The sequence below is a fragment of the Streptococcus canis genome (assembly GCF_900636575.1).
GTDB lineage: Bacteria > Bacillota > Bacilli > Lactobacillales > Streptococcaceae > Streptococcus > Streptococcus canis.
In genome coordinates this window covers 1-115,343 of record NZ_LR134293.1, presented here as the reverse complement: position 1 = coordinate 115,343, position 115,343 = coordinate 1, and the positions used below count along the sequence as shown (strand labels likewise).

Genomic DNA, 115,343 nt, shown 5'->3' with positions numbered 1-115,343 from the left:
TTGGTATTGGCTTTCTAAGGCAGCTTCCATCAAGCCCCTAAAAATATCGATAAAATAAGGGTGCTTAGTGTGGGGAATGATGACGCCGATACGATTGGTTTTTCCGGTGCTTAATTGTCGAGCTGTCATATTAGGGCTGTAATCCAATTGTTGAATAACTGCTGCAATAATCTGGCTAGTTTCTTGCGAGACATAGTCTGATTGATTTAGATAACGTGAGACAGTGGATGGAGCTACCCCAGCCAATTTAGCGATATCACGGATACTTGTCATTGGTGTCCTTTCACATACTTCCAAATGCCGTAAGCCACCCCATCTTGGTCATTTGTGGTTGTCACGAAAGTTGCTTGTTTGAGAACATCAAGATGTGCATTGGCCATGGCGATAGACGTACCAACTTTAGCAAACATTGGCAAATCGTTATGCCCATCTCCAAAGGCAACTGTTGCTTCCTTTGGAAGTTTGAGAGTAGTCATTATATAGTCGATTCCTCGTGACTTAACCGCTTCTTGATGTGTTATTTCTAGATAATAAGAGCCAGATTGTTGAATACTAACTCCCTCTAACTGTAATTGTAACAAATTTTCCTTGAGAGTTTGCATTTCTAAATCATCAAATGTTATTAACATGATTTTAAAAATAGGCTCTGTTGGAGAAAGGTAGCTGTTTAAAGGGACTAATTCAGGCTCAAGCAGCGTTAATTGGCTTTCGTAATCAACGCCATCATCTTTTTTGAAGCTTAACCATTTATCTTTATAATAATAAGACTGGCTAAGTTCAGGATAGGTTTGTTGAATATAATCAATTAGGAGTTGACCTGCTTGCTCAGGTAGAGGAAGTTCTGCAATAGTCTCGAGTTGATGCTGATGATATTGGTAAATCAGTCCTCCATTAAATCCAATTTGAGGGCCAGTAAGGTCAAGGGCATCAATAGCTTCTTTCATTTCGAAAGGAGCACGTGCTGAAACGAGGGTGATTGGCAGCTGTGCTTTTTTTATGCGTGCAGCATTTGAGGGGGTGACATGCCCATGACGATTCAAGAGTGTACCGTCCATATCTAAAAAAAGGTGTTTTTGCATAATCATTGTCTCCTTTACGCATGATATGGGTCAAGTATAAAGGATGGAACGCGTTCCATGTCAAGTCTTAGATACAAAAAAAGAAGGAAATCCTTCTCAGATTGAAGAAAAATTGTCCCAAATGGACGTTTTCTTCAATCTGTTTTTGCTTTTCTAAAAACGAAAAACTCCTGAAACACGTAACATGAGTATTTCAAGAGTTAGTTGACATCATAATCATTAAACGATTGTCATTGACAGCTTCTAAAAATAGAGTTTGCCTACGTTCTGAAAGAAAGGAATCCTTCCTTTTCTTTAGTTGAGTTGTCAGGGTACTTTAGGTGACATTATAAGTCAATATCCAAGAGGATTGGTGTATGGTCTTGGCGCTCTCCAGAAGAAATCATTTCAGAACGGTTAATCTTATCCACAAGTCGGTTTGACGTTAACCAATAGTCAATTCTCCAACCGGTATTGTTGATTTTGCTGGTTTTGCTACGTTGCGCCCACCAGGTATAAACATTGGGAATATCTCCGTGCAATTGACGGAAGGTATCTGTAAATCCTCTTGCCAATAGGTTAGTAAAGCCTTGACGCTCTTCATCGGTAAAACCGGGTGAGCGTCGATTGCTACTAGGGTTTGCCAAGTCAATCTCTTTGTGGGCAACGTTGTAATCTCCCGTGGCCAAAACAGGCTTTTGGGCATCAAGTTCAGCTAAGTAATCAGCGTATTTTTGGTCCCAGATTTGACGGTCTTCTAAACGTCTAAGGCCATCGCCGGCATTAGGAGTGTAAACCTGTGTGACGAAAAACTCTTCAAATTCTAGGGTAATAATACGGCCCTCGGCATCCATTGTTGTTGGGGCACCAATTTCTGGAAAGGTAACGACAGGGTTTAGCGTGTTTTTGTAAAGGAACATGGTTCCCGCGTAGCCTTTTCGAGCAGGCTCTACTGAAGAACGCCAAACATGTAAATAGTCTGGAAAATAACCAAGTAAGGTCTCGATATGTTTTTTGGTAGGACCCTTAGCAGATAATTTGGTTTCTTGGATAGCAATAATATCCGCATCTTGAGCGACTAAAGTGTCTAAAACAGCGCGTGATAGAAGGGCACGAGGAGATTCTCCTGTGAGGGCAGCGTTTAAGGAATCAATGTTCCATGAGATAAGTTTCATTGAGTTTCTCTTTCTAACAGATAATCTTACTTTTATTGTAACAAAAAAAGAAGTGAGTGGCGACTTTTGGAGTTTTAAACTTTAGTTGAGAAAGTAAGGGGCGATTGTTATAATGAAAAATACCAAGGATAATAGTGACAAGCTGAAAATCGAGTAGAGGTCAACTTCTAGCCCCTCTCACACCACCGTACGTGCCGTTTGGCATACGGCGGTTCAACTAATCTTTAACGCATGTCGTTCTAAATAATAATCTAAGTATGAAACCAGTCCTCGTGCAGTGAGGACTGGTTTTGATATGGCACGCTTTAAAACTGACTTCTGTGCTACAAATTGGTAGTGGTCTTCCCAGCCTGAAACTTTATCAGCTATCCATCTAGTTACTTTATTTATTGGAATTAAGAAATCCATAACTGCCCAGAAAGCCCCTGCCTTATACCTCATCTATTGGCTGCTGCCTAGTTTGTGTCTGGTGGTGCAGACAGCTATTTTATTAACCTCGGCTGGCTTTGTAACCCCTAATCTATTCAATCCAATAGCAGGACTTGTCTGTCTTTTGATAGTATTGAGTTCTCTCCTAGCCTAGCTTAAGCAAAATCCTATCATGGGTATTCGCCTTCCTTGAGCCTTAGCAGATATGGTTAAAATTGGAAGAAAAGAGAGCATTGTTGCAGATAATGCTCAGTCTGCAACAGTAAAAGAAGGCGTTATGGCTTCCTTATCATTTCTTCTTGTCTTTACCTTTATTATCTTGACATCATCCTTGTTCCCTGCGCTTAATCAATCTTTGGCAAAAAGTATCGACTATTTTTTCCATTTAAACGGGCGACCATGCTAAGCCCTATAGGATTAACTGGTTAACTTCCCCAGCAACCATGATTATCTTAACTACAATCTTAGCAGGATTGGGTCAGGGCATGACACTCGGTCAAATTGGTCGTATTTTCGGAAAGAGTCTCAAACAGTTGACCAAGACTATGGTAACAGTGGTTTCCATTGTTACTCTATCCAAAGTCATGAGTTACAGTGGCATGACTTTGGAACCATCGCAGTTAGTTTAGTAGCTGTGACGGGTGCTTTTATCCTTTTATTGCTCCCATTATTGGTTCGCTTGGAACCTTTATTACAGGAAGTGACACCTCTGCCAATGTTTTATTTGGAGAATTACAAGTCAAGGCGGCAAGCAATCTTACGATGACCCCTTCCTGGCTAGCAGCTGCTAATATGTCAGGAGCAACCGCAGGGAAAATGATTTCTCCTCAAAGTATTGCTGTTGCTGCAGTAGCTATTGGTTTGGAAGGCCAAGAAGGACGGCTACTAAAAGAGATGATTAAGTTCTGTTTCCTTTATATCCTACTAACTTGCTTAGTAGTCTTTATTATGGGGAAAGTGTTAGGTTATCTCTAGCTAAAAAAGCTACAGCTAAAGTCTTTATTAAAAAACTAAAAAATGTGTGAGCATATACTTTGACAGTCGAAAGACATTCTAATATAATTTAGATACAATTTGTAAGCGCTAACAAATCATTAAATATCATAGGAGAATATAAATGGCACAAAGAACAGTCGTTACAGAAGACACAACAGACTTCGTTATGGATTTCAAAACGAGTAGCGCTGAAGGAAACGTAGACTTTATTAACGTTTTTGATTTAGAAAAAATGGCTCAACAGGTCATTCCTAAAGGGGCCTTTGGATATATTGCAAGTGGTGCAGGAGATACCTTCACCCTTCATGAAAATATTCGTTCCTTTAACCACAAATTGATTGTTCCACATTCTCTTAAAGGGGTTGAAAATCCATCAACAGAGATCACCTTTGATGGTGATCGATTAACCTCTCCCCTTATTCTAGCTCCTGTTGCAGCTCATAAATTGGCTAATGAGCAAGGTGAAGTTGCATCAGCTAAAGGGGTTAGTGAGTTTGGTACCATCTATACCACAAGTTCTTATTCAACCACTGACCTCCCAGAGATTAGTGCTGCTTTAAATGGGACACCGCACTGGTTCCAATTCTATTACAGTAAAGATGATGGGATTAACCGTAACATCATGGACCGTGTTAAAGCTGAAGGTTATAAGGCCATTGTTCTTACTGCTGATGCAACAGTGGGAGGCAACCGTGAAGTGGATAAACGTAACGGCTTTGTTTTTCCAGTAGGTATGCCAATTGTTCAAGAATACCTACCTGATGGAGCTGGGAAAACCATGGATTATGTTTATAAATCAGCCAAACAAGCCCTCACACCAAAAGATGTTGAATACATCGTCCAATACTCTGGCTTGCCTGTTTACGTCAAAGGGCCTCAATGTGCCGAGGATACTTTACGTGCGTTGGATGCAGGAGCATCAGGTATCTGGGTAACCAATCACGGTGGTCGTCAGTTGGACGGTGGGCCAGCTGCTTTTGACTCCTTACAAGAAGTAGCTGAAACAGTTGACAAACGTGTTCCGATTGTCTTTGATTCAGGTATTCGTCGTGGTCAACATGTCTTCAAAGCTATTGCCTCAGGGGCAGACCTTGTTGCTCTAGGTCGTCCTGTTGTTTACGGTTTGGCAATGGGAGGTAGCATTGGTACTCGTCAAGTCTTTGAAAAATTAAACGACGAGTTGAAGATGGTCATGCAGCTTGCTGGAACACAAACGATTGAAGACATTAAAAACTTCACTCTACGCCACAACCCATATGATTCTTCTATCCCATTTGACCAAAATGCTCTTCGCTTGGACTAAGTCATCAGCTTGTTAAAATCAGAAAACTTCGCTTACCCTGAAATGGTAAGCGGCGTTTTTTGATTTGTGACGAATGAAAGGCAGGGCTCTCAAATTCTTCATTTTTAGAGAATTAGAGTTATTGATTAAAAAGTTAAATTTCTTACATGATTAAGATCAGGGATTGATTTTCTCTGAAAAATATGGTTAAATAACCAAATATAATTAATAAAAAATGAGGTATTCATTAACGAAAAATACTTTCATTTAATCCAATTTAGGAGGAAATCAAGTGGAGAAAAAGCAACGCTTTTCACTTAGAAAATACAAATCGGGAACAGTTTCGGTTTTGATCGGAAGTGTTTTCTTGATGGCAACGACCACAGTAGCAGCCGAGGAACAGGTTTCTGGTGACAACAACAAACCTGTCCCGCACATGGTGCAATCAGACGGACAGGCAAGTTCACAAGAAGTTCAAACCCTGTCTGAAATGAGTATAAGTCTTGACCTACAGACCGCAGATGCTCAATCGCCTGCGGAAACAGCCATAGCCATAAAAGAAGACGATAAAGAAGCAGACAGGCTGCCAGCAGAGGCAATAGTAATAGATAGTAGCTCGGATAAGAGTACTGGTCAAGCAGTAGCTTCTGGTCAGTCTAAAGCCTTGCCGCCAGTCAACATGGATATTCATGATTGGGTTAAAACAAAGGGAGCCTGGGATAAAGGTTTCAAAGGTCAGGGCAAGGTTATTGCTATTATCGATACTGGTATTGATGCCAGTCATCAAGCCATGCGTATTACGGATTTATCGTTAGCTAAGGTAAAGTCAAAAGAAGAGATGGCCAGGCGTCAAAAAACTGCTGGCATTCACTATGGGAGTTGGGTAAATGATAAGGTTATTTTTGCCCATAACTATGTGGAAAATAATGAGAAAGTCAAAGAGGTTAAGTTTGATTTTGAGGAGAGTTTAGAGGACTTTGACATTACCGTTGACGTTCAAAGACTCAACACATCAAAACGCTACCGCCCTCAAGCAGTTGAGGCACCAAAAGAAACTGTAATTAAGATAGAAGACATTCCGGGTGTTTTTGAGATTGATTGGCCAGAAATAGACGATGATAGCAAATACGAGTCTCACGGAATGCATGTTACGGGAATTGCAACTGGAAATGGAATCGAACCAGCAGCTGTCGGAGAACGTTTCTTGGGTATTGCGCCAGAAGCTCAAGTAATGTTTATGCGGGTCTTTGCTAGTGATCTTACTGGAACAGGAGATTCTCTTTTTGTTAAAGCCATCGAAGATGCAGTTGCCCTAGGAGCGGATGTGATTAACCTTAGCCTTGGGTCAGCGAACGGTTCTCATCTCAATGGGAATCACCCCTTGATGATAGCTATTGAAAAAGCTAGACAGGCTGGAGTATCCGTTGTAGTAGCCGCTGGAAATGAGCGTGCCTTTGGCTCTGACCATGACGATCCTTTTGTAACCAACCCCGATTATGGTTTGGTTGGCTCTCCATCGACAGGTCGTCCTCCAACATCTGTTGCAGCTATTAATAATAAATGGATTTTTGAACGGCTAATGACTGTCGAGGGCTTGGAAAACCGTGCTGATTTAAATAATGGCAAAGCTATTTATTCAGAATCAGTTGACTTTAAGGACATCAAGGATAGTCTAGGTTATGATAAACCATATCAATATATCTATGTTAAGGATCTCACTGAGGCCGGTTATAAGGCCAAGAATGTCGAAGGTAAAGTGGTGTTAATCGAACGTGATCCGAAAAAGTCCTTCGATGACATGATTGCTCAAGCCAAAAAACATGGGGCTTTAGGAGTTCTTATTTTTAACAATATTCCTGGTCAGGCAAATCGAACTATGCGTCTCAGTAGTACTGGAATGGTATTACCATCAGCTTTTATTTCCCATGAATTTGGGAAGGCTATGTCAGTCTTGCATGGTGATGGAAGTGGAAGTTTAGTTTTTGACAGCAGCTTGTCCAAAGCGCTTAGTCAAAAAGGGAATGAAATGAACCATTTTTCAAACTGGGGACTAACCTCTGATGGCTACTTGAAACCTGATATTACAGCGCCTGGTGGAGATATTTATTCAACTTATAATGATAACCACTATGGTAATCAGACAGGAACCAGCATGGCGTCTCCTCAAATTGCAGGTGCTAGTCTTTTGGTGAAGCAATATCTCCAGCAACTTAAGCCTGACTTACCACAAGAACAGATAGCTGATCTTGTTAAAAATCTTCTGATGAGTAATGCTCAAGTACACATCAATCCCATCACCAAAACCACAACATCGCCACGTCAGCAGGGAGCTGGTTTGCTCAATATTGAAGCAGCAGTAAGCAGTGGACTCTATGTCACAGGAAAAGATAATTACGGTAGTATTTCTCTAGGAAATGTCACAGATACTATTTCTTTTGAAGTAACAGTTCACAATTTATCACAAGAAACCAAGTCACTCCGCTACGAGACAGAATTATTAACGGATGCTATTGATTCCAAAGAAGGGCGTTTTACATTGTCCTCTCGATCTTTGAAAACTTATCAAGGAGATATTGTTGACATTCCAGCGAATGGTCAAAAGACAGTTACGATCCAGCTAGATGCGTCAGCTTTCGCTGAAGAATTAAGCAAGCAAATGCCAAATGGTTATTATTTGGAAGGCTTTGTTCGTTTTGTGGATAGTAAAAATAAACAGCACAATCAGATTAATATTCCTTTTGTAGGCTTCAAAGGTGCATTTGAAAACTTAGCAGTGGTTGAAGAGTCTATTTACCAGTTAAAAGCACAAGGGAAAAAGGGCTTTTACTTTGATGAGTCTGGTCCTAAAGATGATATTTACGTGGGTAAGCATTTTACAGGATTGGTGACACTTGGTGCGGAAACGAATGTCTCAACGGCAACGGTTTCAGATAATGGGCTACACACATTAGGTACGTTTAGAAATCAAGAAGGGAAATTTATCTTAGCTAAAAATAGTCAAGGGCAACCCGTTCTGGCCATTTCACCAAATGGGGATAATAACCAAGACTTTGCAGCTTTCAAGGGCGTTTTCTTGCGAAAGTACCAAGGACTCAAAGCCAGTGTTTATTTGGCTAGTGATGCAGCGCATAAAGAGCCTTTATGGGTTAGTCCAAAAACTTTCAAAGGTGATAAAAATTTTAATAGTGACATTCGTTTTGCGAAATCAACAACACTATTAGAAACAGAATTTGAGGGGAAATCCTTGACAGGTGCTGAGTTACCAGATGGTTATTACCATTATGTGGTATCTTATTACCCAGATGTGGTTGGGGCCAAGCGTCAAGAAATGACCTTTGAATTGATTTTAGATCGTCAAAAACCAGTTTTAGGTCAAGCAACTTTTGATCCCGCTACTAATCGCTTCAAACCATCAGTTTTAGAAGATCGTGGCCAATCAGGTGTTTTAAGAAACAGTGTCTTTTATTTGGACACCAAAGACGGGAAGCCCTACACTATTACCATTAATGACGGCTACAAATATGTCTCTGTGGCAGACAATAAACAATTTGTGCCTCGACAAGCAGATGGCAGCTTTATTTTACCGATTGATAAGGTTGCCTTGGATGACTTCTATTATATGGTGGAGGACTTTGCAGGCAACAGGGCTATTGCTAAATTAGGAGATCATCTGCCTGAGTCTCTTGAGCAAGAAGTGATGACGTTCAATCTGACTGAAGGCAATTACCAAACCAAAAAAGTTTATGATGATCAGCTTGAGATGGCTGTAACTGATACAGGATTAGTCACTAATCAAGCACATTTAGCAGTAACTCATCGCAATCGTCCTCAGAGTCATTTGGTCAAATTGAACCATGAATTGTTCATTTCTCCAAATGGGGATGGCAACAAGGACTTTGTGGCCTTTAAAGGGGTACCAAACAAGAACTATCAAGACTTACAAGTCACTGTTTTTGCTAAAGACGACCAGAAGAGATCTCAGCCTATTTGGTTTAGTCAACTAGGAGCTAATGTCTCAGATAGTGAAAGTACTGCTTGGCATGGCGTAACAGCTGGAGGTGCCAAAGTCAGATCCGGTGAGTATCAATATGTGATTAACTATCGCGATGAAAACGGTACTGCTCATGAAGAAACTCATATCGTGACAGTCAGTTATCATAAACCAATCCTCACTCAGGGACGTTTCCATACGGTGAAGGATGTCGAATACTTTACACCTAGCAAACCGCAAGCTATCAGTACTTCAGGAATTGCCCGAGAAGAAGTGTTCTACTTGATTTCCAAGAATGGGCGTAACTTTAATGTGACAGAAGATAAGCACACTGTTATAGTTAGTGATAACAAGGTCTTCCTTCCTAAAAATGAGGATGGTTCCTACACCATTCCTAAAATTGAAGGGGTTGCAGCGGCTAACTTTTATTATCTCGTGGAAGACAAGGCTGGTAATGTATCCTTTACGACTTTGCCTAATCTCAGAGAAGTAGGGCAGGACAAAGGGGTCTTAAGCTTGGCTCTAGACCTACCTATTCTTGAAGAAAAATTCCCAACTAGATTTACCTATCTTGTTCGCGATGCTGACGGTAAACCTATTGAAACCTTGGATTATTTCAATAACTCAGCAAACAGCTTGATTTTGCCATTTGGCCACTACACAGTTGAGCTGTTGACCTACGATACCAATCTTTTGGAACTTCAATCCGATAAAGTCCTTCCGTTTACCTTAACGGCAGAAAATGACTTTCAACACATTGACTTTAAAATGACAAAGCTGGCATCGGGCCAAGTAACTGTTCATTTTGATAACTTGCTGCCAGCGGGTAGTCAGGTAAGCCTTAGAGCACCTCAAGGCCACTTGATTCCTCTCAACCAGTCTTTATATGTGCCAAGGGCTTATGGCAAAATGGTTCAGGCGGGTACCTATGAACTGGTCGTCTCCCTTCCAAAAGGTTACCACATTGATGGAGAGACCAAGGTGCTAGTCCAGCAAAATGACGTTCATGAATTGGCAGTGCGTCTAGTGCCAGACTCAGCTCATTTAGCTGTATCTCCGGCTGAGAAAGACATGTCTGCACTAGCTAATATTGGCTCTGATTACTTTGCGTTGCCAACCATGGCAGATCATGTAGAAAGCAGGGCAAAATCAGCAGGAGTAGCTCAATTACCAAGGACTGGCGATAAGACTATGGTTAAATGGAGTGCATTTGGCTTCTTAATCCTTACACTCTCTTACCTCTTTAGCCGTAAAAAAGACCTCTCATCAACAGATTAGACGAATGGTACAGAAAGCTTTCGTTGATTTCACCTGATGAGACAAAATATCTTAGTTGATAAAGGGTGACAAGCACATCTAAATAAGCGTATAGGACTTTCTCACGTTCCAATCTCTTCCAACTTTAATACCATTTTTGGACACAAGTATGTTACAATATAATAAATAAGATAAGGAATTTAGGTTCTTCATTTTTAGAGACTGATTGGTTAGGAGATTGTCATTATGAAGAAAACGGTAACGCTAATTTTGGTTGGGTTAGACCTCTTTGTTCTGGCGGCTTTTTATTGGATTTATTTGCCGGCCTTAAATATTTGGAGTTTAACGTTTTGGTTTTTTGTTATTCTTGCTCTCATGCTGGCTTTGATGACCTTGGCCATCTTGTCAAGTTTTGACTTAAAAAAAACGGTAACGCATGCCTTTAAGCAAGGTTATGGCCGCAAAGATGTCACTGCGCGATTTTCAATGACTTCTTCAACAGGAGTATTGAAGTGGCTTATTCTGACCATCGCGATAATTGTCGGACTCTTGTCATTAATAGCAGTGGTTAATACGAAACTTTTTCGTGCCAAGTCCTATGCTCATGTGATTCATGTCAAGGATGCCGACTTTAACAAAGATTTCCCAGAAACGGATTTATCAGCACTTGCTCTTTTAGACCGAGATTCTGCCGAAAAAATTGGTGACACCTATCTAGGAACGATTGACAAGGTCTCTCAGTTTGGTATTTCAGACGAATATCGTCAGATTACCATTGGCAAGCTTCCTTATCGTGTCTCACCTTTAGAATACAAGTCTTTTTGGAAATGGGTGACCAACCGTCAAGAAGGGATTAATTACTATGTCAAGGTTAATCAAACCACAGGCAAGGCCGAATTGGTCAAATTAAAAAAAGCCATGAAGTATTCGCGTTCTGAGTACCTTTTCCGAGATACTATGAGGCATTTGCGTTTTCAGTATCCGATGACTATTTTTGCTGATCCTTCTTTTGAAGTTGATGACGATGGTAATCCCTACTATGTTGCAACAACCTATGCTCCAAAATTTGGCTTGTCATCGCAGGATCCGACAGGTGTCATCTTATTAGATGCTGTTAGCGGCAAGTCCACATTTTATGACCTCAAATCAGTGCCAAAATGGGTAGATCGTGTCTATTCTTCTGAAAATGTTCTGGAAAGGGTTAACGACCATTATACCTATCAAAATGGGTATTGGAATACTGTCTTTAGCCAAACAGGTGTCAAACAAACAACAGATAGTTACAATTACATCACCATCGGTTCAGATATTTATCTCTACACAGGTATTACATCAGCGACCGCTGACTCATCAAACCTTGGCTTTATCTTGGTTAATATGCGGACAAGAGAAATTACCAACTACAAGCTAGCTTCAGCTACGGAACGCTCTGCCATGAAGTCTGCCGAAGGAGAAGTTCAAGAAAAAAAATATTCTGCAACCGCCCCAACACTCGTCAAGTTAAATGATAAAGCTTACTATTTGATTTCGTTGAAAGATGATGCTGGTCTGGTTAAATCCTATGCTCTGGTTGATGCAGAAGATTATCAACAAGTTACGGTTAATAATGATATTCAAACCTTGATTGCTCAGTTTACTGATCGTGATACCAGTTCCTTGTCGTCAGCAACAGCTTCTAAGAAAAAAGCTAAGCTTATTTCTGGACAAATAGATCAATTAGCCAGTCAAATCATTTCAGGAACAACGGTTTATTACCTTGCCTCTGATGGTCGCATTTATAAGGTTAAGGCAAGTAACGACACAACTGATTACTTACCTTTCCTTAAGGTCGGTGATCGCTTTGAAGCGGAATTAGCAGATGAACATTTCCTAAAAAACTTTAAGATGATTGACCCCAATAAGCAACAGGTAACAGAATAAAGAGGAAAAGGACAAGTCATGAGCACTTGTTCTTTTCTTTATTATGACTCGAAGCCATAAGATAAAAGCTTGTTGTTACGGGCTTCAGTCAAGTAATGCAAGCATAACCTGAACGTCTTCAGCGAGCGTCTTTAGGCGCCGCTGGAGAGAAACGGCTTATAGCCGGTGTACAAGCTACCCGTTTTCACGGGTGGTTATGACTCCTTGTCTGGGAATAAAACTGATGAGGAGGCTTTAAAAAATACAGAGAAAATCTTAGAGAGGCTTGATTTGCCAGCACTCGTATGCTATACTAAGCCTACCATTTGGAGGTTTGCCAGCTTTGGTAGGGCGAGTGTGTCTGTTAAACCTTTCTTAGCTGGTCTGGCTGCCAAATCTCCTTAAAGCGAGCAAAATACTGTTCTTCAGTATTTTTTCTTTTGCAAAATACGGTCAATGAAGGGTGTTAAAAGGACCAGGATGTCGAGAAAAAAACGAAAGAAATATCAGGTTTATGAGGGATTACGGTGTGCCATGATGCTCTGTTTTATCAGTGGCTATGTCAATGCCTTTACCTATATGACTCAAGGCAAGCGTTTTGCTGGAGTACAGACAGGAAACCTCTTATTTTTGGCTATTCGTCTATCGGAAAATCAATTACAGGAGGCGCTGCAATATTTACTTCCCGTGACAGTTTTTATGCTTGGACAGTCCATTACTTATTTTATGCGCCACTGGGCCACTAAAAAGGGGATACACTGGTACCTCTTATCTAGTTTTATTTTAACGGGGATTGCTTTAGTGACAGCCTTATTAACCCCTTTGCTGCCCTCATTTTTTACGGTATCAGCCTTGGCTTTTTTTGCTTCTATTCAGGTAGATACCTTTAAAACCTTGCGAGGAGCTAGTTATGCTAATGTTATGATGACAGGAAATATTAAAAATGCCGCTTATTTATTGACCAAAGGCTTGTATGAAAGGAACCAAGAAATCATCCATATTGGTCGTAATACCTTGATTGTCATTGTAGCCTTTGCCTGCGGCGTGGTTTGCTCGACCCTCTTATCCTTATCACATGGTGAATATGCTTTGTCTCCTATCTTAATTCCTTTACTCTATGTCAATTACCTGTTGGCTCAGGAATTTTATCACGTTCAAACCAAAATCAAACCGATTAAAAGAACTTGACTGACTTGTGGAGCGAAGAAGCTCATTTAGGGCAAGATTTTGATTGCTCTCCCCTGATTTACTGGTTTTGCTGCCCCTTAAAATATGGTATAATGAACCATTGATAACTGTTGTTTTCAGTTAATCTTTTCCGAATAGAAGATTGATGCAGCAGGTTTACTTAGCCTTGATTGGCTGAGCTCAGACACGAAAAAGTCAGATGTCACACTACATCTCTCAATCATACTTTCAGTGGAGTATGATTTTGAAAGGAAACAATCATGAAAAAACCATTTTACATTACTACCCCCATCTATTACCCATCTGGGAAATTACACATTGGTTCTGCCTATACCACCATTGCCTGTGATGTTTTGGCACGCTACAAGCGCCTGATGGGCCATGAGGTCTTTTACCTCACAGGACTTGATGAGCACGGACAAAAAATTCAAACCAAGGCTGAAGAAGCTGGTATCACACCTCAAACCTATGTTGATCATATGGCAAAGGATGTCAAAGCCCTTTGGCAATTACTGGATATTTCCTATGACAAATTTATCCGGACAACTGACGATTACCATGAGGAAGTTGTTGCTGCTGTTTTTGAAAAATTGCTAGCGCAAGATGACATTTACCTTGGCGAATACTCTGGCTGGTATTCTGTCTCTGATGAGGAATTTTTCACTGAAAGCCAACTAGAAGAAGTTTTTAGAGATGAAGACGGTCAGGTCATTGGTGGTATTGCCCCATCAGGTCACCAAGTGGAGTGGGTCTCTGAAGAATCTTACTTTCTACGCCTTAGCAAATACGCTGATCGTCTCGTAGCCTTCTTTAAAGAGCAACCAGACTTTATCCAACCAGACGGCCGCATGAATGAAATGTTGAAAAACTTTATTGAGCCAGGTTTAGAAGATTTAGCAGTCAGTCGTACCACCTTCACTTGGGGTGTATCTGTCCCATCAAATCCCAAACACGTGGTTTATGTCTGGATTGATGCCCTCCTAAACTACGCGACAGCCCTTGGTTATGGTCAAGCTGATCATGCCAACTTTGATAAATTCTGGAATGGCACGGTTTTCCACATGGTTGGTAAAGATATTTTACGCTTCCATAGCATCTACTGGCCAATTTTGCTCATGATGCTTGATTTGCCAATGCCAGAACGCTTAATTGCCCATGGTTGGTTTGTCATGAAAGACGGCAAAATGTCCAAATCAAAAGGCAATGTGGTCTATCCAGAAATGTTGGTCGAGCGCTTTGGACTTGATCCTCTTCGCTATTACTTGATGAGGGCCTTGTCGGTTGGTTCAGATGGTACTTTTACCCCTGAAGATTATGTGGGTCGTATCAACTATGAATTAGCCAACGATCTTGGGAATTTATTGAATCGTACCGTTGCGATGATTAACAAGTATTTTGATGGCATGGTGCCAGCTTATGTTGACAATGGAACTGCCTTTGATGCTGACTTAAGTCAACTGATTGATGCTCAGCTAGCAGATTACCATAAGCACATGGAAGCGGTGGACTATCCACGCGCCTTAGAGGCTGTTTGGACAATCATCGCTCGTACCAACAAATACATTGATGAAACAGCTCCTTGGGTTCTTGCCAAAGAAGATGGTGATAAAGCTCAACTGGCCAGTGTTATGGCGCATTTGGCAGCCAGCTTGCGCGTGGTTGCTCATTTGATTCAACCATTTATGATGGAAACATCAGCTGCCATCATGGCACAACTTGGTTTGGCACCTGTTTCTGATTTGTCAGCTCTTGCTCTAGCAGATTTTCCTGCCAATACAAAGGTTGTTGCCAAGGGGACACCGATTTTCCCACGCCTTGACATGGAAGCTGAGATTGACTACATCAAAGCACAAATGGGTGACAGCTCAGCTATTTCCCAAGAAAAAGAATGGGTACCTGAAGATGTTGAGCTCAAATCTGAAAAAGACGACATCAAATTTGAAACCTTTGACGCTGTGGAAATTCGTGTGGCAGAAGTCAAGGAAGTATCAAAAGTGGAAGGTTCTGATAAATTGCTGTGCTTTAGACTAGACGCAGGAGATGGGGAAGACCGCCAAATCTTATCAGGCATTGCTAAATTCTACCCCAACGAACAAGAATTAGTTGGTAAAAAACTACAAATTGTTGCCAATCTCAAACCTCGTAAAATGATGAAAAAATACATCAGTCAAGGCATGATTTTATCAGCAGAGCATGGGGATCGGTTAACGGTTTTAACCGTTGATTCATCTGTCCCAAATGGAAGTGTGATTGGGTGATTCTCAGACCAGCCTAGATAAAACTATTGTAGGCATTGCTAAAGATCAGACTGTGGACTTTGTCTTCAGTCTGCTTTTTTATTTTTTTTGACAAGTCTTACCACTGCAATATTATGGTATAATTGAAGGTTTTAAACTATATCTTGTAATAAAAAACATTGCAAAACACTATATCTTGTGTTATTATTGTTTTTATAAAAAGTTAAGCACGCTTAACTTTTCGAGGAGAAATGGACTATTAGATTGTTCAATAAGACAGGTGACACTTGCTACCAGTAGAAGTGTCAGGAAACTGAAAACCAGTCATATATCTAAGGTTGCTTATCGGCAAGTCTTTTTGTGTTGCCTAAAAGTTAATGCTGTCCTTACTCTTGTCTAGTGATATTTTAGGCTTAATGTCACTAGCTAATCCTATAAAAAATCAAGCCTTGAAGGAGACAAATGAATCAACATTACTACAAGCGATCACAATCGCCAATTGATTACGCCCTATCTGAAACCAAAAAACACATGCGCTCAGTCAACTGGAATTACCTCAATGATGACAAAGATTTAGAAGTTTGGAACCGTGTCACCCAAAATTTTTGGTTGCCTGAGAAAGTTCCTGTTTCCAATGACTTAAATTCTTGGAGGTCTCTAGGTGAGGACTGGCAACAACTTATTACCAGGACCTATACTGGCTTAACCCTGCTAGACACGGTACAAGCAACTGTCGGGGATGTGGCTCAAATTCAGCATTCACAAACAGACCATGAACAAGTCATTTACACGAATTTTGCCTTTATGGTGGCGATTCATGCCCGTTCCTACGGAACAATTTTTTCGACCCTGTGCAGCAGCGAGCAAATTGAAGAAGCTCATGAGTGGGTAGTTTCGACTCAAAGTTTACAGCAACGAGCGCATGTCTTGATCCCTTACTATACCGGCGATGATCCTTTGAAGTCAAAAGTAGCAGCAGCCATGATGCCAGGTTTCTTATTGTACGGCGGCTTTTACCTTCCTTTTTACCTATCGGCTCGAGGGAAAATGCCAAATACATCTGATATTATTCGCTTAATTTTACGAGATAAGGTCATTCACAATTATTACAGTGGTTACAAATACCAGCAAAAAGTAGCGCGTCTTAGTTCAGAAAAGCAGGCTGAGATGAAGACCTTTGTATTTGACTTGCTCTATGAATTAATTGATCTTGAAAAAGCTTATTTAAGAGAACTCTATGCAGGCTTCGATTTGGCAGAAGATGCCATCCGTTTTAGTCTTTATAACGCTGGAAAATTCCTTCAAAATTTAGGTTATGATTCACCTTTCACAGAAGAAGAGACACGTATTTCACCTGAAGTATTTGCTCAATTGTCAGCGCGTGCAGATGAAAACCATGACTTTTTCTCAGGGAATGGGTCGTCTTATGTTATGGGAGTAACAGAAGAAACAACAGATGACGACTGGGAGTTTTAAGGAATGGCAGAGCTGATTATTGTTTATTTTTCATCTAAGTCCAATAATACTCATCGCTTCGTTCAAAAATTAGGCTTGCCTGCTCAGCGCATTCCAGTAGATTATAGACCATTTGAAATTGCAACCAATTATCTTTTGATTGTACCTACCTATGCTGCGGGTGGCTCAGACACTAAGGGGGCAGTTCCTAAGCAGGTGATTCATTTTCTCAATAATCTCACTAATCGTAACCATTGTAAAGGGGTTATTTCTTCAGGGAATACTAATTTTGGAGATACCTTTGCCATTGCAGGTCCGATTATTTCTCAGAAATTGCAGGTCCCTCTTTTGCATCAATTTGAACTATTAGGCACCCCAAAAGATGTTGCGAGGGTACGGGATATCTTTGTTCACTTTTGCCGCCAAGCCCACACCAAGACCAAATCAAACCGACAAAAAGATTAAGGAAAGGACACGTCCATGTCACAAACCAAAGAGTCATACCTCTCATACAATGCATTAACTCGCTTTAAAAAAGCAGACGGTAGTTATCATTTTGATAGTGATAAAATTGCTGTTCAACGCTACCTAGAAGAACACATCTCTCCCAACCGAATGGTATTTCCATCTTTAGAAGAGAAGTTAGCCTATCTCATTAAGGAAGGTTATTATGAGCAGGCCATTTTTGATGCCTATCCTGACGACGTTATCAAGGAAGCTTTTCAATACGCCTATCAGCAAGACTATCGCTTTTTAAATTTGATGGGAGCAATGAAATTCTACCAATCCTATGCCTTGAAAACCTTGGATGGGAAGCATTATCTAGAAGAATTTGAAGATCGTGTCGTTATGAACGCTCTCTTTTTAGCAAATGGAGACCAGGCCTTGCTATTTCGTTTGATCGAAGATATGCTACAGAGACGTTTTCAACCAGCAACACCAACCTTTTTAAATGCTGGCAAGAAACGTCGTGGAGAATATATTTCTTGCTATCTTCTCCGTGTTGAGGACAATATGGAATCTATTTCTCGTGCGATTGGAACCAGCCTTCAACTGTCTAAGAGGGGTGGTGGTGTAGCTTTGTGCTTGACCAACCTTAGAGAAATTGGGGCACCGATCAAAGGGATTGAAAATCAGGCAACGGGCATTGTACCTGTCATGAAATTATTAGAAGATTCCTTTTCCTATGCCAATCAATTAGGGCAGCGTCAAGGTGCAGGTGCCGTTTACTTGCATGCTCATCACCCAGAAGTTCTTACCTTTTTGGACACCAAAAGAGAAAATGCTGACGAAAAAATTCGGATTAAGTCACTAGCCTTAGGACTTGTTATTCCAGATATTACCTTCCAATTGGCAAAGGAAAACAAGGAAATGGCTCTCTTTTCGCCATACGATATTAAACGCGTTTATGGTAAGGACATGTCTGATATTTCAATCACAGAGGAGTACGATAAGTTACTAGCCAATCCTGCTATTAAAAAGACTTATATCAGTGCTAGAAAACTGTTCCAGTTGATCGCTGAACTACATTTTGAATCTGGTTACCCCTATCTTTTGTTTGATGATACGGTTAATCAGCGTAATCCTCATGCGCAAAAAGGACGCATTGTCATGTCAAACTTGTGTTCTGAAATTGCTCAGGTGAGTACAGCTAGTACCTTAGATGAGGATTTGAGCTTCAAAGAAGTTGGTGAAGACATTTGCTGTAATTTGGGATCGATTAATATCGCTGAAGCTATGGCAGATGCCAAGCATTTTGAACAGTTAATCGCAACCAGCATCAGAGCTCTTGATCAGGTGTCAAGAACTTCTGATTTGTCTTGTGCCCCCTCTATTGAAAAAGGCAATGCAGCTAATCACGCTGTTGGTTTAGGAGCGATGAATTTACATGGCTTTTTGGCAACCAATCATATTTACTATGATTCAGAAGAAGCCGTTGACTTTACGGATTTGTTTTTCCATGCTATGGCCTATCATGCTTTTAAAGCCTCTTGTCAATTGGCTAAAGAAAAGGGGACTTTTGCAGATTTTGAACGATCGACCTATGCGGACGGTTCTTATTTTAGTAACTATTTGACAGAAGATGCCAAGCCAAAAACAAAACGGGTCGCTGCCTTGTTGAAAACTTATGGCTTTCAATTACCAAGCGTAGCTGATTGGAAGGCATTGGTAACAGATATTCAAACCTTTGGTTTAGCTAATGCCCATCTAATGGCTGTCGCCCCAACAGGGTCTATTAGTTACTTATCTTCTTGCACCCCAAGTTTGCAGCCGGTTGTTGCTCCTGTCGAGGTTCGTAAAGAAGGTAGCTTGGGCAGGGTCTATGTTCCCGCGTATCATATTGATCAGGACAATTATTGTTACTATGAACGTGGAGCTTATGAAATGGGGCCAGAGCCCATCATTAATATTGTTGCTGCCGCTCAAAAACATGTGGATCAGGCTATTTCATTGACTTTATTTATGACTGATCAGGCTACTACACGTGACCTCAACCGTTCTTATATTCAGGCCTTCAAGCTGAAATGCGCTTCTATCTACTATGTTAGAGTTAGACAAGATGTCTTGGCAGGTAGTGAACAGTACGACGACGATAGTTTGGTAACCTTCACGGACGACCAGGCAATGACTGACGGTACCGAAGAGTGTCAAAGCTGTATGATTTAAAGTCACAAAAAGAGTAATGTTTGAGGTGTGACGGATAGTTCGATTCACAGAAAAAGTCAAAGGAACTGGCTAACATTGAACTGCCCCCAAAAAGTTAGTTTTTTGTCTAACTGGGGTAGTTTACATCTACAGATCCTTTGACTTTTTTTGTAGATAGCCATAATAAGGGAAGGCTACAGTATTGGTTGGAAAAACAACTGTCGAAATAGTTAGAAAATTTTGAAAAAACTATGGTAATTCTTCTAGATTTTGTTATAATAAAAACCAACGATTCAAATGAAAGCAGTGATGCCTAAAAGGCTTCACTGTTGACGTCGTTTGAAAAGACAATGATTGAAGGAAAGGTTGCTAGTCATCTGATTAGCATAAGGGATTGCCGATGGTAAAAAAAGGCTTTTTAACAGGATTACTCTTATTTGGTATTTTTTTTGGAGCAGGGAATCTTATTTTTCCACCTGCTTTGGGAGTGGCTTCAGGTCAAGAGTTTTGGTCAGCTATTTTAGGATTTTGTTTGTCAGGTGTTGGCTTGGCGATTGTGACCTTGCTTCTGGGTACGGTGACTAATGGTGGCTATAAAACAGAGCTGTCCCAAAAATTTAGCCCTTGGTTTTCACTCACTTTTCTTGTCCTCCTTTATTTAACCATTGGCCCCTTATTTGCCATTCCTAGAACAGCAACAGTTTCTTTTGAAGTCGGTTTAAGTCCAATTGTGGGTTATAATCCAATAGCCTTACTCATTTTTTCTGCCTGTTTCTTTGCTGCCGCCTATCTACTAGCTATTAGACCAAATGGTATCTTGGACAGTGTTGGTAAAATTTTGACTCCAGCATTTGCTCTGCTCATTTTACTGCTAGTTGTGGTGGGAGCTTTCGTTTACGGTCAACACGAGAGTGCGAAGACAAGTGCCGAATATGCTGGAAAAGCCTTCGGGACAGGTGTTCTTGCAGGTTATAATACTTTAGACGCTCTTGCTTCTGTGGCCTTTTGTTTGGTTGCAACGGATACCCTCAAGAAATTTGGTTTTCAAAGTAAAAAAGAATACCTCTCAACTATTTGGGTAGTAGGAATTGTTACCAGCCTTGCTTTTAGTATTTTATATATTGGGCTTGGCTTTTTAGGAAATAAATTTCCAGTTCCAGCAGAGGTTCTAACCGATCCTAATATTAATAAGGGAGCCTATGTGCTGTCACAAGCATCTTATCAATTGTTTGGTTCCTTTGGTCGCTTTTTCTTGAGTGTCATGGTTACCTTGACCTGCTTTACCACTACAGTTGGACTAATTGTATCTGTTTCCGAATTTTTTGATCAAAATTTTCGTTTTGGTAGCTACAAGTTTTTCGCTAGTCTCTTTACCTTGGTTGGTTTTTTGATTGCGAATTTAGGTCTGAATGCCGTGATTACTTTTTCTATTCCAGTATTGACCCTCCTTTACCCAATTGTTATTGTTATAGTGTTGATTATTTTGTTGAATAAATGGGTTCCTCTATCCAAAAAGGGAATGTCTTTGACCATTGGTTTGGTGACTTTAGTATCCTTTATTGAGGTCTTGGCTAGCCAATTACAGCAAGAATTTTTAACGCAACTTGTTGAATGTTTGCCCTTACATGCTGTTTCGATGGGATGGCTGTTGCCAACACTACTTGGCTTAGTAGTAGCCTTGTTATTGCCAGATAAACAAAAAGGACAGTCATTTGACTTAAGACAATTTGAATTAGAAGAGTAATGACAACAAATACCCAAGGAGACTCTCCCTTGGGTATTTTTATAGTGCCCGCTAGGAAGGAAGTGCTTATCGAAGCAGTAAATTTTTAAAAGTATTGTATTAGAAAAAAATGAGATAGCAGAGACAAGGAGTTAGTTGCTTTTTAGTGTGTTATAAATAAGGTACGAATCAGTAGGAAAAAATGTTTATAAAGAAGGGTATAATGATGCCAAAATATAAAATGGCAGATCTAGCAGCGATTGCTGCAATGACTTTACTAACAAGCAGTCAAGTAAGCGCTAATGAGCCTATTGGTACTTATGAAGGGTCATCAATTCCTAGAGTTTCAGCCCCATGTGTAGCTGAATCAGCAATTATTAGTGCTAAGTTTGAAGAGACAACTTCTTCATGTACCTCAAATCCATGCACCATTGAGTCAGTAGGAGTAACTCAAAAAAACCTTATTAACGACGCACCTTCAGCTGATAGAGGAACAAAAAGGTATCTTGCCCCAAAAGATAAGTGAACTACTAGAATGTTTAGAGCTTAGCACTTATTAATCTCCATATAGTTAAAAATACGGATAGATAAGACTAAGAAAGACCGAGCTACTGGCTTGGTCTTTTTATCGTTTGAGAAGGATCAGTGGATTATTTCTAAACAACCTGTCATTCTAGTTTACTGGGATTTTCTTAATCTGCTTGTTAAGACACCAAGCCTAAATGGACAGTCCCTTATTCTAATTTTCTCTTCGATAGCATAAATCAGTTGATTATGCTATAATTATCAGCAAACATTCCCCTCTATAGTCTCTATCAAAGGATAAGACATCGTACAAGCTAGGAGCTGCTACTAAACCAAACCAGCTCCTCTTGTATAGTAAACGGCATAAAGAAAATACTTGAACAATTTGAGAAAGAAGATGGTGCCTTACTTAGGATTATCTCCTTTTTGATAATCAAACTCAAAATAGATTAGACCTTATTTATTCTTTTTCTGCTTTAAACAGTACTGACATATGGTCACTGATAGAACACAGCAATAGGTGTATCGTAAATGTGTTAGAAAATAATTTTTCTAATTTTATAGAAGCTCATTCTAATGGTTTAGAAGATAAAAAAATAATGTCGAAAGTTTCAAAAAGTTAGCATTAATCCAGCCAGACAAGGTCAATTTAGAGAGCGTCTCGTACTTATAGAAGGGGATAAAAGAAAACACTGACCCACGCGCAACACTGTTGTAGTATTGAGAGTTATTCAGCAAAGAAACTGAAACGGTTGATATAATCATGCTAGCTATTGTATCCTTCACCGTTGTGCTTATTTTGGCTTGCTACTTAATCGTAAGTGACATATACGAGAATGTAGGGCAGTTCAGCTAACCAAGATTTCTCACCATTTTATCTTTTATGAAGCCTAAATATTTGTCACAAAAAACTGATAGGAGGAAACTAACCAATGAGATTATGGCATGAAGAAATTATCAGTCAATTACCACGTCAGCAATTATTAGGTCAACATAGAGAATGCGCGGCGCTGAGAGGTAGGGTGGTGGTGCCCTCACGCAACCGTTAATTATGTGTTTAACTATTTACCATATAAGCTTTACCAATACCACTGCTTAATCATGGATGAAATGGAAAAAGAGGATATAAGCCTGATAATAAATGGAAAGCCCCTCTTTATCGCGGTTTGACTGATTCAGCGTGTTTTGTATTGCAAGATGACATCATCATGGTACCAATTTACCCAGAACACGATCAAAAATATTTAGAAGAGTGTTTAGAAAATCTCAGAGTAAAGGGGTTTAATATTTAGACAATGCTATGAATCCTTGTGAGTCCACAAAAAGGCTACAAATTTATTTTTAGGAGTTTATAGACTGCCTAAAAAGATTATTATATCAACGATTACAGACATTAAAGGAGACAAATATGACATTTGAAGAGATTTTACCAGGCCTTAAAGCAAAGAGAAAATACGTTCGGACAGGTTGGGGAGGAGCTGAAAACTATGTGCAACTCTTTGACAGTCTCGAACAAAATGGGCAGGCTCTTGAGGTGACCCCTTATTTCTTGATTAACGTGTCTGGTGAAGGGGAGGGCTTCTCCATGTGGGCTCCGACCCCATGTGATGTGCTAGCCACCGATTGGGTAGAAGTCCATGACTAAACGCGTCCTCATCACAGGAGTATCATCAGGCATCGGATTGGCACAGGCTCGTTTATTTTTGGAGAATGGCTACGCTGTCTATGGCGTTGACAAGTCAGGCCGCCCCGACTTGTCCGGTGACTTTCAGTTTTTGCAACTGGATATTAGCGGGGATTTAGCTGCGCTTCACGACTTTGCACCAAGTGTGGATATCTTATGTCACACCGCTGGAATCCTCGACGGCTATAAGCCACTGCTCGAGATTGATGATGCCGACATTGACAAGGTTTTTCAGGTCAATCTGTTTGCTACGATGCGTATCACTCGCCATTACTTATCCCAAATGGTCGCTAAGGGTTCTGGCATTATCATTAGCATGTGTTCTATCGCTAGTTTCCTAGCAGGTGGCGGTGGGATAGCTTATACAGCCAGCAAGCACGCCTTGGCAGGTTTTACCCGTCAGTTAGCTCTTGACTATGCCAAGTTTGGTATTCAAGTTTTTGGCATTGCACCTGGTGCCGTTAGAACCGCCATGACACAAGCTGATTTTGAACCTGGAGGTCTGGCACAATGGGTGGCTGATGAAACTCCCATCGGGCGTTGGTTAGACCCAGCAGAAATTGCTGAGCTTACCCTTTATTTGGCTTCTGGGAAAGCAGGAGCGATGCAAGGGGAAATTATTAAAATTGATGGTGGTTGGAGTTTAAAATGACCAAATAGATTGAGATTGGCTTAGGCAATTTCTGGCTGGTTCGCACAGAATACGAAAAAGATGATGGAACAGAAACTGAAGTTAGAGGCATTTCAGGTGCCATTCGGCCGAGATCGATTTACCTTAGAATTTGGCTGGGCTATACTGTTTGGATTGTGGATGTCAAAGAAGGTATCAAACAGCAGACCAAGTCTCGTAAAGCTTTCAAATGTGTTGTTGGCATCGTATCAGCTGTTTAAATGAAGGTGTTTGAGGGAGAAAAAATGACAGCAGAAGAATTATGGCAAGCTTATAAAGAGATTAATCCCAATATTGGTGATGAGATTGATGCTTGGGCCTTTGGCGTCCAACCGGATTTATTAGCTCAGCTAGTCTTAGAAGGAACTAAAACAGCAACGGCTTCTGCCTATGACCTCTATGCTTTGGATCAGGAACCCCTTCCTCAAGAAGGCACTTATGATGTGGTGCTAGATGGTCAAGGGGAAGCTGTTTGCATCATTTATATTACCAAAGTGTCGATCCTTCCTTTCCAAGATGTATCAGTAGAACATGCTTACAAAGAGGGAGAAGGGGATAGAAGTTTAGCTTGGTGGCGACAGGCTCATCAGGACTTTTTTCAACCTTATTTTGAAGAAGTAGGGCTTGTTTTTTCTGAACAAAGTCCTATTGTTTTAGAAGAATTTCAAGTGGTTTACCCACAGTTAGGAGATTAAGATGAAATTAGCCATTTTAGGGACCGGTATGATTGTCAAAGACCTTTTACCTGTCTTACAGGAAATTAAGGGTATTGACCTTAACGCTATTGTTTCCACGCCTCGTAGTGTAGATGTGGCTAGAAAATTAGCAAAAAGCTTTGCTATTCCAACAGCGACAAGTGATTTTGAGACTGTTCTTGAATTAGAAGATATTGACACGGTCTATATCGCCACTCCAAACCATTTGCATTATGAGGGGGCAAAAAAGGCTCTTCTAGCCGACAAACACGTGATCTGTGAAAAGCCTTTTACCATGACAGCAGGGGAATTAGATGAACTAGTGGTTCTAGCCAAAGAACGAAAGCTCATTTTGTTAGAAGCAATTACTAATCAATATTTGAGCAATATGACCTTTATTAAGGAGCATATTGACCAACTTGGAGATATTAAAATTGTGGAGTGCAATTATTCACAATATTCTTCACGCTACGATGCCTTCAAACGAGGTGACATCGCGCCAGCCTTTGACCCTCAAAAAGGTGGTGGGGCTCTACGTGATTTGAATATTTACAATATTCATTTTGTGGTAGGCTTATTTGGTAGGCCTAAAACGGTTCAATATTTAGCTAATATGGAAAAGGGCGTCGATACCTCGGGCATGCTTGTCATGGACTATGGGCAGTTTAAAGTGGTATGTATTGGAGCCAAGGATTGCACAGCAGAAATCAAATCAACTATCCAAGGTAACAAAGGCTCACTGGCAGTTCTCGGAGCAACGAATACCCTTCCTCAGGTTCAGTTAAGTCTGCACGGTCACGAAGCAAAGGTGGTTAATCTTAATAAACATGACCACCGCATGTATGAGGAGTTTGTCGCGTTCACCCAAATGATTGACGAAAAAGACTTTAAAAAAGTGGATCAGGCTTTGGAACATAGCCGAGCTGTCATGGCTGTGTTGGAGCGAGCTGCTCATTCTTAATAGACACTAAAAAGCGGTTGTTCTGAGGAGCAATGGCTTTTTTTCGAGGGAGGTCAGTGTTTGTAAAACTGTTACTTATCTCCAATCACAGCATTTAGATGCTAATGTGGTTATTTCAGATCAAGCATCCTTTATTAATTCTTGGGGAGTTATTAATTTTTTAGGAAAGAAGCTTGTTCAGGAATTGGGAGGACTTGTCAAGCAGAAAGATACTTAAGCAGTTTGTTCTCTTTTGGGAAATAATAATTTCAAACCAGTTAACCCAAAACCGTTCAGAAATCCTGTTACTAGAGAGAGGAAAACGAGATAGAAAAATCTTGAAAGCGTTGATACCGAAAAACAACTCTGCTACACTATAACAATTAAATGTTGCGGGGCCTGCCATTAGTTTTGTCGGGGTACCAGCCTGCTTTGTTGGCAATATGGGAGCAGATTGGTGAATGCCAATCTTTGCAGATAGCTTCGGTTGGTTTTGGGTTTACATTGTTGTTGCAGCCTTATCTGTTTTCTCAGCTATTGACTATTTGATTTTGGTCAAATGCAAAGAAGAAATCATCAACAATTAAGCATTTTGAACAGTATAACAAACAGACAATAGCCATTTATCTGTTTGTTTAAGGCTCAATTCTTCAAAAAAGGCTCCTAAACTCGGCGTAAAAGCTAGGAAGTTTCAGGAAAAAAGTGGAAAATATGCTATAATGAGATGGTATTGATATCATTATTAAGGAAAAACTTATGACAAACTATGCAATTATTTTAGCAGCGGGTAAAGGTACCCGTATGAAATCTGACCTTCCCAAGGTTCTTCATCGAGTGTCTGGCTTGACCATGTTGGAACATGTTTTTAGAAGCGTAGCAGCAATTCAACCTGAAAAAAATGTGACAATTATCGGGCATAAATCAGAGATGGTACGTGCAGTTTTAGCAGATCAATCAGAATTTGTGCTTCAAACAGAGCAATTAGGGACTGGGCATGCTGTCATGATGGCAGAAGAGAAGTTAGTAGGACTAGAAGGGCATACGCTAGTTATTGCAGGGGACACTCCCTTAATCACTGGAAAAAGCCTGAAGAGCTTGATTGACTTTCATGTTAACCATAAAAATGTTGCGACCATTTTAACGGCGACAGCTCAAGATCCATTTGGCTATGGTCGTATTATTCGTAACAACGATGGCGAAGTAATCAAGATTGTTGAGCAAAAAGATGCTAGCGATTTTGAACAACAAATTAAAGAGATTAATACAGGAACCTATGTCTTTGATAACAAGCGTTTGTTTGAGGCCCTCAAAAACATTAATACTAATAATGCGCAGGGAGAATATTATTTAACCGATGTTATCTCTATTTTTAGAGAAAATAAAGAAAAGGTTGGAGCCTATACCCTAAGAGATTTTAATGAAAGCCTTGGTGTCAATGACCGCGTTGCCCTAGCAACCGCTGAAGCAGTGATGCGCCAACGCATTACTCAAAAGCACATGGTTAATGGAGTGACTTTCCAAAATCCAGAAACGGTTTATATCGAAAGTGATGTTGACATTGCGCCAGATGTTTTGATTGAAGGAAATGTTACCTTGAAAGGTCGCACACATATCGCAGCTGAATGTGTGTTGACCAATGGGACTTATATCGTCGATTCTGAGATCGGTGAAGGCAGCGTCATTACCAACTCAATGATTGAGTCAGCTGTTTTAGCAGCAGGAGTAACGGTTGGTCCTTATGCCCATCTTCGTCCAGGGACTACTCTCGCTAAAGAAGTCCATATTGGAAATTTTGTTGAAGTGAAAGGTTCTCATATTGGAGAAAAAACCAAAGCAGGTCATCTGACTTATATCGGAAATGCGCAAGTGGGTTCCGAAGTTAATATTGGCGCTGGAACTGTCACAGTAAATTATGACGGTCAAAACAAACACCAAACTGTTATTGGGGACCATGCCTTTATTGGTAGCAATTCAACCATTATCGCTCCTTTAGAAATTGGAGACAATGCTCTGACAGCAGCAGGATCAACCATTTCTAAGACAGTACCTGCCGACAGCATTGCTATTGGGCGTAGCCGCCAAGTCATTAAGGAAGATTATGCTAAACGTCTTCCGCACCACCCAAGCAAAACAAGGTCATAAGATAAGATTCATTAAGGAGGACAATCATGGCATTTGAAGAAAAAACACTGAGAAGACAAGACATTTTTGATGGACAGATTTTTAAAGTTGTTGTTGACGATGTCGAACTTCCCAACAATCTGGGACAAGCCAAGCGAGAATTGATTTTCCACCGTGGAGCGGTAGCTGTGCTAGCCGTCACTCCTGATCGTAAGATTGTGATTGTCAAACAGTACCGTAAAGCTATCGAAGCGATTTCTTATGAAATTCCAGCAGGAAAATTAGAAATTGGTGAAGATGGCTTAGAGTTAGAAGCTGCTGCGCGTGAATTAGAAGAAGAGACAGCCTATACTGGCAATCTGTCCTTTCTACATGAATTTTACACAGCCATTGGTTTTTGCAATGAAAAAATCAAGCTCTATCTGGCAACAGATTTGGAAAAAATAGCTAATCCAAAACCTCAAGATGTCGATGAAGTGATTGACGTTTTAGAGTTGTCTTACAAGGAGTGTATGGACTTGGTTGCCCAAGGTAAACTTGTGGATGCTAAAACCTTGATTGCCTTGCAATACTATGCCTTGCATTTAGGAGGTGACCAGTAATGGGAAAACCCTTATTAACAGATGAGGTGATTGAAAAGGCCAAACATGGAGAAACGTTTGAAGCGGATGACTACGCTGATTTTGACACTAAAATCATGACCCTTCCTAATCATGATGAGGAAGAACGCATCTATAAGAGTCGTCGGATCGAAAATGCCAAACGTAGTCAGTTTCAATCCAAATTAAACGTGCTTCTCCTTGCTGTGCTTATCTTAATTGCTCTTCTAGTTTATGCCGCTTTTTATCTTTAAAATATAAGGAAATCGTATGAAAATTGGAATTATTGCTGCAATGGAGGAGGAACTACGCCTACTCTTAGAAAATCTCTTAGATTGTCAAGAACACCAGGTGCTTTCAAATACCTACTACACTGGTCACTATGGGCAACATGATCTTATTTTAGTACAATCAGGTATTGGTAAGGTCATGTCTGCTATGACAGTTGCTATCTTGGTTGACCATTTTCAGGCAGAAGCGATTATCAATACAGGTTCAGCAGGAGCTGTTTCCCCTGAACTAGCCATTGGTGATGTTGTGGTGGCAGAACAATTGGTCTATCATGATGTGGATGTGACTGCCTTTGGTTATGCCTATGGGCAAATGGCGGCGCAGCCATTGTATTTCGATTGTGACCTACACTTTGTAGCTACCTTTAAAAAGGTTCTAGAACAGGAAAAAGCAGGCAGTCAGGTCGGCCTTATTGCAACAGGAGATAGCTTTATTGCTGGTCAAGAAAAAATTGAGGCTATCAAGGCAGCCTTTCCAACTGTTTTGGCAGTCGAAATGGAAGGAGCGGCCATTGCACAAGCTGCTCATGCCACAGGAAAACCTTTTATTGTGGTTAGAGCCATGAGTGATACAGCGGCCCATGATGCCAATATTACCTTTGATCAATTCATTATTGAGGCTGGTAAAAAGTCTGCTCAAACCTTGATGACATTTTTAAATAGTCTATCCGTCTAACATTTGCTATAAAAGCACAAAAACCTCTAGATTCTGACTGTTAGTGTCAGGAACTAGGGGTTTTTGGTTTTTGCGCCACGTTTTAAAGGGCAGTCACATACAATTGCTTGGCAATATTTTCAGGAATAATCAATTCCTTATCCAAATATTGAATAGTGTAGGTTTTTGCAAAGGTATCAATTTGAGTTAAGCCTAACTCAGTATTGATTTTAAGGTCATGCGCTTCCAAATATTGGATTAGATCAAATTGGTCATGAACCCTACTCAGACGGAAATTACCCAACTCAGTAATTGTGTTAAGGGTTGTGTTATTCATTTCCATGAGTGCTTGTCCCTGACGTGGAATTGTCCCTCCATGAGGACAAAAAGTTGGAAAACCAAGGGTTTCATCCAAGCGGTCAATAAAGGTATCTGAAACCGTATGTTCCAAAACCTCAGCTTCTTGGTGAACTTCCTGAGCGTTGTAGCCTAATTGGTGAATCAGAAAAACTTCAATCAAACGATGCTTGCGATAAAGATTAGCAACGAGGACATGGCCTTTATCTGTCAACAAATAGCCCTTTGTCTTATTCTTAACAATCCATCCTTGTGAAATCATTTTTTTAATCATTTCCGAAACGGCAGGTGCAGAGACTTGCATCTTCTCAGCCACCATTTTGTTTGAGATCTTAGATTCTTGTTCCCCAATTTCATAAATACATTTCAAATAGTCTTCTTTATTAGGCGTCATATCATTATGCCTTTCTCTTATTTATAATCATTATTATATCAGATTTTTATGAAAAAATCTTGACAAAAAACCAAAAAGAGGATATCCTAATACCATAATTAACTACACCTAATTAATTAAATAATACATCCTAAGGAGAAATGTGATGAGAAAGAAAATTAGCCTCATTTTGGGTGCCTTTTTATCTGTCTTCCTTTTAGTTGCTTGTTCTTCAACTGGTACAAAGACTGCTAAAGGCGACAAATTGAAAGTAGTGGTAACCAATTCTATTATTGCAGATATGACAAAGAATATTGCAGGAGATAACATTGATCTGCACAGCATTGTGCCAATTGGTCAGGACCCTCATGAATACGAACCATTACCAGAAGATGTAGAGAAAACCAGCAATGCTGATGTGATTTTCTACAACGGTATTAACCTAGAAGATGGTGGCCAGGCTTGGTTTACAAAGCTTGTTAAGAATGCTGAAAAGAAAAAGAACAAAGACTACTTTGCTGTTTCTGACGGCGTTGATGTGATTTACTTGGAAGGTGAAAACGAAAAAGGAAAAGAAGATCCACATGCTTGGTTAAACCTAGAAAATGGGATTATTTATTCTAAGAACATCGCTAAACAATTGATGGCCAAGGATCCTAAGAACAAAGAAATCTATCAAAAAAATCTCAAAGCTTATGTCGCTAAGTTGGAAAAACTTGATAAAGAAGCTAAGTCAAAATTTGACGCCATTGCACAAAATAAAAAATTAATTGTCACTAGCGAAGGCTGCTTCAAGTACTTTTCAAAAGCTTACGGTGTGCCATCAGCTTACATTTGGGAAATTAACACCGAAGAAGAAGGAACTCCAGATCAAATTTCATCACTGATTGAAAAATTAAAAGTTGTTAAACCATCAGCTCTTTTTGTGGAATCAAGTGTTGACAGACGTCCGATGGAAACTGTTGCTAAAGATAGCGGTATTCCAATTTATGCTGAAATCTTTACAGATTCAGTTGCTAAAAAAGGTAAGGATGGCGATAGCTACTATGCTATGATGAAATGGAATCTTGATAAAATTTCTGAAGGTCTAGCCAAATAAGATAAACATAAAGCACAGCGATTTTAGTGTTGTGCTTTGTTTTATTTGTGTAAAGGAGACAAAAATGATTACAACTAACAATCTTTCTGTTACTTATGATGGTGACAGTAGAGCCTTAGATGCCGTCAGTTTAACCATCGAAGGACCTGCTATCGTCGGCATCATTGGTCCAAATGGAGCAGGAAAATCAACCTTTATGAAGTCCATTTTAAATCTGATTGATTATAGTGGCCAAGTAACTGTTGATGATAAGGATGGTCGTAAGCTTGGGCATACAGTGGCCTATGTTGAACAACGTAGCATGATTGACTATAATTTTCCAATAACTGTTAAAGAATGTATTGCATTAGGGACTTACAGCAAGTTAGGTCTTTTTCGTCGTGTTGGTAAAAGAGAATTTGATCGTGTGGAAAGTTTATTAGAGCAAGTTGGTTTAGCAGGTTTTGGGAATCGTCCAATAAAATCCCTCTCTGGGGGACAATTTCAACGCATGTTAGTGGCTCGTTGCCTAATTCAAGAATCTGACTATATTTTCTTAGATGAACCGTTTGTCGGCATTGACTCGGTCAGTGAAAAAATCATTGTGGATCTCCTGAAAGAACTTAAAGCAGCTGGAAAAACCATTTTGATTGTGCACCATGATTTAAGCAAGGTTGAACATTACTTTGACAAACTCTTGATTTTAAACAAAAACTTGGTGGCTTATGGTAATGTTGACGATGTTTTTACAGTTGATATCTTGTCAAAGGCCTATGGCAATCATTTGATTTTAGGAAAGGAGATGATGTAAATGTCTATGAAATTTTTTGAGGGCTTAATGTCCTATCATTTTTTACAAAATGCCCTAATAACAGCCATTGTCATTGGTATTGTATCTGGTGCTGTCGGCTGTTTCATCATTCTCAGATCCATGTCTCTCATGGGTGATGCTATTTCCCATGCTGTTTTACCAGGAGTTGCCTTGTCCTTTATTTTAGGTATTAATTTCTTTATTGGTGCTATTGTCTTTGGTTTATTGGCTTCGGTTATTATCACCTATATCAAAGAAAATTCTGTCATTAAGGGAGATACTGCTATTGGAATAACCTTTAGCTCATTCCTAGCTTTGGGAGTTATTTTGATAGGTGTTGCCAATAGTTCAACTGACCTTTTTCACATTCTATTTGGTAATATTTTAGCTGTGCAAGATAGTGATAAATGGATTACGATTGGAGTATCTGTTTTAGTATTAGGAGTTATTATCCTCTTTTTTAAAGAGTTATTGATCACTTCATTTGACCCTATCTTAGCAAAATCAATGGGGATGAATGTGAATGCCTATCATTATCTCCTCATGATTTTGTTAACTCTAGTGGCAGTAACTGCCATGCAAAGTGTTGGTACAATCTTGATTGTGGCTTTATTAATTACACCAGCGGCCACAGCCTATCTTTATGCTAATAGCTTGAAGGTCATGCTTGTAATTTCCTCTTCGCTAGGAGCCTTGACCTCTATTTTAGGACTTTATCTAGGCTATACCTTTAATGTCGCTGCAGGGTCAAGTATTGTTTTGACATCAGCAGTCATCTTCTTGATTAGTTTTTTTATTTCACCTAAGCAGGGGTATCTTAAGAAGCTGATGATGAAAAAGGAAAAAGTTTCCTAATAATGAGTTATCCCAAACACCTTACGGAGTTACTGTTATCGGTTAATTCTACCGGAGAGGTGTTTTTTTGATGAGAAAAAACCATCGATCAATTCGATGGTTGATTTTTTAAAGAATACCTGTTAGTTACTTTTTAAAACGATAATCTTTGACGATGTCAATTGAGGTAATGGTAATATCTTGTTCTGGTTTGTCGTTTTGGCCAACTGGGCTAGCGGCAATCTTGTCAACCACATCCATGCCATCGATGACTTGACCAAAAACCGTATAGCCACCATCTAAACTTGGATTTCCCCCTTGTTCATAGGCAGAAATAATTGGTTTTGGATAGTTTGCGCTTGACAGTGCCTTGCTCTGATTTTTTTTGCTTTGGTTGATATAAAATTGACTACCGTTTGTATCAGCGCCAGCATTTGCCATAGCAAGAGCACCACGAATATTATATAAGAATGGAGAAATTTCATTAGCAAAGCCATTACCAGAATCCTTCTTACTGTTTTTTCCTCTCCAGATAGATTCCCCTCCAGTGCCATCCCCATTAGGGTCACCTGATTGAATCATAAAGTCATTGATGACACGGTGGAAAGTAAGGTTATCGTAGTAGCCTTTTTTAGCATGAGTAAGGAAATTCTCAACAGCTAGTGGGGCGTATTTAGGAAATAGTTTAAGGGTAATGTCACCTTGGCTTGTTTTCAATATTACCTTAGCTTCTTCTTTCCCAACGTCTTTCGTTAATTGTGGGAATTGACTTGCATCAGCTTTAAGAGCTTTTTGAATGTTTTCTTCGTAGGCTTTGGAAGCTGCTTCGCTTTCTTCTTTAGCCATTTTTTCGTTAACGTATTTATCACCTTTGATGGCACGATCAACGGATTCGCAAGCGCTCAAACTAAGTAAACTAACAGCTAATAGGCTTAGGGATAATAATTTTTTCATGGTTACTCCTAGGAATATTTTTCTTTATTTTATCATAACTAAAGGAGAAAAAAGTAGTTAAAGGATTAAAACTAAACTTTTCTTGCCCTAGGATATGATAATCCCTAAAAAGGATCTTACGCATGCTATTATAGCACAAGATGAGGAGGATAAACTTAAAAATCTCAAGCTTTTTTAGCATCTATTTCCTAATGTTAAAAAAATGGTATAATAATATCATGGCTAAAAGAACTCAAAGGAAAAAAAGCGCGCCTAAGAAGCGCTTAACAAAAGCAGAAATCGAAAAACAACGTGCGATTAAGAGAATGATTTCTTCTATACTATTAGCGTTATTACTTGTTTTTGCCATGATTCGTCTTGGTGTTTTTGGTATTACTGCTTATAATGTCATTCGTTTTTTAGTGGGGAGTTTAGCATATCCTTTTATGCTGGCCCTTTTGATTTACCTCTTTTTCTTTAAGTGGTTACGGCAAAAAGATGGCTTGATAGCTGGCTTTATCATTGCTTTTTTGGGATTTCTAATTGAATGGCATGCTTATTTATTCACCAGGCCCAAGATGTTTCATCAAGATGTGTTTAGAGGAACAGCTAGTTTGATTACCAAGGACTTGCTGGCTTTTCGTGTGGACGAATTTGTAGGGGGAGGAATGATTGGCGCTCTCCTTTACAAGCCTGTCGCTTTTTTATTTTCTAATATCGGTTCTTACTTCATTGGTCTTCTTTTTATACTGCTTGGTTTCTTTTTAATGACCCCTTGGGATATTGAAGATGTCAGCCACTTTGTCAAAGACTGTTTTGCTAAAATGGTCGCTTCTTACCAAGCTAACAAAGAAAAACGATTTATCGAACGTGAAGAACGTAAACTACTTGCTGAACAGGAAGAATCAGAAAGACAAGCTCAGGAAGAAGAAAGACGCCTAGCCGAAATGAGAGTTGACCCTGAAACTGGTGAAATTATTGAAGAAGTTCAAGGTTCAGCCTTTTCAGACGATTTATTGGCAGAACCAGAAATTTTTGCTTACGATTCTCATCGGTCTCTGGAAGAAAATGACCATCGTTTATTTGATCAAGAAGACTTAGCTGAGGCTTGTCAAGAGAACATGCTAGCTGCTACCATGTCGGATCCCTTACAGGAAGCCATGGACGCTGAGGACAATGATGAACTTGTTGAGGTTGATTTCACTCCGAAGTCCAATCTTCTTTACAAACTTCCTACCATTGATTTATTTGCAGCGGATAAGCCCAAAAACCAATCCAAAGAGAAAAATTTGGTTCGTAAAAACATTAAAGTGCTCGAAGACACCTTCCAAAGTTTTGGGATTGATGTCAAGGTAGAACGGGCAGAAATCGGTCCTTCCGTAACCAAATATGAAATCAAGCCAGCTGTTGGGGTACGGGTTAATCGCATTTCAAATCTCGCAGATGATTTGGCGCTTGCTCTGGCTGCTAAAGATGTTCGTATTGAGGCTCCGATTCCTGGGAAATCTCTGGTTGGGATTGAGGTGCCAAACTCTGAAATTGCTACCGTTTCTTTCCGTGAACTTTGGGAGCAGTCCAATACCTCAGATGATAAACTTTTGGAAGTTCCTTTAGGGAAAGCTGTTAATGGCAGTGCTAGAAGTTTTGATTTAACACGAATGCCTCATTTACTTGTAGCTGGTTCTACCGGTTCTGGTAAATCTGTTGCTGTTAATGGCATTATTTCAAGTATTCTAATGAAGGCTAGACCAGACCAAGTGAAGTTTTTGATGGTCGATCCAAAGATGGTAGAGTTGTCTGTTTATAATGATATTCCTCACTTGTTGATTCCAGTAGTGACCAATCCTCGCAAAGCCAGCAAGGCATTGCAAAAAGTGGTTGACGAGATGGAAAACCGCTACGAACTTTTTAGTAAAGTTGGGGTTCGTAATATTGCTGGTTATAATGCCAAGGTGGAGGATTACAATAGACAATCTGAGCAAAAACAAATTCCGCTGCCTCTAATTGTCGTTATCGTGGATGAGTTGGCTGACTTGATGATGGTAGCCAGTAAAGAAGTGGAAGATGCCATTATCCGTCTAGGACAGAAGGCGCGCGCCGCAGGTATTCATATGATTCTTGCAACTCAAAGGCCCTCTGTGGACGTTATCTCTGGCTTGATTAAGGCTAACGTACCGTCTCGTATCGCTTTTGCAGTCTCTTCGGGAACTGATAGTCGAACAATTCTTGATGAAAATGGTGCTGAAAAACTCTTAGGGCGTGGGGATATGCTCTTTAAGCCGATTGATGAAAACCATCCTGTCCGCTTGCAAGGTTCCTTCATTTCAGATGATGATGTGGAACGGATTGTTAACTTTATCAAAGATCAAGCAGAAGCGGATTATGATGATAGTTTTGATCCTGGAGAGGTCAGTGATTCCGACAATGGCGCTTCTGGAAATGGCGGAGCTGCTGAGGGAGATCCTCTTTTTGAAGAAGCGAAAGCTTTAGTTTTAGAAACGCAAAAAGCTAGTGCTTCGATGATTCAAAGACGTCTATCAGTCGGTTTTAACCGAGCAACGCGGTTAATGGACGAATTGGAAGAAGCAGGTGTGATTGGTCCAGCAGAAGGCACCAAACCTCGCAAAGTGTTACAAACAAATTAAAATAACCTCAAATCCCTTAAAGGATTTGAGGTTTTCTATGTCTATTATGAATGGGGCTAGCAAGAGAGCAAGCTGCTAAGCTAGGGTCAAAATGAAGATAACTAAAATCAAATAGAAGACGATGGTTATCAGAAAGCCAACGCGCCAAAATAATTTCATAAAGCGATGATAAGAAAAAGATTGACTCCGAATGACTAACAATAGGGAAATAACCATGGCTAGTAAAGACATGATAATGAGATAGTAGGGCAGTAAATTATGGGTGAAAAACTTTCCTGAGACCAGAACAATTTCGATCGCAAAGAGTAAAAATGCTATATCTGGGAACTTAACCCCTTTTTTATCAAGTTTAAAAAGAGAGGTTAATACCATAGCAAAAAGAGGGGTCAATATGAGAAAAGACAGAGCAATTAATTTATAAATCATCATAGGTCTATTTTATACTCAAATAGCTTACTTGTAAACTGATACTTGTCTTTAGCCTAGAGAATTCTCTTCTAGGAAGAATTGTGACCAACTGTATTGTAAAAATAGAATGGTAATCAGATATTTTGAAGAAAACACTTGATTTATTCTAACAATAAGCTATAATGATAGAGTATGCAATTTGCATATCTGTGGGAGGTAAAAATCTTAATTACCGCCAAAACCACAACAGGAGGATTTTTAAAATGGCTAAAAAAGTCGAAAAACTTGTAAAACTTCAAATCCCTGCTGGTAAAGCTACACCAGCTCCACCAGTTGGACCAGCTCTTGGTCAAGCAGGTATCAACATTATGGGATTCACTAAAGAATTTAACGCTCGTACAGCTGATCAAGCTGGTATGATTATCCCAGTTGTTATCTCAGTTTACGAAGACAAGTCATTTGATTTTATTACTAAAACACCACCAGCTGCTGTTCTTTTGAAAAAAGCTGCAGGTGTTGAAAAAGGATCAGGTACACCTAACAAAACTAAAGTTGCGACAGTTACTCGTGCACAAGTACAAGAAATTGCTGAAACTAAGATGCCAGATTTAAACGCTGCAAACATTGAAGCTGCAATGCGTATGATCGAAGGTACTGCTCGTTCTATGGGATTCACTATCACTGACTAATCGGTAAGAACCCCAATTACCCGCACGACTTCATCATAAGAGATGAGTGACGTGGGAGATTTTAAATCAAATCGATATGACCACATTACAAGGAGAATTTTAAAATGGCTAAAAAAAGCAAACAAATGCGTGCTGCGCTTGAAAAAGTAGATAGCACAAAAGCGTACAGTGTAGAAGAAGCTGTAGCATTAGTAAAAGAAACTAATTTTGCAAAATTTGATGCGTCTGTTGAGGTTGCTTATAACTTGAACATCGATGTTCGTAAAGCAGACCAACAAATCCGTGGTGCAATGGTGTTGCCAAACGGAACTGGTAAAACACAACGCGTTCTTGTTTTTGCGCGTGGTGCCAAAGCTGAAGAAGCAAAAGCTGCTGGTGCAGACTTCGTTGGTGAAGATGATCTTGTTGCTAAAATCAATGGCGGATGGCTTGACTTTGATGTTGTTATTGCAACACCAGACATGATGGCTATCGTAGGTCGTCTTGGACGTGTCCTTGGACCTCGTAACTTGATGCCAAACCCTAAAACTGGTACAGTAACAATGGATGTTGCTAAAGCGGTTGAAGAGTCTAAAGGTGGTAAAATCACTTACCGTGCTGACAAAGCAGGTAACGTACAAGCTCTTATCGGTAAAGTTTCATTTGACGCTGACAAATTGGTTGAAAACTTCAAAGCTTTCCACGATGTGATGGCTAAAGCTAAACCAGCAACAGCTAAAGGAACTTACATGACAAACATCTCAATCACATCAACACAAGGTGTTGGTATCAAGGTTGATCCTAACTCACTTTAATAGATTGTAAAAGACTAGGACTTGTCCTAGTTTTTTGTGTCTTGAAGTGTATTTGGTTTGATTGAGACTAACTAAGCTGTGTTTATCTTACCTGCTTTGTCGAAGAGAGATAGCTTAAGGAAAGGTCGATGAAATCATATCTTTTTGACTAAAATGGACCAGCAAAATTGATTGTTTATAGGGGGCATGCTTTACCCTCTGAAAAGAAGGTTCAAAAACTGGTCTTGATGTTTCAAGAGTGATGTACTATGGTAAACTAGGGTCTTCGTTTTGAGCATGCTTATCAGGTACGGATTCTTGTGGCTTTGCTGTGATAGGCTGCCAGCTATCAGCAGTGACAGTTGTTGGAGACAGGTTTATCAACGATAAGGTTGCTACTATTAGGTAACCAGTAAAGATGAGACGACGTGATTTCATTAGAATTCCTCTCGATTGTCAAAAAATAAAGAAACAGCCTTACTTCTTACACATAACATGAGAGGCTTAAAAAAATAAATGAAAGAACACCACCACTCTTAATTAATTTTTTGAGCTTTGTTTGATAATAGAGTTTGTGATATAAAGGTTAGTGAGATAGTGATGTTTTATTGGTTATGACAAATAGGGTGAAGGGGAGGTTAACAGTGATGAAATAATTTCTTGTAAGCTCTCTGACCTTACCCTATCAATAATTGAGGGTTTGTGGTAAAATAGTAAGGACAAAATAAGGAGATAATAATAGTGGAACCTAAATATCAACGCATTTTAATTAAACTATCTGGTGAAGCCTTAGCAGGTGAAAAAGGGGTTGGCATTGACATCCCAACAGTTCAAACCATTGCTAAAGAAATTGCTGAAGTCCATGCTTCAGGGGTACAAATTGCTCTTGTCATTGGTGGAGGGAATCTCTGGCGTGGAGAGCCTGCTGCTGAAGCGGGTATGGATCGTGTTCAGGCAGACTATACTGGTATGCTTGGAACGGTAATGAATGCCTTGGTAATGGCTGACAGTCTTCAACATTATGACGTTGATACTCGTGTTCAGACAGCTATTCCAATGCAAAATGTAGCTGAGCCTTACATTCGTGGACGTGCCTTACGTCACCTAGAGAAGAATCGTATCGTTGTTTTTGGAGCTGGTATTGGCTCACCTTATTTTTCAACAGATACAACGGCTGCTCTTCGTGCAGCTGAGATTGAAGCAGATGCTATTTTAATGGCGAAAAATGGTGTTGATGGGGTTTACAATGCTGACCCGAGAAAAGATGCGAATGCCGTTAAGTTTGATGAATTAACGCATGGCGAAGTGATTAAGCGTGGCCTTAAAATTATGGACGCGACGGCATCCACTCTATCAATGGATAACGATATTGACCTTGTTGTTTTCAATATGAATGAAACTGGTAACATTAAACGTGTTGTATTTGGCGAACACATTGGAACAACGGTCTCAAATAAAGTTTGTGAATAAAAGTTAGAAAAAGAAAGAGAGTAAAGAACATGGCAAATGTAATTGTTGAAACTGCAAAAGAACGTTTTGCGCAATCCCACCATTCCCTATCACGAGAGTACGCTAGCATTCGTGCTGGTCGGGCTAATGCTAGTCTTTTGGATCGTATTCAAGTGGACTATTATGGTGCCCCAACGCCATTGAACCAATTGGCATCAATCACTGTGCCAGAAGCCCGTGTATTGTTAATTTCACCTTTTGATAAATCTTCTATTAAAGATATTGAGCGTGCGCTTAATGCATCGGATTTAGGAATTACACCAGCTAACGATGGTTCTGTTATTCGTTTAGTTATCCCAGCTTTGACAGAAGAAACACGTAAGGAATTGGCCAAAGAAGTGAAAAAAGTTGGTGAGAATGCTAAAATTTCAATCCGTAATATCCGTCGTGATGCTATGGACGATGCTAAAAAGCAAGAAAAAGCAAAAGAAATCACTGAAGATGAGCTTAAAACATTGGAAAAAGATATTCAAAAAGCAACAGATGATGCTGTCAAAGAAATTGACCGCATGACTGCAGAAAAAGAAAAGGAATTGCTCTCAGTGTAATGCTCACGGTTACTCAAAAGTAGTAGTAGCCTCATAAATATAAGGAAAAGGTAGGCGACAATTCCAGAAGCGTTTGTTTTTGATTTGTCCCTATTTTTTTAAAGAAAGACAAAAAAGATATGAACGATTTATTAGCAACAATGATTACTGGTCTGATTAGAGAAGAAAACACGGACTTCTATTTAATTCAAAAAGAAGGGTTCACCTTTGCCTTGTCTAAAACAGAAGGCGAGCATCAGATTGGTGATATGGTCACAGGATTTGCCTATACGGACATGAAGCAAAAAGCCCGCCTAACAACCAAAGAAATCAGTTCCACTAGAACAAGCTATGGTTGGGGAGAAGTGACAGAGGTCCGCCGAGACTTAGGTGTCTTTGTCGACACAGGAATTCCAAACAAGGAAATTGTGGTCTCTTTAGATGTTTTGCCTGAGATGAAAGAATTGTGGCCTAAAAAGGGTGATAAACTTTACATTCGTTTAGATGTGGATAAGAAAGACCGTCTTTGGGGACTTCCAGCAGAACCTGAAGTTTTTCAAAAGATGGCCAGTCCTGCTTACAACAATATGCAAAACCAAACATGGCCAGCAATTGTTTACCGTTTAAAATTGACAGGAACCTTTGTTTACTTGCCTGAAAATAACATGTTAGGCTTCATTCATCCAAGTGAACGTTACACAGAACCACGTTTAGGTCAGGTTCTAGATGCTCGTGTTATCGGTTTTAGGGAAGTGGATCGTACCCTAAACTTGTCATTGAAACCACGCTCCTTTGAAATGTTAGAAAATGACGCTCAAATGATTGTAACCTATCTGGAAGCCAATGGCGGTTTTATGACCTTGAATGACAAATCAAGTCCAGAGGAAATTAAGGCAACCTTTGGTATTTCAAAAGGGCAGTTCAAAAAAGCCTTGGGTGGTCTTATGAAAGCTAAACGGATTAAACAGGACGCCACAGGGACTGAATTAATAGGATAAAAATGCTTTGCCACTGGCAAAGTTTTTTGTTACAATGAAAACCACTAACCGAAGAAAAAGGGGATATAGAGAATGGAAAGAGCAATTTTTGCAGGAGGTTGTTTCTGGTGCATGGTCCAACCTTTTGAAGAACAAGAAGGTATTTTATCAGTCCGAAGTGGTTATACAGGTGGTCATGTCCCAAATCCTAGTTATGAACAAGTTTGTTCCAAAACGACAGGTCACACAGAAGCGGTTGAAATTATTTTTGACCCTAAGCAAATCGCTTATAAAGATTTGGTGGAGCTTTATTGGGCGCAGACTGACCCCACAGATGCATTTGGACAATTTGAAGATCGTGGAGACAACTACCGTCCTGTTATTTATTACACAACTGAAGGACAAAAAGAAATTGCAGAGCAGTCAAAAGCAGCCTTGCAAGCCTCAGGACGTTTTGATCAACCTATAGTGACAACCATTGAAGCGGCAGAGCCTTTTTATCTAGCAGAGGATTATCACCAAGGATTTTATCAAAAGAATCCTCAGCGGTACGCTCAAAGCAGTGCTATTCGCCATCAATTTTTAGAGGAGAATTGGTCATGAGAAAATCATTTTATAGTTGGCTGATGACACAGCGTAATCCTAAATCTAATGAACCTGTGGCGATTTTAGCAGACTTGGCTTTTGAGGACACAACCTTTCCAAAGCATACCAATGACTTTGAAGCTATTAGTCGCTACCTTGAAGACCAAGCTAGTTTTTCCTTTAATTTAGGACAATTTGACCAGATTTGGGAAGACTACTTGGCTCACTGATACCAAGCTTTTTGAGTGGAGAAGGTCCAGTGACTAGGGACTGAAGGAAACAATTGTTACAAATTGACATCACTTTCTTTCAAAAAAATGACAGGGTACTTTTTTTCACTAAAATATGCTATGATGTAAGATAGAAAAAAAAGAAAAAGGAAGCATAGATGATTATTAATAAAAAAAGCTTATTTGTGACAACTGTAGCGTTATCGTTAGTACCTGTTGCTACAGCTAAAGCGCAAGAGTGGACGCCACGCTCTGTTGCAGAAATTAAGTCAGAACTTACTTTGACAGATAATGTATTGACTTATACTGTCAAATATGGCGATACCTTGAGCACTATTGCTGAGGCGATGAACATCGATGTCCATGAGTTAGGAAGAATCAACAATATTGCTAATATTGATTTGATTTTCCCAGATACTATCTTGACAGCTACTTACAATTATCATCATCAAGCAACAAGCTTGACGGTTCAAGCACCTGCTAGTCAAGCAAGTTTTGCTGATGCGAGTACTAACTTAACGACAGACCAAGTTGCCGTTCAAGACCAAGCCAGTAGGCAAATAGCTTCTGTAATAGCTCCGTCTGCGATGACAAGCGCAGTAGTTTCTCCATCAGTTTCTTCTGTAGCTCCATCTGTTGAAGTGTCAGCAGAAACAACTCCAGAGGCACCTACTGAAGTTGCTCCATCCGTTCCAGAAGCACCCGCTGCAACTCCAGCAGAAGTAGTTACTGAACCTGTCACAGAACCAGTTGTTGAAAAAACTCCAGAAGTGCCAGCTGAAGAGAAAGTGGCAACGGTTCCTGAACCAGTTGTTGAGCCAGCAGCGCCTGCTGAGCCAGTTGAATCAGCACCAGCAGCACAACCAGCTGCAACTGACACAACAAGTGTTGCAACCTCAAATGGTCTTTCTTACGCTCCAAACCACGCTTACAACCCAATGAATGCAGGGCTTCAACCACAAACAGCAGCTTTTAAAGAAGAAGTAGCTTCTGCTTATGGCATTACCTCATTCAGTGGCTACCGTCCAGGTGACCCAGGTGACCATGGCAAGGGCTTGGCTATTGACTTTATGGTGCCTGAAAGTTCTGCTCTTGGTGATCAAGTTGCTCAGTATGCCATTGACCACATGGCGGATCGAGGCATTTCTTACGTTATCTGGAAGCAAAAATTCTACGCTCCAGTATCAAATATTTATGGACCAGCTAATACTTGGAATCCTATGCCAGATCGAGGCAGTGTCACAGAAAATCACTATGACCATGTTCACGTATCCTTTAATGGCTAAATGAACTAAAAACTCATGCTCAAGCGTGGGTTTTTTCGTTTTGAAGAAAATGAGCTGAGTGCTCTGTGGATTTTGGGGTTACCTCACCCATTTAGGGGGAGGTTCACTATTTTGTATCGGCTTTCTTTTTAGGCGATTTTAATATTATGTCTAAAAGTGTCGCTCTTTATTAGCGTAAGCCCTTGATTAGGAGTACAATAAGCATTATTAATCTTATATGATGAGAAAAGTAAAGGAGAATTACAAGTTGATAAAATCTTGTTGGTTCCCTTCTGGCTGACGATTTTATCATATCAATCAGAATGAGAGTCAAGAAGGACCTGAGATATATTATACTAGTAGTCATTATGAAGCTTTTATGACACCTAGAAAACCTGAAGGTGTTGAGAAAAAGTCAGCGTATATTATTGGGACTGGCTTAGCCGATTTAGCAGCAGCCGTCTTATTGATTCGAGATGGGCACATGGCTGGGGAAGGAATCTATCTTTTTGAGGAACTGCTTTTAGCTGGAGACTCCCTATATGGTATTGAAAAGCCGCATCTAGGTTTTGTGACTCGTGATAGTTCTGAGATGGAAAATCATTTTGAATGTATGTGGGACATGTACCGATATTGAGGCTTATATCGAACGTTTGACTCATCGTGACTTGCACGATGGTGGGGAGATTATTACTATTACAGATTCTAACTGGATGACGAGTTTTACGATTCATCGTTAACCTCACTTTAAGGAACAAAAGGTAAATGAAAGCACTGTATGGATCAATGGTCTTTGGTCCAACATCGAGAGACATTACATCCACAAAAAAATGGAGGACTGTACAGGTCAAGAGATCACAGAAGATTGGTTGTGCCGCCTTGGTATGCCTGTGGATAACATCAAAAAACTTGCTGGTCAAGACCGTATCAATACTGTTGCTGTTTACGTGTCTTATATTACCAGCTACTTTATGCCTCGTCTCAAAGGAGACCGTCTCAAAGTCATTCCTGATGGCTTTGTCAACTTGGCCTTTATTGGTAACTTTGCAGAATCTCCATCTCGAGATACGGTCTTTACGACTAAGTATTTAATCCGTACTGTCACAGAAGCAGTGTATAGCTTTTTGAATGTGGAACGAGGCGTCCCAGAAGTCTTTAACTCAGCTTATAACATTTGCGAATTGCTTAAAGCTTTTTATTACCTTAACGATAAAAAAGAAATCAAAGATATGGATTTGCCAATTCCTGACTTGATTGAAAAAATCGGTCCGTAAAAATATTAAGGGTACCTTTATCGAAGAATTGCTCCAAGATGCTCATTTAGTTTAATAGGACCGCTACCTCACAAGCTGATAAGGTTTAATCTTGTCAGCTTTTTTAGTGGTCTCTTCTCAAACTAAGACAAGGAGAAATCCCTTCAAATACTGACATGGATACTTAAAATTTGTTATAATAAAATCAGCAAAGACGAAAGAAAGAGGGACTCTATTTGCAAGAGTATTCTATTGACATTACCTTACCCCATCCTGATGATGTTTTAGCTCTTTTTGGTACCAACGAACGCCATTTGAAGTTAATGGAAGATCATTTGGGAGTTATTATTCACGCAAGGACCGAGCGAGTCCAAGTGATTGGTGATGATGAGGAAGCTGTGGAACTGGCTCGATTGACTATTCAAGCCCTATTGGTCCTAGTGGGGCGTGGCATGGTGGTCAACACATCAGATGTGGTGACAGCTTTATCTATGGCAGAAACTCATAGGATTGACCAGTTTGTGGCGCTTTATGAAGAAGAGATCATTAAAGATAACTATGGCAAGGCGATACGTGTTAAAACATTAGGTCAAAAAACCTATGTCGATAGTGTCAAACGTCATGATGTAGTGTTTGGAGTTGGGCCCGCAGGAACTGGGAAAACCTTTCTAGCTGTTACGCTTGCGGTCACTGCTCTGAAAAGAGGGCAGGTAAAGCGTATTATTTTGACGCGTCCTGCGGTAGAAGCTGGTGAAAGCCTAGGTTTTTTACCAGGAGACTTGAAAGAAAAGGTTGACCCTTACCTCAGACCAGTTTATGATGCCCTTTATCAAATTTTAGGAAAAGAACAAACCACACGCTTAATGGAACGGGAAGTGATTGAGATTGCTCCCTTAGCTTATATGCGTGGACGTACATTAGATGATGCCTTTGTTATTTTAGATGAGGCTCAAAACACGACCATCATGCAAATGAAGATGTTTTTGACCCGTCTTGGCTTTAATTCTAAAATGATTGTCAATGGGGATACTAGTCAGATTGACCTTCCTCGCAATGTCAAGTCTGGTTTGATTGATGCCAAACAGAAATTACAGGGCATTAAACAGATTGATTTTGTTTACTTTTCTGCTAAAGACGTTGTCCGACACCCTGTTGTGGCTGACATTATCAAGGCTTATGAAACATCTTCAGAGGAAATGAAGGACTTATTAAAACCTGAGACGAGTGATGTTGAAGCTGACCATCAGCCGGGCTTGACAAAATATCCTGTCATTGGTCAAGATCATTAAGGCCTTTACGATTAGGTTTAATATGGCCTTTCCAAGGAGGATTCTATGGATAATTTAACCAAAGCTATTATGGCAGATGAGGCCAATCTCTCCTATACTAAAAGAGGTATTTTTCCTTTATATGATGCTCCTGAAACAGCTAGAATTATTATTGTTGGTCAGGCTCCTGGAATAGTAGCTCAAGAAACCAAACTTTACTGGAATGATCGCAGTGGCATACGTTTACGAGACTGGCTCGGTGTGGACAATGATACCTTTTACAATTCAGGATTGTTTGGGATTATCCCCATGGATTTCTATTACCCTGGTAAGGGAAAATCAGGTGACTTACCGCCAAGAGAAGGCTTTGCGGCTAAGTGGCACCCACCATTGAGAGAATTAATGCCAGAGGTTGCATTAACCATTTTAGTTGGCCGTTATGCTCAGGAGTTTTATCTTGGCAAAAAGGCCCACAAAACCTTAACGGAAACTGTTCGACACTTTGAGGATTACTTGCCAATTTATTTTCCACTGGTTCATCCTTCTCCCAGAAACCAATTGTGGTTAGCTAAGAACCCCTGGTTTGAGCAGGACTTATTACCTATCTTGCAAAAGCGTGTGAAGGCAATTCTAGCCAAATAACCCCTGATTTACCTAGCATTCCCATTTTTAAGGGGCTTGTGGTATAATGGGTAAATAACAAATGCTGATTGAAAGGATAAGGGAAATTATCTGTTAGATAATAATGGGTGCCCAAAATATCAACTGAGGTGGGCAGTCCTTCCCTAACAATTAACCTTATGTATATCGAGATGATTGACGAAACAGGACAAGTTTCGCAAGAGATTATGGAGCAAACACTTGATTTGCTCAATTTTGCTGCTCAAAAGACGGGCAAAGAAGAAAAGGAAATGTCTGTTACCTTTGTGACCAATGCCAGAAGTCATGAACTCAACTTAGAATACCGAGACACTGATCGTCCAACAGACGTGATTTCTCTAGAGTACAAGCCAGAAACGCCTATTTTATTTAGTCAAGATGATTTGGCTGCTGACCCTAGTTTGGCTGAGATGATGGCAGAATTTGATGCTTATATTGGCGAACTGTTTATTTCTATTGACAAGGCGCGTGAGCAGGCCCAAGAATATGGGCATTCTTTTGAGCGGGAAATGGGCTTTTTAGCTGTTCACGGTTTCTTACATATCAATGGTTATGACCATTACACCCCTGAAGAAGAAAAAGAAATGTTTACTTTACAGGAAGAGATTTTGACTGCTTATGGCCTTACACGACAATAATACCACCAAACGGAAATGGAAAAACAGAACCATTACCTCAAGCTTGGAGTTTGCCTTGACAGGGGTCTTCACGGCTTTTAAGGAAGAACGCAATCTCAGAAGTCATTTGTTTTCAGCCTTTTTAGCCTGTGTTGCTGGTTTGGTGTTTAGCATTTCAGCCATCGAATGGCTCTTCTTACTTCTTGCCATTTTTTTGGTTATTACCTTAGAAATTGTCAATTCTGCTATTGAAAATGTAGTTGATTTGGCTAGCGATTATCACTTTTCCATGTTGGCTAAAAACGCCAAGGACATGGCGGCAGGTGCTGTTTTGATGATTTCTGGCTATGCTGTTTTGACAGGACTTATTATTTTTATTCCTAAAATTTGGAATATTTTCGTTCACTAAAAAGAAAGGAATGGGCTATCCTGTGTGATGATGGTGCAGGAGAACAAGGAAAGGACAAGACGATTAAGCTTAGTGACAAGCTTGATCTGAAGCCTTACCGTTAAAGCCCGTAATTATCTATGTTTAAATCAGGCTTTGTAGCCATTCTTGGTCGTCCAAATGTTGGGAAATCTACCTTTTTAAATCACGTCATGGGGCAAAAAATTGCCATCATGAGTGACAAGGCTCAGACCACCCGTAATAAAATTATGGGGATATACACCACAGAAACAGAACAAATTGTCTTTATTGACACGCCAGGCATTCATAAGCCCAAAACGGCTTTGGGAGATTTCATGGTCGAATCTGCTTATAGTACCCTTCGTGAAGTGGAAACCGTCCTCTTCATGGTACCAGCAGATGAAAAACGTGGTAAGGGTGACGACATGATTATCGAGCGGCTAAAAGCAGCTAAGATTCCCGTTATCTTAGTCATCAATAAAATTGACAAGGTGCACCCTGACCAACTTTTGGCACAAATCGATGATTTCCGTAGCCAAATGGAGTTCAAAGAAGTAGTACCGATTTCTGCCCTAGAAGGTAATAATGTGCCAACTTTGATCAAGTTATTAACTGATAATCTTGAAGAAGGCTTCCAATATTTCCCAGAAGATCAGATTACCGACCACCCAGAACGTTTTCTTGTGTCAGAAATGATCCGTGAAAAAGTGTTACACCTCACTCAGCAAGAGGTTCCGCATTCCGTAGCGGTTGTGGTAGAATCCATGAAGCGAGATGAAGAGACCGACAAAGTGCATATCCGTGCAACTATTATGGTAGAACGCGATAGTCAAAAAGGTATTATCATCGGTAAACAAGGAGCCATGCTCAAAAAAATCGGAAAAATGGCACGTCGTGATATTGAACTCATGCTGGGAGACAAGGTTTACCTTGAAACGTGGGTCAAAGTGAAGAAAAACTGGCGGGACAAAAAGCTTGACCTTGCTGACTTTGGCTATAATGAAAAAGAGTATTAATGAATTTGTTTTTGGATCTGCAAGTTCGTGGAGACCAGTTAGACAAGTTCACTGTACGACTTGACTTGCCCAGTGAAAGCAACTCGCGGGGACAAAACCAGCTAGTCATCACTTTCTGATTAGATTAACAAATCAATTGAAGGAGCCAAACATGCCTGTTGGTTCCTTTTTGGTAAAGGAGAACCAATGACTCAAGATTATGTTTCCTATATCCGCTCCAAAGTGGGGCATACGATTATCATCATGACTTTCGCGGGTGGTATCTTAGCTGACGAAGAAGGGCGCGTGCTCTTACAATTACGAGGTGATAAAAAAACCTGGGCCATCCCAGGAGGCGCTCAAGAACTTTACGAATCAACCGATGAGACCTGTCGTCGGGAATTCTTGGAAGAAACAGGAGTTGCTGTGACACCTGTACGACTGTTAAATACCTACACGAATTTTCAAGAAACTTACCCCAACGGAGACCAAGTGCAGACCGTTGTTTTCCTCTACGAAGTGACAGCAGTATCTGATATTGACATTCGTCAGTTCCGCAATGCTGAAACCCTGAAACTAGCCTTCTTCTCCAAAGAAGAAATTGAGCAACTGCCATCAGTTTCTGAGAAACATCGCCTGATGTTAGAGGAATATTTTACGAATGACTTTAAACTGGGACATTAGGAAAGGGAAAGGCAACCATTATTTCTAGCACAATTTGATGAAGTAACATGCTGAATTGAGATAGCATGTTTTTTTAGTGTTGAAAAAGAGAGTAGCAACAGTTATAATAAAACTATTAAAAAATGCCATTAAAATGAGTGATTTTTTAAATATTAATTTCTCTTGCTTATCAGTATCTCTAATACTCTGTAAAAATTTAGACCAATTACTGATGTTGTTGACCTTTTAGCTGATGTCCCAATGATTGCTTAGATTGGAGTGTCCCCTGACGTGTTATCAAAAAGATTTAGTTCTAATTTTTATCATTTAATTCTAGGAAGGTCTTCTAGAAATATTGCGGATAGTTTCTATTTTATCGCCTTATCTATCGGCTTGATTAATGTCTATGCCATAGAAGCTGGTCAGTTATCCTTATTTACATTGTTGGGCTTGCTACCTAATATGCTTGCTTTTTTATATGGCGCTCCTCTAAACCGCATCAAAAATGATAAGCGGTGACTGGTAATCTTTCAAGTCATTCAGCTCTTGATTATCCTCTGTATGATTGTAGGATTAAGTCAGAAAATTGATGTCCGAGTGATGTATGGGTTGAATGTGTGTTTTAGCCTGTCAACCAATCTGTTAAACACTCTACAAATGAAAATTGTCCCTGAGACCTTAAATAACGATGAACAAGTAATTAATAAGTCTATCGACATTCAATACTTTACTTCCAATGTCTTAGATATTATCAGTAATTTTATAGCGTCAATCTTGTTAGGCCTACTCTCTTATTTTGCTCTGTTCCAACTTAGTGTCCCATTTTTTGTAGCTGCCATTTACTTTATGCTAACAATCAAGCTTCCTAAAGGACAAGATAAAGGTAAGGCTGATACTGACCTGTCAGAAGAAGCTGAACCGGGTAAAAGGCATCTTTTTGAAACCTTTTCGGCCTTTAAAGAGTCATGCTTTGCCTCCTTTATCATTATGACCGAATCTATTTTAAGTGGTGGGACTGATTTATTGCTCACACTTGCGCCAATTTACCTGATATCTGAAGGCATTTCCATTAAATACATTGGCTTAGTTTTAGCTGTCCATAAGTTTTCAGATTTAGTAGGTGCTTTGTTGGCACCACAAGTGAAGCTGTCCTATCGGAATTTTTTCTTTCTTGATTATATTGTCTCAGGAATACTGTTGGTCTTGGTTTTTCTGATCCCAGTTCCCTTGATCAAGTTGATTCTGTTTGCTTTAGCTTTCATCATTATTGGTATTTCTGGAAATATGTTTGAGAAAATGATCTATGCCGAATATGATTATTCCAAAATAGGCTTAATTTATTTTACAAACTCAAGCTTATATGCCCTCTTTGCAGTTATTTTTTTAATTATCCCTCAATTTTATACCAATATCAAAATGCTAGGCATTATCATAAACGTCTTGACTTGTATCGTCGGCATCTACCTGTTGGTTAAGTCTTTTCCAAAAAAGGGGAGTCAAGAAAAGGAACTTGCAACTAAAAATAAGAAAAATGGCTGATGTTAGATTTTTTAGCTACATATGTTAAGTTTCTCAGCATTTGTTTTTCAGAGTATTATTTTAGGAAGATAACATTAAATAAACACTAATAGTCGTTTTAGGAAACGGTAACAATGATATAGAATGAGCAACGGCTTCATAGATTCAGGAGAGGTATCATGCGAACCGGATAATATTAAGGTATCTATTAATCCAAGAGGCGGTCAGACAACGATTATTTATGGAGATGGCTCTACAGATATTTATTCCTCCAGAGGTGCTATGGAAAAAACGCTTCGTAGAAGATCCTACTGAAAAAATTTTAACGACACCTCAAACAACTGTTCCTGACGTTAGAGATTCTGAACATGAGCATCATGATGAGATGCAAGCTAACAAAGAGTAATCATTTCCTGAAAGTCATGATAATGCATTGTTGTTGGGTTATCGTCTATGGCTTAATCGTGATGAGGAATAAAAAGCTAAGCTTAATGCTCAGATAGACTGCCATCAGAGTGGCAAGGAGCAGTAGAGGAGAGCTAGTTGCTGGATTTCCTTTCAGCGATGAAAGATTTGGAACTAATTGTTAGATAACCGATGGCAGATTCAATAAAAGTGATATAAGGGATCTAATAATTGTGGAAAAAGAGTCTGTGACAAAAAGATTTTTATTTTTGAAATTCTTTATTATCAGACCTAATCAATTAATCATTAAGCAAAAAAGCGAACAAAGCTAGATTCCTAACAATCAAAATTATGTTTTATTCGCTTTTTTTATTTGACGTTGAACTGTTGTCTCAGCCTCTTTTAAGGTGTGATTACTTCGGGGGATATATTTTTTTGAGGGGAAAGTGGGTTGACTATGTTTCTCTTTTGAAGTTCTCGCAAATAGAGGAAGCCATCTTGGTCAAATAAAAAGGAACACTATCAGGCTTGATAGTGTCAGAACGTAGACAAAGTTTATTTTTAAAAGGTGTCAATGAAAATGATTTAATGATTATGATGTCAACTAACTCCTGAAACATTTATATTATCGTGTTTCAGGAATTTTTCTTTTTAGAGGAGCAAAAAAAGATTGAAGAAAAATTGTCCTAACTGGACGTTTTCTTCAATCTGACTATCAGGCTTGATAGTGTTCACTAATTTTAGGAGAGAGCGAAAGTGTTTAATCTAATGGGATTTCCACGTGTTCAACCGTCATGGTAATGACAGGTTTGATAACACCATCCTTATTTGGGAGAGAAGGAGCCTTGTTTTGGGGTTTCTTTTGATCAAGGGTTGCTTTTTTTAAGGGATGTTGTTTTTTGTGAGTTGTGTTCATCGCAGTAGATGTCCTTTCTACAGGGTGTTTAGGGGTTGATGGTTTAGGGCTGACAGCAAGGATAAAGCACAGAATACTAATCCCTAAGAGAAGGTAAAACTGTTTTTTGGTCATTGCTTAGGCCTTTCTTTTTTAGAAACACACCTGTGGGAGGGTTAAGTTCTTTGATAGCTGGTATTTGGAATAGTATTAGCCAAGTGGTTATACTGACTATCCAAACGGTGTTCAGTATTCATCACATCTTTTCCTGCAAGGAAGTATCTTGTGGTATGAGCTGAGTCATCCCAAGTGGCATCAACGTAGTAGTTAACACCATCAATGGTAACGATATTCCAGGCATGGTTTTCATTCAATCCTTTTCCTGTCACATACCAAGCGGATAAGCCAGCAGCTTCTGCCATATCTTTAAACATGACTGCATAAGCTTGACAGACACCGCGTTTGTCACGGTAAAGAGCTTCAGGAGCATGAATGCTGATACCACTGACAGTTTCACGAGTGCTAGCCAACTCTTCTGTTGCATAAGTGTATTCATTGACGAGGTGGTCATGAATAACTTTAGCTTTATCGTAATCGCTGGTAATATTCTTAGCTGTGATATGATCTCTGACAAAGTTAGCAACAAAGGTTTTATATTCTTGGTGAAGGGCTACCAAGTCATCTTTAAGAGTATAGGTAATTGTAATATCGCTATTAACCACGATATGTTGGATTTGTCCACCAAGTGTATAAGTGCTGATACGACTTTGGGAAGCAAATGACGTAAGGGTTCCATAATAATCACCTAATTCGTGGAGAATGGCACCAAGTCGTTGCTGGTAAATGTACACTTCATCTTGAGTTTTAAATGTCATTTCAACACTGATGTGAGGTGTATGATTAGCGATATTCTGTTTAAGAATATTCTTTAGTTGCTCGTAATCAGCACTAATGTTGGTGTTAACAAGAGCTGGTACATGGGTTTCTGTTGTTTCAGAAGCAAAGGAATCAACATTTTTTGAAGCAGGTTCTACCTCAGTAACAGCAGGCGATGTGGCTTGATGAGCAGGAACTCGTTTACCAGCAGACAGGCTGGCAAGTCTAGTAATATCAGCTTCTAGCCCTTCTGTTGAAAGGTTGTCCAATTCTGTCTGTAATTGAAGGAGCTCTGCCTTGTCTGCTCTAATCTGTTTGACAAGAGGGTTGACTCTGTCTGCCACAGCTTGCAATATGGTTTTGGCTTGCTCTACGTTGTTGATACCGTTAGGCTGGATATCCTGTAAGGCTGCATTAATCTGGTCAATGGTAACATTATATGCTTCAAGGATTGATTGGTAGCGTCCTTGGATAGCTGTCAGCTGCTGCTGATAGTCAGTAACTTTTTGACTAATAATAGCGTTACGTTGAGCTCGTTCAGCAATAACCGAATTGTAGTCGCGTCTGCCGAGACGACGGTTGTTGATAGCGTCCACTAGTTGCGCATCTGTTTGGTTAGCTAATCTAATAGCATGATTGAGCCGCTCAACTGCGCCTTGAGTAGAGATATGACCAAAGCCATTTACATTATCTCTAACAAATTGATATAGAGAATCACGTTGTTGGTTAAGGTAGTTGATAGCCTGATAGTAAGTGTCTTGTTCAGACACGTAATAACGGTATCCCCCTACCGTTTCATCAGCCTTGACATTCCTGTCAATGACTGAAAACGCACTTAAGAGTAAAGCTGCCGCTAGGCCGCTAACAATTTTTTTAATCTTCATTAGTTTCATTAGTTCTCCTGTTATCACCTAAATTTAAGGGGTGTCCCTAAAGGGTATATGTTCCAAAGAAAAGCCTATCCACCAACGATAATCAGGATATCCATAATCAATGCAAAAAGCAAAGCTTTATTAAATTTTTTCATGACTGTCTCCTTTCTGATGTTCTATTTTGTACTTGTATTATATAATGGATTTGGCAGATTTTATTTTTTGTTGTGAAAGTGGGAAAAATGGAAAAAGAACTCGGTAAAACTTTAAGGCGATTACGTCAGGGAAAGCAGGTGAGTATTTCGTCTTTAGCAGATGGGTACTTGTCCAAGTCACAAATTTCAAGATTTGAACGAGGGGAATCAGAAATCACTTGCAGTCGTCTGCTTAATCTTCTTGATAAACTCAATATTACGATTGACGAATTTGTTTCGATCCATTCCAAGACGCATACGCATTTTTTCACGCTCTTAAGTCAGGTGAGAAAATATTATGCTGAGAAAAACGTGGCTAAATTGACCAAACTGTTAGGGGATTATGCCTATAAAGATTATGAACGAACGATGATTAAAGCTATTCTTTTTTCTATTGACTCCTCAATTGAACCTAGTCAGGAAGAATTGACCCGTCTCACAGATTACTTGTTTACAGTGGAACAGTGGGGATATTATGAAATTATTCTTCTGGGGAATTGCTCGCGCTTCATAAATTACAATACCTTATTTTTATTGACTAAGGAAATGATAGCTTCATTTGCTTATTCGGAACAAAATAAAACCAATAAAATTTTAGTGACCCAGCTGTCTATTAATTGTCTTATTATCAGTATTGACCATTCTTACTTTGAACACAGTCGCTATTTGATTGACAAAATTGACCTATTGCTGCGAGATGAACTCAATTTTTATGAAAAGACGGTCTTTTTATATGTGCATGGGTATTATAAATTAAAGCAGGAAGAGATTTCTGGGGAGGAGGACATGTGGCAGGCCTTACAGATTTTTAAGTATCTCGGAGAGGACTCGTTGTATTATAGTTATAAGGAACATTACCGTAAGGAAGTGCTGGGTGGTAAGAGAGATGAGGACTAGTCTGAGGCAAATTTATGAGTTGCTTTCTATCACATTTGTCCGTAAAATAAGAAATAAGAAAGGAGAAGGACGGCTGTATTTTTTGAAATGCAGTCAGTAGTCTAGACTTTAGGCTATTGAGAGACTTTTCTGTGATGAGTCTATCCTTTGTAGCGGCAAAAGGTCTAGTTGTCCTTTAATGAACTGATTATGCCAGAATTACCAGAGGTTGAAACGGTCCGACGAGGGCTTGAATCGTTAGTTTGTGGTCAAGAAATCGTGGCTGTTACGCTTAAAGTGCCAAAAATGGTTAAAACCGACTTAGAGATGTTTGCCCTGATCCTACCTGGTCAAACCATTCAAGCCATTGGTCGTCGGGGCAAGTATTTGCTGATTGATCTTGGTCAATGGGTTTTAGTATCACATTTGCGGATGGAAGGTAAATATTTGCTTTTTCCAGATGAGGTTCCTGATAACAAACATTTTCATGTCTTCTTTGAATTGAAAAATGGTTCCACCCTGGTTTACCAAGATGTGCGTAAATTTGGAACCTTTGATTTGATAACAAAATCTCAATTACCTAACTTTTTTCTTAAGCGAAAACTAGGCCCTGAACCAAGGAAAGAGAGCTTTAAGTTGAAAACCTTTGAGGCTGCTCTGCAATTCTCCAAAAAACCAATTAAGCCGCATCTTTTAGACCAGACCTTGGTTGCAGGATTAGGGAATATTTATGTGGACGAGGTGCTTTGGGCGGCTAAGATTCATCCAGAAACTACCTCCTCTAAGTTGAACAAGGCGGAGATAAAACGGCTGCATGATGAAACCATACGAATCCTAGCATTGGGAATTGAAAAGGGCGGTTCGACCGTCCGCACTTACCGTAATGCTTTGGGAGCTGATGGTACCATGCAGGACTATTTGCAGGTTTATGGTCAGACTGGGAAGCCGTGTTCTCGTTGCGGACAGGCTATTGTCAAATTAAAAGTTGGAGGAAGGGGGACGCATATTTGTCCAAAATGCCAGAAAAAAAGGCCATGATTATTGGAATCACAGGAGGCATTGCATCAGGAAAATCAACTGTGGTTAAGGTTATCAAGAAGGCTGGGTATCAGGTCATTGATGCGGATCAACTGGTTCATGACTTGCAAGAAAAGGGCGGTCGTCTTTATGAGGCCCTTAGAGAAGCTTTTGGAGACGGCATTCTTAAGGCTACTGGTGATTTAGATAGGGTTAGTTTGTCGGAAATGATTTTCTCAAACCCAGACAATATGGCAATATCATCAGCCATTCAAAATCAAATCATTAAGGAAGAATTGGCGATTAAGCGTGATCAATTCGCACAGGCCCAAACCATTTTTTTTATGGATATACCCCTCTTAATTGAATTGGGCTACCAAGACTGGTTTGATGCGATTTGGGTTGTTTATGTAGATGCTAAAACGCAACTGCAGCGCTTAATGGCCAGAAATCATCTGGAAGCAGAGTCGGCTAAGCAGCGGATAGCTAGTCAATTGTCTATGGAAGTCAAAAAAACTTATGCCAGCTTATTGATTGATAATAATGGGGATATTGCAGCGCTAATAGAGCAAGTCCAAGCAGCCTTGAATCAACTCCCTAGGCCAAACCGAGTTGATTAACGTCACTAATAGATAACTAAAGCAAGTGTTTCTCTTCAGAGGCGTTTGCTTTTTAGTTTTATCTGTGTTTAAGCTTTCTTGTTAATTCCCTCCTTTTTTTATACAATGTAAGAAAAGGTTTTCAGGTGAAGGAGAAAGAAATGGAATTGGTGATTAGAGATATTCGGAAAAGTTTTCAAGAAAAAGAAGTTTTAAAAGGAGCTTCCTACACCTTTTATGAGGGGACGATTACAGCCCTTCTTGGCCGTAACGGTGCTGGTAAAACCACACTTTTTAATATTTTGTACGGAGACTATCAGGCTGACCAGGGGGATATTTTTCTGGTGGAAGATGGTATAGAGCGTCCCTTAAGTCCAGAAGATATTGGTATGGTCTTTTCAGAAAATTATTTGCCTGAGTTTTTAACAGGTTATGAATTCATTAAATTTTACTTAGACTTGCACCCGAGTGACGATCACATGACCATTGATGAATATTTGGATTTTATGGAGATTAGCGACGCTGATCGTCACCGAATCATCAAGGGGTATTCAGATGGTATGAAAAGCAAATTATCCCTGCTCTGCATTTTAATCACCAAACCCAAAGTTATTTTGTTAGATGAACCCTTGACAGCAGTTGACTTGGTATCTAGTATTGCCATTAAACGTTTGCTGTTGGCCTTGCGAGACAAGCATATCTTGATTTTATCGACGCATATCTTAGCCTTGGCAGAAGACCTGTGTGATAGGGTAGCGATTCTGGATGGGGGCCTCTTGCAAACCATGCCCTTGTCAGCCAAAGATGAGGCCTTTGAAGCTCAACTGTTGGAAATGTTACAAGGAGAAAGCCGTGGTGACTAAGGAATTGTTGCGAATTCTCTGGCAAATTGATGGGATAACCCGCTACAATACCTTGATTTATTGGCTGCAAAAATTACCGCTAATTGGAGGAAAGATACCGCAAGCTTGCTATCGCATAAAAGAAGGAAAAGTGTTTTTAACCTTGATGTATGCTCTGTTATTTCTCTTTTCTATTCTATTGCAAATGGCTATATATGTGGGCATTTGCTTTATCTTGGCTCACATTGTGAAGGCTTGGCTTAGTGAGTATGCTTGGTACGCTGGCCCAAATCCGTTTACCTTAAGTTTGCTTTGGTTGGTTATTTTTTCGCTGTTACTCATGACCACTTTAGATATTAAACTCGTGACACGTGATGATATGGACTTGGCCAAGGCCATTCGTCAATTTCACTTGGTTCCAAGAGATTATTTGAAAACCAAACAAATCATGCTGTTAGGTCGTGAAATGCTTTTGCATGTCTTGGTATTAGGGATTTATTTTACACTCAATCATTTTGCTTTTTGGCATGCCTTTTGCTTTACTTTATTGGTGTCAGGCGTGAGGCTTTTTCTAAAGGTGATTTTCTTACCCCTTTACGATAGAAAAGGAGAAGATAAGGAAAAATACCTTAACAGGCTCCTATTTAGTTTTTTGGGGCTGGCTTTTCTGGTGAGCGGAGGTTTATTGGTTTTAGGAAATCGCTTCGCACCACAAGTCTTTTTCTCCATTCCTGCGGGATGTTTTGGGATATTTCTATGGGGCTATGGTTATTACCGTTTGACAACTGATTCAGAATTAAATACCCTTACCCGTAGTGTGGTAACGCATGAGACCATGAAAGAGCGGGTAGCTGTTGTTGAGAATCTACAAACTGCACAAGTGCTTGTCGATGAAAAAGAGATCGACCTATCTTCGCAAAAGAAAGGTCACCTACAAGAGTTAACTGGCATTGCTTTTTTGAATGCCCTCTTTTTGCAACGTATGGGAAAACGTCTTCGAAAAGGTGTGACAATACGTTTACTCTTGGTAGGTCTGCTGATTGTTAGTGAACTGATAGGTCTCTATTACTTTAGACATCAGTTAGAACAAGTGAAACATCAGGAATTTGTCCGAATCTTATATATGTCTCTCGTATCTGGTTACTTGATTTATGTGGGAGAATCTTATATTAAGTTTTGTTTTTACCATTTGGATCGGCCTTTATTAAAGTTTAACGATTACAGACAGCGTGAGGTCATTTTAGCTACCTTGAAGACCCGTTTTTGGTCTATTATTAAGCACAATATTCCTATTTTTATGGCGGTTAACCTCTTTGTTCTGATATTATATGTGGCCTTGTTTCCTCTGGTCTGGTCAGAGATAGCCCTTATTGTCATGGTACAATTCTTGTCCATGAGTTTCTTTTCACTCTACTTTTTATACTTGTATTTTCTCTTACAACCTTTTACAGAAGGCTTAAAGTCTAAGAGTGTGCTTTATAACATACTGACCTTTATCGTCTATTATTTAGGTTATCAGTTATTTCGATTCACTGATACGATGACCATGCCTCTTTTCTTGATTATTCTAGCTGGAATGATTGTTTTTCTAGCTTTAGGCTACCTAGCTGTTTATTATTGGGCTCCTAAAACCTTTAAGCTCAAATAAGAGGAGAGCTTGTGTTATAATGACACTAAGAATAAACAGCGTCTTACCTATGACAAAGCTTCTCAAAAACTTGTTTTTAAAAGGTATGTATCAGAAAAAAAGAGGAAATTTATGGCTACAATGACAATTGCAAAAGGAAATCAACCAGTAGCATTACAATTAGGGATGCTAAATCGTCACGGTTTGATTGCTGGAGCGACAGGAACAGGAAAAACAGTTACCCTAAAAGTCTTAGCAGAGCAATTAAGTTTGGCTGGTGTGCCAGTCTTTTTGGCAGATATCAAAGGAGACCTTTCCAACCTTGCCAAGGCAGGAGAGGTGACGGAAAAATTGGCTGCGCGCTTAGCCAAAATAGGGGTAACAGACTACCAACCACAAGCTTTTCCGGTTAGGCTCTGGGATGTTTTTGGACAGACTGGTCAGCCTTTACGAACCACTATTTCTGAGATGGGACCGATGATGCTAGCGCGTTTATTGGATCTTAATGATACCCAAACAGGTGTCTTAAACGTCGTCTTTAAACTAGCTGATGAAAAGGGCTGGCTTTTGATTGATTTGAAAGACTTACAGGCTATCTTAAAAGAAGTTGGTGACCATGCCTCAGACTACTCAAGTCATTACGGTAATATTGCCAAGCAATCTATCGGAGCTATCCAAAGAAGTCTCTTGACATTGGAACAAGAAGGGGGTCACCAATTTTTTGGAGAGCCTGCTTTAGACGTGGCTGATTTGATTCAATTAGATGTTGCTTCAGGCTATGGAGCCATTAATATTTTATCAGCGACCAAGCTTTTTCAGTCCCCTACTCTTTACACGACCTTCTTGCTTTGGTTGTTGTCTGAGTTGTACGAACTATTGCCAGAAGTAGGCGATGTGGACAAACCCAAAATGGTTTTCTTCTTTGATGAAGCTCACCTGCTTTTTAAAGATGCTCCTAAGGTCTTTTTGGAAAAAGTTGAGCAGATTGTGCGTCTTATTCGCTCAAAGGGAGTTGGGATTTTCTTTGTCACACAAAACCCGCTTGATTTGCCAGAAACGGTTTTGGCTCAGCTTGGAAATCGTATTCAGCACGCTTTACGCGCTTACACACCGAAAGAACAAAAGGCTGTTCGTGTTGCCGCAGATACTTTTCGCCAGAATCCTAATTTAGATGTGGCAAGGGTTATTACAGAACTAGAAGTCGGCGAAGCCTTGATTTCTGTTTTGAATGATAAGGGACAACCGACAGTTGTTGAGCGTGCCTATATCATGCCACCTAAAAGCAGTTTTGCTGTTTTATCAGACACAGATAGTCAGCAGCTTGTGCAGTCTTCGCCTTTTGCTAGTAAATATGGGCAAGCCATAGACCGCGAGTCTGCTTATGAGAAATTAGCGGCCAAGGTTCTAGAAGAAAATCAGCTGGCCCAAGAGGCGATGGCGGCTGCACAACGTGAAAAAGAAGCTAAAGAAGCTGCTAAAAAAACCAGTCGACGTTCGGTTGGACGGCCACGTAAATCAGCTGTGGAAAAAGCAGCCGATGCCTTTATCAGTACAACAGTTAGGACCATTGGGCGAGAACTGGTCAGAGGTCTTCTGGGCAGTTTACGTAAACGTTGAGAAACTAGAGCAACTGAGGGAAAGTTTTTTTCGAAACTAACCCTTGTTTGATGCCAAGGTATTTGACCCTGTCCTTGAAATCTTTATCCTTGCTTTTAACGTCTTCAAAAGAAATGTGTTATAATGGTCAAAAGTATTTTGGAAAGAAGATGATGACTTATTAGTGACAAAGCGATAACAAGAGTAAATTGGCAACAAAATTTAAAGGTAGCTTGGCTTGGTAATTTCTTTACTGGGGCAAGCTTTTCACTTGTCATGCCTTTCATGGCTTTATATGTAGAGGAGCTAGGAGCTCCCAAGGCACTAGTTGAATGGTATGCTGGTTTGGCTGTTGCCCTTACAGCGCTAGCATCAGCCGTCTTTGCTCCCCTTTGGGGGAAATTAGCTGATCGTTACGGTCGAAAACCGATGATGCTTCGAGCAAGCTTTGTCATGACCTTTACCATGGGCGGCTTAGCTCTTATTCCCAATGTATTTTGGTTGTTTGTTTTGAGATTATTAACAGGTATCTTTGCAGGCTATGTGCCTAATTCCACAGCCTTGATTGCTAGTCAAGCCCCTCAGGAGAAATCAGGCTATGCCTTAGGGACCTTAGCAACAGGAGTAACAGCAGGTGCTTTGATTGGTCCTCTTATTGGTGGGGTATTGGCGGAGCTATTCGGTATTCGACAGGTCTTTTTACTTGTTGGCTGCATCTTGTTGCTTTGCTCTTTAATGACAGCCTTTTATGTCAAAGAAGATTTTGAACCCATTGAGCGATCACAAATGGTGCCTACCAAAGAAATCTTAAAGCAGGTAAAGAGTCGACAGATGATGTTAGGTTTATTTGTGACCAGCATGATTATTCAGATTTCGGCTCAATCAGTTGCTCCAATTTTATCACTTTATATTCGTCATTTAGGGCAATACGATAATTTGATGTTTGTGTCAGGCTTGGTGGTTTCAGCAATGGGATTTTCCAGTTTGTTGAGCAGCTCTTATTTAGGGAAGTTGGGAGATCGTTTCGGCAACCACCGTTTGCTTTTGTTAGCCTTGTTGTATAGTTTCATCATGTATTTTATGAGCGCCTTAGCCCAGACAAGTTTTCAGTTGGGATTGTTGCGTTTTGCCTATGGGTTTGGAGTAGGGGCTTTGATGCCTAGTATTAATTCCCTTCTTACCAAATTGACGCCAAAAGCAGGTATTTCCAGAGTTTTCTCTTATAATCAAATGTTTAGTAATATTGGTCAGGTCTTGGGCCCTTTTGTTGGGTCTCATGTTGCAGTTGTATTAGGTTATCGATCTGTTTTTTATGTGACTAGTTTGATTGTTTTTGTAAATTTAGTATGGAGTTTGCTTTTATTTAAAAAATATATCAAGGTTAAGGATATCGTGTGAGAATAAAAATTAATTTAGAATGTAGCCAGTGTGGCAGTAAGAATTATTTGACCAGTAAAAATAAGAGCAGTCATCCAGAAAAAATAAAAGTTCCTAAATACTGCCCCAAGGAGAGAAAAGTGACCCTACATGTTGAATCTTGATAAGATTTGTGTTAGAATGGTCAAGACAATAGTGGAGGAAATAACATGTACAACTTACTACTTACAATATTGCTCGTGTTATCGGTTTTACTTGTGATTGCTATCTTCATGCAACCTCAAAAAAACCCAAGTAGCAATGTTTTTGATAGCAGCGGTTCAGAAGCCTTGTTTGAACGTACAAAAGCTCGTGGCTTTGAAGCTTTCATGCAACGGTTCACAGCAGTTCTAGTATTTTTCTGGCTAGCAATTGCACTTGCGCTTGCCATTTTATCAAGTAAATAAGGAGTGAGCTTGACAGAATTAGTCTAGCTCATTTTTTTATCAATGAACGAGAGTGGCTCCTTCCACAAAATGAAACAGAAATAGAAATTAGGTACTATGAAAGAAAGAATTATGACTTACCTCAAGGAGTATGGCAAGTCAAATGTGAATGACTTGGCTGCGGCCTTGGAGATGGCTGGCGCTAAGCATTTTCCCAGCCTTATTAAAACCATTTCCAAAATGGAAAGTCAGGGGCTTTTACGATTTTCAAATGACGGTAGTCTGGCTCTTAGAAAAGAGCGTGAAAAGAAAAAAGAACCTACTATTCAGGGTGTTTTTCGTGCCAATAAAGCAGGCTTTGGTTTCTTGTTTGTTGATGAGAGTGAAGACGATATGTTTATTGGCCGCAATGATGTTGGCTATGCCATTGATGGTGATACTGTCGAAGTAGTGATTAAAAAGCCGGCTGACCGTCTTAAAGGCACAGCAGCTGAAGCTAAGGTCGTTGCTATTGTTGACCGTTCTTTAAAAACAGCTGTTGGAACCTTTATTTTAGATGATGAAAAACCGAAATATGCTGGTTATATCAAGTCTAAAAATCAAAAGATTCAACAAAAAATCTACATCAAAAAAGAGCCTGTTGTGCTGAAAGGCACTGAAATTATCAAGGTTGACATTGATAAATACCCGACACGTGGTCATGACTATTTTGTGGCCAGTGTGCGTGATATTGTGGGTCATCAAGGAGACGTTGGAATTGATGTCTTAGAAGTTCTCGAATCAATGGATATTGTATCAGAATTTCCAGAAGAGGTTTTGGCAGAGGCTGGTGCTATTCCAGAGACGCCTAGCGATAAAGACTTAGTAGGCCGTGTGGATTTGCGTCAAGAAAGGACAATTACCATTGATGGTGCTGATGCAAAAGATTTAGACGATGCCATTCATATCAAGTTACTGGATAACGGGAATTATGAACTTGGAGTGCATATTGCAGATGTCTCTTATTATGTGACAGAAGGGTCTGCCCTTGATAAGGAAGCTGTTAGGCGTGGTACTTCTGTCTATGTCACCGATCGTGTGGTGCCAATGTTGCCAGAACGGTTATCAAATGGTATTTGCTCCCTTAACCCTAACGTAGACCGCCTGACCCAATCAGCCTTGATGGAAATTAATGCTCAAGGGCATGTGGTCAATTATCAAATCTGTCAATCAGTGATTAAGACAACCTACCGAATGACTTATAGTGCGGTCAATGACATGATTGCAGGAGATGAAGAGGCACTTCAGGAATTCGCCAGCATTGCTGATGATGTGACCCTTATGGTGGCCTTGCATCGGATGTTGGAAGCCATGCGTTCAAAACGAGGCGCCCTAAATTTTGACACGCAAGAAGCTAAAATTATTGTAAATGACAAAGGAATGCCGGTCGATGTGGTGCTTCGTCAAAGGGGAATTGCCGAGCGGATGATTGAGTCCTTTATGTTGGCAGCTAATGAGTGCGTTGCGGAACATTTTGCAAAGGCTAAGTTGCCTTTTATCTATCGTATTCACGAAGAACCAAAGGCTGAAAAGCTTCAAAAATTCATTGATTATGCTGGCATCTTTGGTATTCAAATTCAAGGAACAGCCAACAAGATTTCTCAGGAAGCCTTGCAAGCCTTTATGGCAAAAGTGCAAGGTCAGCCGGGAGCCGAAGTGCTTAACATGATGCTCTTGCGTTCTATGCAACAGGCGAGGTATTCTGAACATAATCACGGCCATTACGGTTTGGCTGCAGAATACTACACCCACTTTACCAGTCCGATTCGTCGCTACCCTGACTTGTTGGTTCACCGCATGATTCGTGAGTACAATCAACCTAGTCAAGAAAAGCGTGACCATTTTGCCCAAGTCATTCCAGAATTGGCAACATCTTCTTCACAGTTAGAGCGTCGTGCCATTGATGCGGAGCGCGTGGTGGAAGCCATGAAGAAAGCAGAATATATGGCTGAGTATGTCGGTGAGGAATTTGATGGTCTCGTGGCCAGTGTGGTTAAGTTTGGTCTCTTTGTGGAGCTGCCAAACACTATTGAAGGTTTGATTCATATTACTAATCTTCCTGAATATTATCACTTTAATGAACGAACCTTGAGCCTTCAAGGTGAAAAATCAGGTAAGGTCTTTACAGTTGGGCAAGCCATTCGGGTGAAGCTGGTTAAGGCTGACAAGGAAACTGGTGACATTGACTTTGAGTATTTGCCAAGTGATTATGATGTGGTTGAAAAGATCACGACATCGAATAAAACAGGCCGAAGAGATCGTCGTCAAAAAGGGACATTGGATAAAGGGTCAAAGAAAAAAGATCCTAAGGAAATAGCTAGGGCAAAAGCTAAAGGCAAATCCAAAAAAGGTTCTAAAAAGCCATTTTACAAAGAACAAATAAAAAAGAAGAGTCGTAAAAGGAGTTAAGTATGGCAAAAGGTGAAGGCCAGTTACTAGCACAAAATAAAAAAGCTAGGCATGATTATCACATTGTTGAAACCATTGAAGCAGGTATTGTCTTAACAGGGACAGAAATTAAAAGTGTTCGTGCAGCCCGTATTCAACTGAAGGATGGCTTTGCTCAAATCAAAAATGGGGAAGCTTGGCTCGTTAATGTCCATATTGCTCCATTTGAGCAAGGTAATATCTGGAATACTGACCCTGAACGTACACGGAAACTTTTGCTCAAAAAACGTGAGATTACGCATCTGGCAAATGAACTCAAAGGGACTGGAATGACCTTGGTTCCTCTCAAAGTTTACCTTAAGGACGGCTTCGCCAAGGTGTTGGTTGGGCTAGCTAAAGGGAAACACGATTATGATAAACGCGAAAGCATTAAACGCCGTGAGCAGGATCGTGATATTAAACGCGTTATGAAAAGTGTGAATCATCGCTAATCATTTTTAGCCTGCTGAGTGATGAAGGACAGGAGTTGACGATGAGAAGCCCAACCTTTAGAAGCTGGTCTGGGCCTTATCGTCAATATTTTTAGCGTGTCGACCATCTTGAACGATTTTGAAATAGTTGTGATCATTAGTCATAAAGAGTGTCTATCAATGAACAAAGGAAATCGATTGATGACAAAATCTTTGATTGTTTTAAGAGAGGCAACTGCTAGACTTTTGGTAGTATTCTTAGCGTTTCTGGTAACGTGCCTGATTAAGGGAGAGCCAATTAGGTTACATTACATGGGACTGCTGATGATATTTATTCCCACCTTTATCTTCTCATTGTCAAAGACTAGGAAGAAAAAGTGTTTGAATCTTGGGCTAGCCTTTGTTGCTGTTTATGGATTAGGAAAATTGGTGGAGGCACTAACAGGACAGTTTTATTGGTCTGCGGTCACCTCTTTGCGAGTTTTGGTGGAAATAATAGTGGCGATTTTGTTTCTGATTTGGCTCTTGTTGAAACAAGCTTGTCCTACAAAAGCAGCAGAGCAAGACACAGCAGTGGGGAGTCAATCTGTTTTTGCTCTTCTAAAAAAGAAAAACTCCTGAAACACCATAAAACAAGCGTTTCAAGAGTTGGTTGACATCATGATCATTAAATCATTGTCGTTGGCACCTTCAAAAAATAGGGTTTGTCTACGTTCTGAGAAGAGGATAAGTGTCCCCTTCTTTTTTGACTTTTATTGTTTTTCTTTGATGATATAGACAGGTCTTTTTTTGGTTTCAAGGAATATTTTTGAGATGTATTTCCCGATAATGCCCATGCAAAAAATCTGAATGCCTCCCATAAATAAAATGATAGAGACGGTGCTAGCCCAACCAGATACAGGGTCACCAAAGAGTAATTTTCTAATGATGATAAATAAGATAGCTAGAATTGAAATTAAAAAGCTAAAAGTTCCTGTCCAGATAGCAATGGTCAGAGGCATTTCTGAAAAGTTGATAAAGCCATCCAAGGAATAGTGAAGTAGACTCCAAAAATTCCACTTACTTTTGCCATGCTGCCGCTGGCGATTATCAAAACTAATATAGGTCGTGCGATATCCTACCCAAGAAAAGATACCTTTTGAAAAGCGATTAACCTCTCCAAGTTCAAGAATGCTATCGACAACCTGTCTGGTCATTAACCGATAATCCCGCACTCCATTGACAATTTCGGTGTCTGACAAGCGATTGACAAGCTTATAAAATAAATTGGAACAAGCCGAACGAATCAGGGGTTCCCCCTGCCTATTTTGACGTCTGGTACCTACCACATCATAACCTTCCTTTAGCTTTGCATACATGAGCGGCAAAAGTTCAGGAGGATCTTGCAAATCAACATCCATGACGGTGATGAAATTGCCTTTGGCTTCTTCTAGTCCCGCTAAGAGCCCAGCTTCCTTGCCAAAATGGCGTGAAAAAGACAGGTAATGCACATTTGGAAAGCGAGCAGCTAAGTCACGCAGAATATCCAAGGTGCTATCCTTAGAGCCATCATCAACGAAAATGTATTCAAAAGCAAGTTGATTAGTCATTGATGTTTCTAGTTGCCGCATCTCTTCAAAATAAGGGAAAATGGTTTTTTCTTCATTGAAACAGGGGACAATGATGGATAATAGTGTCATAGGCTTCTCTTTCACATGGGACTTTAGGGCAATTGTAACACAAAAGTTGATATATTTCAAAATCCTGTCCATCATGGGAGTGGTTCGATCAAAAGGATAAAAAAGAAAGGAGCTGGGCAAAAAGTCCAACTCCTAATTTTATTTAATCTAGAATTGCAAGACGTAGTGGTTGATTGGCAGCTTTGTTCGCTTTTTAATCTTCAAAGATAGCCTAATCAACTGTGCGGGGGTGGGAAAACGAACTCTTTGTTGATTGCTATGAGTTCTTTCCAACTCCCTTCATAACATTAGTTGTTTAAATCAATCACTTCAATTTTGTAGCCGTCTGGATCTTGAATGAAGTAGTAGCGAGCAGATTTATCAGTCAGTCCTTTAATATCAGTCACAGGGAAACCTGCTTGACGATGCTTGTCATGGTCTGCTTCAAAGTTTTCAGAGCCAAGGGCGATATGACCATAACCATTTCCTAAGTCGTAGTCACCGTGACCATAATTGTAGGTCAATTCTAACTCATAGCTTTCTCCCTCTAAAGCCAAATAAACGAGAGTGAATTGACTATCTGGGAAGTCTCTACGACGGGTTTCCTTAAAGGGGAAAGCCTTGGTGTAAAAATCAACTGATTTGTCGAGATCTTTGACGCGGATACAGGTGTGTAATGCTTTCATATATTCTCCTTATTCAACTACTGAAATCACTTCTTCACGAGGTTTACGAACTTGAGCATGTTTAGGATCTCGTAGGCGATACCCCAGTGATAACATGCTAGCAATGCCTTCTTTTTCTAAATCAATCACATTGTGCTTGGCTAGAATATGATTGACCTTATCATAATGAAACCCTTCAATAGGACAGGAATCGATTCCTAGAAAGGCAGCTGTCATCATCATATTGCCAAGAGCGATATAGGTCTGCTTGGCAGTCCAATCAAAGAGCGCCCGAGGATTATCTGCCATATCCATATCCTCTTTTTGGAATGACTCGTAAAGTTTTAAACGACTTTCAAGCCCTTCTCCCTCTTGGATACCACGGCGTAAGAGGCTGTTTTTCATAGCAGGGCTATCATATCTTGCATTTTTTTCAGCAATTAAAAGGATAAAGTGGCTGGCTGTTTCCAGTTGATACTGGGCACCCCAGGCAAAGGGCTTGATTTCTTCTTTAATAGGCTTGTTGTCTAAAACGACAAAGCGCCAGCCTTCTAAGCCAACAGAAGAAGGGCTTAACCAAGCGGCATCAAGAATGAGGGTCAAATCCTCATCAGAAATCTTTTCTTCCTTATAAACACGAACGGCTGTTCTAAAGTGTAGCGCTTGTTGTAATTGGTGATGAATGGTTTGGTTCATACTACTACCTTCCTTTCGCGAGGGTTTGTTTGACCAGACGATATGGGCTTAGCCTTCAAAATAAAGTAATTTTTTTGGAGTATGGGTAAAGACTTCAAAGCCATTTTTAGTGACATGGCCACAATCTTCGATGCGCACGCCGACCTTACCTGGAATGTAAATACCAGGTTCAACAGAGAAGCACATGCCTTCTTCAAGCACCAAGTCATTGCCAGCCATGATAGACGGAAATTCATGCACATCCATACCAATACCATGCCCCAAACGGTGGTTGAAGTACTCACCGTAACCAGCTTTTTCAATAATTTGACGAGCGGCAGCATCCACTTGAGCTGCTGTAACACCTGGTTTGATAAAGTCAATAGCTGCTTGATGTGCTTCTAGGCAGAGATTGTACATGTCAATTTTAAATTGATCAGGCTTACCAACGGCCACAGTTCTGGTCATATCACTGGTGTAGCCCAAGGTTTCAACCCCTAAGTCAAAGAGAAGTAGGGCATTGTTTTCAATGTTATTCGTTCCAGGAATACCATGGGGATTGGCTGCATTATTACCCGTTAAGACCATAGTGTCAAAGCTCATTTTGTTAATGCCTTGTTTTTTCATTTCAAACTCAATTTGAGCGATGATGTCTGTTTCGGTAAGGTCCAAGGAAATGTTGTCAAAACCAACTTGAACAGCCTTATCAGCGAACTGCCCAGCAATCATCATTTTCTCAATTTCATCAGCCGATTTGATGAGGCGCATGCCTTGGACATAAGGGGTTAAATTGTTAAAGTGTCCCGAAAAGACTGTTTGCAAGCCATGAAATTTGTTGACATTGAGGTGATCAAATTCGGCATAAATGGTTTTTGCCGCTGTATTTGGTAAAACTGCTTTGATTTTTTCCCAAGGATTTTCAGAGTCAACATAACCAAAAACGGGGAAATCAACAGCCTGACTAGCTCTTGCTACTTCAAGAGCAGGTACGAAAAGTACAGGAGCCAAATCTTGATAAACAAAGAGGAATAATTGCCTTTCATGGGGGTCACAAAAGAATCCAGTCAAGTAATTGATGGTCACAGGATCTGAAAAAATAGCCAGTTCAGCTCCCTTTTGGTCAAGATACAAACATATTTGGTCTAATTTTGTCATAGGAAAACCTTCTTTCTGCCTACTATTTTTTCAAAAAAAGCTTAAAAAATCAAGCTTTTGCTCAATCTTTGAAAACTTTTTCAAAAATCAACCTTTAATACTTGAAAGTGGTTACAAATAATGCTAAAATATTTTTTGAAAGCGTAATTTTCAAATAGAAAGGAAGATAAAGAATGAATACAGATGATACCATCACGATTTACGATGTTGCCCGTGAAGCTGGTGTTTCAATGGCAACCGTTAGTCGTGTTGTTAATGGCAACAAAAACGTTAAGGAAAACACACGTAAGAAAGTTTTAGAAGTCATTGACCGCTTAGATTATCGTCCAAATGCTGTCGCGCGTGGACTTGCCAGCAAAAAAACAACAACAGTTGGTGTTGTGATTCCTAATATTGCAAACAGTTACTTTTCTATCTTAGCCAAAGGTATTGATGATATTGCCGCTATGTATAAATATAATATTGTGCTTGCCTCCAGTGATGAGGATGATGACAAGGAGGTTAACGTTGTTAACACTCTCTTTGCTAAGCAGGTGGACGGTATTATTTTTATGGGGCATCACTTGACTGAAAAGATTCGTGCGGAATTCTCACGTTCACGGACACCGATTGTTTTGGCAGGAACCGTAGACCTCGATCATCAACTACCAAGTGTTAATATTGACTATAAAGCAGCTGTCTCAAATGTGGTTGATATTTTAGCGGAAAACCATATGAGCATTGCTTTTGTATCTGGTCCTCTCATTGATGACATCAATGGCAAGGTACGCTTAGCGGGCTACAAAGAAGGTTTGAAGCAAAACAAACTAGATTTCAAAGAAGGGCTTGTTTTTGAAGCAAATTACTCTTATAAGGAAGGCTTTGAACTAGCACAACGCGTGATTAATTCAGGGGCAACAGCAGCTTATGTTGCTGAGGATGAATTGGCAGCAGGCCTTTTAAATGGCTTATTTGAAGCAGGTAAACGTGTGCCAGAAGACTTTGAAATCATCACAAGCAACGATTCGCCAGTGGTTCAATACACTCGTCCAAACTTGAGTTCTATCAGTCAACCCGTTTACGATTTGGGAGCTGTCAGCATGCGCATGTTGACTAAAATCATGAACAAAGAAGAATTGGAAGAAAAAGAAATTCTCTTGAACCACGGCATCAAAAAACGTGGTACAACCAGACAAGGTTAGCTGTAGGCTAGGTTCTTGCGATTAAGAGGGCAGAACCAGCACAGGCTATCTTGTGTCCAATCTAGGAAGAGACTCGGTGTCTTTTCTTTGATTCAAGTAAGATAGATAGAGGTTGGGGAAAATCTTATCCCAGCCTTTTTTAGGAGAGCAGTAATGGCAAATCAATTGGTCATGCAAGCTTTTGAATGGTACCTTCCTGCAGATGGTAACCATTGGAAAGTATTGAAAGAAAGTATTCCACAATTACAGACTTTAGGAGTAAGCGAACTCTGGCTTCCTCCTGCTTTTAAAGGGACTGGTATTAATGATGTGGGGTATGGTGTTTATGATTTATTTGACCTAGGTGAATTTGAGCAAAATGGCACAGTGGTTACAAAATATGGTAGTAAACAAGAGTATCTCGAACTTATTGCAGCTTTGAAAGAAGCGGCAATCAAACCAATCGCAGATATTGTACTCAATCATAAGGCTAATGGCGATCATAAGGAACGTTTTTTTGTCACCAAAATGAATCCTCAAAATCGTCAGGAAGCTCTAACAGAACCTTATGAAATTGAAGGTTGGACTGGTTTTGATTTTCCGGGTCGAAATGGTTGCTATAATGATTTTAAATGGCATTGGTACCATTTCACAGGTATTGATTATGATGCCAAGAATAATGAAACTGGCATTTACATGATTACAGGTGACAATAAAGGGTGGGCTAACAATGACTTGATTGACGATGAAAATGGCAATTTTGATTACCTTATGTATAATGACTTGGATTTCAAACACCCAGAAGTGATTCAAAATTTACAGGATTGGGTTAAGTGGTTTATTGAGACAACTGGCATTGAAGGTTTTCGTCTAGATGCTGTTAAACATATTGATTCTTATTTTATTCAAACCTTCATCAATGATATTCGAGCACAAATAAAACCTGATCTCATTGTTTTTGGGGAGTATTGGAAATCAGACCAAGAGTCCATGGAAGACTACTTGGAAGCGACTAATGAACAGTTTGCCTTGGTAGATGTTAGTCTTCACATGTCTTTCTTTAACGCAAGTCATCAAGGAAAAGATTTTGATTTAACGCGTATCTTTGAAGGAAGTTTAGTGGCTAGTAGACCTGACTTAGCTATTACTTTTGTTGAAAATCATGACACGCAACGTGGGCAAGCATTGGAATCAACGGTTGAAGATTGGTTTAAACCTCTGGCCTATGGTTTAATTCTCTTGCGCCAAGAAGGCAAACCTTGTCTGTTTTATGGAGACTATCATGGTATCTCGGGGGACTTTGCTCAAGCTAGTTTTAAAGAAGTGTTGGACAAACTCACTTTCCTTAGGAAAGAAGCCGTTTATGGCCAACAGGTAGATTATTTTGATCATGCCAATTGTATCGCCTGGACCTGTCTAGGTGATGACGAACACCCGCATCCGCTTGCGGTTATTCTGTCAAATGGTGATGAAGGCTGGAAGCATGTGGCAATCGGTCAAGACTTTGTTGGTCAAACCTTTGTCGACTACTTGGGGCACTGCCAAGAAAGGCTTGTAGTGGCAGAAGACGGTTGGCTTGACATTAAAGTAGGAGCAGGCTCAATCTCAGCTTGGCTGCCAGAAGGAACATTCTCTTAGCATCAGAAAATCAGTCTTCGGGCTGATTTTTACTTATCTTAGTGAAAAATACTGCAAAATGAGCTATAATAGTGGTTATGAAAGTCCTATTGTATTTAGAAGCAGAAAATTATTTAAGAAAATCAGGAATTGGACGTGCTATCAGGCATCAAGCCAAGGCCTTGTCATTGGTTGGACAAGACTTTACCACTGACCCGAGTGACCATTATGACTTGGTTCATCTCAACACCTATGGCTTAAAGAGTTGGTTCTTAATGACTAAAGCTCAAAAAGCAGGTAAAAAAGTGATAATGCACGGTCACTCCACAGAAGAAGATTTCAGGAATTCCTTTATTTTGTCAAATCTCTTGTCTCCCTTGTTTAAAAAATACCTCTGCCAATTTTACAATAAGGCAGATGCGATTATTACCCCTACACGTTACTCTAAGTCCTTAATAGAGCATTACGGGGTAAAAACCCCTATTTTTGCAGTGTCTAATGGGATTGACTTAGATCAATATGGAGCAAATCCTGAAAAAGAAGCTGCTTTTCGTCGTTATTTTGATATTAAAGAAGGCGAAAAGGTAGTGATGGGAGCAGGATTGTTTTTCCTTAGAAAAGGAATTGATGACTTTGTCAAGGTTGCTCAAGCTATGCCAGATGTGCGTTTTATCTGGTTTGGGGAGACCAATAAATGGGTCATTCCTGCTCAAGTTCGTCACCTTGTAAACGGCAACCATCCTAAAAACCTTATTTTCCCAGGTTATATCAAAGGGGAAGTTTATGAGGGGGCTATGACGGGTGCCGATGCCTTTTTCTTCCCAAGTCGTGAAGAAACAGAAGGCATTGTTGTTTTAGAAGCCTTAGCTAGTCGTCAGCACCTTGTTTTACGTGATATCCCAGTTTACAATGGTTGGGTTGATCAAAATAGTGCTGAATTAGCAACTGATCTTGCAGGTTTTATCCAAGCTTTGACCAAAGTCTTAGCTGGTGACAGCAACAAAATTGACGCTGGTTACAAGGTTGCCCAAAGTCGGCGCCTAGAAACAGTTGGTCAAGCATTAGTAGATGTCTATAAAAAAGTAATGGAGTTATAAGATGCGTGTAGGTCTATTTACAGATACCTATTTTCCACAAGTTTCTGGAGTTGCCACGAGCATTCGTACCTTAAAAGAAGAGCTTGAAAAAGAAGGCCACGAAGTTTATATTTTTACCACCACTGATAGGGAGGTCAAACGCTTTGAAGACCCAACGATTATTCGACTACCAAGCGTTCCTTTTGTATCTTTTACGGATAGGCGGGTAGTTTATCGAGGGTTGATTTCTTCTTATAAAGTTGCTAAGCAGTATGACCTTGATATTATTCATACCCAGACAGAATTTAGCCTCGGGTTATTAGGAAAAATGGTGGGCAAGGCCTTGCGAATTCCTGTTGTCCATACATATCATACTCAGTATGAAGACTATGTTAGCTATATTGCTAATGGTAAAATTATTCGACCAAGCATGGTCAAACCCCTTCTTAGGGGTTATTTAAAGGATTTGGATGGGGTTATTTGTCCAAGTAGAATTGTCCTCAACTTGCTGGAAGGTTACGAAGTAACTATCCCTAAGCGCGTTATCCCGACAGGCATTCCCTTGGAAAAATACATTCGTGATGATATTAAAGCAGAAGATGTTGCTAGTTTAAAAGAGGAATTGGGCATTGCTGCTGATGAAACCATGTTGTTGAGCTTATCACGGATTTCTTATGAAAAAAATATACAGGCGATCATTAGTCAAATGCCGACAGTCTTAGCTGAAAATACAAAGATAAAACTTGTCATTGTAGGAGATGGTCCATACTTAGAGACCTTAAAAGACTTGGCGATACACCTAAATGTTGAGCAGCATGTAACTTTTACAGGTATGGTTCCTCATGATAGAGTTGCCTTCTATTACAAAGCTTGTGATTTCTTCATCTCTGCCTCAACCAGTGAAACCCAAGGCTTGACCTATATCGAAAGTTTGGCTAGTGGAAAGCCTATTATTGCACATGGCAATCCTTACTTAGATGATGTGATTACAGACAAGATGTTTGGTACCCTTTATTATGCTGAATCAGAGTTAAGCGATGCTATTATTGATGCTATTTTAGAAACACCAGCTATGGACAGTCAATTATTAGAGGAAAAGCGTTATGAAATTTCTGCCCAGCATTTTGGTAAGTCCATTTACACCTTCTATTTAGATACTTTGATTGCTAGAAACAATAAGGAAACCCAAAAGCTGAGTCTTTACCTCAATCATTCTGGTAAAAGCAGTTCCTTGAAATTAATGCGAGGGGCCATTCGTCTACCTAAAAGAGCTGTTAAGGCGACAGCTCTGACCTCTGCGAAAGTGGTTAAGGCACCTCTCAAGTTGGTTAATGCTATCAAAGATTTTCTTGATTAAGGCTTGTAAATTTTTGAAAACTTGCTATAATAATCTTGAAGACAAGTTAGAGGGAACAGAACCTTTTAAGCGAGTGCTGGTTGGTGGAAAGAGCACAAAGGTGGTTAATCTAATACTCCTTCCTGGTTTTTATGTAAACATAAAAGGGTGGCTCCCTTATCGCCAATAGAGGTGCAAGGCATGTTTTTTTGTCCTGCATAAATTAAGGTGGAACCACGCTGATTGCGTCCTTTGGGATGCGGTCAGTTTTTTATTTTGGAAGTCTCACAATATTCTTTTTGAAAAAGGATGGAAGAATATTATCACAACTATCAAGAACTTAGTATCACTGCATCTAGATTGAGTTAGTTCTTCACCAACCTCTTGTTCCTAACTTGTTTTACTGTCCATGTTTAAGTGGAAATCTTAACTGACTTAAAGGAGAAAGCAAATGATTAAGATTACTTTTCCAGATGGCGCCGTGCGTGAATTTGAATCTGGCGTAACAACGTTTGAGATTGCTGAGTCAATCAGTAAATCTTTGGCTAAAAAAGCTTTGGCTGGTAAATTCAATGGCCAACTGATTGACACAACTCGTGCCATTAAAGAAGATGGCAGCATTGAAATTGTAACACCTGATCACGAAGATGCTTATGATGTCCTTCGTCATTCAGCAGCCCACTTATTTGCCCAAGCTGCAAAACGTTTGTTCCCAAATCTGCATTTGGGTGTTGGCCCTGCCATTGCAGAAGGTTTTTACTACGATACAGATAATGCTGAAGGACAAATTTCAAACGAAGATTTGCCACGTATCGAAGCTGAAATGCAAAAAATCGTGAAAGAAAACTACCCATGTATCCGTGAAGAAGTAACCAAAGAAGAAGCTTTGGAACTGTTCAAAGACGATCCTTACAAGATAGAATTGATTAATGAACATGCTGGTGCTGGCTTGACCGTTTACCGTCAAGGTGAATTTGTGGATCTTTGCCGTGGCCCCCATGTGCCGTCAACAGGACGCATTCAAGTCTTTCATCTTCTAAACGTTGCTGGTGCATACTGGCGTGGTAACAGCGACAACAATATGATGCAACGTGTCTATGGGACTGCTTGGTTTGACAAAAAAGATCTCAAAGCTTACTTGACTCGTCTTGAAGAAGCGAAAGAACGTGATCACAGAAAACTTGGTAAAGAGCTTGATTTGTTTATGATTAGCCAAGAAGTTGGTCAAGGCTTGCCATTCTGGCTACCAGATGGAGCAACTATTCGTCGTACACTTGAACGCTATATCACAGACAAGGAATTGGCTTCAGGCTATCAACACGTTTACACACCACCGCTTGCTTCTGTGGAATTGTATAAGACATCAGGTCACTGGGAGCACTACCAAGAAGACATGTTTCCTGTGATGGACATGGGAGATGGGGAAGAATTTGTCCTTCGTCCAATGAACTGCCCACACCATATTCAAGTTTATAAAAATCATGTGCATTCTTATCGTGAGTTGCCTATTCGTATCGCTGAACTTGGAATGATGCACCGTTATGAAAAATCAGGTGCCCTATCTGGCTTGCAACGGGTACGTGAAATGACCTTGAATGATGGTCACATTTTCGTGACACCAGAACAAATTCGTGATGAATTTAAACGCACGCTTCAGTTGATTATTGACGTTTACGAAGATTTCAACTTGACCGATTACCGTTTTCGTTTGTCATACCGTGATCCAGAAGATACTCATAAATATTATGACAATGACGAAATGTGGGAAAATGCGCAAGCCATGCTAAAAGGTGCCATGGATGACATGGGGGTAGACTACTTTGAAGCAGAAGGTGAAGCAGCTTTCTATGGGCCAAAATTAGATATTCAAGTGAAAACAGCTCTTGGTAACGAAGAAACCCTATCAACCATTCAGTTGGACTTCTTGTTGCCAGAACGTTTTGACCTCAAATATATTGGTGCTGATGGTGAAGAACACCGTCCAGTCATGATTCACCGTGGGGTCATTTCAACCATGGAACGTTTCACTGCTATCTTGATTGAAACTTATAAGGGTGCTTTCCCAACTTGGTTAGCGCCACACCAAGTGACTGTGATTCCAATTTCAAATGAAGCCCACATTGACTATGCTTGGGAAGTGGCAAAAATCCTTCGTGACCGAGGTGTACGTGCAGATGTCGATGACCGTAACGAAAAAATGCAATACAAGATTCGTGCCTCTCAAACCAGCAAAATTCCTTATCAATTGATTGTTGGGGATAAAGAAATGGAAGAGAAATCAGTTAACGTTCGCCGCTATGGTAGCAAGGCAACTCATACTGAATCTGTGGAAGAATTTGTGGAAAACATCTTGGCAGACATTGCTCGCAAGTCACGTCCAGATGCACAATAATAAAAGTCCTCTGGACTTATCAGAACGTAGGTAAATTCCATTTTTAGAAGGTGTCAATGACAATGATTTAATGATCATGATGTCAACTAACTCTTGAAACGCATATGTTATCGTGTTTCAGGAGTTTTTCTTTCTCAAAAACAAGCAAGCGGTTGCATTGTCTTTCTCATAGTGTTATAATAAATTGTTTAGTAACGTTGTTGAGATGATAACAGAAATGAGGAATGGTAAATGGTCATGATAGAAGTGTCCCACCTTCAGAAAAATTTTTCCAAAACCATTAAAGAGCCAGGGTTAAAGGGAGCTCTAAAGTCCTTTGTTCATCCCCAAAGAGAAACCTTTGAGGCGGTTAAAGACCTATCTTTTGAGGTGCCTAAAGGGCAAATTTTAGGTTTCATTGGAGCCAATGGTGCTGGAAAATCAACCACTATTAAGATGTTAACAGGTATTTTAAAGCCGACATCGGGTTATTGTCGGATTAATGGTAAAATCCCACAAGATAATCGCCAAGACTATGTGAAAGACATAGGAGCTGTTTTTGGTCAACGGACACAACTGTGGTGGGATTTGGCCTTGCAGGAGACCTATGCCGTTTTAAAAGAAATTTACGATGTGCCTGAAAAAGATTTTCGTAAGCGCATGGATTTTTTAAATGAGGTTTTGGACCTGAATGAGTTCATTAAGGATCCTGTACGAACCTTATCACTTGGTCAGCGTATGCGAGCTGATATTGCTGCTTCCTTGCTACATAATCCTAAAGTATTGTTTTTAGATGAGCCTACCATTGGGTTAGATGTTTCGGTGAAGGATAATATTCGGCGTGCCATTACGCAAATTAATCAAGAAGAAGAGACAACTATTTTACTGACGACTCATGATTTGAGCGATATTGAACAACTGTGCCATCGCATTATCATGATTGATAAAGGACAAGAGATTTTCGACGGGACAGTACCCCAAATGAAACAAGCTTTCGGGAAAATGAAGAGCTTGTCTTTTGAATTGAAGCCAGGGCAGGAGCAAGTGGTCTCACAGTTTATGGGCTTACCTGACATCACAGTGGAACGGCATGAGCTTAGTTTAGACATTCAGTATGACAGTTCGCGTTATCAAACAGCGGACATTATTCAAAAAACCATGGCTGATTTTGTGGTTAGGGATTTGAAGATGACTGATGTTGATATTGAGGATATTGTTCGTCGTTTCTACCGAAAGGAGCTTTAAGATGTGGTCATTTTGGAAACGCTATAGCCCCTTTCTCAGTGCAGGAATTCAGGAATTAATAACCTATCGCGTTAATTTCTTTTTGTATCGTATTGGAGATGTCATGGGGGCTTTTGTGGCTTATTACCTCTGGAAGGCTGTTTTTGATTCGTCCAAGCAATCCTTGATTAATGGTTTCACCCTTTCTGACATGACCTTTTACATTATCATGAGTTTTGTGACCACTTTACTGACCAAATCCGATAGTTCCTTTATGATTGGTGAAGAAGTGAAAGATGGTTCTATCATCATGCGCCTGCTTCGTCCCGTCCATTTTGCAGCCTCTTATCTCTTTATGGAAATTGGTTTTCGCTGGATTGTGCTAATAAGTGTCGGCTTCCCTTTTTTATTGGTCTTAACTGGCATTAAAGTCATGGCAGGGCTATCCATCTTGCAAGTTTTGGCCAGTAGTTTTCTTTATTTAGTTAGCCTTTTATTAGCTTTTTTAATCAATTTTTATTTCAATATTTGTTTTGGCTTCTCAGCATTTGTTTTTAAAAATCTTTGGGGATCTAATTTATTGAAAAATGCCTTGGTTGCCTTTATGTCAGGTAGTTTGATTCCACTGGCTTTTTTTCCTAAAATGGTTTCGACGGTGCTTAGTTTTCTACCGTTTTCCTCTTTGGTTTACACGCCAGTTATGATTGTAATTGGGAAATATAGCCTTAGTCAGATAATGGTGGCCCTAGGTTTGCAAATTGTTTGGTTACTGGTGATGGTAGTCTTATCGCAAGTCATCTGGAAAAAGGTTCAGTACCATTTAACAATTCAAGGAGGCTGAGATGGCAAAATTAAGACGCATGCATGCGATTTTTATCAAACAGTACCTCAAACAAATTATGGAATATAAGGCTGATTTTGTGGTGGGAGTGCTAGGTGTTTTTCTCACTCAGGGACTTAATCTGCTCTTTTTATCGGTACTTTTCCAACATATCCCTTCTTTAGAAGGCTGGACTTTTGAACAAATTGCGTTTATTTATGGCTTTTCTTTGATTCCAAAGGGGATTGATCACCTCTTTTTTGACAACCTTTGGGCCTTGGGGCAACGGCTTGTCAAAAAAGGTGAATTTGACAAGTACCTCACTAGACCAATTAGTCCTTTGTTTCATGTTTTGGTTGAAACTTTTCAAGTGGATGCCCTGGGTGAATTATTGGTTGGGGTGATCCTATTAGTGACCACTGCTGGTAGTATCGCATGGACTCTTCCTAAGGTGCTCTTGTTTATTCTGGTTATTCCTTTTGCGACCTTGATTTATACCTCTTTAAAAATTGCGACCGCCAGCATTTCTTTTTGGACCAAGCAGTCTGGAGCAGTTATCTATATTTTTTACATGATCAATGACTTTTCCAAATACCCTATGTCCATTTACCATTCCTTTTTGCGGTGGTTAATCAGTTTTGTCATTCCCTTTGCTTTTACAGCTTATTACCCTGCTTCTTATTTTTTAACAGGTCAGCACCTGTTCTTTAATATTGGAGGGTTGGTAGTGGTGTCGTTACTGGTATTTGCCTTGTCGCTCAAATTTTGGAAATGGGGCCTAGATGCTTATGAAAGTGCAGGTTCTTAGAAAAATTGGCATCAGAACAAGTAGGACACTTTTAATTAAAACAGATCACTAAAAAACCATAACTGAAATAAGGTCGTTCGAGACGGTTTCAGTTGTGGTTTTTAGGTTCTTTTTTTGAAGTTATGTCAAGACTTCTATGGCTGGCTATAATAAATTGTTATATTCCTGTTGATATCATCTTGTCTGTTGACAACAGAAGGATTTTCACCAGTGAAGAAAAAGAGTGCTTGTTGAGCATGGGTGATCTGGGCGACTTCTTTGATCAGTTGGTCAAAAACCTTTTCAGACTGGAGACTTTTGTCGCTGTAAGCTTTTAGTAATTGATTTCCCTTTGCTAATTCTTCTTTATTTCCTGAAGGTGATTGATGAATTTCTCAGTCCCCCTGAAGATCAGAGATACGAAAACTAGGGACATCAGGTTGCATGCTGAGATCAGAATTATAGAGATCTGCAAAAATTTCTTTAAAATGCAAATCAATTTCTACGGTTAGATTTAGGTAATCAAGGCGATAATGGTTGGCCATATCCTTACGGTAATTGTCATTTAATTCACGTTCTGCAATGAGGTAACTCATATTATCCTCATATTTAGTGGCATAAGGGGAGATAATAGAAGGGGTCTAGAGTCTCTAAATTAGAGCTTGTAAAGCTGTTGTTTTTGAAGCATAGTCTTTTACTCAATCCTTAATGAGGGAGGGTTATGGCGGATTTGTGTTATTGTTTCCTTGATGCCACCTTGTTCTGTGGTCAAGGCTTGCTTGGAAGGTGTTATCAGTAAAGTGATGCTGACAGCAAAACTGACTAGAAGTTTGGCAGCTGAATGAGATTTCTTCATGAAAATACCACGTTAACGATCTAGTCATTTGCCAATAAAATTCACATTAAAAGCAAAGTGTCAGAAGATAGAAGGTTTATTAAAAAATATCCATTGGGGCCTTAGGGGGATCACTACCAGGCATAAGCATTAGTAGGTGCTTGCAAATAATCTAGCCATAGCTTGTTTTTTAGTCGGCAAAGAGTAACAGAAATACCTGTCATATCAAGGCTGGTCATGAATTTTCCATTTTTGATAAAGGGGAGATGAAGCCCTTCTAGGTCTAATAATTGATGAATATCATTAAGAAAGATAGCTTGCTCTAACTCAGTTGTCGTCCCCAAATTATTGACAAGCAGGATAAAATGTTCCCCCTCTTGCCAGTGGAATTTGATTTGAAGTTTGTTGATGATTTCCACAGCCAGATGCTCTGAGGACATAAAAGGAACAGTGCGGTAGCCTTCTTCACCATGGATACCGATACCATAGGAAATCTGGCTATCAGGCAATTCAAAAAGTGGTCGTGGTGCATTTGGTAAGCTAGCTGATTTGGTTGCAAAACCGATGGTGGCAATCTCAGTAGCTAGGTCAAAGGCTAGTTCTTCCAAATTGTCCAAACTCGCTCCCTTTTGAGCGGCAGCGCCCAGTATTTTGTGGAGCAAAATAGTTCCAGCTAAGCCACGATGCCGCATTTGAAATTGCTTTTTGGGTTCAACCGAAATATCATCATGGGAAATGATGTATTTAATACGGTGGCCTTCTTGCCGTGCCAGATGAATGGCTTGGCTAAATTCACGAATATCGGCTTCAAAATTTTTGATAATGACAAAGACGCCCTTACCTTTATCAAGGAATCGCAGGGCTTCTAAGATGTCTGTGGCAGTAGGTGGGGTAAAAATATCGCCATAAATAGCGGCTGAGAGCATGCCATCCCCAACAAAGCCTGAATGGGCAGGTTCGTGTCCAGATCCTCCTCCAGATAAAATGGGAATCAGCTCATCATCGAGATGTCTATTGTAAATAATAGGTAAGTCCTGTAATTGAGCTAAGTGGGGATGAGCTGCTAAGACACTTGCCATATATTGGGAAATCAGGTTTTGGGTTTGATTTAAGATAGTTACCATAATGTTTTCCTTGTCTAACGAATGCTGGCTAAAATAAGCTGTTTGAAATAAGGGAGATAAAGCTTGGGCTCGTCCTGACTAACATAACCTTTAAGCATATCTGCCAGTGCTCTTGCATGGTAATGGGTTAAAAAGGCGAGGTAGTCAGAATCATCGGATTGGCTCATTTCCTGACTTTGGTATTCAGAAATGATTTTAGCCATTAAGACCTGGCAGTAGTCGACAAAGTAGCTGTAAAAGTCGTTTTGACCCTTGATGTCAAATAGTTGAGCATAAAACGTTTTGTTGCGTTCAAAATAAAAGAGCAACTCTTCTAACAGTTGAAAACCACTGATGTAATTGAGATTGTGTGTGACCTGTTCCTGAAGTTCAGTCTCAAAAATCCAGTCTAACAGTTCGTACTTATCCAGAAAATGATTGTAGAAGGTTTGCCGCCTGATTTGGGCTTGATCCATAATATCAACCACTGAAATTTTATCGAAACTTTTCACCGCCAGTTGTTTTTTGAAAGCCTTGGCAATTTTTTTCTTGGTAATGAGAGATGTTGCCATAAGTAATCCTTTACATGAAATATCTTCTGCCATTATACCTTATCAAAGGTATTTTAGAAAGAAAAGGGACAAATCTGATCATTTGTCCCTTACGTTTTTTGTTTGGCTATTTTATAATGAAAGCGTAAACAAAAAATCGGAGGAAGACCTATGAAAAAAATTATGAACGATGCCACTCAGATTGTGGATGACATGCTACAAGGACTTGCCTATATGCATGATGACTTGGTGGAACGCCTAGATGGCTTTGATGTCATTGTTCGTAAGGCAGAAAAAACAGGCAAAGTAGCTCTTATCTCAGGTGGTGGTTCTGGACACGAACCGTCCCATGCTGGTTTTGTTGGCGAAGGCATGCTTTCAGCAGCTATTTGTGGGGCGGTCTTTACCTCTCCAACTCCAGACCAAATTTTGGAAGCCATCAAGGCAGCTGATGAAGGTGCAGGTGTCTTTATGGTTATCAAAAATTATTCAGGCGATATTATGAATTTTGAAATGGCACAAGAATTAGCAGAAATGGAAGGCATTGATGTTGCCAGTGTTGTCGTTGATGATGATATTGCGGTTGAAAATAGCCTTTACACTCAAGGTCGTCGTGGGGTTGCGGGAACCATTCTTGTTCATAAAATTTTGGGACATGCTGCGCGTCAAGGCAAGTCATTAGCAGATATTAAAGCTTTGGCTGATGAATTAGTACCCAACATTAAAACCATTGGTCTAGCTCTGTCTGGAGCGACTGTACCTGAAGTTGGTAAACCTGGCTTTGTGCTTGAAGATGATGAATTTGAATACGGTGTTGGGATTCACGGTGAACCAGGCTACAAGAAAGAAAAACTGCAGTCATCAGCAGTCTTAGCTAAAGAATTGGTAGACAAATTGGCAGATAGCTTTGACATGAGTGTTGGCCAGCACTATGGCGTCTTGGTCAATGGTTTAGGGGCTACACCATTAATGGAACAATATGTCTTTGCGAATGATGTGGCTAAACTATTAGCAGAAAAAGGTGTGACGGTTAGCTTCAAGAAAATTGGTGACTACATGACATCTATTGACATGGCTGGTTTATCCTTGACCTTGATTAAACTTGACAAGGACGAATGGACAGAAGCCCTTCAATCAGACGTTATTACACCAGCTTGGTAAGGAGGAAATCATGCAAGCACAAGACGCAATCAAATGGATGACCTTGTTTAATGAGAAAATTCAGGTGAACAAGGATTACCTGAGTCAATTGGATACACCTATCGGAGATGGAGACCACGGTGGGAATATGGTCCGCGGCATGACTGCGGTCATGGAAAATCTTGACAGTAAGGAATTTGCTAGTGCAAAAGAGGTGTTTAAGGTCGTTGCTATGCAATTATTAGGTAAAGTTGGTGGCGCTTCAGGACCCTTGTATGGTTCTGCCTTTATGGGACTTTCAAAAGCTAGTGAGGATAGCAATTTAGCGGACGCTTTGCAGGCTGGATTGGACATGATCCAAAAACGTGGTAAGGCAGAAGTGGGTGAGAAAACCATGGTAGATGTTTGGACACCTGTTATCGAGGCCTTGAAAAATGATGGGCTAACCAAGGATGTAGTTGAAGGAGCTGTTTTAGCCACAAAAGATATTCAAGCTACCAAAGGACGGGCCTCTTATGTTGGGGAACGTTCAGTAGGTCATATTGATCCAGGTTCCTTTTCATCAGGTCTTTTATTTGAAGCCATGTTGGAAGCAGAGGTGGTTTAATGTCAGATTTGGGAATTATTATTGTATCGCATTCTAAAAACATTGCTCAGGGGGTTGTTGATCTGATTTCAGAGGTAGCAACAGATGTTGCCATTACCTATGTTGGAGGTACCGAAGATGGTGGTATTGGCACAAGCTTTGACCAAGTTCAAGCTATCGTGGATACCAACCCTAAGGATGACTTATTGGCTTTCTTTGATCTTGGATCAGCCCGTATGAATATCGAAATGGTTTCGGATTTTTCTGACAAGTCCATTACCTTAAATGTGGTTCCCATTGTCGAAGGAGCCTACACAGCTGCAGCTCTTATTCAGGCTGGTGCAGACAAGGAGGCTATTTTAAGTCAGTTAGAAGAATTAGCTATCAATAAATAGCAAGGAGCTTATCATGAATTTTATTGGTGAACTTTTGGGAACATTTATCTTAGTTTTACTAGGAGACGGCGTCGTTTCGGCCTGTGTTTTAAATAAAACGAAGGCTCAAAATAGTGGCTGGATTGCTATTGTTTTAGGCTGGGGAATTGCTGTAACCGTAGCAGTTTATATTAGTGGCTTTATGAGTGGTGCCCATTTAAACCCAGCAGTGACCCTTGCCATGGTGGCTGTCGGCTCCTTACCATGGTCACAAGTATTAACCTATCTTGTGGCTCAATTCCTTGGAGCCATGCTTGGAGCTCTAGTTCTCTATCTGCATTACTACCCATATTGGAAGGAAACCAAAGATGCTGGTACGATTTTAGCATGTTTCTCAACTGGACCAGCTATTCGTCACACTTGGTCAAATCTTTTTGGAGAAGCCCTAGGAACAGCTGTTTTAGTCATTACAGTAATGGCCATTGGCCCTAATAAGGTGGCTGCTGGTTTTGGTCCTTTAATCGTTGGTGTCGTGGTAATGGCAGTTGGTTTCTCACTTGGAGCAACGACAGGTTATGCCATCAACCCAGCGCGTGACCTCGGACCACGCATCATGCATGCCTTACTTCCAATCCCAAATAAGGGAGATTCTGATTGGTCATACGCTTGGATTCCAGTTTTAGGACCAATCCTTGGTGGGGTTGCAGGTGCCTTGATTTATCAACTGATTTTAAACATGATGTAATCACAGCAAAAGTTGAGTCTGAAGGCTCAGCTTTTTTTGGTGGCTAAGGAGCGTTCTTTTATAGATTTTCCCTTTCTTTGTCTCTAAGCTTTCAGTATAATAAAGTTATCCAACATGGAAAAATAGGTTGACAATAAGAAGATTACTAGCTGTCATGATTGCGTGCAACCAAAAGTTACCCAAAACCAGTCTTGTAGTTAATGTGATTTTAGAAAAAGCAGCGCAACCAAATGAAAATCTGGTCATAACAGATTCTTAATGCCTTCGGAAGATGAGGTTGGTGGAGTCAGGGCTGGCGCTTGAAGTACGATTTTTGAAAAAATAACCAGCTCAGTGGTTGATAGAATCCACCAGCAGTAGCCAGTTTGAGGCAAGGGCTGATAAAAATGTAGCGGATGGCTATCAGAAATGACCTATTTTGGGGAAATGAGTCCTGCTGGCTTAATTTTGAGGGACGACAAGGTGACTGGCTTAATCAACGGAGAGTGAAATGTCATCTGCCCAGTTTGGTGCAATTGGTCTTTCAATATCCAGAAGTTAAGGCAGCTACCGCTCTGAAGGTAGGGGACAATTTGAATCAAGCTGTTCTTTTGGTGTTGGTTTTGACTAAAGACCATTATTTGCCTGCTGTCAAAGACTTTCTAGCTTTTCAGCTTAGCCCTTGATAGTTGCCAAAGTATTATTTTCTTGTGGATCAACTCCCACTTAAAGATAGTGGTAAAATCAGTCGAGAAGCCCTATTTGCTTTATTAACAAATCATAAATATTCCTAGGAGTTGGAGAGGTTGCCGCAGTATTTCTCTGAGAGTCTTATCAGCCATCTTGGTTGGAGATATGGTATAATATGGTCAAAACTGACGGGGAGATAAGAGCATGGCACAAGCTATCTTAGCACGCTATCAGGCTTTGAGAAGTTATCAACAAGCAGGTCTGTCAAACCGAGCCTTTCAGGTCTTAGCAACAGAAGCAGTCATTGATAGTCGACTAGGGTCCTCTAGCTTTTGGCTGGTTTGGCCTATTGAAAAGCAAGAAAAAAACAGCAAAGAGTTACTGACATTTTTACTTGATTTAGTAGAGATGCCTATGGAACTGAGTGGCCAATTACAGGATACACAGGCGCTTTTGGCCCATTTTTCCCCTGATTTGGCACCGGACCATCTCTTTTGGAAAGAACTGGCCCACTTAGTAAATCAGGCCTTTCCTGACAAGTCATTGGGAAAGGAAGGAGATTTGGAGAGGCGGTTGCATCAATTTCGCTATGTGATTTCCAGCCAGCAGGCCCAGTATATTCGCTGCCATTATAAGGAAGGTGACATGACAGATGGTCAGGCCTTGGCTCTTTTTTTGAGAACTAAAAAAGGGCCTAGTCTCTGGCATGGGTCGTCAGATTATAGCTTAATGGATTCTGCCAGACTACATAACAAATTGAAAATTGAAGAGGACAAGGTCATTTTTCCAGACCAAGAGCTCTCTTATAATATTAAGGTTTTGCTTTGGTTTCATACCGAATTTATTCTTGACAGTAAGGGCTTTTTCCTTAATGAAATCGATGGAGAAGTGGTAACAGAAAAAGGGATTGTCAATGGGGCATCCTTTAATTATGGAACAAAAGGCCCTAGGCACTGGGACTTAGATGTGGATCCAACAAGACGCCACGACCCGAAGTTTAGACGGGAAGTGATACGAGGCTTTCGATCACCAACAAGAGTCTTTCGTCGGTGGTTTAAAAATCAGCAAGATGACTTTCACCTCTCTTACTTCAATGCTAAGGGGCTTTATAGTTTAAACCATAAGAGTAGCTTTGCTATGGTTAAACAAGCAGCTAGACAATTCAAACGTCAAATTCATCCATTCAAGGGCTGGTTTTGATCTGATAAACAGCTAAAAACAAGTGTAGCTACTGTAAACATGGCTGTAATTGTCAATTAAATAGGATTTTTGGTATAATCAGATAGAAATAAATATAGAAAGATAGGTCTGTGCCTTTTTGCTAAGCTTTGAGACACAAACTGTAATGACGATTACAAAACTTTCTGAGGTATAAACATGAAAAAAATACTGATTGTGGATGATGAAAAACCGATTTCTGACATTATTAAGTTTAACTTGACAAAAGAAGGTTATGACATTGTGACCGCTTTTGATGGCCGCGAAGCGGTTACTGTTTTTGAAGAAGAAAAGCCAGATCTCATTATTCTTGATTTGATGCTGCCCGAACTTGATGGACTTGAAGTAGCCAAAGAAATTCGTAAAACTAGCCATATCCCTATTATCATGCTGTCTGCTAAAGACAGTGAGTTTGACAAGGTTATTGGTCTTGAAATTGGAGCAGATGATTATGTGACGAAACCCTTCTCCAACCGTGAATTGTTGGCGCGTGTCAAAGCTCATTTACGTCGAACAGAGACCATTGAAACAGCCGTAGCAGAGGAAAATGCTTCTTCTGGTTCGCAAGAATTGACCATTGGTAATTTGCAAATTTTACCCGATGCTTTTGTGGCCAAAAAACATGGTCAAGAGGTGGAATTAACCCATCGTGAATTTGAATTATTACATCATCTAGCCAATCACATGGGGCAAGTAATGACACGTGAGCATCTACTTGAAACGGTTTGGGGCTATGATTACTTTGGCGATGTCCGTACTGTTGATGTGACTGTTCGCCGCTTACGTGAAAAAATTGAAGACACACCAAGCCGTCCCGAATATATTTTGACGAGACGTGGTGTTGGGTATTACATGAAATCTTATGACTAGAGATATCATCGGGAATTTATCCGCTTTTGAATTAGCGATTCTCTTATTGCTTGTTTTTGTTGCCTTTTACTTTATTCATTTAGCAGTGCGGGATTACCGCAATGCTCGTATTATTCGAATGATGAGCCACAAGATCAGGGATCTGATCAATGGTCGTTATACCGATATGATTAACGAAAAGGCTGACATTGAATTGATGGAATTGGCAGATCAATTAAACGATCTTTCAGATGTTTTTCGCTTAACCCATGAGAATCTTGCCCAGGAAAAAAATCGCTTGGCCAGCATTCTGGCCTATATGTCAGATGGCGTACTTGCCACAGACCGTTCTGGGAAAATCATCATGATTAACGAGACTGCCCGCAAGCAGCTTAATCTGACCAAGGAGCAGGCTCTTGAAAAGAACATTACCGATTTGTTGGAGGGAGATACCCCCTATACCTATCGTGAATTGGTTTCCAAAACGCCTGTTGTGACGGTCAATAGTCGCAATGACATGGGTGAGTTTGTGACATTACGTTTACGCTTCGCTTTAAACAGACGAGAAAGTGGTTTTATTTCTGGTTTGGTTGTGGTGCTCCATGACACTACAGAACAGGAAAAGGAAGAACGTGAACGCCGGTTGTTTGTTTCTAATGTGAGTCATGAGTTGAGAACACCTTTGACATCGGTGAAATCCTACTTGGAGGCTCTTGACGAAGGTGCCCTCACAGAAGATATTGCGCCAAGCTTTATCAAGGTTTCTCTTGATGAGACCAATCGAATGATGCGAATGATTTCCGATCTTTTGAACCTGTCTCGCATTGATAACCAAGTGACCCAGTTGTCAGTCGAAATGACCAATTTCACAGCCTTTATGACCTCTATTCTGAACCGATTTGACCTAGTTAAAAACCAACATACGGGTACAGGCAAGGTCTATGAAATTGTGAGGGATTACCCCATTACTTCTGTTTGGTTAGAAATTGACAATGACAAGATGACACAGGTTATTGAAAATATTCTTAATAATGCCATTAAATATTCTCCTGATGGTGGGAAAATCACTGTTCGCATGAAAACAACAGACACGCAGTTGATTATTTCCATTTCTGATCAGGGTCTCGGCATTCCTAAAAAGGATTTGCCCCTTATTTTTGACCGATTTTACCGTGTGGACAAGGCAAGAAGTCGTGCCCAGGGCGGTACTGGACTAGGCCTTGCCATTGCTAAAGAAATTATCAAGCAGCATCACGGCTTCATCTGGGCTAAAAGTGATTATGGCAAGGGATCAACCTTTACCATTGTCTTGCCTTATGAAAAAGATGCTGCCATTTATGAAGAATGGGAGGAAGATATAGATTAATTAATGATTGAAAGCGGTTTTAAATATAGTATTTTGGCATCTGGCTCCACAGGCAATTGTTTTTATTTAGAAACACCTAAAAAGCGCTTATTAATTGACGCGGGGTTGACTGGTAAGAAAATCACCAGTCTCCTTGCTGAAATTGACCGCAAGCCTGAAGATTTAGATGCTATTTTGATTACCCATGAGCACTCTGACCATATTAAGGGAGTGGGGGTCATGGCTCGTAAATACCATTTGGACGTCTATGCCAATGAAAAAACGTGGCAGTTGATGGATGAGCGCAATATGCTAGGAAAGCTTGATGCCTCACAAAAACATATTTTCCAAAGAGATAAGATGTTGACCTTTGGAGATGTTGACATTGAAAGTTTTGGGGTTAGCCATGATGCTGTTGATCCCCAGTTTTACCGTATCATGAAAGACAACAAATCGTTTGTAATGCTGACTGATACAGGTTATGTTAGCGATCGAATGACAGGTATTATTGAAAATGCAGATGGTTACTTGATTGAGTCCAATCATGACATTGAAATTTTGCGGTCGGGTTCTTACCCTTGGAGTTTAAAACAACGCATTTTGTCAGATCTGGGCCATTTGTCAAATGAAGATGGTGCTGGGGCCATGATTAGAAGCTTGGGGCATAAGACGAAAAAAATCTATTTGGGCCATTTGAGTAAAGAAAATAACATCAAAGAGCTGGCTCACATGACCATGGTTAACCAATTAGCCATGGCAGACTTGGGAGTTGGAACAGATTTTACGGTTCATGACACTTCCCCAGATACGGCCTGTCCCTTGACGGATATTTAAAATGTTTAGTAAATCACAAAAAGTCCACTTAGAACCAGTTTTCTAGGTGGATTTTTGATATACTAATAAGGTCTATTGACAAAAATGAAAGGGGTTTTTTTATGAAAAAACTTGAAGAGTTACTGGCAGCGTCTTTTAATATCTATTTTGAAGACCACACCTTATTAGAAACGGCCTTTACCCACACATCTTATGCCAATGAGCACCGCCTCCTAAACATTTCACATAATGAACGTTTGGAATTTTTAGGAGACGCTGTTCTGCAATTAATCATCTCAGAATATTTATTTGCTAAGTATCCTAAAAAAACAGAAGGTGACATGTCCAAGCTACGTTCCATGATTGTTCGTGAAGAAAGTTTGGCTGGTTTTTCACGTTTTTGTTCCTTTGATACCTATATCAAGCTCGGCAAGGGCGAAGAAAAATCGGGTGGTCGTAACCGTGATACTATTTTAGGAGACTTGTTTGAAGCCTTTTTAGGTGCTCTTCTCTTGGATAAAGGGGTTGATGAAGTTCGTCGTTTCTTGAAACAGGTCATGATTCCTCAAGTTGAGAAAGGGAACTTTGAAAAAGTTAAAGATTACAAAACCTGTCTGCAAGAACTCTTGCAAGCAAAAGGGGATGTGGTCATTGATTACCAAGTGGTTAGTGAAAAAGGCCCTGCTCACGCCAAACAATTTGAGGTAGCGGTAGTTGTCAATGAAGCTATTCTTAGTAAGGGGCTCGGCAAGTCCAAAAAAATAGCAGAGCAAGATGCTGCTAAAAATGCCCTAACCCAATTAAGTGAGGTCTAAATGTTTTTAAAAGAAATTGAAATGCAGGGCTTCAAGTCCTTTGCAGACAAGACTAGAATTGAGTTTGATAAAGGCGTAACAGCGGTTGTTGGTCCAAATGGATCAGGAAAAAGTAATATTACAGAAAGTTTGCGTTGGGCCCTTGGTGAATCGAGTGCCAAAAGCCTCCGTGGAGGCAAAATGCCTGATGTTATTTTTGCTGGAACAGAAAATCGTAGCCCTTTAAACTATGCGCAGGTAGCAGTGACTCTGGACAATTCAGATCACTTCATTAAAAATGCCAAAGAAGACATCCGTATTGAAAGGCATATTTATCGAAATGGAGATAGCGATTACTTAATTGATGGTCGCAAGGTAAGGCTTCGTGATATTCATGATTTATTTATGGATACAGGGCTTGGCCGTGATTCCTTTTCTATTATTTCTCAAGGTCGTGTTGAGGAAATCTTTAACAGTAAGCCCGAGGAACGGCGGGCTATTTTCGAGGAAGCTGCTGGCGTTTTAAAATACAAAATCCGTAAAAAAGAAACTCAAACTAAACTGAATCAAACACAGGATAATTTAGATCGTCTTGATGATATTATCTATGAATTGGATAATCAGTTGATTCCGCTTGAAAAACAAGCTAAGGTAGCCAAAGAATTTTTAGCACTGGATGCTAATCGCAAGCAGTTACAACTTGATATTATTGTAACGGATATTGGTCTTGACCAAGCTAAGCAGGCTGAAGATACTCAGTCACTAGACATGCTGAAACAAGACTTGGCTTCTTATTATGCAAAACGTCAGACTATGGAAGCAGACTATCAGAAGTTCAAGCAAAAGCGCCAAGCTCTTGGTCAGGAATCAGATCAGACCCAAGCAGATCTCCTAGAGTTGACCAAATTAATCTCAGATCTGGAAAAACAAATTGAGTTGGTCAAATTAGAAAGTAGTCAAAAAGCAGAGAAAAAAGCTGAAGCTAAGCAGCGTCTTGAGCAGTTGCAGCATCAGTTGACCAGTTTGAAGGCAGAAGAAAGTCAGCGTGCGGAGCATTTGTTGGACCTTGACCAAGAATTGAGCAACTTGAAGGAAAGATTAGACGGCTTAAGTCAAGAATTGGACCGTTTTTCCAGTGATCCAGACCAATTGATTGAAACCTTACGTGAAGCATTTGTAGGCTTGATGCAAGAGGAAGCTGAACTTTCTAACCAGCTAACTGCCTTGAAAGCGCAACTAGATAAAGAAAATCAGATACGTCAGAAACAAGCGCAAGAGTATCAAACCCTCATCGCTAAAACGGAGAGTTTGAGCCAAGCTTGTCAAGAAGCTCAGGAGCATTATAAGTCACAAAGTAAGCAAGTTAGTGACTTGCTTCAAAGCTACCAAGCCAGTGAGAAAGCTATCAGTCAATTGGAAAGCGACTATCAGGCAGAGCAGGGCCGAATGTTTGAGTTATTAGATCAGAAAAAAGCGAAGGAGGCTCGTAAGGCCAGTCTAGAAGCCATTCAAAAAAGCCATAGTCAGTTTTATGCAGGTGTGCGTGCGGTACTTCAGGCTGCCAAGCAATTGGGTGGTATCTTAGGTGCAGTGAGTGAGCATCTTTCTTTTGATGCTAATTATCAAACAGCTCTTGACATTGCTCTTGGAGCTGGTAGTCAGCATATTATTGTGGCAGATGAAGCTGCTGCTAAAAGAGCTATTGCTTATTTGAGAAAAAACCGTCAAGGACGGGCAACTTTCTTGCCGTTGACCACTATTAAGGCACGTTCCTTATCGGAAAATCACCAACACCAACTAGCCACTTGTGACGGCTATTTAGGCACTGCTGAATCTTTGGTACGTTATGAGAAGAGTCTTGCGGCCATTGTTCAGAACCTTTTAGGTAGCACTGCTATTTTTGAAACCATTGACCAAGCCAATCATGCTGCACGTCTACTTGGTTATAAAGTGAGAATCGTTACCTTGGACGGCACCGAATTACGTCCTGGGGGCTCTTTTTCTGGTGGTGCTAATCGTCAGACTAACACAACCTTTATCAAGCCAGAATTAGAGCAGGTTGATAGGGATTTAGGTCAATTAGCTGAGCAGTTAAAGGCAGCTGAACAAGACGTAGCTGCCTTGCAAAGTAACCTGAGACTCAAAAAAGAAGAGCAAGCTCAATTGAAACAGGCTGGTGAGCAGGCTCGCTTGGCAGAGCAAAAGGCACAAATGGCCTACCAGCAGCTGCAGGAAAAACAAGAAGATTCCCAAGCCTTGTTGGTTGCTCTTGGTCAAAATCAGGCAAATGGTTCTGACCAATCGCTATTAGCTGATCAAATTCGTATTGAAGAAACTTTGGTAGTCATTGCCCAGAAAAAGGCTGATTTGACTCATGACATCAACGATATTAAGGAAAATAAGGACTTGATCAAGCAAAAAACAGATCACCTTAATCAAGCCTTGTCCCAAACCCGTTTGGAGGAAAGGGACTTGCTCAATGAGAAGAAATTTGAACAGGCCAATCAAAATCGTCTAAGCGCTCAATTACAGCAATGCCAGCAAGACATTACCAACCTTGAAGGTTTTTTGACTAGCCATGTGAGCCAAGATAATATTCAACAATTGCCACACTGGCAAGAGCAATTAGAGGAAGCTTTGGCGCGTCAGTCTAAGTCTCAAGAACGGTTAGTACAACTAAGGTTTGAGATGGAGGATTATGAGGCACGGCTTGAAGAATTAGCAGAGCAGATGACCAAAGAAAGTGAGAAAAATGAAGCCTTTATTCGTCGTCAAACTCAGCTAGAAGCTCATTTGGAACAGGTTACTAACCGTCTTCGGACCTATGCGAGAAGTCTGTCAGAAGATTTCCAAATGACTTTAGAAGAAGCTAGGTTAGCTGCTAATACGATTGACCAATTAGCAAGTGCAAGAGAGGAGCTCCAAAGTCTGCAAAAGGCCACTCGAGCTCTGGGACCAATCAACAGTGATGCCATTGCTCAATATGAAGAAGTTTACGAACGTCTAACCTTCCTAAACAGTCAAAAGGCTGATCTTATGAAGGCTAAAAACCTCTTGCTAGAAACAATCAGTAGCATGGATAGTGAAGTGAAGGCTCGTTTCAAAGTAACCTTTGAAGCCATTCGTGAGAGTTTTAAGGAAACCTTTACTCAAATGTTTGGTGGGGGTTCTGCAGATTTAATGCTGACAGAAACAGATCTACTCTTTGCTGGAGTTGAGATTTCTGTGCAACCTCCAGGTAAAAAAATTCAATCCCTGAACTTGATGTCAGGTGGGGAGAAAGCTTTGTCAGCACTGGCGTTATTATTTGCCATTATCCGTGTCAAAACCATTCCTTTTGTCATTCTAGATGAAGTTGAAGCTGCCCTAGATGAAGCGAATGTCAAACGCTTTGGTGATTACCTTAACCGATTTGATAAAGCTAGTCAATTTATTGTCGTGACACATCGTAAGGGAACAATGGCAGCGGCAGATAGCATTTACGGGATTACAATGCAAGAATCTGGGGTATCTAAAATTGTCTCTGTTAAACTGAAAGATTCCCAAGACCTAGCCTACTTGTCCTAAACTAGTTAATAGTATAGGGGAGGTCCTCTTAGAAAAGCATTTTAGATGATATTAATCTTAGAAAAAATGAAAGATACCAAAGACTGCTATTGATCAGTTCGTAGGTATCTTTTTTGTGTCATTTGAGTCCTGAGAAGAGAAATGCTCAGAGTCTTAAAGAAAATGAAACTTTCTTTTTAAAGTCCCATCTTGTGATGTTGCTGCTATTTTAGTGCTTAAAATTCCCCAAAATTCGCTAGTAATTAACGCTAATAATGAAATCTTTTTTAAGAAAATAATGATTTTTAAGAATGAATTTTCAGAAAATTGTAGAATTTTTTTATTTTTTATGATTTAATAAGTTTATTACAAATAAAGGAGTAGTTTATGAACACAAAACAACGTTTTTCTATCCGTAAATACAAAATAGGCGCAGTGTCTGTTTTGTTGGGAACTCTGCTTTTTATGGGCGGAGTATCTAGCGTTTCTGCAGATGCCATCACAAGTGATCACTCAGATTCAAGTATTGTTCAGGTAGCTTCCTCACCAGCTACTACTTCTCACATAGCAGAAGGAGCCCAAGAGTCAGCACCAGTTGTCCCAATGACCCATGCCTTGTCTTCTCGTTCTGAAACAGATGTTAAGCTAACCCCAATGTCGACGCCTAGTGATGTTATGGAAACTCCTCTTTCAAGTGAGCCGTTGGCAGACGAAGTTGACCGCCTAGCTATTGGTGAAAACGAAGCCACTCCCCAAAATATCGACAGTAACAAGATTATTGCTCTCCCTAAGGTGTGGGATAGTGGTTATAAAGGTCAAGGAACAGTCGTTGCTGTAATTGATTCGGGTCTTGATAGTCAGCACGATGTTTTACAATTGTCAGATCTAAGTCAAGCGAAGTATCAGTCAGAAGAGCAACTGAATGTAGTCAAGCAAAAAGCAGGTATCACTTATGGTAAATGGTACAACAACAAGGTGATTTTTGGTTACAATTATGTGGATGTTAATACAGAATTAAAAGAAGCTGAAAGTGCCTCTCATGGCATGCATGTGACAGGAATTGCGACCGGGAATCCTAGTCAGCAAGATACAGGAGAGTTAATTTATGGGGTTGCTCCAGAAGCACAAGTAATGTTTATGCGGGTCTTTTCTGATTTGAAAAAAGGAACTGGTCCAGCCCTTTATGTCAAAGCCATCGAAGATGCCGTCAAGTTAGGTGCAGATAGCATTAACCTTAGCTTAGGAAGTGCGAATGGTTCTCTAGTCAATGCCGATGACCGTTTGACAGCAGCTATTGAACAGGCGAGACAGGCAGGTGTTGCTGTGGTGATTGCTGCTGGAAATGACGGTACTTTTGGCAGTGGTGCTTCCAATCCATCAGCCCTCTATCCTGATTATGGATTAGTGGGTAGCCCATCAACGGCAAGAGAAGCCATTTCAGTAGCGTCTTACAATAATACTAGTCTGGTTAATCGTATTTTTACCATCAAAGGGTTAGAAGGAGATGCTAGTCTTAATAAGGATTTAGCTGCCTATGCTGACCCGCAAGTGAGTGACAAGTCTTTTGAATTAAACAAGGAATATGACTATGTCTATGTTAATAAAGGAGAAGACAAAGATTATGAAAACAAGGTATTAACAGGTAAGCTTGCTCTGATTGAACGTGGGGAGATCACCTTCTCAGAAAAGGTTGCCAATGCCATTAAGCATGGTGCTGCTGGTGCTATTGTGTTTAATAACAAGGCTGGCGAAGCCAACATAAACATGACACTTGCTGAAACCGCCCGTGCTATCCCTGCGATTTTTATTCAAAAAGAATTTGGTGACGCGCTTAAAGATAAACACTATAAGTTAGTCTTTAATGGCTTGAAACAAAAACAGGCCAACCCCAAAGCAGGGTTGCTCTCTGACTTTTCAAGTTGGGGATTGACCACTGATGGGGAGTTGAAACCTGACTTGGCGGCACCAGGAGGTTCTATCTATGCCTCTATCAATGATAATCAATACGATATGATGAGTGGCACCAGTATGGCCTCTCCTCATGTGGCTGGTGCAGCGGCTCTAGTCAAACAATATTTGCTCAAAAACTATCCAAGCATGCCAAAAGATGAGATGGAAACGACTATCAAGTATTTGCTCATGAGCACAGCAAGGGCTCACCTTAACTCCGAAACCAAAGCTTATACTTCACCCCGTCAACAGGGAGCAGGTATTATTGATGTTGCGGCAGCTATTCAAACGAACCTCTACCTTACAGGTGGAGAGGAAAACTATGGCAGTGTGACTTTAGGAAATGTGGAAGATCGTATCCAATTTGATGTTACCCTTCATAATATCGGTTCAGTTGCTAAAGAATTGACCTATCAGACCTACCTCAATACAGACCAAATCAAAAATGGTTTTGTTACCTTAGCCCCAGAACAATTGGCTGTTATCAAGGGCGAAAAAATCCGTGTAGAAGCAGGTCAGACCAAAACCATTACCATTGATATGGATGTCACTCCATTTCATCAACGACTACACCAGCTTATGCCAAATGGCTATTTCCTAGAAGGGTTTGTTCAGTTTACGGACCCTGTTGATGGTGGCGAGATCGTTAGCCTACCCTATGTAGGTTTTAAAGGAGCCTTTCAGAATCTAGCTGTGCTAGAAAAACCAATCTACGATATTGTGGCTAATCAAGAAGCTGGTTTTTACTTTACACCCGATGCAACTAAAGCGATTCCAGAATCAGAAGCTTATACAGCCCTGATGACTACTAGCTCAGATAAGATTTATTCGACAGGTGAGACAAGTCCTATCACATTAAAGGTTTTAGGAACCTATCAATCCCCAGATGGTAAGTTTACTTTGGAATTAGACAAAGATGGCAAGCCACATCTGGCTATTTCCCCAAATAATGACCAAAACCAAGACTCGCTAGCCTTAAAAGGTGTTTTTCTACGGACTTTCAACAATTTGAGAGCTAAGGTTTATCGTGCAGATGATAAAGCGTTCAAAACACCTTTATGGACGAGTGATGCACAATTTGGAAACAAAAATTATTATAGTGGCAATCCTGATAAACCCAAATCAAGTCTCTTGTTTGGCACAGAATGGGACGGAACGACAACAGAGGGGCTACCATTAGAAGATGGTCGCTATAAATATGTGTTAAGCTACTATTCAGATGTTCCAGGTGCTAAAAAGCAAGAAACCGTTTTTGATGTTATTTTGGACAGGCAATCTCCTACTTTAACAACAGCTACTTATGATGAGCAAAAGCGTCGCTTTAAAGCTCGTCCCGCTGTGGAACACGGAGAATCTGGTATCTTTAGAGAGCAAGTTTTCTATCTGAAAGCAGATCAAGAAGGGCATTACAATAATATCCTTCGCAAAGAAGGTGAAGACGGTGTTCTTATCCAAGATAATAAGGTCTTTATTTCGCAAGAAGCTGATGGCAGTTTTCTCTTACCAGCAGAGGTAACTGACTTTAGCCATGTGTATTACGTGGTGGAAGATTATGCAGGTAACCGTGTTTCAGCAACCTTAGCGGACTTGATGAGCATTGGAAATGACAAGGGGCTTGTTAGCGTGAAAATCTTTAGCCCTGAACTCAATAGCAATATTAACTTGGAATTCTCCTACACGGTCAAAGATGAGAAGGGGAATGTCATTACCAAAGAACACCACGGTCAAGACCTCAATACCCTGAAATTACCATTTGGAACCTACACCATTGATTTATTCTTGTACGATGAAGAACGCGCAAAACTAACCAGTGCTCCGAGTGTAACAGTAGTCCTTTCTGAAGAAGACAGTGTTAAAGAAGCCATCTTTACCGTAGATAGTTTGACGAAAGCTTCCTATCTCGTTGATATTGACAAGGAATTGCCAAAAGGCTCATCTGTGCATTTGATTAATCAAAGCGGGGCTGACATTAACTTACCGAGAGCTACATATTCCCGTACAGATTATGGTAAATTTGTGCCAAGGGGTGATTACAAATTAGTCTTAACCTTGCCAATAGGTTACGAGGTGCTAGAAAATCTTGATGAGTTACTAGTCTCAGTTCTTGATAACGAAGTTAATGTTACCAAGTTAACGCTCATCAACAAAACAGGCTTGTTAGCAACTCTAGCAGACCAAAGCGATCTTATTTTAGACCCTGTCTTTTACAATGCTAGTGTTGATTTGAAAATGGCTTACCTCAATAGTTTGGAGAAGGCTCAAACCTTGCTCAAAAGTAAGGCTCAACAAGCAGTCATTGACCAAGCCGTTACGAGTCTAATCGAAGCCTGGCAAGCTCTTAATGGCAAAGCAACCGATTTGACAGCCTTGACCAATGAAATCCTTGAAGAAGTTAGTGTGACAGCTAGTCAATCCTTCAGAAACGCTAGTCCATTGAACAAGGAAACCTATCAAAACCAATTGGCAGCAGCTAAAGCATTACTCCAAAAAGCAAAGGTTAGTCAGGAAGAAGTAGAACAGGCTCTAGCAGCTCTGGTCACTGCCAAAGAGCATGTGTTAGGGCATCAGACAGACTATACTGCCCTCCGTCAAATGGTCACCAAAGCAGCAGTTCTCAAGCAAACTGCAGCCAAGTACCAAATGGCAAGCCAGTCTAGCAAAGAAGCATACAACAACTTGTTAGCAGCTGCTCAAAACCTCTTGGAAACTCAAGGAGCTACTCAGGCAGAAGTGGATGCCCTTCTGGAACAAATTAAGGCAGCAGAACAAGCTTTGGATGGGAAAGGTAATCTCTCATCCCAAGAAAATGCTCATCATACAGAAGAACAAGGCTTACCAGAAGAGTCACAAGAAGCCCCACCTCATTCCATGTTACTGGGACAAAAAGACTTACGAGAAAGCGAGGTTGCTCAGAAGCGTGCCCAAAGGGTCTTCGCCTTGATCAAGGAGCCTAAAACATCACTGGATCGGGCTGCCGCAAATAGGGGCAAGCAGCTAGAAAACTTACCACAAACAGGTGATGAATCTCCTCAATTATTACTGATTAGTTTAGGCTTTGTCAGCTTACTACTGATTGTTCCACTAGGCTTCAAACGGTCTAAGAATTAACAAGACCCTGTAGCCCAGCTAAATGAAATAGTAAAAAGCATTAGGTCGTGTTCTTTTGAGGAAAGCACCAGCTAATGCTTTTGCAATTTGTAAACTAAATTGGTAACTTCTCTCAAAGTCCTGCAAAGGCTAAAAAGGGGTCATTTAAGTTCTACCTTAACCCGTGCTGTCCCATTTTTAAGCTTCTATGTTATAATAAAAGGGCATGACTCAAAAGAAATAGTAGGAAATAACATGATTAAATTAGTAGCAACAGAAATAAGAAGAAGTTAATTGATACAATTTAACGTAATAAAATCCTTGAAATCAGCAAATTTCAAGGATTTTTTGGTGATCTTATGGATAGCATTGAGGAAATAAAACTTTTTAGAGGAGTTGAGTTTGGCTCTCAGCATTGTAATCGTTAAATAGTGTCAAATCGTTAAATAATGTGATATTACCAAATACGCATCATGTGGAGGTAGTCGGACTGCTGGTGAGAGAGGGATAAAGCCCACCGTTTCAGGGTTTAGAAAAGCCTTGATTTCAAGCCTTTTTTGAATTTTTTGGTGAAGTATCAATCAAACAATCTGAAGTGAGGTAGTTGGATTGATAGCGGTAAAGTATAAAATTTATTCCCACATACGCAGAGGGGGTGCAAAATGTTCTGACAGGTAGGGTGTCTGTGGGAATAGTTTTGCCCCCACTTTTTTGATTTTCTGATATCACCAAGATGGTCGATAGAAGTGTGAGTTCTATATGTTGATACTACATATTTTAAAGTTAGTATTTTTAAATCAGTAAAATAATATCCTTATTTTAACATTTAGAGAAAAGTAGTATAATAATAGAAAAGAAGAGAGTTCGTGGTTGTTAATAGATATAATCTTGTTTACAATCAGAATATTTCTGAGAATAGTCACTGCCTTTTAAAAGCTTCATTCGTAAAAGGTATAGAAATATAATATTTTTTGAAGAGGTAAAGGAGAAAATAAGATCTGTTTAATTTAGGGTACTGATAAATCAGAATGGAGGTGATTTTTTTGCGAACATACGAAAATAAAGAAGAGCTGAAAAAAGAAATAAGTAAAGCATTTGAGAAATATATTTCAGAATTTAATAATATTCCGGAAACCTTAAAAGATAAAAGAGTTGATGAAGTTGATAGAACTCCAGCTGAGAATCTTGCTTATCAGGTTGGATGGACAACTTTGATTCTTAAATGGGAAGAGGATGAAAGAAATGGACTTCAAGTTAATACGCCATCAGATAACTTTAAATGGAATCAACTAGGCGACTTGTATCAATGGTTCACAGATACTTACGCTCAATTATCTCTACAAGAGCTAAAAGCCAAACTAAATAAAAACATTAATTCTATTTATGCCATGATTGATGCACTAAGTCAGGAAGAATTATTTAAACCACATATGAGAGAATGGGCTGATCAGGCGACTAAAACAGCGACTTGGGAAGTATATAAGTTTATTCATGTTAATACAGTTGCACCTTTTGGAACTTTCAGAACAAAAATCAGAAAATGGAAGAAGGTAGTATTATAATTGTAGCTTGTAAAATAAAAATTTCATAAAATTGTTTACTAGAGGCGATAAAGAAAAACTATCGTCTTTTTTTATAAATCCTACTTACTTCATTGAACTATCCTTTATTTAATACTATATAGTGCTATCATGTTACTTCATTCAATATTTTAAAAATAATATGTTTTTGACTACATAATATTGAAATAATATTTTTTATTTTACTTTTCTTAAGCTAAGCGCTATATTATTACCATAAATAGTTGGAGGTATTACAATGGTAAATCAAGTTAATAATTTAACTGAATTCATCGAAGCAATAAAAATTGAAAACAATGATATTTATGTCGCTTCATCTATCCTTATTCCTTATTCTGTGACACTTTCAGCGGGAGTAAGTATTCATGGTTCTAGAGATAAAGGAACCATGTTAAGTTTTCCAAATAGTGATGGGATTGCTTTAACAAAAAATAATAAGCTTTCAGACTTAATTATTCAAAGCATCTCTAACCAAAGAGCGATTTACATTTCATCAAGTGACGAAGATTTATCTACAATGACTTTAGAGAAGCTCACAGTAACTGGTCAGGTTCAACTATTAACACGCGCACCAAATAAAACTATGGAACTGATTATTGATGACTTAGACATCCCATTTAGCGACTCCAGAAATCGTTCCGAAAAGCCACTAAAATATGGAGTCGTCGTCCAACAAGGGGCTTTAACTATCTTTAATTATAATCAAGACAGTGCATCAACCATATCAGCCGATATTAAAAACGTTTCAATTGGTCGTAAGAATGCCCCTGTATTAGGATCAGGTGTTTTTATTGCAGGTTTTAATGAAACAGGTGGTTCTGTAGAAGTTAAGGAATTAGTAACTAAAGATATTTATTCAAATGGTATGATTCCTTTTGGTCAGCCTAATATGATTACAGGAGGAATATTCATTTTAACCGGCGCTCATGCTCAATCAATTCACTCTCAAGGAACAGTTACCACCTATGGTGTAAACGATATGGTCTTAGATGTATGGGGTGAAGTGGATAGCTGGATTACAGAAAAACCTATTGAAAGCTTTGGAACTTCTGGCATTGGATTTGTCAATTTTGGGACAGTGCATCGTTTTCAAGCCAATGATGCAGTTGTGACTTACGGCTCAGGAGCACGGGGGTTTAATCAATATGATGGTACAATAGATTTTGCCTCATTTAAGTCAATTACTACTTACGGAGATGGTTCAATTGGAATGCAGTTTTCAAAACCAGTGGGAGAGATTATTATTGAAGATTCTATTACTACATCTGGTGATGTTGGAGATTCCTTAGTAAAAGGTGAAATTCAATCCCTTAAGGCAATTGCTTTATCCCTACAACCTGGCGGTGAGATAGAAAATCTTAGTGTTGGTAAAAACATTGCAACTAAAGGTAAACATGTCCACACCATTGAAATTAAGCAAGATGCTTTTCTTCATGATTTTTCAATAGGCGGAGAGATCAAACAAGAGGGAAATGACAATCCAAAGGTTATCATAGAAGAAACACTTTCTGCAGATATAAAAGCTTTACTAGATAAATAACTAGTTCTTAAAAAATATTCCCCCAACTAAATAATGACTTGCATCTCAAAAGTTAGACAGAAAATCTAACTTTTGGGATTGGACCTGGTTAAATAATGTGGACACAAAATTAAGTGGAAACGAGGAAAATAATCAAGTCAAGAAAACATTTGATAAGGCGTTTAAATTAGCTGTTGTTAAAGTTTTCTTGAGGCGGAGTAGTCTGTAAAAATCGTTGGAGAAGCTTTAGGAATTCATCCAAATGGTTTCGTTGGTTTCAAGAATATGAAATAGATGAAGAAAGAGCGTTCCCAAGACATGGGAGCGCTCTTTGTCATGGTCATGCTCAATTTGAGAAAAAACTTGGAAAATAAGATATTACAAGAGGAATAGAGTCTGAAAGAAATAGTCTTTAATTAGCTTAACTTTTTGTCTATTATTGCTTGATATGTCCAAAGTTCTTTCACTAATTATTGTCCAACTTTTTGGAATCAGTAGAATAATTAGTAAAGTAGCATTTTGTTGATTATTTTTTTAACCCAAACATCATACTAGAAAGGTTTAAATCTATGAATTGTTAGTAGCATACTACTTTAATTTGTCAAGGCTATATGTAATCATTGACACACAAGGAGCTGTGAATACTGTTGCAAGAAGTGTCCCTTCGCGTATTCCCAAAAAGGGTCTCGATAATAGAAACGAAAGGATTAAAGCCGTGAACACCATGGATAAATCTGACCACAGTTTGACTTTTGCGAAAGGTAAGTGAAAATGCTTTGCTATTGTTTGAGGTAATCCTTCTCCAGGCATTAAAATAAAATCTGCTTTAACTTCAATAACTACACCCAGCGCTAAAATAACTATACTAATCAATAGTAAGCTAATCTTTAAAAAATAATTGTCAAATGGAGGAAGTATTTTCAAAAGGTTAACATAACAATTGATAAAATATCCAAATATAGCGCCAGGGAACATTTGAATACAAATATTGAAAAGCTTAACTTTATTTATTTGATGACCAACAATTATTATTTGTAGAATAATCAAAAAAAGCATAAACAACAGCATGTATAACCCTATCGATTGTTTCCATACTTCTGATAGAACATTGGGAATAGAGGCAATAGGAGAAGTTCCCAATTGTGAGACTTTGGATAAGGCAACAGCTAAAGCCATAATATTGATACCAATCATAAATCGTAAAAATTTCAACTTAATCATCCTTTCCCATATGAGAAACATTCATTTATCAAATCTAATGACGATTGAGAGGTAATTGAAAGCAAACAACAACTTAATTATATACCTTTAATAAGTTTACGTAAACCATAATACAGAAATTAGTTTAAACCAACTATGTAGCATATCGAATTAGTTGAAATGAATATTTTATAACATTAGGTATATCATTGAATGGGATAATAGTAAGTTTCCATTTATTTTGCCATTGTCAATTGTAGTGGGTGATACCATTGGCAGTAGTTATAGAGTTTTTTTATATAGAAAAAGATCCAGAGAGGAGCCTGTCATCAGTGGCTCTCCTCTGGATCTTTTTGAGTCTGTCCTTTACTGGTCTGCTGACTCGCCAAATTATTTTGCTGCGCATACTTTAATGGACTGATCCCAACCACTCTTTTGAAGGTACGTGAAAAATTAGCTGATGTTGAGAATTGGAGTAATTCCGCAATGTGAGCCAATGTTTTTCCTTCCTCTAATAACTGTTTAGCCACTTCAATTTTTAAATGAAGAAAATATTGTAGAATGGTCATGTGCTTTTCTTGTTTAAATAACTTTCGTAATTTAGATTCACTCATGTGAAACTGTCTGGCTATTTCCGCAGTCTTAATAGCTCGATTGAGGTTATTTTCAAGATATTGAATAACCCCAATAACTGTTTGAGAATATTGTGATACTAGTTTTTGTTTAATCCCCGACACTTGTTGAGTGTAAAATAGAATAGCTGTATCGCGTAACTTCAAAACAGCGTGTAATGATTGAGCTTGTTCTGTTTCTGTAACAAAGCGATCTCGCGATTGATAGGCTGTCTCAATATCAAGGCCAGAGTGAACAGCTCCTTGAGCTAAACGATCATAAATCATAATAGAGTAATTCTTCTCGGACCGTAATTCATCGCCACTTAACGTAGCAGAAACGGCATTGCTTAATTGACTTACAGTTTCTCTTAAAAGCTCTTCCTTCCCAGATTTAACAGCTTGTAAAATCCTAGTTTCATACTGGTATTGATAAGTATAGGTATTACTATTTTCGACAGACAACTGTTTGATTTTATTTAAATCAAAAGCATTGCTCCACCCTTTTGTATAGTGATGTAAAGGGGCTGACAACAAATCTTCAATTTTCCCAGTTAAACAATAGTTAACTAAAATAAGTAGCTCTCTAATTTGACTGAGGGGGAAGAAAGGAAGTTGAACCAACTTCTCAAAGAAATAATTTTGTTCATCGTTCTCAATATGAGCTTCGTTCATTTTCCTTTTAAAGAGTAAAGGATCAATGGCATTACTCCTCCAAGGACCAATAATGACGTAGTGATTGTCTGTGCGAAGAGCAAGGAACAATTCTCCCATAAACCCATAGTGAAATAAGAAATTCTCTTTGGTTTTACTAAACTCATTTAAGATAAGATGATGGTCATAATAAAGAGAAACGGTTTTATCTGATTTATACTCTGTTAGAACTGTAAAGGATCTGTCACAAACGGTAATAGATAATTTTAAAGTGCTATGTAATGATTTTAACAGTAAAGAGTTTATGATGAGCACCTCCTCTTTTTGATTTATAGTAATAATTCTAAAAAAGATTCTAAGAAAGTCAATCGATATCACCTCTAAAAGTTAAAAATACCAAAAATGATCAAAAAAATTAAATACGCTTTATTAGAAAAAAAAAAAAAAACACATGAGAAAATATAAATAAATAGAGATATTCTAATCAAACTCCTAAACAGGTAGACTTAATTTTGTATAAAAATATACAAAATAAAAAAGGAGACTACGTATGTTTAGTAAGGCAAGAGGGACACAATACGATGCTTCACAGACGAAACAACGCTTTTCGATTAAGAAGTTTAAGTTTGGTGCTGCTTCTGTATTAGTCGGGTTATTATTTTTAGGAATGAATAGTCATTCTGTTTTGGCGGATGAGTCAAGTGCTATGAGTGCAGAGGTAACACAAGCGGCTGAAGTAACCTCAGTGGACAATACAATTAATTCAGATACTGTAGTTTCAGCAGGTCATACAGAAAATATAAATCCTGATGATGTGGTTAAAATTTCGGAATCTGGTATCAGTGAAGACTCTAATATCTCATCAGAAGATACAGATAAAGTTAATGATTTGGGAGAAACTGTAAGTGAAAAAGATATTACTGTACCTCCTGTAAATACAATGCGTTCTATAGATGATGCTGATGAAAGTTTGGAGAAAGCTAGTGTTGATAATAATAGGGGAAGCGAAGTATCTGGTGAACATCAAAATAAGGAAGAACAGGATACGGTATATACCCTTCAGGATACTCCAAACAAGCAGGAGTACTCAGATAAATATCAGTTACCTTCAAGAGATAGTGTAGATAAACCAAAAGTAAGGTCACGTCGTTCATTAAATTTATCTGATAGAGAATCTAGTAGTCAAGAGTTTCCATTGGGATCTGCTGAGTATGTGGATAAAGCTCATCTAATTGTCACTAAAAATAATATGGTTGACCACTTTGAAGTTAGAGGAACAGCACATGGTGATGACCAAAATCCTGTTGTACTAACTGAAGATGTTTCAGGTCAAGCTGGAAGTTTACTTTTGAATAAAAGAATTGATATGAATGAATCTTTTAGACTAGAAGGTAGATTAAGTTTAGGTGATAAATATGAAGGATACAACGTTGGTGGAAGAAGCGGTGGAGATGGAGTTTCTTTTGCTTTTACTTCAACTGCACCAGGGACAATTGGACTATCAGGAGCGAGTATTGGATTAGGTGGCCTTCCAAATTCTTTTGGGTTTAAGTTAGACACATGGCATAATACCTCAAACCCTAATGTAAATCAGAAAGCAGGAGCGGATCCTAAGTTTAGTGGATATCAAAATGGGGCTTTTGGTGCCTTTTATGGCACAGATGCTAGTGGAAAAGCAATTACATTGTTGCAAGATGCTCGAAGATTAGAGTCACAACCGCATAATAACGAATTTAAAAATGTGATTGTTGATTATAATGGACAATCAAAGGCTATGACAGTGACATATGATGGACAAATATTCACAAAAAATATTCAAACCTATTTAGATAAAAGTAGACTAACTACTAACCAGGCTAAGGGAAGAGAAGAGTTGGGCTTTGCGATTTTTGCTTCTACTGGGTCAGGAACAAATTTACAACAATTTGATTTAACTAGGTTTGAGTATTCTTCAGGTGGTAGCTATATAAAATTATTGTATGTTGATGATTCAACTGGAAATGTTATTAAAGAAAAGCTATACTCAGGTCTGACTTATCAATCTCTAGATTTGTCGGATAAATTGATGTTACCTAATTATACATTTAAGAGGACTAATGCTCCTACTGCAGTAGGATATCAGGACAGTAACACAATTAATTTCAATTCAGGTATTCAAACTATTACCTATACTTATAAAAAGGTTGAGAAAGAAGAATTACAACGACTTTTAGATAATGATTCTAATTTGAAGTTAACTGATATATATGTTAATGCAGATAAAACAAAACAAACGGCTTACGATGATTCTATCAAAAAAGGTCAAGTAGTAGTAAACGATAGTTTTACAAGCCAAGATAAAGTAGATGATGCAGTTAAGATTATAACTGATAGTATAGTTGCTCTAAGAGTTTCCGCAGCTGAAGCAGCCGTGAAAGCAGCCGAAGATGCCGCCCAAGCAGGCAAAGATAAGAAAGCTGAAGTTGAAGCAGATGGTGTTGTTAATCCAGATGAGAAATCAGCCGTAGATGGCTTGAACGATGTCACAACTGAGAAGAAAGGTACAGCAACTCCGTTAGTCGATAGCTTACCAGAAGGCCCAGTCAAAGAAGCGTTGAAAGCACGTCTTGATCAAGTAACGACATCAGAAGTAACCGTCAACGATGCGGATAGCAACGGCAAACCAGATTCCCAAGATGCCGCAGAAGCCGCAGCTGAAGCAGCCGTGAAAGCAGCCGAAGATGCCGCCCAAGCAGGCAAAGATAAGAAAGCTGAAGTTGAAGCAGATGGTGTTGTTAATCCAGATGAGAAATCAGCCGTAGATGGCTTGAACGATGTCACAACTGAGAAGAAAGGTACAGCAACTCCGTTAGTCGATAGCTTACCAGAAGGCCCAGTCAAAGAAGCGTTGAAAGCACGTCTTGATCAAGTAACGACATCAGAAGTAACCGTCAACGATGCGGATAGCAACGGCAAACCAGATTCCCAAGATGCCGCAGAAGCCGCAGCTGAAGCAGCCGTGAAAGCAGCCGAAGATGCCGCCCAAGCAGGCAAAGATAAGAAAGCTGAAGTTGAAGCAGATGGTGTTGTTAATCCAGATGAGAAATCAGCCGTAGATGGCTTGAACGATGTCACAACTGAGAAGAAAGGTACAGCAACTCCGTTAGTCGATAGCTTACCAGAAGGCCCAGTCAAAGAAGCGTTGAAAGCACGTCTTGATCAAGTAACGACATCAGAAGTAACCGTCAACGATGCGGATAGCAACGGCAAACCAGATTCCCAAGATGCCGCAGAAGCCGCAGCTGAAGCAGCCGTGAAAGCAGCCGAAGATGCCGCCCAAGCAGGCAAAGATAAGAAAGCTGAAGTTGAAGCAGATGGTGTTGTTAATCCAGATGAGAAATCAGCCGTAGATGGCTTGAACGATGTCACAACTGAGAAGAAAGGTACAGCAACTCCGTTAGTCGATAGCTTACCAGAAGGCCCAGTCAAAGAAGCGTTGAAAGCACGTCTTGATCAAGTAACGACATCAGAAGTAACCGTCAACGATGCGGATAGCAACGGCAAACCAGATTCCCAAGATGCCGCAGAAGCCGCAGCTGAAGCAGCCGTGAAAGCAGCCGAAGATGCCGCCCAAGCAGGCAAAGATAAGAAAGCTGAAGTTGAAGCAGATGGTGTTGTTAATCCAGATGAGAAATCAGCCGTAGATGGCTTGAACGATGTCACAACTGAGAAGAAAGGTACAGCAACTCCGTTAGTCGATAGCTTACCAGAAGGCCCAGTCAAAGAAGCGTTGAAAGCACGTCTTGATCAAGTAACGACATCAGAAGTAACCGTCAACGATGCGGATAGCAACGGCAAACCAGATTCCCAAGATGCCGCAGAAGCCGCAGCTGAAGCAGCCGTGAAAGCAGCCGAAGATGCCGCCCAAGCAGGCAAAGATAAGAAAGCTGAAGTTGAAGCAGATGGTGTTGTTAATCCAGATGAGAAATCAGCCGTAGATGGCTTGAACGATGTCACAACTGAGAAGAAAGGTACAGCAACTCCGTTAGTCGATAGCTTACCAGAAGGCCCAGTCAAAGAAGCGTTGAAAGCACGTCTTGATCAAGTAACGACATCAGAAGTAACCGTCAACGATGCGGATAGCAACGGCAAACCAGATTCCCAAGATGCCGCAGAAGCCGCAGCTGAAGCAGCCGTGAAAGCAGCCGAAGATGCCGCCCAAGCAGGCAAAGATAAGAAAGCTGAAGTTGAAGCAGATGGTGTTGTTAATCCAGATGAGAAATCAGCCGTAGATGGCTTGAACGATGTCACAACTGAGAAGAAAGGTACAGCAACTCCGTTAGTCGATAGCTTACCAGAAGGCCCAGTCAAAGAAGCGTTGAAAGCACGTCTTGATCAAGTAACGACATCAGAAGTAACCGTCAACGATGCGGATAGCAACGGCAAACCAGATTCCCAAGATGCCGCAGAAGCCGCAGCTGAAGCAGCCGTGAAAGCAGCCGAAGATGCCGCCCAAGCAGGCAAAGATAAGAAAGCTGAAGTTGAAGCAGATGGTGTTGTTAATCCAGATGAGAAATCAGCCGTAGATGGCTTGAACGATGTCACAACTGAGAAGAAAGGTACAGCAACTCCGTTAGTCGATAGCTTACCAGAAGGCCCAGTCAAAGAAGCGTTGAAAGCACGTCTTGATCAAGTAACGACATCAGAAGTAACCGTCAACGATGCGGATAGCAACGGCAAACCAGATTCCCAAGATGCCGCAGAAGCCGCAGCTGAAGCAGCCGTGAAAGCAGCCGAAGATGCCGCCCAAGCAGGCAAAGATAAGAAAGCTGAAGTTGAAGCAGATGGTGTTGTTAATCCAGATGAGAAATCAGCCGTAGATGGCTTGAACGATGTCACAACTGAGAAGAAAGGTACAGCAACTCCGTTAGTCGATAGCTTACCAGAAGGCCCAGTCAAAGAAGCGTTGAAAGCACGTCTTGATCAAGTAACGACATCAGAAGTAACCGTCAACGATGCGGATAGCAACGGCAAACCAGATTCCCAAGATGCCGCAGAAGCCGCAGCTGAAGCAGCCGTGAAAGCAGCCGAAGATGCCGCCCAAGCAGGCAAAGATAAGAAAGCTGAAGTTGAAGCAGATGGTGTTGTTAATCCAGATGAGAAATCAGCCGTAGATGGCTTGAACGATGTCACAACTGAGAAGAAAGGTACAGCAACTCCGTTAGTCGATAGCTTACCAGAAGGCCCAGTCAAAGAAGCGTTGAAAGCACGTCTTGATCAAGTAACGACATCAGAAGTAACCGTCAACGATGCGGATAGCAACGGCAAACCAGATTCCCAAGATGCCGCAGAAGCCGCAGCTGAAGCAGCCGTGAAAGCAGCCGAAGATGCCGCCCAAGCAGGCAAAGATAAGAAAGCTGAAGTTGAAGCAGATGGTGTTGTTAATCCAGATGAGAAATCAGCCGTAGATGGCTTGAACGATGTCACAACTGAGAAGAAAGGTACAGCAACTCCGTTAGTCGATAGCTTACCAGAAGGCCCAGTCAAAGAAGCGTTGAAAGCACGTCTTGATCAAGTAACGACATCAGAAGTAACCGTCAACGATGCGGATAGCAACGGCAAACCAGATTCCCAAGATGCCGCAGAAGCCGCAGCTGAAGCAGCCGTGAAAGCAGCCGAAGATGCCGCCCAAGCAGGCAAAGATAAGAAAGCTGAAGTTGAAGCAGATGGTGTTGTTAATCCAGATGAGAAATCAGCCGTAGATGGCTTGAACGATGTCACAACTGAGAAGAAAGGTACAGCAACTCCGTTAGTCGATAGCTTACCAGAAGGCCCAGTCAAAGAAGCGTTGAAAGCACGTCTTGATCAAGTAACGACATCAGAAGTAACCGTCAACGATGCGGATAGCAACGGCAAACCAGATTCCCAAGATGCCGCAGAAGCCGCAGCTGAAGCAGCCGTGAAAGCAGCCGAAGATGCCGCCCAAGCAGGCAAAGATAAGAAAGCTGAAGTTGAAGCAGATGGTGTTGTTAATCCAGATGAGAAATCAGCCGTAGATGGCTTGAACGATGTCACAACTGAGAAGAAAGGTACAGCAACTCCGTTAGTCGATAGCTTACCAGAAGGCCCAGTCAAAGAAGCGTTGAAAGCACGTCTTGATCAAGTAACGACATCAGAAGTAACCGTCAACGATGCGGATAGCAACGGCAAACCAGATTCCCAAGATGCCGCAGAAGCCGCAGCTGAAGCAGCCGTGAAAGCAGCCGAAGATGCCGCCCAAGCAGGCAAAGATAAGAAAGCTGAAGTTGAAGCAGATGGTGTTGTTAATCCAGATGAGAAATCAGCCGTAGATGGCTTGAACGATGTCACAACTGAGAAGAAAGGTACAGCAACTCCGTTAGTCGATAGCTTACCAGAAGGCCCAGTCAAAGAAGCGTTGAAAGCACGTCTTGATCAAGTAACGACATCAGAAGTAACCGTCAACGATGCGGATAGCAACGGCAAACCAGATTCCCAAGATGCCGCAGAAGCCGCAGCTGAAGCAGCCGTGAAAGCAGCCGAAGATGCCGCCCAAGCAGGCAAAGATAAGAAAGCTGAAGTTGAAGCAGATGGTGTTGTTAATCCAGATGAGAAATCAGCCGTAGATGGCTTGAACGATGTCACAACTGAGAAGAAAGGTACAGCAACTCCGTTAGTCGATAGCTTACCAGAAGGCCCAGTCAAAGAAGCGTTGAAAGCACGTCTTGATCAAGTAACGACATCAGAAGTAACCGTCAACGATGCGGATAGCAACGGCAAACCAGATTCCCAAGATGCCGCAGAAGCCGCAGCTGAAGCAGCCGTGAAAGCAGCCGAAGATGCCGCCCAAGCAGGCAAAGATAAGAAAGCTGAAGTTGAAGCAGATGGTGTTGTTAATCCAGATGAGAAATCAGCCGTAGATGGCTTGAACGATGTCACAACTGAGAAGAAAGGTACAGCAACTCCGTTAGTCGATAGCTTACCAGAAGGCCCAGTCAAAGAAGCGTTGAAAGCACGTCTTGATCAAGTAACGACATCAGAAGTAACCGTCAACGATGCGGATAGCAACGGCAAACCAGATTCCCAAGATGCCGCAGAAGCCGCAGCTGAAGCAGCCGTGAAAGCAGCCGAAGATGCCGCCCAAGCAGGCAAAGATAAGAAAGCTGAAGTTGAAGCAGATGGTGTTGTTAATCCAGATGAGAAATCAGCCGTAGATGGCTTGAACGATGTCACAACTGAGAAGAAAGGTACAGCAACTCCGTTAGTCGATAGCTTACCAGAAGGCCCAGTCAAAGAAGCGTTGAAAGCACGTCTTGATCAAGTAACGACATCAGAAGTAACCGTCAACGATGCGGATAGCAACGGCAAACCAGATTCCCAAGATGCCGCAGAAGCCGCAGCTGAAGCAGCCGTGAAAGCAGCCGAAGATGCCGCCCAAGCAGGCAAAGATAAGAAAGCTGAAGTTGAAGCAGATGGTGTTGTTAATCCAGATGAGAAATCAGCCGTAGATGGCTTGAAACGATGTCACAACTGAGAAGAAAGGTACAGCAACTCCGTTAGTCGATAGCTTACCAGAAGGCCCAGTCAAAGAAGCGTTGAAAGCACGTCTTGATCAAGTAACGACATCAGAAGTAAACCGTCAACGATGCGGATAGCAACGGCAAACCAGATTCCCAAGATGCCGCAGAAGCCGCAGCTGAAGCAGCCGTGAAAGCAGCCGAAGATGCCGCCCAAGCAGGCAAAGATAAGAAAGCTGAAGTTGAAGCAGATGGTGTTGTTAATCCAGATGAGAAATCAGCCGTAGATGGCTTGAACGATGTCACAACTGAGAAGAAAGGTACAGCAACTCCGTTAGTCGATAGCTTACCAGAAGGCCCAGTCAAAGAAGCGTTGAAAGCACGTCTTGATCAAGTAACGACATCAGAAGTAACCGTCAACGATGCGGATAGCAACGGCAAACCAGATTCCCAAGATTGCCGCAGAAGCCGCAGCTGAAGCAGCCGTGAAAGCAGCCGAAGATGCCGCCCAAGCAGGCAAAGATAAGAAAGCTGAAGTTGAAGCAGATGGTGTTGTTAATCCAGATGAGAAATCAGCCGTAGATGGCTTGAACGATGTCACAACTGAGAAGAAAGGTACAGCAACTCCGTTAGTCGATAGCTTACCAGAAGGCCCAGTCAAAGAAGCGTTGAAAGCACGTCTTGATCAAGTAACGACATCAGAAGTAACCGTCAACGATGCGGATAGCAACGGCAAACCAGATTCCCAAGATGCCGCAGAAGCCGCAGCTGAAGCAGCCGTGAAAGCAGCCGAAGATGCCGCCCAAGCAGGCAAAGATAAGAAAGCTGAAGTTGAAGCAGATGGTGTTGTTAATCCAGATGAGAAATCAGCCGTAGATGGCTTGAACGATGTCACAACTGAGAAGAAAGGTACAGCAACTCCGTTAGTCGATAGCTTACCAGAAGGCCCAGTCAAAGAAGCGTTGAAAGCACGTCTTGATCAAGTAACGACATCAGAAGTAACCGTCAACGATGCGGATAGCAACGGCAAACCAGATTCCCAAGATGCCGCAGAAGCCGCAGCTGAAGCAGCCGTGAAAGCAGCCGAAGATGCCGCCCAAGCAGGCAAAGATAAGAAAGCTGAAGTTGAAGCAGATGGTGTTGTTAATCCAGATGAGAAATCAGCCGTAGATGGCTTGAACGATGTCACAACTGAGAAGAAAGGTACAGCAACTCCGTTAGTCGATAGCTTACCAGAAGGCCCAGTCAAAGAAGCGTTGAAAGCACGTCTTGATCAAGTAACGACATCAGAAGTAACCGTCAACGATGCGGATAGCAACGGCAAACCAGATTCCCAAGATGCCGCAGAAGCCGCAGCTGAAGCAGCGTGAAAGCAGCCGAAGATGCCGCCAAGCAGGCAAAGATAAGAAAGCTGAAGTTGAAGCAGATGGTGTTGTTAATCCAGATGAGAAATCAGCCGTAGATGGCTTGAACGATGTCACAACTGAGAAGAAAGGTACAGCAACTCCGTTAGTCGATAGCTTACCAGAAGGCCCAGTCAAAGAAGCGTTGAAAGCACGTCTTGATCAAGTAACGACATCAGAAGTAACCGTCAACGATGCGGATAGCAACGGCAAACCAGATTCCCAAGATGCCGCAGAAGCCGCAGCTGAAGCAGCCGTGAAAGCAGCCGAAGATGCCGCCCAAGCAGGCAAAGATAAGAAAGCTGAAGTTGAAGCAGATGGTGTTGTTAATCCAGATGAGAAATCAGCCGTAGATGGCTTGAACGATGTCACAACTGAGAAGAAAGGTACAGCAACTCCGTTAGTCGATAGCTTACCAGAAGGCCCAGTCAAAGAAGCGTTGAAAGCACGTCTTGATCAAGTAACGACATCAGAAGTAACCGTCAACGATGCGGATAGCAACGGCAAACCAGATTCCCAAGATGCCGCAGAAGCCGCAGCTGAAGCAGCCGTGAAAGCAGCCGAAGATGCCGCCAAGCAGGCAAAGATAAGAAAGCTGAAGTTGAAGCAGATGGTTGTTAATCCAGATGAGAAATCAGCCGTAGATGGCTTGAACGATGTCACAACTGAGAAGAAAGGTACAGCAACTCCGTTAGTCGATAGGCTTACCAGAAGGCCCAGTCAAAGAAGCGTTGAAAGCACGTCTTGATCAAAGTAACGACATCAGAAGTAACCGTCAACGATGCGGATAGCAACGGCAAACCAGATTCCCAAGATGCCGCAGAAGCCGCAGCTGAAGCAGCCGTGAAAGCAGCCGAAGATGCCGCCCAAGCAGGCAAAGATAAGAAAGCTGAAGTTGAAGCAGATGGTGTTGTTGAACTTCCTTCTACTGGCGAGATCAATACTCATCTATCGTTGTTTGGAATAATTGTTTTGTTAATAAGCACTCTTATGTATGGTTCTAAGAAAAAAGAGGATTAAATCTTTTGACCTATGACCTGAAATGTCATTAAACTTTCTCCGTTTTTACGGTGTGAATGCTCTATGTTTAATTATCTCTCTCCAACCTAAATAGAGTATTCAATATGTTCAAGCATCATGCTTGGAAAGTCTATCTAGATGTATAATCTAGATAGACTTTTGATTTTGTAAGAGCATTTCGTTTTTGGAGTTCTTGAATTTGTTTAGCAGTCATAACGTAAGCGCCCAATAACAAGGTATATTAAAATCTTCCAAAGTTCACTGACTCTGGAAGATTTTGTTATCTACAATTTTGTTGTACCT

At 40.2% G+C, this 115,343-nt stretch carries 96 protein-coding genes and 7 pseudogenes (1 of these 103 running past the window's edge); 83 read left to right on the top strand and 20 right to left on the bottom strand.

Annotation, left to right across the window (positions count from 1 at the left end):
- From EL097_RS00525 to EL097_RS00505, 4 genes and pseudogenes are all read right to left on the bottom strand, one after another.
- A protein-coding gene (locus tag EL097_RS00525) for a LacI family DNA-binding transcriptional regulator (protein WP_003046931.1) crosses the window boundary here: on the bottom strand, positions 1 to 273 show its start. Its footprint begins 663 nt before the window's first position; the window shows 273 of its 936 coding nt (coding positions 1-273); the start codon lies at positions 271 to 273; its stop codon lies off the left edge, out of view.
- On the bottom strand, positions 270 to 1,082 hold the full coding sequence (locus EL097_RS00520) for a Cof-type HAD-IIB family hydrolase (protein WP_081587276.1): 813 nt from the start codon (positions 1,080 to 1,082) through the stop codon (positions 270 to 272). The genes EL097_RS00525 and EL097_RS00520 overlap by 4 nt, the downstream gene beginning before the upstream one ends.
- A 323-nt stretch (positions 1,083 to 1,405) precedes the next feature.
- Positions 1,406 to 2,233, bottom strand: a complete 828-nt coding sequence (locus tag EL097_RS00515) for an exodeoxyribonuclease III (protein ID WP_003046937.1) — start codon at positions 2,231 to 2,233, stop codon at positions 1,406 to 1,408.
- A 213-nt stretch (positions 2,234 to 2,446) separates the two neighbouring features.
- Positions 2,447 to 2,608, bottom strand: a pseudogene (locus EL097_RS00505) (group II intron reverse transcriptase/maturase); the annotation flags it as partial.
- Positions 2,609 to 2,924: 316 nt separating this feature from the next.
- Here EL097_RS00505 and EL097_RS11095 point away from each other — a divergent pair.
- The 22 genes and pseudogenes from EL097_RS11095 to EL097_RS00390 all read left to right on the top strand — a co-directional run.
- Positions 2,925 to 3,637, top strand: a pseudogene (locus tag EL097_RS11095) (L-lactate permease); the annotation flags it as partial.
- 142 nt (positions 3,638 to 3,779) lie between these two features.
- On the top strand, positions 3,780 to 4,961 hold the full coding sequence (gene lctO / locus EL097_RS00490) for an L-lactate oxidase (RefSeq protein WP_003046950.1): 1,182 nt from the start codon (positions 3,780 to 3,782) through the stop codon (positions 4,959 to 4,961).
- Between the two features lie 271 nt (positions 4,962 to 5,232).
- Positions 5,233 to 10,209, top strand: coding sequence for a S8 family serine peptidase (locus EL097_RS00485; protein ID WP_003046954.1), 4,977 nt, complete (start codon positions 5,233 to 5,235; stop codon positions 10,207 to 10,209).
- A 222-nt stretch (positions 10,210 to 10,431) separates the two neighbouring features.
- Positions 10,432 to 12,108: a hypothetical protein gene (locus EL097_RS00480; RefSeq protein WP_081587255.1), complete on the top strand. Its 1,677-nt coding sequence runs from the start codon at positions 10,432 to 10,434 to the stop codon at positions 12,106 to 12,108.
- Positions 12,109 to 12,567: 459 nt separating this feature from the next.
- Complete coding sequence (locus EL097_RS00475) at positions 12,568 to 13,275, top strand: YoaK family protein (protein WP_003046963.1); 708 nt, start codon at positions 12,568 to 12,570, stop codon at positions 13,273 to 13,275.
- A 260-nt stretch (positions 13,276 to 13,535) separates the two neighbouring features.
- The gene (gene metG, locus EL097_RS00470) at positions 13,536 to 15,533 is read left to right on the top strand and encodes a methionine--tRNA ligase (RefSeq protein WP_003046965.1); all 1,998 of its coding nucleotides are present in this window, start codon (positions 13,536 to 13,538) and stop codon (positions 15,531 to 15,533) included.
- Positions 15,534 to 15,974: 441 nt separating this feature from the next.
- Positions 15,975 to 16,988 (top strand): class 1b ribonucleoside-diphosphate reductase subunit beta, encoded by a 1,014-nt coding sequence (nrdF, locus tag EL097_RS00465; protein ID WP_003046972.1) that lies wholly within the window; start codon positions 15,975 to 15,977, stop codon positions 16,986 to 16,988.
- A gap of 3 nt (positions 16,989 to 16,991) precedes the next feature.
- Positions 16,992 to 17,432, top strand: coding sequence for a class Ib ribonucleoside-diphosphate reductase assembly flavoprotein NrdI (gene nrdI / locus EL097_RS00460; RefSeq protein WP_003046975.1), 441 nt, complete (start codon positions 16,992 to 16,994; stop codon positions 17,430 to 17,432).
- 15 nt (positions 17,433 to 17,447) lie between these two features.
- Entirely contained in the window at positions 17,448 to 19,634 is a 2,187-nt protein-coding gene (gene nrdE / locus EL097_RS00455) for a class 1b ribonucleoside-diphosphate reductase subunit alpha (RefSeq protein ID WP_003046978.1), read from the top strand.
- Between the two features lie 379 nt (positions 19,635 to 20,013).
- Complete coding sequence (gene brnQ / locus EL097_RS00450; protein WP_003046987.1) at positions 20,014 to 21,357, top strand: branched-chain amino acid transport system II carrier protein; 1,344 nt, start codon at positions 20,014 to 20,016, stop codon at positions 21,355 to 21,357.
- Between the two features lie 202 nt (positions 21,358 to 21,559).
- Entirely contained in the window at positions 21,560 to 21,862 is a 303-nt protein-coding gene (locus EL097_RS00445; RefSeq protein ID WP_051026420.1) for a hypothetical protein, read from the top strand.
- Between the two features lie 931 nt (positions 21,863 to 22,793).
- Positions 22,794 to 23,153: pseudogene (locus tag EL097_RS00440) on the top strand (TIGR02328 family protein).
- Between the two features lie 116 nt (positions 23,154 to 23,269).
- Entirely contained in the window at positions 23,270 to 23,506 is a 237-nt protein-coding gene (locus EL097_RS00435; protein WP_003046992.1) for a DUF2829 domain-containing protein, read from the top strand.
- Positions 23,499 to 24,197, top strand: coding sequence for a 3-oxoacyl-ACP reductase (locus EL097_RS00430; protein ID WP_003046995.1), 699 nt, complete (start codon positions 23,499 to 23,501; stop codon positions 24,195 to 24,197). Before EL097_RS00435 ends, EL097_RS00430 begins: the two co-directional genes overlap by 8 nt.
- 8 nt (positions 24,198 to 24,205) lie before the next feature.
- Complete coding sequence (locus EL097_RS00425) at positions 24,206 to 24,436, top strand: DUF3977 family protein (protein WP_223824852.1); 231 nt, start codon at positions 24,206 to 24,208, stop codon at positions 24,434 to 24,436.
- Positions 24,437 to 24,460: 24 nt separating this feature from the next.
- Entirely contained in the window at positions 24,461 to 24,910 is a 450-nt protein-coding gene (locus EL097_RS00420; RefSeq protein ID WP_129544906.1) for an ASCH domain-containing protein, read from the top strand.
- 1 nt (position 24,911) lies between these two features.
- Complete coding sequence (locus tag EL097_RS00415) at positions 24,912 to 25,871, top strand: Gfo/Idh/MocA family protein (RefSeq protein WP_003047005.1); 960 nt, start codon at positions 24,912 to 24,914, stop codon at positions 25,869 to 25,871.
- Between the two features lie 362 nt (positions 25,872 to 26,233).
- Positions 26,234 to 26,437: pseudogene (locus EL097_RS11090) on the top strand (MFS transporter); the annotation flags it as partial.
- Positions 26,438 to 26,606: 169 nt separating this feature from the next.
- Positions 26,607 to 27,992: a bifunctional UDP-N-acetylglucosamine diphosphorylase/glucosamine-1-phosphate N-acetyltransferase GlmU gene (glmU, locus tag EL097_RS00405; RefSeq protein WP_003047016.1), complete on the top strand. Its 1,386-nt coding sequence runs from the start codon at positions 26,607 to 26,609 to the stop codon at positions 27,990 to 27,992.
- Between the two features lie 26 nt (positions 27,993 to 28,018).
- Entirely contained in the window at positions 28,019 to 28,573 is a 555-nt protein-coding gene (locus EL097_RS00400) for an NUDIX hydrolase (protein WP_003047017.1), read from the top strand.
- Positions 28,573 to 28,824, top strand: a complete 252-nt coding sequence (gene macP / locus EL097_RS00395) for a cell wall synthase accessory phosphoprotein MacP (protein ID WP_003047021.1) — start codon at positions 28,573 to 28,575, stop codon at positions 28,822 to 28,824. Before EL097_RS00400 ends, macP begins: the two co-directional genes overlap by 1 nt.
- Positions 28,825 to 28,840: 16 nt before the next feature.
- Positions 28,841 to 29,536, top strand: a complete 696-nt coding sequence (locus tag EL097_RS00390; RefSeq protein ID WP_003047025.1) for a 5'-methylthioadenosine/adenosylhomocysteine nucleosidase — start codon at positions 28,841 to 28,843, stop codon at positions 29,534 to 29,536.
- A gap of 82 nt (positions 29,537 to 29,618) precedes the next feature.
- Here the strand turns inward: EL097_RS00390 and EL097_RS00385 are convergent, their stop codons facing one another.
- The gene (locus EL097_RS00385) at positions 29,619 to 30,266 is read right to left on the bottom strand and encodes a metal-dependent transcriptional regulator (RefSeq protein WP_003047027.1); all 648 of its coding nucleotides are present in this window, start codon (positions 30,264 to 30,266) and stop codon (positions 29,619 to 29,621) included.
- 145 nt (positions 30,267 to 30,411) lie between these two features.
- Between EL097_RS00385 and EL097_RS00380 the strand changes: the two genes are divergently transcribed.
- From EL097_RS00380 to EL097_RS00370, 3 genes are all read left to right on the top strand, one after another.
- Positions 30,412 to 31,344: a metal ABC transporter substrate-binding protein gene (locus tag EL097_RS00380; RefSeq protein WP_003047030.1), complete on the top strand. Its 933-nt coding sequence runs from the start codon at positions 30,412 to 30,414 to the stop codon at positions 31,342 to 31,344.
- A 64-nt stretch (positions 31,345 to 31,408) separates the two neighbouring features.
- Positions 31,409 to 32,134 carry a metal ABC transporter ATP-binding protein gene (locus EL097_RS00375; RefSeq protein ID WP_003047032.1) on the top strand — a complete coding sequence of 242 codons (726 nt, stop codon included), beginning with the start codon at positions 31,409 to 31,411 and terminating at the stop codon, positions 32,132 to 32,134.
- Positions 32,135 to 32,989 (top strand): metal ABC transporter permease, encoded by an 855-nt coding sequence (locus tag EL097_RS00370; RefSeq protein WP_003047035.1) that lies wholly within the window; start codon positions 32,135 to 32,137, stop codon positions 32,987 to 32,989. It abuts the gene before it with no gap.
- Positions 32,990 to 33,115: 126 nt separating this feature from the next.
- On the opposite strand, the gene EL097_RS00365 is transcribed toward EL097_RS00370, so the two are convergent.
- On the bottom strand, positions 33,116 to 33,922 hold the full coding sequence (locus EL097_RS00365; protein ID WP_003047037.1) for a peptidylprolyl isomerase: 807 nt from the start codon (positions 33,920 to 33,922) through the stop codon (positions 33,116 to 33,118).
- A gap of 218 nt (positions 33,923 to 34,140) precedes the next feature.
- On the opposite strand from EL097_RS00365, the gene EL097_RS00360 reads away from it, so the two are divergent.
- Positions 34,141 to 36,546: a DNA translocase FtsK gene (locus EL097_RS00360; RefSeq protein ID WP_003047039.1), complete on the top strand. Its 2,406-nt coding sequence runs from the start codon at positions 34,141 to 34,143 to the stop codon at positions 36,544 to 36,546.
- A gap of 75 nt (positions 36,547 to 36,621) precedes the next feature.
- Here the strand turns inward: EL097_RS00360 and EL097_RS00355 are convergent, their stop codons facing one another.
- A complete protein-coding gene (locus EL097_RS00355) occupies positions 36,622 to 36,975 on the bottom strand; it encodes a DUF3397 domain-containing protein (RefSeq protein ID WP_003047042.1) in 354 nt (117 codons plus the stop codon).
- Between the two features lie 242 nt (positions 36,976 to 37,217).
- Between EL097_RS00355 and rplK the strand changes: the two genes are divergently transcribed.
- Both rplK and rplA read left to right on the top strand, forming a co-directional pair.
- Complete coding sequence (gene rplK, locus EL097_RS00350) at positions 37,218 to 37,643, top strand: 50S ribosomal protein L11 (RefSeq protein ID WP_093998415.1); 426 nt, start codon at positions 37,218 to 37,220, stop codon at positions 37,641 to 37,643.
- A 104-nt stretch (positions 37,644 to 37,747) separates the two neighbouring features.
- The gene (rplA, locus tag EL097_RS00345; RefSeq protein WP_003047047.1) at positions 37,748 to 38,437 is read left to right on the top strand and encodes a 50S ribosomal protein L1; all 690 of its coding nucleotides are present in this window, start codon (positions 37,748 to 37,750) and stop codon (positions 38,435 to 38,437) included.
- A gap of 246 nt (positions 38,438 to 38,683) precedes the next feature.
- Here rplA and EL097_RS10530 read toward each other — a convergent pair whose 3' ends face one another.
- Complete coding sequence (locus tag EL097_RS10530; protein ID WP_003047049.1) at positions 38,684 to 38,854, bottom strand: hypothetical protein; 171 nt, start codon at positions 38,852 to 38,854, stop codon at positions 38,684 to 38,686.
- A gap of 303 nt (positions 38,855 to 39,157) precedes the next feature.
- Between EL097_RS10530 and pyrH the strand changes: the two genes are divergently transcribed.
- From pyrH to EL097_RS10525, 16 genes and pseudogenes are all read left to right on the top strand, one after another.
- Complete coding sequence (gene pyrH / locus EL097_RS00340; RefSeq protein ID WP_003047052.1) at positions 39,158 to 39,886, top strand: UMP kinase; 729 nt, start codon at positions 39,158 to 39,160, stop codon at positions 39,884 to 39,886.
- Between the two features lie 29 nt (positions 39,887 to 39,915).
- A complete protein-coding gene (gene frr, locus EL097_RS00335; protein WP_003047055.1) occupies positions 39,916 to 40,473 on the top strand; it encodes a ribosome recycling factor in 558 nt (185 codons plus the stop codon).
- A gap of 119 nt (positions 40,474 to 40,592) precedes the next feature.
- Complete coding sequence (locus EL097_RS00330) at positions 40,593 to 41,450, top strand: CvfB family protein (protein ID WP_003047059.1); 858 nt, start codon at positions 40,593 to 40,595, stop codon at positions 41,448 to 41,450.
- A gap of 72 nt (positions 41,451 to 41,522) precedes the next feature.
- Positions 41,523 to 42,032 (top strand): peptide-methionine (S)-S-oxide reductase MsrA, encoded by a 510-nt coding sequence (msrA, locus tag EL097_RS00325; RefSeq protein WP_039994777.1) that lies wholly within the window; start codon positions 41,523 to 41,525, stop codon positions 42,030 to 42,032.
- Entirely contained in the window at positions 42,029 to 42,244 is a 216-nt protein-coding gene (locus tag EL097_RS00320; protein ID WP_003047065.1) for a YozE family protein, read from the top strand. The genes msrA and EL097_RS00320 overlap by 4 nt, the downstream gene beginning before the upstream one ends.
- Positions 42,245 to 42,402: 158 nt before the next feature.
- Entirely contained in the window at positions 42,403 to 43,530 is a 1,128-nt protein-coding gene (locus EL097_RS00315; protein WP_003047068.1) for a LysM peptidoglycan-binding domain-containing protein, read from the top strand.
- 325 nt (positions 43,531 to 43,855) lie between these two features.
- A pseudogene (locus EL097_RS00310) lies at positions 43,856 to 44,838 on the top strand (oleate hydratase).
- Between the two features lie 160 nt (positions 44,839 to 44,998).
- Positions 44,999 to 46,051 carry a PhoH family protein gene (locus EL097_RS00305; RefSeq protein ID WP_003047070.1) on the top strand — a complete coding sequence of 351 codons (1,053 nt, stop codon included), beginning with the start codon at positions 44,999 to 45,001 and terminating at the stop codon, positions 46,049 to 46,051.
- 45 nt (positions 46,052 to 46,096) lie between these two features.
- Positions 46,097 to 46,672, top strand: a complete 576-nt coding sequence (locus EL097_RS00300; protein WP_003047073.1) for a uracil-DNA glycosylase family protein — start codon at positions 46,097 to 46,099, stop codon at positions 46,670 to 46,672.
- Between the two features lie 158 nt (positions 46,673 to 46,830).
- Complete coding sequence (gene ybeY, locus EL097_RS00295; protein WP_039994780.1) at positions 46,831 to 47,328, top strand: rRNA maturation RNase YbeY; 498 nt, start codon at positions 46,831 to 46,833, stop codon at positions 47,326 to 47,328.
- The gene (locus EL097_RS00290; RefSeq protein ID WP_003047078.1) at positions 47,309 to 47,716 is read left to right on the top strand and encodes a diacylglycerol kinase family protein; all 408 of its coding nucleotides are present in this window, start codon (positions 47,309 to 47,311) and stop codon (positions 47,714 to 47,716) included. The genes ybeY and EL097_RS00290 overlap by 20 nt, the downstream gene beginning before the upstream one ends.
- A gap of 119 nt (positions 47,717 to 47,835) precedes the next feature.
- On the top strand, positions 47,836 to 48,732 hold the full coding sequence (gene era, locus EL097_RS00285) for a GTPase Era (protein ID WP_003047080.1): 897 nt from the start codon (positions 47,836 to 47,838) through the stop codon (positions 48,730 to 48,732).
- Between the two features lie 186 nt (positions 48,733 to 48,918).
- A complete protein-coding gene (locus EL097_RS00280) occupies positions 48,919 to 49,395 on the top strand; it encodes an NUDIX hydrolase (RefSeq protein ID WP_003047085.1) in 477 nt (158 codons plus the stop codon).
- A 270-nt stretch (positions 49,396 to 49,665) separates the two neighbouring features.
- Positions 49,666 to 49,893 (top strand): hypothetical protein, encoded by a 228-nt coding sequence (locus EL097_RS10755; protein ID WP_003047088.1) that lies wholly within the window; start codon positions 49,666 to 49,668, stop codon positions 49,891 to 49,893.
- 42 nt (positions 49,894 to 49,935) lie between these two features.
- Positions 49,936 to 50,913, top strand: coding sequence for an MFS transporter (locus EL097_RS00275; RefSeq protein WP_223824834.1), 978 nt, complete (start codon positions 49,936 to 49,938; stop codon positions 50,911 to 50,913).
- 220 nt (positions 50,914 to 51,133) lie between these two features.
- A complete protein-coding gene (locus EL097_RS10525; RefSeq protein ID WP_003047096.1) occupies positions 51,134 to 51,298 on the top strand; it encodes a hypothetical protein in 165 nt (54 codons plus the stop codon).
- A 759-nt stretch (positions 51,299 to 52,057) separates the two neighbouring features.
- Here EL097_RS10525 and EL097_RS00270 read toward each other — a convergent pair.
- From EL097_RS00270 to shp2, 3 genes are all read right to left on the bottom strand, one after another.
- The gene (locus tag EL097_RS00270; protein ID WP_003047099.1) at positions 52,058 to 52,327 is read right to left on the bottom strand and encodes a StcA family protein; all 270 of its coding nucleotides are present in this window, start codon (positions 52,325 to 52,327) and stop codon (positions 52,058 to 52,060) included.
- 41 nt (positions 52,328 to 52,368) lie between these two features.
- A complete protein-coding gene (locus EL097_RS00265; RefSeq protein WP_129545033.1) occupies positions 52,369 to 53,952 on the bottom strand; it encodes a transglutaminase domain-containing protein in 1,584 nt (527 codons plus the stop codon).
- 74 nt (positions 53,953 to 54,026) lie between these two features.
- Positions 54,027 to 54,095 (bottom strand): peptide pheromone SHP2, encoded by a 69-nt coding sequence (shp2, locus tag EL097_RS10520; RefSeq protein WP_138114367.1) that lies wholly within the window; start codon positions 54,093 to 54,095, stop codon positions 54,027 to 54,029.
- Positions 54,096 to 54,182: 87 nt separating this feature from the next.
- Here shp2 and rgg2 point away from each other — a divergent pair, with 87 nt between their 5' ends.
- The 12 genes from rgg2 to EL097_RS00205 all read left to right on the top strand — a co-directional run bounded on the left by rgg2 (position 54,183) and on the right by EL097_RS00205 (position 66,011).
- On the top strand, positions 54,183 to 55,031 hold the full coding sequence (rgg2, locus tag EL097_RS00260; protein ID WP_003047105.1) for a quorum-sensing system transcriptional regulator Rgg2: 849 nt from the start codon (positions 54,183 to 54,185) through the stop codon (positions 55,029 to 55,031).
- A 189-nt stretch (positions 55,032 to 55,220) separates the two neighbouring features.
- Complete coding sequence (gene mutM / locus EL097_RS00255; RefSeq protein ID WP_003047108.1) at positions 55,221 to 56,048, top strand: DNA-formamidopyrimidine glycosylase; 828 nt, start codon at positions 55,221 to 55,223, stop codon at positions 56,046 to 56,048.
- Positions 56,045 to 56,647, top strand: coding sequence for a dephospho-CoA kinase (gene coaE, locus EL097_RS00250; RefSeq protein ID WP_039994951.1), 603 nt, complete (start codon positions 56,045 to 56,047; stop codon positions 56,645 to 56,647). Before mutM ends, coaE begins: the two co-directional genes overlap by 4 nt.
- Positions 56,648 to 56,787: 140 nt before the next feature.
- Positions 56,788 to 57,489, top strand: a complete 702-nt coding sequence (locus EL097_RS00245; RefSeq protein ID WP_003047114.1) for an ABC transporter ATP-binding protein — start codon at positions 56,788 to 56,790, stop codon at positions 57,487 to 57,489.
- Entirely contained in the window at positions 57,479 to 59,116 is a 1,638-nt protein-coding gene (locus EL097_RS11280) for a hypothetical protein (RefSeq protein WP_039994782.1), read from the top strand. The genes EL097_RS00245 and EL097_RS11280 overlap by 11 nt, the downstream gene beginning before the upstream one ends.
- 111 nt (positions 59,117 to 59,227) lie before the next feature.
- Positions 59,228 to 60,712 carry a helicase HerA-like domain-containing protein gene (locus EL097_RS00235; protein WP_003047120.1) on the top strand — a complete coding sequence of 495 codons (1,485 nt, stop codon included), beginning with the start codon at positions 59,228 to 59,230 and terminating at the stop codon, positions 60,710 to 60,712.
- Positions 60,713 to 60,886: 174 nt separating this feature from the next.
- Positions 60,887 to 62,089, top strand: coding sequence for a multidrug efflux MFS transporter (locus tag EL097_RS00230; RefSeq protein ID WP_081587256.1), 1,203 nt, complete (start codon positions 60,887 to 60,889; stop codon positions 62,087 to 62,089).
- On the top strand, positions 62,086 to 62,232 hold the full coding sequence (gene rpmG / locus EL097_RS00225) for a 50S ribosomal protein L33 (protein ID WP_003047126.1): 147 nt from the start codon (positions 62,086 to 62,088) through the stop codon (positions 62,230 to 62,232). The genes EL097_RS00230 and rpmG overlap by 4 nt, the downstream gene beginning before the upstream one ends.
- A 45-nt stretch (positions 62,233 to 62,277) precedes the next feature.
- The gene (secG, locus tag EL097_RS00220) at positions 62,278 to 62,514 is read left to right on the top strand and encodes a preprotein translocase subunit SecG (RefSeq protein ID WP_003047129.1); all 237 of its coding nucleotides are present in this window, start codon (positions 62,278 to 62,280) and stop codon (positions 62,512 to 62,514) included.
- Positions 62,515 to 62,610: 96 nt separating this feature from the next.
- Complete coding sequence (gene rnr, locus EL097_RS00215) at positions 62,611 to 64,941, top strand: ribonuclease R (protein ID WP_099982907.1); 2,331 nt, start codon at positions 62,611 to 62,613, stop codon at positions 64,939 to 64,941.
- 2 nt (positions 64,942 to 64,943) lie between these two features.
- Complete coding sequence (gene smpB / locus EL097_RS00210; RefSeq protein ID WP_003047135.1) at positions 64,944 to 65,411, top strand: SsrA-binding protein SmpB; 468 nt, start codon at positions 64,944 to 64,946, stop codon at positions 65,409 to 65,411.
- A 159-nt stretch (positions 65,412 to 65,570) separates the two neighbouring features.
- Complete coding sequence (locus tag EL097_RS00205) at positions 65,571 to 66,011, top strand: hypothetical protein (RefSeq protein WP_003047139.1); 441 nt, start codon at positions 65,571 to 65,573, stop codon at positions 66,009 to 66,011.
- A gap of 131 nt (positions 66,012 to 66,142) precedes the next feature.
- Here EL097_RS00205 and EL097_RS00200 read toward each other — a convergent pair whose 3' ends face one another.
- The 4 genes from EL097_RS00200 to EL097_RS00185 all read right to left on the bottom strand — a co-directional run bounded on the left by EL097_RS00200 (position 66,143) and on the right by EL097_RS00185 (position 69,543).
- Positions 66,143 to 67,069, bottom strand: coding sequence for a glycosyltransferase family 2 protein (locus EL097_RS00200; RefSeq protein ID WP_003047141.1), 927 nt, complete (start codon positions 67,067 to 67,069; stop codon positions 66,143 to 66,145).
- Between the two features lie 287 nt (positions 67,070 to 67,356).
- Positions 67,357 to 67,734 (bottom strand): lactoylglutathione lyase, encoded by a 378-nt coding sequence (gloA, locus tag EL097_RS00195; RefSeq protein ID WP_003047144.1) that lies wholly within the window; start codon positions 67,732 to 67,734, stop codon positions 67,357 to 67,359.
- A 9-nt stretch (positions 67,735 to 67,743) separates the two neighbouring features.
- On the bottom strand, positions 67,744 to 68,409 hold the full coding sequence (locus tag EL097_RS00190; protein WP_003047146.1) for an NAD(P)H-dependent oxidoreductase: 666 nt from the start codon (positions 68,407 to 68,409) through the stop codon (positions 67,744 to 67,746).
- Between the two features lie 48 nt (positions 68,410 to 68,457).
- Entirely contained in the window at positions 68,458 to 69,543 is a 1,086-nt protein-coding gene (locus EL097_RS00185; protein ID WP_003047149.1) for a M24 family metallopeptidase, read from the bottom strand.
- Positions 69,544 to 69,716: 173 nt separating this feature from the next.
- Here EL097_RS00185 and ccpA point away from each other — a divergent pair, with 173 nt between their 5' ends.
- From ccpA to EL097_RS00145, 8 genes are all read left to right on the top strand, one after another.
- On the top strand, positions 69,717 to 70,724 hold the full coding sequence (gene ccpA, locus EL097_RS00180) for a catabolite control protein A (RefSeq protein WP_003047152.1): 1,008 nt from the start codon (positions 69,717 to 69,719) through the stop codon (positions 70,722 to 70,724).
- 153 nt (positions 70,725 to 70,877) lie between these two features.
- A complete protein-coding gene (locus EL097_RS00175) occupies positions 70,878 to 72,341 on the top strand; it encodes an alpha-amylase (protein ID WP_003047154.1) in 1,464 nt (487 codons plus the stop codon).
- Between the two features lie 77 nt (positions 72,342 to 72,418).
- On the top strand, positions 72,419 to 73,417 hold the full coding sequence (locus tag EL097_RS00170; RefSeq protein ID WP_003047156.1) for a glycosyltransferase family 4 protein: 999 nt from the start codon (positions 72,419 to 72,421) through the stop codon (positions 73,415 to 73,417).
- Position 73,418: 1 nt separating this feature from the next.
- Positions 73,419 to 74,753, top strand: coding sequence for a glycosyltransferase family 4 protein (locus EL097_RS00165; RefSeq protein ID WP_003047159.1), 1,335 nt, complete (start codon positions 73,419 to 73,421; stop codon positions 74,751 to 74,753).
- Between the two features lie 430 nt (positions 74,754 to 75,183).
- Positions 75,184 to 77,124, top strand: a complete 1,941-nt coding sequence (gene thrS / locus EL097_RS00160; protein WP_003047163.1) for a threonine--tRNA ligase — start codon at positions 75,184 to 75,186, stop codon at positions 77,122 to 77,124.
- A gap of 231 nt (positions 77,125 to 77,355) precedes the next feature.
- Complete coding sequence (locus EL097_RS00155; RefSeq protein ID WP_003047166.1) at positions 77,356 to 78,348, top strand: ABC transporter ATP-binding protein; 993 nt, start codon at positions 77,356 to 77,358, stop codon at positions 78,346 to 78,348.
- 1 nt (position 78,349) lies between these two features.
- Positions 78,350 to 79,168, top strand: coding sequence for an ABC transporter permease (locus EL097_RS00150; RefSeq protein WP_003047169.1), 819 nt, complete (start codon positions 78,350 to 78,352; stop codon positions 79,166 to 79,168).
- 1 nt (position 79,169) lies between these two features.
- Positions 79,170 to 79,955 (top strand): ABC transporter permease, encoded by a 786-nt coding sequence (locus tag EL097_RS00145; protein WP_003047173.1) that lies wholly within the window; start codon positions 79,170 to 79,172, stop codon positions 79,953 to 79,955.
- Positions 79,956 to 80,329: 374 nt separating this feature from the next.
- Here EL097_RS00145 and EL097_RS00140 read toward each other — a convergent pair whose 3' ends face one another.
- The 3 genes from EL097_RS00140 to dhaS form a co-directional block, all read right to left on the bottom strand.
- Positions 80,330 to 80,530 (bottom strand): hypothetical protein, encoded by a 201-nt coding sequence (locus tag EL097_RS00140; protein ID WP_003047176.1) that lies wholly within the window; start codon positions 80,528 to 80,530, stop codon positions 80,330 to 80,332.
- Between the two features lie 373 nt (positions 80,531 to 80,903).
- Complete coding sequence (gene dhaQ, locus EL097_RS00135) at positions 80,904 to 81,893, bottom strand: DhaKLM operon coactivator DhaQ (protein WP_003047178.1); 990 nt, start codon at positions 81,891 to 81,893, stop codon at positions 80,904 to 80,906.
- Positions 81,894 to 81,907: 14 nt separating this feature from the next.
- Positions 81,908 to 82,444, bottom strand: a complete 537-nt coding sequence (gene dhaS, locus EL097_RS00130) for a dihydroxyacetone kinase transcriptional activator DhaS (protein WP_039994787.1) — start codon at positions 82,442 to 82,444, stop codon at positions 81,908 to 81,910.
- 150 nt (positions 82,445 to 82,594) lie between these two features.
- On the opposite strand from dhaS, the gene dhaK reads away from it, so the two are divergent.
- The 14 genes from dhaK (at position 82,595) to EL097_RS00060 (ending at position 102,659) form a co-directional block, all read left to right on the top strand.
- Positions 82,595 to 83,584 (top strand): dihydroxyacetone kinase subunit DhaK, encoded by a 990-nt coding sequence (gene dhaK / locus EL097_RS00125; RefSeq protein ID WP_003047183.1) that lies wholly within the window; start codon positions 82,595 to 82,597, stop codon positions 83,582 to 83,584.
- Between the two features lie 10 nt (positions 83,585 to 83,594).
- A complete protein-coding gene (dhaL, locus tag EL097_RS00120; RefSeq protein WP_003047186.1) occupies positions 83,595 to 84,170 on the top strand; it encodes a dihydroxyacetone kinase subunit DhaL in 576 nt (191 codons plus the stop codon).
- Positions 84,170 to 84,544: a dihydroxyacetone kinase phosphoryl donor subunit DhaM gene (gene dhaM, locus EL097_RS00115; protein ID WP_003047188.1), complete on the top strand. Its 375-nt coding sequence runs from the start codon at positions 84,170 to 84,172 to the stop codon at positions 84,542 to 84,544. Before dhaL ends, dhaM begins: the two co-directional genes overlap by 1 nt.
- Positions 84,545 to 84,557: 13 nt before the next feature.
- Complete coding sequence (locus tag EL097_RS00110) at positions 84,558 to 85,268, top strand: MIP/aquaporin family protein (RefSeq protein WP_003047191.1); 711 nt, start codon at positions 84,558 to 84,560, stop codon at positions 85,266 to 85,268.
- Between the two features lie 395 nt (positions 85,269 to 85,663).
- The gene (locus tag EL097_RS10750; RefSeq protein ID WP_003047194.1) at positions 85,664 to 85,933 is read left to right on the top strand and encodes a hypothetical protein; all 270 of its coding nucleotides are present in this window, start codon (positions 85,664 to 85,666) and stop codon (positions 85,931 to 85,933) included.
- Positions 85,934 to 86,141: 208 nt separating this feature from the next.
- A complete protein-coding gene (locus tag EL097_RS00100; RefSeq protein WP_099982909.1) occupies positions 86,142 to 87,137 on the top strand; it encodes a DUF3114 domain-containing protein in 996 nt (331 codons plus the stop codon).
- A 177-nt stretch (positions 87,138 to 87,314) separates the two neighbouring features.
- Positions 87,315 to 88,025: a response regulator YycF gene (gene yycF, locus EL097_RS00095; RefSeq protein ID WP_003047198.1), complete on the top strand. Its 711-nt coding sequence runs from the start codon at positions 87,315 to 87,317 to the stop codon at positions 88,023 to 88,025.
- A complete protein-coding gene (gene vicK / locus EL097_RS00090; RefSeq protein ID WP_003047200.1) occupies positions 88,018 to 89,370 on the top strand; it encodes a cell wall metabolism sensor histidine kinase VicK in 1,353 nt (450 codons plus the stop codon). The genes yycF and vicK overlap by 8 nt, the downstream gene beginning before the upstream one ends.
- A 3-nt stretch (positions 89,371 to 89,373) precedes the next feature.
- Positions 89,374 to 90,183 (top strand): MBL fold metallo-hydrolase, encoded by an 810-nt coding sequence (locus EL097_RS00085; protein WP_003047202.1) that lies wholly within the window; start codon positions 89,374 to 89,376, stop codon positions 90,181 to 90,183.
- 101 nt (positions 90,184 to 90,284) lie between these two features.
- Positions 90,285 to 90,977 (top strand): ribonuclease III, encoded by a 693-nt coding sequence (gene rnc / locus EL097_RS00080; RefSeq protein ID WP_003047203.1) that lies wholly within the window; start codon positions 90,285 to 90,287, stop codon positions 90,975 to 90,977.
- A complete protein-coding gene (smc, locus tag EL097_RS00075; protein WP_129544904.1) occupies positions 90,978 to 94,523 on the top strand; it encodes a chromosome segregation protein SMC in 3,546 nt (1,181 codons plus the stop codon).
- Positions 94,524 to 94,889: 366 nt separating this feature from the next.
- The gene (locus EL097_RS00070) at positions 94,890 to 99,560 is read left to right on the top strand and encodes a S8 family serine peptidase (protein ID WP_129544903.1); all 4,671 of its coding nucleotides are present in this window, start codon (positions 94,890 to 94,892) and stop codon (positions 99,558 to 99,560) included.
- Between the two features lie 1,022 nt (positions 99,561 to 100,582).
- Complete coding sequence (locus tag EL097_RS00065) at positions 100,583 to 101,101, top strand: ClbS/DfsB family four-helix bundle protein (RefSeq protein ID WP_003047214.1); 519 nt, start codon at positions 100,583 to 100,585, stop codon at positions 101,099 to 101,101.
- Positions 101,102 to 101,357: 256 nt separating this feature from the next.
- On the top strand, positions 101,358 to 102,659 hold the full coding sequence (locus EL097_RS00060; protein WP_003047216.1) for a hypothetical protein: 1,302 nt from the start codon (positions 101,358 to 101,360) through the stop codon (positions 102,657 to 102,659).
- A gap of 567 nt (positions 102,660 to 103,226) precedes the next feature.
- Here EL097_RS00060 and EL097_RS00055 read toward each other — a convergent pair.
- Complete coding sequence (locus EL097_RS00055) at positions 103,227 to 103,850, bottom strand: YczE/YyaS/YitT family protein (protein WP_001872998.1); 624 nt, start codon at positions 103,848 to 103,850, stop codon at positions 103,227 to 103,229.
- A gap of 317 nt (positions 103,851 to 104,167) precedes the next feature.
- Entirely contained in the window at positions 104,168 to 105,412 is a 1,245-nt protein-coding gene (locus EL097_RS00050; RefSeq protein WP_025195529.1) for a YSIRK-targeted surface antigen transcriptional regulator, read from the bottom strand.
- Between the two features lie 241 nt (positions 105,413 to 105,653).
- Here EL097_RS00050 and EL097_RS10745 point away from each other — a divergent pair, with 241 nt between their 5' ends.
- The 5 genes and pseudogenes from EL097_RS10745 to EL097_RS11150 all read left to right on the top strand — a co-directional run bounded on the left by EL097_RS10745 (position 105,654) and on the right by EL097_RS11150 (position 115,040).
- The gene (locus EL097_RS10745; RefSeq protein ID WP_232013343.1) at positions 105,654 to 112,634 is read left to right on the top strand and encodes a GA-like domain-containing protein; all 6,981 of its coding nucleotides are present in this window, start codon (positions 105,654 to 105,656) and stop codon (positions 112,632 to 112,634) included.
- Between the two features lie 37 nt (positions 112,635 to 112,671).
- A pseudogene (locus EL097_RS11165) lies at positions 112,672 to 112,755 on the top strand (hypothetical protein); the annotation flags it as partial.
- A 40-nt stretch (positions 112,756 to 112,795) separates the two neighbouring features.
- Positions 112,796 to 113,987 (top strand): annotated as a pseudogene (locus EL097_RS11160) (GA-like domain-containing protein); the annotation flags it as partial.
- The gene (locus tag EL097_RS11155) at positions 113,956 to 114,768 is read left to right on the top strand and encodes a GA-like domain-containing protein (RefSeq protein WP_408641187.1); all 813 of its coding nucleotides are present in this window, start codon (positions 113,956 to 113,958) and stop codon (positions 114,766 to 114,768) included. The pseudogene EL097_RS11160 and the gene EL097_RS11155, both read left to right, overlap by 32 nt.
- The gene (locus EL097_RS11150) at positions 114,765 to 115,040 is read left to right on the top strand and encodes an LPXTG cell wall anchor domain-containing protein (RefSeq protein WP_232013341.1); all 276 of its coding nucleotides are present in this window, start codon (positions 114,765 to 114,767) and stop codon (positions 115,038 to 115,040) included. Before EL097_RS11155 ends, EL097_RS11150 begins: the two co-directional genes overlap by 4 nt.
- Positions 115,041 to 115,343 lie beyond the last annotated feature (303 nt).

Coding starts and splice junctions, on each gene's coding strand:
- dhaM (WP_003047188.1), top strand. CDS start 84,170: ATGTCAGATTTGGGAATTATTATTGTATCGCATTCTAAAAACATTGCT.
- EL097_RS00085 (WP_003047202.1), top strand. CDS start 89,374: ATGATTGAAAGCGGTTTTAAATATAGTATTTTGGCATCTGGCTCCACA.
- EL097_RS00390 (WP_003047025.1), top strand. CDS start 28,841: ATGAAAATTGGAATTATTGCTGCAATGGAGGAGGAACTACGCCTACTC.
- EL097_RS00270 (WP_003047099.1), bottom strand. CDS start 52,327: ATGACCAAAAAACAGTTTTACCTTCTCTTAGGGATTAGTATTCTGTGC.
- metG (WP_003046965.1), top strand. CDS start 13,536: ATGAAAAAACCATTTTACATTACTACCCCCATCTATTACCCATCTGGG.
- EL097_RS00200 (WP_003047141.1), bottom strand. CDS start 67,069: ATGACACTATTATCCATCATTGTCCCCTGTTTCAATGAAGAAAAAACC.
- smpB (WP_003047135.1), top strand. CDS start 64,944: ATGGCAAAAGGTGAAGGCCAGTTACTAGCACAAAATAAAAAAGCTAGG.
- EL097_RS10530 (WP_003047049.1), bottom strand. CDS start 38,854: ATGAAATCACGTCGTCTCATCTTTACTGGTTACCTAATAGTAGCAACC.
- EL097_RS00400 (WP_003047017.1), top strand. CDS start 28,019: ATGGCATTTGAAGAAAAAACACTGAGAAGACAAGACATTTTTGATGGA.
- brnQ (WP_003046987.1), top strand. CDS start 20,014: ATGGTAAAAAAAGGCTTTTTAACAGGATTACTCTTATTTGGTATTTTT.
- rnr (WP_099982907.1), top strand. CDS start 62,611: ATGAAAGAAAGAATTATGACTTACCTCAAGGAGTATGGCAAGTCAAAT.
- yycF (WP_003047198.1), top strand. CDS start 87,315: ATGAAAAAAATACTGATTGTGGATGATGAAAAACCGATTTCTGACATT.
- rplA (WP_003047047.1), top strand. CDS start 37,748: ATGGCTAAAAAAAGCAAACAAATGCGTGCTGCGCTTGAAAAAGTAGAT.
- EL097_RS00070 (WP_129544903.1), top strand. CDS start 94,890: ATGAACACAAAACAACGTTTTTCTATCCGTAAATACAAAATAGGCGCA.
- dhaS (WP_039994787.1), bottom strand. CDS start 82,444: ATGGCAACATCTCTCATTACCAAGAAAAAAATTGCCAAGGCTTTCAAA.
- dhaK (WP_003047183.1), top strand. CDS start 82,595: ATGAAAAAAATTATGAACGATGCCACTCAGATTGTGGATGACATGCTA.
- EL097_RS00265 (WP_129545033.1), bottom strand. CDS start 53,952: ATGAAGATTAAAAAAATTGTTAGCGGCCTAGCGGCAGCTTTACTCTTA.
- glmU (WP_003047016.1), top strand. CDS start 26,607: ATGACAAACTATGCAATTATTTTAGCAGCGGGTAAAGGTACCCGTATG.
- nrdI (WP_003046975.1), top strand. CDS start 16,992: ATGGCAGAGCTGATTATTGTTTATTTTTCATCTAAGTCCAATAATACT.
- rnc (WP_003047203.1), top strand. CDS start 90,285: ATGAAAAAACTTGAAGAGTTACTGGCAGCGTCTTTTAATATCTATTTT.
- coaE (WP_039994951.1), top strand. CDS start 56,045: ATGATTATTGGAATCACAGGAGGCATTGCATCAGGAAAATCAACTGTG.
- EL097_RS00280 (WP_003047085.1), top strand. CDS start 48,919: ATGACTCAAGATTATGTTTCCTATATCCGCTCCAAAGTGGGGCATACG.
- secG (WP_003047129.1), top strand. CDS start 62,278: ATGTACAACTTACTACTTACAATATTGCTCGTGTTATCGGTTTTACTT.
- EL097_RS00515 (WP_003046937.1), bottom strand. CDS start 2,233: ATGAAACTTATCTCATGGAACATTGATTCCTTAAACGCTGCCCTCACA.
- EL097_RS00355 (WP_003047042.1), bottom strand. CDS start 36,975: ATGATGATTTATAAATTAATTGCTCTGTCTTTTCTCATATTGACCCCT.
- EL097_RS00165 (WP_003047159.1), top strand. CDS start 73,419: ATGCGTGTAGGTCTATTTACAGATACCTATTTTCCACAAGTTTCTGGA.
- EL097_RS10745 (WP_232013343.1), top strand. CDS start 105,654: ATGTTTAGTAAGGCAAGAGGGACACAATACGATGCTTCACAGACGAAA.
- EL097_RS00415 (WP_003047005.1), top strand. CDS start 24,912: ATGAAATTAGCCATTTTAGGGACCGGTATGATTGTCAAAGACCTTTTA.
- nrdF (WP_003046972.1), top strand. CDS start 15,975: ATGAATCAACATTACTACAAGCGATCACAATCGCCAATTGATTACGCC.
- EL097_RS00290 (WP_003047078.1), top strand. CDS start 47,309: ATGGCCTTACACGACAATAATACCACCAAACGGAAATGGAAAAACAGA.
- dhaQ (WP_003047178.1), bottom strand. CDS start 81,893: ATGGTAACTATCTTAAATCAAACCCAAAACCTGATTTCCCAATATATG.
- ccpA (WP_003047152.1), top strand. CDS start 69,717: ATGAATACAGATGATACCATCACGATTTACGATGTTGCCCGTGAAGCT.
- EL097_RS00140 (WP_003047176.1), bottom strand. CDS start 80,530: ATGAGTTACCTCATTGCAGAACGTGAATTAAATGACAATTACCGTAAG.
- EL097_RS00330 (WP_003047059.1), top strand. CDS start 40,593: ATGAACGATTTATTAGCAACAATGATTACTGGTCTGATTAGAGAAGAA.
- EL097_RS00380 (WP_003047030.1), top strand. CDS start 30,412: ATGAGAAAGAAAATTAGCCTCATTTTGGGTGCCTTTTTATCTGTCTTC.
- EL097_RS00060 (WP_003047216.1), top strand. CDS start 101,358: ATGGTAAATCAAGTTAATAATTTAACTGAATTCATCGAAGCAATAAAA.
- vicK (WP_003047200.1), top strand. CDS start 88,018: ATGACTAGAGATATCATCGGGAATTTATCCGCTTTTGAATTAGCGATT.
- rgg2 (WP_003047105.1), top strand. CDS start 54,183: ATGGAAAAAGAACTCGGTAAAACTTTAAGGCGATTACGTCAGGGAAAG.
- lctO (WP_003046950.1), top strand. CDS start 3,780: ATGGCACAAAGAACAGTCGTTACAGAAGACACAACAGACTTCGTTATG.
- thrS (WP_003047163.1), top strand. CDS start 75,184: ATGATTAAGATTACTTTTCCAGATGGCGCCGTGCGTGAATTTGAATCT.
- EL097_RS00155 (WP_003047166.1), top strand. CDS start 77,356: ATGGTCATGATAGAAGTGTCCCACCTTCAGAAAAATTTTTCCAAAACC.
- rplK (WP_093998415.1), top strand. CDS start 37,218: ATGGCTAAAAAAGTCGAAAAACTTGTAAAACTTCAAATCCCTGCTGGT.
- EL097_RS00235 (WP_003047120.1), top strand. CDS start 59,228: ATGGCTACAATGACAATTGCAAAAGGAAATCAACCAGTAGCATTACAA.
- EL097_RS11155 (WP_408641187.1), top strand. CDS start 113,956: ATGCCGCAGAAGCCGCAGCTGAAGCAGCGTGAAAGCAGCCGAAGATGC.
- EL097_RS00300 (WP_003047073.1), top strand. CDS start 46,097: ATGGATAATTTAACCAAAGCTATTATGGCAGATGAGGCCAATCTCTCC.
- EL097_RS00370 (WP_003047035.1), top strand. CDS start 32,135: ATGTCTATGAAATTTTTTGAGGGCTTAATGTCCTATCATTTTTTACAA.
- EL097_RS00245 (WP_003047114.1), top strand. CDS start 56,788: ATGGAATTGGTGATTAGAGATATTCGGAAAAGTTTTCAAGAAAAAGAA.
- EL097_RS00365 (WP_003047037.1), bottom strand. CDS start 33,922: ATGAAAAAATTATTATCCCTAAGCCTATTAGCTGTTAGTTTACTTAGT.
- EL097_RS00430 (WP_003046995.1), top strand. CDS start 23,499: ATGACTAAACGCGTCCTCATCACAGGAGTATCATCAGGCATCGGATTG.
- EL097_RS00445 (WP_051026420.1), top strand. CDS start 21,560: ATGATGCCAAAATATAAAATGGCAGATCTAGCAGCGATTGCTGCAATG.
- EL097_RS00185 (WP_003047149.1), bottom strand. CDS start 69,543: ATGACAAAATTAGACCAAATATGTTTGTATCTTGACCAAAAGGGAGCT.
- ybeY (WP_039994780.1), top strand. CDS start 46,831: ATGTATATCGAGATGATTGACGAAACAGGACAAGTTTCGCAAGAGATT.
- EL097_RS00190 (WP_003047146.1), bottom strand. CDS start 68,409: ATGAACCAAACCATTCATCACCAATTACAACAAGCGCTACACTTTAGA.
- gloA (WP_003047144.1), bottom strand. CDS start 67,734: ATGAAAGCATTACACACCTGTATCCGCGTCAAAGATCTCGACAAATCA.
- EL097_RS00385 (WP_003047027.1), bottom strand. CDS start 30,266: ATGACGCCTAATAAAGAAGACTATTTGAAATGTATTTATGAAATTGGG.
- EL097_RS00320 (WP_003047065.1), top strand. CDS start 42,029: ATGAGAAAATCATTTTATAGTTGGCTGATGACACAGCGTAATCCTAAA.
- EL097_RS10525 (WP_003047096.1), top strand. CDS start 51,134: ATGGAGATGGCTCTACAGATATTTATTCCTCCAGAGGTGCTATGGAAA.
- EL097_RS00150 (WP_003047169.1), top strand. CDS start 78,350: ATGTGGTCATTTTGGAAACGCTATAGCCCCTTTCTCAGTGCAGGAATT.
- msrA (WP_039994777.1), top strand. CDS start 41,523: ATGGAAAGAGCAATTTTTGCAGGAGGTTGTTTCTGGTGCATGGTCCAA.
- EL097_RS00475 (WP_003046963.1), top strand. CDS start 12,568: ATGTCGAGAAAAAAACGAAAGAAATATCAGGTTTATGAGGGATTACGG.
- frr (WP_003047055.1), top strand. CDS start 39,916: ATGGCAAATGTAATTGTTGAAACTGCAAAAGAACGTTTTGCGCAATCC.
- mutM (WP_003047108.1), top strand. CDS start 55,221: ATGCCAGAATTACCAGAGGTTGAAACGGTCCGACGAGGGCTTGAATCG.
- EL097_RS00110 (WP_003047191.1), top strand. CDS start 84,558: ATGAATTTTATTGGTGAACTTTTGGGAACATTTATCTTAGTTTTACTA.
- EL097_RS10750 (WP_003047194.1), top strand. CDS start 85,664: ATGGCTATCAGAAATGACCTATTTTGGGGAAATGAGTCCTGCTGGCTT.
- EL097_RS00375 (WP_003047032.1), top strand. CDS start 31,409: ATGATTACAACTAACAATCTTTCTGTTACTTATGATGGTGACAGTAGA.
- EL097_RS00145 (WP_003047173.1), top strand. CDS start 79,170: ATGGCAAAATTAAGACGCATGCATGCGATTTTTATCAAACAGTACCTC.
- EL097_RS00205 (WP_003047139.1), top strand. CDS start 65,571: ATGAACAAAGGAAATCGATTGATGACAAAATCTTTGATTGTTTTAAGA.
- macP (WP_003047021.1), top strand. CDS start 28,573: ATGGGAAAACCCTTATTAACAGATGAGGTGATTGAAAAGGCCAAACAT.
- EL097_RS00175 (WP_003047154.1), top strand. CDS start 70,878: ATGGCAAATCAATTGGTCATGCAAGCTTTTGAATGGTACCTTCCTGCA.
- nrdE (WP_003046978.1), top strand. CDS start 17,448: ATGTCACAAACCAAAGAGTCATACCTCTCATACAATGCATTAACTCGC.
- EL097_RS00435 (WP_003046992.1), top strand. CDS start 23,270: ATGACATTTGAAGAGATTTTACCAGGCCTTAAAGCAAAGAGAAAATAC.
- smc (WP_129544904.1), top strand. CDS start 90,978: ATGTTTTTAAAAGAAATTGAAATGCAGGGCTTCAAGTCCTTTGCAGAC.
- EL097_RS00360 (WP_003047039.1), top strand. CDS start 34,141: ATGGCTAAAAGAACTCAAAGGAAAAAAAGCGCGCCTAAGAAGCGCTTA.
- dhaL (WP_003047186.1), top strand. CDS start 83,595: ATGCAAGCACAAGACGCAATCAAATGGATGACCTTGTTTAATGAGAAA.
- EL097_RS00420 (WP_129544906.1), top strand. CDS start 24,461: ATGACAGCAGAAGAATTATGGCAAGCTTATAAAGAGATTAATCCCAAT.
- era (WP_003047080.1), top strand. CDS start 47,836: ATGTTTAAATCAGGCTTTGTAGCCATTCTTGGTCGTCCAAATGTTGGG.
- EL097_RS00170 (WP_003047156.1), top strand. CDS start 72,419: ATGAAAGTCCTATTGTATTTAGAAGCAGAAAATTATTTAAGAAAATCA.
- EL097_RS00100 (WP_099982909.1), top strand. CDS start 86,142: ATGGCACAAGCTATCTTAGCACGCTATCAGGCTTTGAGAAGTTATCAA.
- EL097_RS00315 (WP_003047068.1), top strand. CDS start 42,403: ATGATTATTAATAAAAAAAGCTTATTTGTGACAACTGTAGCGTTATCG.
- EL097_RS00275 (WP_223824834.1), top strand. CDS start 49,936: ATGATTGTAGGATTAAGTCAGAAAATTGATGTCCGAGTGATGTATGGG.